This is a genomic window from Salinicoccus cyprini, from assembly GCF_007713705.1.
Classification (GTDB): domain Bacteria; phylum Bacillota; class Bacilli; order Staphylococcales; family Salinicoccaceae; genus Salinicoccus; species Salinicoccus cyprini.
This window is the reverse complement of sequence record NZ_VMSJ01000006.1, coordinates 1-115,343: the sequence shown is the minus strand read 5'-3', so window position 1 is coordinate 115,343 and position 115,343 is coordinate 1. Positions and strand designations below refer to the sequence as shown.

General features: G+C 48.2%; 116 protein-coding genes, 6 tRNA genes, 1 rRNA gene, 2 pseudogenes and 1 riboswitch (1 of these 126 running past the window's edge). Of the genes and pseudogenes, 27 read left to right on the top strand and 98 right to left on the bottom strand.

The window, feature by feature from the left end:
• Positions 1–599, top strand: the 3' portion of a protein-coding gene (murB, locus tag FO441_RS12170; RefSeq protein ID WP_145290660.1) for a UDP-N-acetylmuramate dehydrogenase. 340 nt of this gene lie to the left of the window's left edge; 599 of the gene's 939 nt are visible here — the last part of the coding sequence; the start codon falls outside the window, past its left edge; it ends in the stop codon at positions 597–599.
• Positions 600–648: 49 nt separating this feature from the next.
• Here murB and FO441_RS12165 read toward each other — a convergent pair whose 3' ends face one another.
• From FO441_RS12165 to nrdI, 13 genes are all read right to left on the bottom strand, one after another.
• Entirely contained in the window at positions 649–1,680 is a 1,032-nt protein-coding gene (locus tag FO441_RS12165; RefSeq protein ID WP_145290657.1) for a siderophore ABC transporter substrate-binding protein, read from the bottom strand.
• A gap of 99 nt (positions 1,681–1,779) precedes the next feature.
• Positions 1,780–2,595, bottom strand: a complete 816-nt coding sequence (locus tag FO441_RS12160; protein WP_145290654.1) for an iron ABC transporter ATP-binding protein — start codon at positions 2,593–2,595, stop codon at positions 1,780–1,782.
• Positions 2,592–3,551 carry an iron chelate uptake ABC transporter family permease subunit gene (locus FO441_RS12155; RefSeq protein WP_145290653.1) on the bottom strand — a complete coding sequence of 320 codons (960 nt, stop codon included), beginning with the start codon at positions 3,549–3,551 and terminating at the stop codon, positions 2,592–2,594. Before FO441_RS12155 ends, FO441_RS12160 begins: the two co-directional genes overlap by 4 nt.
• Positions 3,544–4,512, bottom strand: coding sequence for an ABC transporter permease (locus FO441_RS12150; RefSeq protein ID WP_145290649.1), 969 nt, complete (start codon positions 4,510–4,512; stop codon positions 3,544–3,546). Before FO441_RS12150 ends, FO441_RS12155 begins: the two co-directional genes overlap by 8 nt.
• 141 nt (positions 4,513–4,653) lie before the next feature.
• Positions 4,654–5,331 (bottom strand): SDR family NAD(P)-dependent oxidoreductase, encoded by a 678-nt coding sequence (locus FO441_RS12145; protein WP_145290646.1) that lies wholly within the window; start codon positions 5,329–5,331, stop codon positions 4,654–4,656.
• Positions 5,332–5,425: 94 nt separating this feature from the next.
• Positions 5,426–5,833, bottom strand: a complete 408-nt coding sequence (locus FO441_RS12140; RefSeq protein ID WP_237605494.1) for a FixH family protein — start codon at positions 5,831–5,833, stop codon at positions 5,426–5,428.
• Between the two features lie 143 nt (positions 5,834–5,976).
• Positions 5,977–6,441: a 6,7-dimethyl-8-ribityllumazine synthase gene (gene ribH, locus FO441_RS12135; RefSeq protein WP_145290644.1), complete on the bottom strand. Its 465-nt coding sequence runs from the start codon at positions 6,439–6,441 to the stop codon at positions 5,977–5,979.
• Between the two features lie 11 nt (positions 6,442–6,452).
• Positions 6,453–7,625, bottom strand: coding sequence for a GTP cyclohydrolase II (gene ribA, locus FO441_RS12130; protein WP_145290642.1), 1,173 nt, complete (start codon positions 7,623–7,625; stop codon positions 6,453–6,455).
• Entirely contained in the window at positions 7,618–8,259 is a 642-nt protein-coding gene (locus FO441_RS12125) for a riboflavin synthase (protein ID WP_145290639.1), read from the bottom strand. The genes ribA and FO441_RS12125 overlap by 8 nt, the downstream gene beginning before the upstream one ends.
• Before the next feature lie 5 nt (positions 8,260–8,264).
• Positions 8,265–9,299, bottom strand: a complete 1,035-nt coding sequence (ribD, locus tag FO441_RS12120) for a bifunctional diaminohydroxyphosphoribosylaminopyrimidine deaminase/5-amino-6-(5-phosphoribosylamino)uracil reductase RibD (protein WP_237605497.1) — start codon at positions 9,297–9,299, stop codon at positions 8,265–8,267.
• Between the two features lie 149 nt (positions 9,300–9,448).
• Positions 9,449–9,591, bottom strand: a riboswitch (FMN riboswitch).
• A gap of 123 nt (positions 9,592–9,714) precedes the next feature.
• Positions 9,715–10,689, bottom strand: a complete 975-nt coding sequence (gene nrdF, locus FO441_RS12115; protein WP_145290636.1) for a class 1b ribonucleoside-diphosphate reductase subunit beta — start codon at positions 10,687–10,689, stop codon at positions 9,715–9,717.
• A 30-nt stretch (positions 10,690–10,719) separates the two neighbouring features.
• Entirely contained in the window at positions 10,720–12,825 is a 2,106-nt protein-coding gene (gene nrdE, locus FO441_RS12110) for a class 1b ribonucleoside-diphosphate reductase subunit alpha (protein ID WP_145290633.1), read from the bottom strand.
• On the bottom strand, positions 12,788–13,195 hold the full coding sequence (gene nrdI / locus FO441_RS12105; protein ID WP_145290629.1) for a class Ib ribonucleoside-diphosphate reductase assembly flavoprotein NrdI: 408 nt from the start codon (positions 13,193–13,195) through the stop codon (positions 12,788–12,790). The genes nrdE and nrdI overlap by 38 nt, the downstream gene beginning before the upstream one ends.
• Before the next feature lie 373 nt (positions 13,196–13,568).
• Here nrdI and FO441_RS12100 point away from each other — a divergent pair, with 373 nt between their 5' ends.
• On the top strand, positions 13,569–14,435 hold the full coding sequence (locus FO441_RS12100) for a DMT family transporter (RefSeq protein WP_145290626.1): 867 nt from the start codon (positions 13,569–13,571) through the stop codon (positions 14,433–14,435).
• Between the two features lie 34 nt (positions 14,436–14,469).
• Here the strand turns inward: FO441_RS12100 and recQ are convergent, their stop codons facing one another.
• From recQ to FO441_RS12080, 4 genes are all read right to left on the bottom strand, one after another.
• Positions 14,470–16,260, bottom strand: a complete 1,791-nt coding sequence (gene recQ / locus FO441_RS12095; RefSeq protein ID WP_145290623.1) for a DNA helicase RecQ — start codon at positions 16,258–16,260, stop codon at positions 14,470–14,472.
• A gap of 153 nt (positions 16,261–16,413) precedes the next feature.
• Positions 16,414–17,355, bottom strand: coding sequence for a 5-oxoprolinase subunit C family protein (locus FO441_RS12090; protein ID WP_145290620.1), 942 nt, complete (start codon positions 17,353–17,355; stop codon positions 16,414–16,416).
• Positions 17,352–17,609, bottom strand: a complete 258-nt coding sequence (locus FO441_RS12085) for a hypothetical protein (protein WP_145290618.1) — start codon at positions 17,607–17,609, stop codon at positions 17,352–17,354. Before FO441_RS12085 ends, FO441_RS12090 begins: the two co-directional genes overlap by 4 nt.
• Positions 17,610–17,634: 25 nt before the next feature.
• Positions 17,635–17,847: a hypothetical protein gene (locus FO441_RS12080; protein ID WP_145290615.1), complete on the bottom strand. Its 213-nt coding sequence runs from the start codon at positions 17,845–17,847 to the stop codon at positions 17,635–17,637.
• 397 nt (positions 17,848–18,244) lie between these two features.
• Between FO441_RS12080 and FO441_RS12075 the strand changes: the two genes are divergently transcribed.
• Together FO441_RS12075 and FO441_RS12070 are read left to right on the top strand one after the other, a co-directional pair.
• A complete protein-coding gene (locus FO441_RS12075) occupies positions 18,245–19,447 on the top strand; it encodes an MFS transporter (RefSeq protein ID WP_145290612.1) in 1,203 nt (400 codons plus the stop codon).
• A gap of 99 nt (positions 19,448–19,546) precedes the next feature.
• Positions 19,547–19,807 (top strand): GlsB/YeaQ/YmgE family stress response membrane protein, encoded by a 261-nt coding sequence (locus tag FO441_RS12070; protein ID WP_145290609.1) that lies wholly within the window; start codon positions 19,547–19,549, stop codon positions 19,805–19,807.
• A gap of 27 nt (positions 19,808–19,834) precedes the next feature.
• Here FO441_RS12070 and FO441_RS12065 read toward each other — a convergent pair whose 3' ends face one another.
• On the bottom strand, positions 19,835–20,137 hold the full coding sequence (locus tag FO441_RS12065; RefSeq protein ID WP_145290606.1) for a hypothetical protein: 303 nt from the start codon (positions 20,135–20,137) through the stop codon (positions 19,835–19,837).
• A gap of 135 nt (positions 20,138–20,272) precedes the next feature.
• Between FO441_RS12065 and FO441_RS12060 the strand changes: the two genes are divergently transcribed.
• A complete protein-coding gene (locus FO441_RS12060; protein WP_145290604.1) occupies positions 20,273–23,152 on the top strand; it encodes a DEAD/DEAH box helicase in 2,880 nt (959 codons plus the stop codon).
• A gap of 33 nt (positions 23,153–23,185) precedes the next feature.
• Here FO441_RS12060 and FO441_RS12055 read toward each other — a convergent pair whose 3' ends face one another.
• Positions 23,186–24,517, bottom strand: coding sequence for a hemolysin family protein (locus FO441_RS12055; RefSeq protein ID WP_145290601.1), 1,332 nt, complete (start codon positions 24,515–24,517; stop codon positions 23,186–23,188).
• Between the two features lie 357 nt (positions 24,518–24,874).
• On the opposite strand from FO441_RS12055, the gene FO441_RS12050 reads away from it, so the two are divergent.
• Positions 24,875–25,318 (top strand): MarR family winged helix-turn-helix transcriptional regulator, encoded by a 444-nt coding sequence (locus tag FO441_RS12050; RefSeq protein WP_145290598.1) that lies wholly within the window; start codon positions 24,875–24,877, stop codon positions 25,316–25,318.
• Between the two features lie 17 nt (positions 25,319–25,335).
• On the opposite strand, the gene FO441_RS12045 is transcribed toward FO441_RS12050, so the two are convergent.
• From FO441_RS12045 to FO441_RS12005, 9 genes are read right to left on the bottom strand one after another with little or no spacing between them, the layout of a single operon-like run.
• Positions 25,336–26,187: a DegV family protein gene (locus FO441_RS12045; RefSeq protein WP_145290595.1), complete on the bottom strand. Its 852-nt coding sequence runs from the start codon at positions 26,185–26,187 to the stop codon at positions 25,336–25,338.
• A gap of 60 nt (positions 26,188–26,247) precedes the next feature.
• Positions 26,248–27,864: an amino acid ABC transporter ATP-binding/permease protein gene (locus FO441_RS12040; protein ID WP_145290592.1), complete on the bottom strand. Its 1,617-nt coding sequence runs from the start codon at positions 27,862–27,864 to the stop codon at positions 26,248–26,250.
• Positions 27,864–29,432: an ATP-binding cassette domain-containing protein gene (locus FO441_RS12035; RefSeq protein ID WP_145290589.1), complete on the bottom strand. Its 1,569-nt coding sequence runs from the start codon at positions 29,430–29,432 to the stop codon at positions 27,864–27,866. Before FO441_RS12035 ends, FO441_RS12040 begins: the two co-directional genes overlap by 1 nt.
• Before the next feature lie 50 nt (positions 29,433–29,482).
• Positions 29,483–30,508, bottom strand: a complete 1,026-nt coding sequence (gene moaA / locus FO441_RS12030; RefSeq protein WP_145290586.1) for a GTP 3',8-cyclase MoaA — start codon at positions 30,506–30,508, stop codon at positions 29,483–29,485.
• Positions 30,483–31,091: a molybdenum cofactor guanylyltransferase gene (locus FO441_RS12025; protein ID WP_145290582.1), complete on the bottom strand. Its 609-nt coding sequence runs from the start codon at positions 31,089–31,091 to the stop codon at positions 30,483–30,485. The genes moaA and FO441_RS12025 overlap by 26 nt, the downstream gene beginning before the upstream one ends.
• Entirely contained in the window at positions 31,088–31,321 is a 234-nt protein-coding gene (gene moaD, locus FO441_RS12020) for a molybdopterin converting factor subunit 1 (protein WP_145290579.1), read from the bottom strand. The genes FO441_RS12025 and moaD overlap by 4 nt, the downstream gene beginning before the upstream one ends.
• Before the next feature lies 1 nt (position 31,322).
• Positions 31,323–31,766, bottom strand: a complete 444-nt coding sequence (locus FO441_RS12015; RefSeq protein WP_145290576.1) for a molybdenum cofactor biosynthesis protein MoaE — start codon at positions 31,764–31,766, stop codon at positions 31,323–31,325.
• Positions 31,753–32,220 carry a molybdopterin-guanine dinucleotide biosynthesis protein B gene (gene mobB / locus FO441_RS12010; RefSeq protein WP_145290573.1) on the bottom strand — a complete coding sequence of 156 codons (468 nt, stop codon included), beginning with the start codon at positions 32,218–32,220 and terminating at the stop codon, positions 31,753–31,755. Before mobB ends, FO441_RS12015 begins: the two co-directional genes overlap by 14 nt.
• Positions 32,217–33,473, bottom strand: coding sequence for a molybdopterin molybdotransferase MoeA (locus tag FO441_RS12005; RefSeq protein ID WP_145290570.1), 1,257 nt, complete (start codon positions 33,471–33,473; stop codon positions 32,217–32,219). The genes mobB and FO441_RS12005 overlap by 4 nt, the downstream gene beginning before the upstream one ends.
• A gap of 62 nt (positions 33,474–33,535) precedes the next feature.
• Here FO441_RS12005 and moaC point away from each other — a divergent pair, with 62 nt between their 5' ends.
• A complete protein-coding gene (gene moaC, locus FO441_RS12000; RefSeq protein WP_145290567.1) occupies positions 33,536–34,018 on the top strand; it encodes a cyclic pyranopterin monophosphate synthase MoaC in 483 nt (160 codons plus the stop codon).
• A 19-nt stretch (positions 34,019–34,037) separates the two neighbouring features.
• On the opposite strand, the gene FO441_RS11995 is transcribed toward moaC, so the two are convergent.
• From FO441_RS11995 to FO441_RS11945, 12 genes and pseudogenes are all read right to left on the bottom strand, one after another.
• Positions 34,038–34,532, bottom strand: coding sequence for a MogA/MoaB family molybdenum cofactor biosynthesis protein (locus tag FO441_RS11995; RefSeq protein WP_145290564.1), 495 nt, complete (start codon positions 34,530–34,532; stop codon positions 34,038–34,040).
• Positions 34,533–34,541: 9 nt separating this feature from the next.
• On the bottom strand, positions 34,542–35,543 hold the full coding sequence (locus tag FO441_RS11990; protein WP_145290561.1) for a ThiF family adenylyltransferase: 1,002 nt from the start codon (positions 35,541–35,543) through the stop codon (positions 34,542–34,544).
• 4 nt (positions 35,544–35,547) lie between these two features.
• On the bottom strand, positions 35,548–36,732 hold the full coding sequence (locus tag FO441_RS11985) for a nitrate/nitrite transporter (protein WP_145290558.1): 1,185 nt from the start codon (positions 36,730–36,732) through the stop codon (positions 35,548–35,550).
• 96 nt (positions 36,733–36,828) lie between these two features.
• On the bottom strand, positions 36,829–37,362 hold the full coding sequence (locus FO441_RS11980; RefSeq protein ID WP_145290555.1) for a hemerythrin domain-containing protein: 534 nt from the start codon (positions 37,360–37,362) through the stop codon (positions 36,829–36,831).
• A gap of 15 nt (positions 37,363–37,377) precedes the next feature.
• A pseudogene (locus tag FO441_RS12765) lies at positions 37,378–37,581 on the bottom strand (response regulator transcription factor); the annotation flags it as partial.
• A 65-nt stretch (positions 37,582–37,646) separates the two neighbouring features.
• A pseudogene (locus FO441_RS12760) lies at positions 37,647–38,028 on the bottom strand (response regulator); the annotation flags it as partial.
• Positions 38,029–38,039: 11 nt separating this feature from the next.
• The gene (locus FO441_RS11970) at positions 38,040–39,071 is read right to left on the bottom strand and encodes a sensor histidine kinase (protein ID WP_145290549.1); all 1,032 of its coding nucleotides are present in this window, start codon (positions 39,069–39,071) and stop codon (positions 38,040–38,042) included.
• Entirely contained in the window at positions 39,064–39,525 is a 462-nt protein-coding gene (locus FO441_RS11965) for a GAF domain-containing protein (RefSeq protein ID WP_145290546.1), read from the bottom strand. The genes FO441_RS11970 and FO441_RS11965 overlap by 8 nt, the downstream gene beginning before the upstream one ends.
• A gap of 32 nt (positions 39,526–39,557) precedes the next feature.
• A complete protein-coding gene (gene narI, locus FO441_RS11960) occupies positions 39,558–40,232 on the bottom strand; it encodes a respiratory nitrate reductase subunit gamma (protein WP_145290543.1) in 675 nt (224 codons plus the stop codon).
• Positions 40,225–40,803, bottom strand: a complete 579-nt coding sequence (gene narJ, locus FO441_RS11955; RefSeq protein ID WP_145290540.1) for a nitrate reductase molybdenum cofactor assembly chaperone — start codon at positions 40,801–40,803, stop codon at positions 40,225–40,227. The genes narI and narJ overlap by 8 nt, the downstream gene beginning before the upstream one ends.
• Positions 40,796–42,349 carry a nitrate reductase subunit beta gene (gene narH / locus FO441_RS11950; RefSeq protein ID WP_145290538.1) on the bottom strand — a complete coding sequence of 518 codons (1,554 nt, stop codon included), beginning with the start codon at positions 42,347–42,349 and terminating at the stop codon, positions 40,796–40,798. Before narH ends, narJ begins: the two co-directional genes overlap by 8 nt.
• A complete protein-coding gene (locus tag FO441_RS11945) occupies positions 42,339–46,010 on the bottom strand; it encodes a nitrate reductase subunit alpha (protein WP_145290535.1) in 3,672 nt (1,223 codons plus the stop codon). Before FO441_RS11945 ends, narH begins: the two co-directional genes overlap by 11 nt.
• 222 nt (positions 46,011–46,232) lie before the next feature.
• Between FO441_RS11945 and FO441_RS11940 the strand changes: the two genes are divergently transcribed.
• Both FO441_RS11940 and pnpS read left to right on the top strand, forming a co-directional pair.
• Entirely contained in the window at positions 46,233–46,937 is a 705-nt protein-coding gene (locus FO441_RS11940; RefSeq protein WP_255695387.1) for a response regulator transcription factor, read from the top strand.
• Entirely contained in the window at positions 46,934–48,715 is a 1,782-nt protein-coding gene (gene pnpS / locus FO441_RS11935) for a two-component system histidine kinase PnpS (RefSeq protein WP_145290530.1), read from the top strand. Before FO441_RS11940 ends, pnpS begins: the two co-directional genes overlap by 4 nt.
• Before the next feature lie 71 nt (positions 48,716–48,786).
• On the opposite strand, the gene FO441_RS11930 is transcribed toward pnpS, so the two are convergent.
• The gene (locus FO441_RS11930) at positions 48,787–49,473 is read right to left on the bottom strand and encodes a DUF542 domain-containing protein (RefSeq protein ID WP_145290527.1); all 687 of its coding nucleotides are present in this window, start codon (positions 49,471–49,473) and stop codon (positions 48,787–48,789) included.
• A 134-nt stretch (positions 49,474–49,607) separates the two neighbouring features.
• Here FO441_RS11930 and FO441_RS11925 point away from each other — a divergent pair, with 134 nt between their 5' ends.
• Both FO441_RS11925 and FO441_RS11920 read left to right on the top strand, forming a co-directional pair.
• Positions 49,608–50,576 carry a hypothetical protein gene (locus FO441_RS11925; RefSeq protein ID WP_145290524.1) on the top strand — a complete coding sequence of 323 codons (969 nt, stop codon included), beginning with the start codon at positions 49,608–49,610 and terminating at the stop codon, positions 50,574–50,576.
• Between the two features lie 44 nt (positions 50,577–50,620).
• Positions 50,621–51,211 carry an LOG family protein gene (locus FO441_RS11920; protein WP_145290521.1) on the top strand — a complete coding sequence of 197 codons (591 nt, stop codon included), beginning with the start codon at positions 50,621–50,623 and terminating at the stop codon, positions 51,209–51,211.
• On the opposite strand, the gene FO441_RS11915 is transcribed toward FO441_RS11920, so the two are convergent.
• The 5 genes from FO441_RS11915 to FO441_RS11895 all read right to left on the bottom strand — a co-directional run bounded on the left by FO441_RS11915 (position 51,208) and on the right by FO441_RS11895 (position 56,196).
• Positions 51,208–51,768 (bottom strand): GNAT family N-acetyltransferase, encoded by a 561-nt coding sequence (locus FO441_RS11915; protein ID WP_246095145.1) that lies wholly within the window; start codon positions 51,766–51,768, stop codon positions 51,208–51,210. The two genes, FO441_RS11920 and FO441_RS11915, sit on opposite strands and share 4 nt — an antisense overlap.
• A 74-nt stretch (positions 51,769–51,842) precedes the next feature.
• Positions 51,843–52,184: a hypothetical protein gene (locus FO441_RS11910; protein WP_145290515.1), complete on the bottom strand. Its 342-nt coding sequence runs from the start codon at positions 52,182–52,184 to the stop codon at positions 51,843–51,845.
• A gap of 69 nt (positions 52,185–52,253) precedes the next feature.
• Positions 52,254–52,514, bottom strand: a complete 261-nt coding sequence (locus FO441_RS11905) for a hypothetical protein (protein ID WP_145290513.1) — start codon at positions 52,512–52,514, stop codon at positions 52,254–52,256.
• 169 nt (positions 52,515–52,683) lie between these two features.
• Complete coding sequence (locus tag FO441_RS11900) at positions 52,684–54,363, bottom strand: glutathione ABC transporter substrate-binding protein (RefSeq protein ID WP_145290510.1); 1,680 nt, start codon at positions 54,361–54,363, stop codon at positions 52,684–52,686.
• Positions 54,364–54,534: 171 nt separating this feature from the next.
• Positions 54,535–56,196 (bottom strand): glutathione ABC transporter substrate-binding protein, encoded by a 1,662-nt coding sequence (locus FO441_RS11895; RefSeq protein ID WP_145290507.1) that lies wholly within the window; start codon positions 56,194–56,196, stop codon positions 54,535–54,537.
• 301 nt (positions 56,197–56,497) lie between these two features.
• On the opposite strand from FO441_RS11895, the gene FO441_RS11890 reads away from it, so the two are divergent.
• From FO441_RS11890 to FO441_RS11875, 4 genes are read left to right on the top strand one after another with little or no spacing between them, the layout of a single operon-like run.
• Positions 56,498–57,406, top strand: a complete 909-nt coding sequence (locus FO441_RS11890) for an ABC transporter permease (RefSeq protein WP_145290504.1) — start codon at positions 56,498–56,500, stop codon at positions 57,404–57,406.
• A gap of 10 nt (positions 57,407–57,416) precedes the next feature.
• Positions 57,417–58,337: an ABC transporter permease gene (locus FO441_RS11885; protein WP_145290502.1), complete on the top strand. Its 921-nt coding sequence runs from the start codon at positions 57,417–57,419 to the stop codon at positions 58,335–58,337.
• 16 nt (positions 58,338–58,353) lie between these two features.
• Positions 58,354–59,370, top strand: coding sequence for an ABC transporter ATP-binding protein (locus FO441_RS11880; protein WP_145290499.1), 1,017 nt, complete (start codon positions 58,354–58,356; stop codon positions 59,368–59,370).
• Positions 59,348–60,442, top strand: a complete 1,095-nt coding sequence (locus FO441_RS11875) for an ABC transporter ATP-binding protein (protein ID WP_145290497.1) — start codon at positions 59,348–59,350, stop codon at positions 60,440–60,442. The genes FO441_RS11880 and FO441_RS11875 overlap by 23 nt, the downstream gene beginning before the upstream one ends.
• A 38-nt stretch (positions 60,443–60,480) precedes the next feature.
• Here the strand turns inward: FO441_RS11875 and FO441_RS11870 are convergent, their stop codons facing one another.
• From FO441_RS11870 to FO441_RS11860, 3 genes are read right to left on the bottom strand one after another with little or no spacing between them, the layout of a single operon-like run.
• Positions 60,481–60,966: a DUF456 domain-containing protein gene (locus FO441_RS11870; protein WP_145290494.1), complete on the bottom strand. Its 486-nt coding sequence runs from the start codon at positions 60,964–60,966 to the stop codon at positions 60,481–60,483.
• On the bottom strand, positions 60,966–62,171 hold the full coding sequence (locus FO441_RS11865; RefSeq protein ID WP_145290491.1) for an MFS transporter: 1,206 nt from the start codon (positions 62,169–62,171) through the stop codon (positions 60,966–60,968). Before FO441_RS11865 ends, FO441_RS11870 begins: the two co-directional genes overlap by 1 nt.
• Before the next feature lie 35 nt (positions 62,172–62,206).
• A complete protein-coding gene (locus FO441_RS11860) occupies positions 62,207–63,064 on the bottom strand; it encodes a LysR family transcriptional regulator (RefSeq protein WP_145290488.1) in 858 nt (285 codons plus the stop codon).
• Positions 63,065–63,201: 137 nt separating this feature from the next.
• Between FO441_RS11860 and FO441_RS11855 the strand changes: the two genes are divergently transcribed.
• Positions 63,202–64,080 carry an SDR family oxidoreductase gene (locus FO441_RS11855; protein ID WP_145290485.1) on the top strand — a complete coding sequence of 293 codons (879 nt, stop codon included), beginning with the start codon at positions 63,202–63,204 and terminating at the stop codon, positions 64,078–64,080.
• A gap of 77 nt (positions 64,081–64,157) precedes the next feature.
• Here FO441_RS11855 and FO441_RS11850 read toward each other — a convergent pair whose 3' ends face one another.
• The 7 genes from FO441_RS11850 to FO441_RS11820 form a co-directional block, all read right to left on the bottom strand.
• Complete coding sequence (locus tag FO441_RS11850; RefSeq protein WP_145290482.1) at positions 64,158–64,685, bottom strand: ribonuclease FAU-1 family protein; 528 nt, start codon at positions 64,683–64,685, stop codon at positions 64,158–64,160.
• 77 nt (positions 64,686–64,762) lie between these two features.
• A complete protein-coding gene (locus FO441_RS11845; protein WP_186365557.1) occupies positions 64,763–66,781 on the bottom strand; it encodes a hypothetical protein in 2,019 nt (672 codons plus the stop codon).
• Positions 66,753–67,658 (bottom strand): ABC transporter ATP-binding protein, encoded by a 906-nt coding sequence (locus tag FO441_RS11840; protein ID WP_145290476.1) that lies wholly within the window; start codon positions 67,656–67,658, stop codon positions 66,753–66,755. The genes FO441_RS11845 and FO441_RS11840 overlap by 29 nt, the downstream gene beginning before the upstream one ends.
• Positions 67,642–68,034 carry a GntR family transcriptional regulator gene (locus FO441_RS11835; protein ID WP_145290472.1) on the bottom strand — a complete coding sequence of 131 codons (393 nt, stop codon included), beginning with the start codon at positions 68,032–68,034 and terminating at the stop codon, positions 67,642–67,644. The genes FO441_RS11840 and FO441_RS11835 overlap by 17 nt, the downstream gene beginning before the upstream one ends.
• An 88-nt stretch (positions 68,035–68,122) precedes the next feature.
• Positions 68,123–68,896, bottom strand: a complete 774-nt coding sequence (locus FO441_RS11830; RefSeq protein ID WP_145290469.1) for an SDR family NAD(P)-dependent oxidoreductase — start codon at positions 68,894–68,896, stop codon at positions 68,123–68,125.
• Between the two features lie 20 nt (positions 68,897–68,916).
• Positions 68,917–69,636 (bottom strand): YebC/PmpR family DNA-binding transcriptional regulator, encoded by a 720-nt coding sequence (locus FO441_RS11825; RefSeq protein WP_145290466.1) that lies wholly within the window; start codon positions 69,634–69,636, stop codon positions 68,917–68,919.
• Positions 69,637–69,690: 54 nt separating this feature from the next.
• A complete protein-coding gene (locus FO441_RS11820; protein WP_145290464.1) occupies positions 69,691–70,305 on the bottom strand; it encodes a Bax inhibitor-1/YccA family protein in 615 nt (204 codons plus the stop codon).
• Between the two features lie 263 nt (positions 70,306–70,568).
• Here FO441_RS11820 and FO441_RS11815 point away from each other — a divergent pair, with 263 nt between their 5' ends.
• Positions 70,569–71,726, top strand: coding sequence for a LysM peptidoglycan-binding domain-containing protein (locus FO441_RS11815; RefSeq protein ID WP_145290461.1), 1,158 nt, complete (start codon positions 70,569–70,571; stop codon positions 71,724–71,726).
• Positions 71,727–71,782: 56 nt separating this feature from the next.
• Here the strand turns inward: FO441_RS11815 and FO441_RS11810 are convergent, their stop codons facing one another.
• Entirely contained in the window at positions 71,783–72,694 is a 912-nt protein-coding gene (locus tag FO441_RS11810; RefSeq protein WP_145290458.1) for a Rossmann-fold NAD(P)-binding domain-containing protein, read from the bottom strand.
• Positions 72,695–72,723: 29 nt separating this feature from the next.
• Positions 72,724–73,872, bottom strand: coding sequence for an MFS transporter (locus tag FO441_RS11805; protein ID WP_145290455.1), 1,149 nt, complete (start codon positions 73,870–73,872; stop codon positions 72,724–72,726).
• Between the two features lie 73 nt (positions 73,873–73,945).
• Between FO441_RS11805 and FO441_RS11800 the strand changes: the two genes are divergently transcribed.
• The gene (locus FO441_RS11800) at positions 73,946–74,353 is read left to right on the top strand and encodes an ion channel (protein ID WP_145290452.1); all 408 of its coding nucleotides are present in this window, start codon (positions 73,946–73,948) and stop codon (positions 74,351–74,353) included.
• A 13-nt stretch (positions 74,354–74,366) separates the two neighbouring features.
• Here the strand turns inward: FO441_RS11800 and FO441_RS11795 are convergent, their stop codons facing one another.
• Together FO441_RS11795 and FO441_RS11790 are read right to left on the bottom strand one after the other, a co-directional pair.
• Positions 74,367–75,551 (bottom strand): dicarboxylate/amino acid:cation symporter, encoded by a 1,185-nt coding sequence (locus FO441_RS11795; RefSeq protein ID WP_145290449.1) that lies wholly within the window; start codon positions 75,549–75,551, stop codon positions 74,367–74,369.
• 92 nt (positions 75,552–75,643) lie between these two features.
• Entirely contained in the window at positions 75,644–76,150 is a 507-nt protein-coding gene (locus FO441_RS11790; RefSeq protein WP_145290447.1) for a GNAT family N-acetyltransferase, read from the bottom strand.
• Positions 76,151–76,259: 109 nt separating this feature from the next.
• Here FO441_RS11790 and FO441_RS11785 point away from each other — a divergent pair, with 109 nt between their 5' ends.
• Positions 76,260–76,544: a hypothetical protein gene (locus FO441_RS11785; protein WP_145290444.1), complete on the top strand. Its 285-nt coding sequence runs from the start codon at positions 76,260–76,262 to the stop codon at positions 76,542–76,544.
• Between the two features lie 37 nt (positions 76,545–76,581).
• Here the strand turns inward: FO441_RS11785 and queF are convergent, their stop codons facing one another.
• The 5 genes from queF to queC all read right to left on the bottom strand — a co-directional run bounded on the left by queF (position 76,582) and on the right by queC (position 79,743).
• Positions 76,582–77,070: a preQ(1) synthase gene (gene queF, locus FO441_RS11780; RefSeq protein ID WP_145290441.1), complete on the bottom strand. Its 489-nt coding sequence runs from the start codon at positions 77,068–77,070 to the stop codon at positions 76,582–76,584.
• A gap of 114 nt (positions 77,071–77,184) precedes the next feature.
• Entirely contained in the window at positions 77,185–77,880 is a 696-nt protein-coding gene (locus tag FO441_RS11775; RefSeq protein WP_145290439.1) for a DsbA family oxidoreductase, read from the bottom strand.
• A gap of 77 nt (positions 77,881–77,957) precedes the next feature.
• Positions 77,958–78,677, bottom strand: a complete 720-nt coding sequence (queE, locus tag FO441_RS11770) for a 7-carboxy-7-deazaguanine synthase QueE (protein WP_145290436.1) — start codon at positions 78,675–78,677, stop codon at positions 77,958–77,960.
• A complete protein-coding gene (gene queD, locus FO441_RS11765; RefSeq protein ID WP_145290433.1) occupies positions 78,674–79,084 on the bottom strand; it encodes a 6-carboxytetrahydropterin synthase QueD in 411 nt (136 codons plus the stop codon). Before queD ends, queE begins: the two co-directional genes overlap by 4 nt.
• Entirely contained in the window at positions 79,084–79,743 is a 660-nt protein-coding gene (queC, locus tag FO441_RS11760; protein ID WP_145290430.1) for a 7-cyano-7-deazaguanine synthase QueC, read from the bottom strand. The genes queD and queC overlap by 1 nt, the downstream gene beginning before the upstream one ends.
• A gap of 179 nt (positions 79,744–79,922) precedes the next feature.
• Between queC and ggt the strand changes: the two genes are divergently transcribed.
• Positions 79,923–81,635, top strand: coding sequence for a gamma-glutamyltransferase (gene ggt, locus FO441_RS11755; protein ID WP_145290427.1), 1,713 nt, complete (start codon positions 79,923–79,925; stop codon positions 81,633–81,635).
• Positions 81,636–81,787: 152 nt separating this feature from the next.
• Positions 81,788–82,744 carry an oxygen-dependent tRNA uridine(34) hydroxylase TrhO gene (gene trhO / locus FO441_RS11750; RefSeq protein WP_145290424.1) on the top strand — a complete coding sequence of 319 codons (957 nt, stop codon included), beginning with the start codon at positions 81,788–81,790 and terminating at the stop codon, positions 82,742–82,744.
• A gap of 44 nt (positions 82,745–82,788) precedes the next feature.
• Here the strand turns inward: trhO and FO441_RS11745 are convergent, their stop codons facing one another.
• From FO441_RS11745 to FO441_RS11735, 3 genes are all read right to left on the bottom strand, one after another.
• Positions 82,789–83,775: an acrylyl-CoA reductase family protein gene (locus FO441_RS11745; RefSeq protein ID WP_145290421.1), complete on the bottom strand. Its 987-nt coding sequence runs from the start codon at positions 83,773–83,775 to the stop codon at positions 82,789–82,791.
• 77 nt (positions 83,776–83,852) lie between these two features.
• Positions 83,853–84,818, bottom strand: coding sequence for a bile acid:sodium symporter family protein (locus FO441_RS11740; RefSeq protein WP_145290418.1), 966 nt, complete (start codon positions 84,816–84,818; stop codon positions 83,853–83,855).
• A gap of 146 nt (positions 84,819–84,964) precedes the next feature.
• On the bottom strand, positions 84,965–85,603 hold the full coding sequence (locus FO441_RS11735) for an O-methyltransferase (protein ID WP_145290416.1): 639 nt from the start codon (positions 85,601–85,603) through the stop codon (positions 84,965–84,967).
• Between the two features lie 296 nt (positions 85,604–85,899).
• On the opposite strand from FO441_RS11735, the gene FO441_RS11730 reads away from it, so the two are divergent.
• Positions 85,900–87,381, top strand: a complete 1,482-nt coding sequence (locus FO441_RS11730; protein WP_145290413.1) for an MDR family MFS transporter — start codon at positions 85,900–85,902, stop codon at positions 87,379–87,381.
• Between the two features lie 104 nt (positions 87,382–87,485).
• Here FO441_RS11730 and FO441_RS11725 read toward each other — a convergent pair whose 3' ends face one another.
• The 4 genes from FO441_RS11725 to FO441_RS11710 form a co-directional block, all read right to left on the bottom strand.
• Entirely contained in the window at positions 87,486–87,857 is a 372-nt protein-coding gene (locus tag FO441_RS11725) for a potassium channel family protein (RefSeq protein WP_145290410.1), read from the bottom strand.
• 138 nt (positions 87,858–87,995) lie between these two features.
• Positions 87,996–88,535, bottom strand: a complete 540-nt coding sequence (locus FO441_RS11720) for a PadR family transcriptional regulator (RefSeq protein WP_145290408.1) — start codon at positions 88,533–88,535, stop codon at positions 87,996–87,998.
• A 45-nt stretch (positions 88,536–88,580) separates the two neighbouring features.
• Positions 88,581–89,768 carry a YhgE/Pip domain-containing protein gene (locus FO441_RS11715; protein WP_145290405.1) on the bottom strand — a complete coding sequence of 396 codons (1,188 nt, stop codon included), beginning with the start codon at positions 89,766–89,768 and terminating at the stop codon, positions 88,581–88,583.
• 198 nt (positions 89,769–89,966) lie between these two features.
• Entirely contained in the window at positions 89,967–90,161 is a 195-nt protein-coding gene (locus FO441_RS11710) for a YwbE family protein (protein WP_145290402.1), read from the bottom strand.
• 203 nt (positions 90,162–90,364) lie between these two features.
• Between FO441_RS11710 and FO441_RS11705 the strand changes: the two genes are divergently transcribed.
• Complete coding sequence (locus FO441_RS11705) at positions 90,365–90,853, top strand: metal-dependent hydrolase (RefSeq protein ID WP_145290399.1); 489 nt, start codon at positions 90,365–90,367, stop codon at positions 90,851–90,853.
• 12 nt (positions 90,854–90,865) lie between these two features.
• Here FO441_RS11705 and FO441_RS11700 read toward each other — a convergent pair whose 3' ends face one another.
• Positions 90,866–91,267, bottom strand: a complete 402-nt coding sequence (locus FO441_RS11700) for an Lrp/AsnC family transcriptional regulator (RefSeq protein ID WP_145290397.1) — start codon at positions 91,265–91,267, stop codon at positions 90,866–90,868.
• A 127-nt stretch (positions 91,268–91,394) separates the two neighbouring features.
• Here FO441_RS11700 and FO441_RS11695 point away from each other — a divergent pair, with 127 nt between their 5' ends.
• Entirely contained in the window at positions 91,395–92,174 is a 780-nt protein-coding gene (locus tag FO441_RS11695; protein ID WP_145290394.1) for an MBL fold metallo-hydrolase, read from the top strand.
• A 66-nt stretch (positions 92,175–92,240) separates the two neighbouring features.
• Here FO441_RS11695 and FO441_RS11690 read toward each other — a convergent pair whose 3' ends face one another.
• From FO441_RS11690 to desA, 4 genes are all read right to left on the bottom strand, one after another.
• Entirely contained in the window at positions 92,241–93,452 is a 1,212-nt protein-coding gene (locus FO441_RS11690; protein ID WP_145290391.1) for a threonine synthase, read from the bottom strand.
• 123 nt (positions 93,453–93,575) lie between these two features.
• Positions 93,576–94,175 carry a response regulator transcription factor gene (locus tag FO441_RS11685; protein WP_145290389.1) on the bottom strand — a complete coding sequence of 200 codons (600 nt, stop codon included), beginning with the start codon at positions 94,173–94,175 and terminating at the stop codon, positions 93,576–93,578.
• A gap of 2 nt (positions 94,176–94,177) precedes the next feature.
• A complete protein-coding gene (locus FO441_RS11680) occupies positions 94,178–95,302 on the bottom strand; it encodes a sensor histidine kinase (RefSeq protein ID WP_145290386.1) in 1,125 nt (374 codons plus the stop codon).
• 120 nt (positions 95,303–95,422) lie between these two features.
• A complete protein-coding gene (gene desA / locus FO441_RS11675; protein ID WP_145290383.1) occupies positions 95,423–96,445 on the bottom strand; it encodes a Delta(5) desaturase DesA in 1,023 nt (340 codons plus the stop codon).
• A 211-nt stretch (positions 96,446–96,656) separates the two neighbouring features.
• Between desA and FO441_RS11670 the strand changes: the two genes are divergently transcribed.
• Positions 96,657–97,238 (top strand): D-glycero-alpha-D-manno-heptose-1,7-bisphosphate 7-phosphatase, encoded by a 582-nt coding sequence (locus FO441_RS11670; RefSeq protein WP_145290800.1) that lies wholly within the window; start codon positions 96,657–96,659, stop codon positions 97,236–97,238.
• 72 nt (positions 97,239–97,310) lie between these two features.
• Positions 97,311–98,378: an aldo/keto reductase gene (locus FO441_RS11665; protein WP_145290381.1), complete on the top strand. Its 1,068-nt coding sequence runs from the start codon at positions 97,311–97,313 to the stop codon at positions 98,376–98,378.
• A gap of 69 nt (positions 98,379–98,447) precedes the next feature.
• Here FO441_RS11665 and aldA read toward each other — a convergent pair whose 3' ends face one another.
• The 13 genes from aldA to FO441_RS11600 all read right to left on the bottom strand — a co-directional run bounded on the left by aldA (position 98,448) and on the right by FO441_RS11600 (position 112,977).
• Positions 98,448–99,899 carry an aldehyde dehydrogenase gene (gene aldA, locus FO441_RS11660; protein WP_145290378.1) on the bottom strand — a complete coding sequence of 484 codons (1,452 nt, stop codon included), beginning with the start codon at positions 99,897–99,899 and terminating at the stop codon, positions 98,448–98,450.
• Between the two features lie 78 nt (positions 99,900–99,977).
• Positions 99,978–100,124, bottom strand: coding sequence for a hypothetical protein (locus tag FO441_RS11655; RefSeq protein ID WP_186365556.1), 147 nt, complete (start codon positions 100,122–100,124; stop codon positions 99,978–99,980).
• A gap of 82 nt (positions 100,125–100,206) precedes the next feature.
• Positions 100,207–100,806, bottom strand: coding sequence for a class I SAM-dependent methyltransferase (locus FO441_RS11650; protein ID WP_145290371.1), 600 nt, complete (start codon positions 100,804–100,806; stop codon positions 100,207–100,209).
• A 117-nt stretch (positions 100,807–100,923) separates the two neighbouring features.
• Positions 100,924–103,059 (bottom strand): ATP-dependent Clp protease ATP-binding subunit, encoded by a 2,136-nt coding sequence (locus FO441_RS11645; RefSeq protein ID WP_145290368.1) that lies wholly within the window; start codon positions 103,057–103,059, stop codon positions 100,924–100,926.
• Positions 103,060–103,302: 243 nt separating this feature from the next.
• Entirely contained in the window at positions 103,303–103,674 is a 372-nt protein-coding gene (locus tag FO441_RS11640; RefSeq protein ID WP_145290366.1) for an iron chaperone, read from the bottom strand.
• A gap of 132 nt (positions 103,675–103,806) precedes the next feature.
• Complete coding sequence (locus FO441_RS11635; protein WP_145290363.1) at positions 103,807–104,613, bottom strand: SurA N-terminal domain-containing protein; 807 nt, start codon at positions 104,611–104,613, stop codon at positions 103,807–103,809.
• Between the two features lie 172 nt (positions 104,614–104,785).
• Positions 104,786–105,490 (bottom strand): L-2-amino-thiazoline-4-carboxylic acid hydrolase, encoded by a 705-nt coding sequence (locus FO441_RS11630; RefSeq protein WP_145290361.1) that lies wholly within the window; start codon positions 105,488–105,490, stop codon positions 104,786–104,788.
• Between the two features lie 135 nt (positions 105,491–105,625).
• Positions 105,626–106,504 carry an AraC family transcriptional regulator gene (locus FO441_RS11625; RefSeq protein WP_145290358.1) on the bottom strand — a complete coding sequence of 293 codons (879 nt, stop codon included), beginning with the start codon at positions 106,502–106,504 and terminating at the stop codon, positions 105,626–105,628.
• Between the two features lie 243 nt (positions 106,505–106,747).
• Positions 106,748–108,550 (bottom strand): glutamine--fructose-6-phosphate transaminase (isomerizing), encoded by a 1,803-nt coding sequence (glmS, locus tag FO441_RS11620; RefSeq protein ID WP_145290355.1) that lies wholly within the window; start codon positions 108,548–108,550, stop codon positions 106,748–106,750.
• A 329-nt stretch (positions 108,551–108,879) separates the two neighbouring features.
• Positions 108,880–110,229, bottom strand: coding sequence for a phosphoglucosamine mutase (glmM, locus tag FO441_RS11615; RefSeq protein ID WP_145290351.1), 1,350 nt, complete (start codon positions 110,227–110,229; stop codon positions 108,880–108,882).
• 25 nt (positions 110,230–110,254) lie between these two features.
• A complete protein-coding gene (locus FO441_RS11610) occupies positions 110,255–111,196 on the bottom strand; it encodes a CdaR family protein (RefSeq protein WP_145290348.1) in 942 nt (313 codons plus the stop codon).
• Positions 111,183–112,007, bottom strand: a complete 825-nt coding sequence (gene cdaA, locus FO441_RS11605) for a diadenylate cyclase CdaA (RefSeq protein ID WP_145290347.1) — start codon at positions 112,005–112,007, stop codon at positions 111,183–111,185. The genes FO441_RS11610 and cdaA overlap by 14 nt, the downstream gene beginning before the upstream one ends.
• Positions 112,008–112,029: 22 nt before the next feature.
• Positions 112,030–112,977 carry a helix-turn-helix domain-containing protein gene (locus FO441_RS11600; protein WP_145290344.1) on the bottom strand — a complete coding sequence of 316 codons (948 nt, stop codon included), beginning with the start codon at positions 112,975–112,977 and terminating at the stop codon, positions 112,030–112,032.
• Between the two features lie 164 nt (positions 112,978–113,141).
• Between FO441_RS11600 and FO441_RS11595 the strand changes: the two genes are divergently transcribed.
• Positions 113,142–113,597 (top strand): ArsR/SmtB family transcription factor, encoded by a 456-nt coding sequence (locus FO441_RS11595; RefSeq protein ID WP_145290341.1) that lies wholly within the window; start codon positions 113,142–113,144, stop codon positions 113,595–113,597.
• A 44-nt stretch (positions 113,598–113,641) separates the two neighbouring features.
• Here the strand turns inward: FO441_RS11595 and rocF are convergent, their stop codons facing one another.
• The 8 genes from rocF to rrf all read right to left on the bottom strand — a co-directional run bounded on the left by rocF (position 113,642) and on the right by rrf (position 115,336).
• Positions 113,642–114,553, bottom strand: a complete 912-nt coding sequence (gene rocF / locus FO441_RS11590; protein WP_145290338.1) for an arginase — start codon at positions 114,551–114,553, stop codon at positions 113,642–113,644.
• Between the two features lie 135 nt (positions 114,554–114,688).
• Positions 114,689–114,761 (bottom strand) — tRNA-Lys (locus FO441_RS11585).
• A 3-nt stretch (positions 114,762–114,764) separates the two neighbouring features.
• Positions 114,765–114,839 (bottom strand) — tRNA-Gln (locus FO441_RS11580).
• A gap of 15 nt (positions 114,840–114,854) precedes the next feature.
• Positions 114,855–114,935, bottom strand: a tRNA-Tyr gene (locus tag FO441_RS11575).
• A gap of 1 nt (position 114,936) precedes the next feature.
• A tRNA-Val gene (locus tag FO441_RS11570) sits at positions 114,937–115,012 on the bottom strand.
• A 7-nt stretch (positions 115,013–115,019) separates the two neighbouring features.
• Positions 115,020–115,091, bottom strand: a tRNA-Glu gene (locus FO441_RS11565).
• A gap of 29 nt (positions 115,092–115,120) precedes the next feature.
• Positions 115,121–115,195: transfer RNA gene (locus tag FO441_RS11560), tRNA-Asn, on the bottom strand.
• 26 nt (positions 115,196–115,221) lie between these two features.
• Positions 115,222–115,336 (bottom strand): 5S ribosomal RNA (gene rrf / locus FO441_RS11555).
• Between the last annotated feature and the right edge of the window lie 7 nt (positions 115,337–115,343).

The window sequence follows — 115,343 nt, the reverse complement described above, 5'->3', positions numbered from 1 at the left end:
CCCGGGACCTTTCGCTGTCCGGTCTGGAGTTTGCGTGCGGCATACCCGGAAGTGTCGGCGGTGCTGTGTATATGAATGCCGGTGCCTACGGTGGAGAGATCAAGGATTGCCTTCTTGAAGTCACCGTCCTGGATGAAACCGGAAAGAAGATCGTATTGAGCAATGCAGATCTTGGGCTGGACTATCGCAAAAGCATCGTCCAGGAGAATGGCTACGTGGTGGTCGAAGCGAAATTCGAGCTTGAACCGGGCGATATTGCCGATATTGAAAGCAGTATGGCCGACCTCACGGAACGCAGGGAAACAAAACAGCCATTGGAATTCCCTTCGTGCGGCAGTGTCTTCCAGAGACCACCTGGAAACTTCGCCGGCAAGCTCATCCAGGAAGCGGGACTGCAGGGATATCGCATCGGCGGTGTCGAAGTCTCAAGGAAACATGCCGGGTTCATGGTCAATGTCGACCATGGGACTGCAGGCGACTACGAAGCGCTGATTGAACACGTACAGAATACTGTAAATCGTCAGTTTGGTGTAGAGCTCAACCGTGAAGTCAGAATCATCGGCGATCCATTGTACAGGAACTCCGGAAACCATATCTAGACAGCATAGGAAAAAGGCCCATCACTGTGATGGGCCTTTTAATATCCGTCTACTGCTCAAGTGCCTGTTCGATCTCTTCAAGCTGACCGACTGTCGTCACGACGCCACCTGAAGCAAGGTACCAGAGTTTGGCATCCAGATCGACGACTCTGTCGTTCTTGATTGCATCCACATCCTGGAGTACATCGTTGTCGAGCACGCTGCTGGAAGCGGACTGTCCGCCGATTGCGCTGCCTCTGTCCAGAGCGAGGATGATGCCTGGGTTCCTATCATTGATATATTCATAGCTGATGGCCTGTCCGTGTCTTGTCGTTGAAATTTCTTCATCTACCGGTGCGAAGCCAAGCTCATCATAGAGATAACCGTAGCGTCCGCCTGGTCCGTGGGCTGAAAGTTCACCTTCATTTGCCATGACAAATAGCAGTGTTTCGTCAAAATCGGCAGCTTTCTGCTTCACTTCCTCGATTTTACTGTCGAGATCTGCTATCAGTGCTTCGGCTTCATCCGACTTGTTGTAGATCTTGCCGAGCATCTGGGTATAATGTCTGACTTCTTCAAAATAGTTGTCCGTTGAAGGTGCGACATAGAGAACCTGCGCATCCGGGGCTGCTTTTTCAAACTCACTGATGATTGTGGAATTTGCCTGACGTCCTGAAATCATGATGATTTCAGGTTGCAGTTCTGCAATTTTTTCGAAATCCGGATCTTTCAGACTGCCGAGATTTGCATATGCATCACCCTTATACTCCTCAAGCTGTTCAGGCAGTGTGCTGCCCCCGTCTCCTTTAGGAAGACCAACGACACTTTCCGCCTCTCCCAATGCGTGGATCGTAGAAAGCGCACCATAGTCGAATACGGCCACTTTTTCAGGATTTACCGGAACTTCCACAGTTTCTGATACTTCCTCGCTTGTTTCCTCTCCGTCTGCCGATTCGCCTGAGATGGCGAAGTTGTTCTCTACAGCCACTGTCTCTTTTTCTTCAGCGCCTGCTGCGGTGTCTTCGGAAGTTTCTTCCGTGCTGCTGCATGCTGCAAGTATCATAATCATCATTACAGTAATCAATAAGTATAGTTTCTTCATTTTGCATTCCTCTTTCCAAAGTGTGTTTTCAGCCCCCACTAAAAACATTCATATATCCGATAAGTCCCCATCACCTCCTTTAGTGTACACCGGGATGCACTACACCCTGAGATGGACCTGGTCTTCGATGAAGTCGTCCACGGAAGCGTCCTTATGTTCATCAAAATAGACACAGATCTGCTGGCCATAGATGCATTCGATATTGATATCCATCTCGTATATATCTTCAAGGATCTGCTTCTGTATGACATCGTCCTTCTTACCGCTGATGACGACTTCGCCATCCTTCATCGCGACGATATTATCTGAGTAGCAGGATGCAAAGTTGATGTCATGAATGACGATGATGATGGTCTTATTGCGCTCCCTTACAAGCCTTCTCAAAATCTGCATGATCTGGACGGAGTGTTTCATGTCGAGGTTGTTGAGCGGCTCATCCAAAAAGATGTATTCCGTATCCTGGGCGATTGTCATGGCGATGTAGACGCGCTGCCTCTGACCGCCGGACAGCTCATCGATGTAGCGGTCCTCGAAATCTTCAAGCTCCATGTAGCGGATGGCTTCATTGATGATTTCATGGTCCTTGTCATTGAGTCTGCCCTTCGTATATGGAAAGCGGCCGAAGCTGATCAGTTCACGTACTGTTATTTTCAGATCAAGGTTGTTTGACTGCTTCAAAATCGCGATCTTCTTTGCCAGCTTGTCACTCGGCGACTGCAGTATGTTCTCGCCTTCGAGCAGCACATCTCCGCTGTCCTGGTCGAGAAGCCGTGTCACCATGGACAGCAGCGTACTTTTACCGGCACCGTTCGGTCCGATGAAGGAAGTAACTTTACCTTTGGCAATTGAGACGGAAACATCATTGACCACTTTCTTTTGTCCGTAGATTTTTGAAATCCCTTTAAGATCGATCATCTTCGACTCTCCTTAAGCATTAGTATGATGAAGTATATGCCACCTGCGAGATTGATGATGACACTGATTTCAACCGCCTGTTTGAACACGTACTGTGTCAGCATCTGTCCGAGCAGAAGTGTAATGACTGCAATCAGTGTACTGCCGATAAGCAGGTAGCGGTGCTTGAACGTCCTGAACATTTCATGTGCCAGATTGACAACGAGAAGACCAAGAAACATGATTGGACCGACAAGGGCGGTGGCTACCGACACGAGTACTGCAATGATGAGCAGCAGTTGCGAAATCTTCCTGTCGTAGTTCACGCCCAGATTCACTGCGTGATCCCTGCCGAGTGCGATGACATCCAAGGAATGGAAGTCTTTCAGTACAATGACCAGCATGAGCAGTACAACCCCTCCGGTGATCCAGATCAGCGACTCATTGATTGCGTTGAAAGATGCAAACATCGAGCTCTGCAGGATGAGGAAGTCATCCGGATTTATGAGCATCTGCATGAATGATGACAGGCTGCTGAAAAATGTTCCAAGGATGATTCCGATAAGCAGCAGAAGAAATACATGGCTGCCGGTAAACTTGAACAGATACCTGAAGACCAGCACAGTGAACAGGACAAGTATAAGCATGCTTGCAATATAGTTGACGAAATCATTCATCAGCAGTATGGACTGTGCCCCACCGATGAATACGATGACTGTCTGGATGAACAGGTATACCGAATCGAGCCCCATGATGGATGGTGTCAGTATGCGGTTCCTGGTGATTGTCTGGAAGATTACCGTCGAGATGGCAATTGCTGTACCGACGATGATCATCGTTACGACCCGATTCAGACGCGAAGGAAGCTGATAGAACAGTATGTCGAAATTCAACTGGTAGAGGATATAGCATCCACCGATGACGAGCGTAAGTATTGAGAGTACTATCAGCAGACGGTTATTCTTTCTATCAAGCATTTGATTTCACCCTCCTGAATATCATGATCAGGAAGATGAAGCTTCCTATGACGCCGATCATCAGCCCTATGGATATTTCGTAGGGGAATATGATCAGACGGCCAAGAATGTCGCAGATCATGACAAAAACTGCACCCAGTACTGCAGTCAGAAGAATGGTGTTCTTCAGGTGGTCTCCCCGGAATATTGAGATAATATTCGGAATAATAAGTCCGAGGAAAGGCAGCATGCCTACAGTAACAACAACGAGTGCTGTAATTACTGCAGTGATAAGCAGACCAATATTGATTACCCGTCTATAGTTGAGCCCGAGGTTTTTTGAGAAGTCCTCCCCCATGCCGGCAATTGTAAACTGATTGGCATAGATCAGACCGATAATCAGGAATGGAACGCTTATGTATAGTACTTCGTACCGTCCGGATATGATTATCGAGAAGTCTCCCTGCAGCCAGCTGGACAAGGATTGGATCGAGTTTGTCCTCAGGCTGAGAAAGGTGGCAACACTTGAGACGACATTGCCGAGCATGAGTCCGATCAGCGGGACAAAAACAACATCCTTGAACTGGACGCGCTGGATGATCTGCATGAACAAAATCGTACCTGCAAGACTCAATGCAGATGCAAAAAGCAGCTTCACGAGAAGACTTGCTGTCGGGAAGAACATCAGTGCGATCAATATGCCGAGCCGAGCCCAGTCCATTGTCCCGGCCGTTGTAGGCGAAACGAATTTGTTGCGGGTCAGCTGCTGCATGATCAGTCCACATACACTCAAAGAGGCCCCCGCAATGATGATGGCGATGGTTCTTGGGAGCCGGCTATCCAGAATGATGTTCTTCTGATTATCATCCAGGTCGAAAAGATCTCCTGGAGCGAGATCGACAACCCCTACAAACATGGAAATGATGGATAACACAATCAATAATATAATCATGATGTCCAATCTGAAAAGTTTATGTATCATATTAATCCACCTTAATTGATAATGATTATCATCGATAATCATATCCACAATTATACACTTAAAGATGATATTTTCAAGGGAAACAAGGAGAAGAAAGCAAAAAACCACTCAATTTGAATTTGAGTGGCATACCGCTGAATATCAGCTGATGATTATGGTGTTTCCGTTCGGGATATCTTCCGATCCTGTAAGAATCGCCATGACTTTATTGATCGCCTGCAGATTTGTACGTTCCGGAGACTCGTCGTCGCCGAATGGCGGACGATAGCTCAATGCATAGACATCCACATCTTCCTTCCTCAGCTCACCAGCAGTGGAATGTGTCAATGCCTCGATTGCACCTGTGACGGTATAGTACAGGTTTCTTTCAAATACATCCTCGAATGATGGACCGATCACGTTGATGATCTTGGCATTCCCGCCATCCTCAAGCAATGGCCTCAGTGTACGGATTCCGAGGTAGGTTCCCCATACATGCTCATACATCACCGTATTGAATTCATCAAAAGAGACATCATAGACGGAACGGTTCTCTGTAAATATGGTGTGCACGAGAATGATGCCGTTCAATGTACTATAATCCTGCTCGATTTCTTCTACAGTAGCCAGCCAGTCGATTTCCTTCGACTGCTCCAGAAGAACCACCTTATGGTTCCCCTCCGAACTGCCTTGGATAGCCTCCAGGAGGTTGTCCAGTTCCACATGCTCAGTACCTGCCAGAATGACGTTTGCACCCCGCTGTGCCAGATGCATGGAGAGTTCCTTTCCTAGCGCTGTCACAGCATTCGATACAATATAAGTTTTATCCTGCAAATTCATGTTTTCCTCCTGATTTATGCTTCCAGTTTCTATACATATTGTAAACCCTAAAGGGCTTCATTACAATAATCAGCATCCGGAAGGAAAAACACAGCTATTCCACAGTAATCTCCTTCTGTGGCATCGTATGGAGCTGGAATGCGTCTACATGGGAGATGACTGTATACGTGCCTGCTTCATCAAATGTATGCTCGATTGTGTAGTTGCCATTCTCATCATGTTCCGCTTCGATCATTTCAAGGCTCTCCTCACCTTCGAGCACTTCGAACATGACACTGTCTGCGTCCTGTACATCTTCACCGTTCGAGTGGACGTGGGCTGTAAATTCAAGCGTTTCTCCTGTTCCAGCCGTTTCAGGCACTTCAAGATCGACTTCCAGTGACCGCACTTCATCTTCGCTTGCATGGTCATGGTTCATTTCCGCAGGCGCCTCTTCATTACCGCAGCCCGCCATGATGCCCATGGCCAGAATGGCAGCAGGCAGTAGTCGTTTCAACTTCACATAATCCTCTCCCTTTTTCTCTCATACCTAGAATCATAGCATGAATGATCCACTGCTGAATTTTCTTTTATTGAAGGTTGTTTGAAGTAATTATGGCAAATCCATGGCAAAATAAAAAGCCGATTTAGATCGGCTCTTTCATTCTAGCGTATCTTCTTCATGAGATTGGCCATCTCTATGGCGCCAAGTGCTGTTTCCGCACCCTTGTTTCCTGCTTTTGTTCCGGCACGTTCTATCGCCTGTTCGATGTTCTCGGTTGTAATGATGCCGAACATGACCGGCAGGCCTGTCTGGAGTCCAGCCTGGGAAATGCCTTTTGCCGCTTCGTTGCAGACATAATCGTAATGCGTCGTACTGCCGCGGATGACACATCCGAGCGCAACGACCGCGTCGTAGTTGCCGGATTCGGCCAGTGTTTTCGCAGCCAGTGGAATTTCAAAAGCACCTGGGACATAGACGAGGTCGATATCGTCTGTATTCACATCATGGCTGACGAGCGCACCTTCCGCGCCTGAAACAAGCTGGGATGTGATGAAGTCGTTGAACCTGCCTGCAACAATCGCAATTTTAAGATCTGTGCCGATCATTTTCGTATCTATTCTATTCATGTTTTTTCCTCCTAGAGCATATGTCCGAGTTTGTCTTTTTTCGTTTTCAAATAATCCTTGTTGCTGACGTTGGCCTTGATGATATGGCTCTGGCGGTTCACCTTGATGCCTTCCTCTTCCAGACCTTTGATCTTTCTCGGGTTGTTGCTCAGAAGTGTCACTTCACTGAGCCCGAGCTGGTGCAGCATTTCTGCTGCTACATCATATTTTCTGAGGTCGGCATCGAAACCGAGGTGTTCATTCGCGCTCACAGTGTCATATCCCTGCTCGATCAGTTCATACGCCTTGAGCTTGTTCATCAGACCGATGCCCCGGCCCTCCTGCCGCATATATAGGATGACACCACCCTGTTCATTGATGATATGCATCGCCCGATCGAGCTGCTCGCCGCAGTCGCAGCGCTGGCTATGGAATACATCACCGGTCAGGCACTCGGAGTGGATTCTGACTATGGCATTCTGTTTCAGTTCACCATGCACGAGCGCAAGATGCTCCTTGCCGGTATCATTGTCGACAAATCCATACATTTTGAATCTGCCATAGTCCGTCGGAAGCTGGATGGTGCTCTCGAGCGTGACGCCGGAATGCTTTTTCATATGATCCTTGAGGTCTTCTATCGTAATCATCTTAAGACCGTGCACCTGCTTATAATCCACCAGATCATCGAGTCGGGCCATCGTCCCGTCGTCATTCATGATTTCGCATATTACACCGACCGGTGCGGCGCCGGCAAGGCGTGCCAGATCTGTCGCCGCCTCAGTATGGCCCATGCGCTCGATGACGCCGCCCTTTCTGGACAGCAGCGGGAATACATGGCCCGGTGCGTTGAAGTCTTCGGGGCCGATGTCCTTCGCAGTCAGTGCCTGCATTGTCGCATGGCGCTCGTGGGCACTGATTCCGGTTGTGGTCGAGACGTGGTCGATGGACGTCGTAAAGGCGGTACCATGCGGATCACTGTTGTTGTTCACCATCTGGTTGAGTCCAGCCCTTTCCGCGATTTCAGCTGTTACCGGCGTACAGATCAGCCCCCGTCCATGGGTGGCCATGAAATTCACTTCCCTGGCACTGATGTATTCTGCAATACCGACCAGGTCACCTTCATTTTCGCGGTTCTCATCGTCGACTACAATGATCAGTTTGCCCTGCTTCAGATCTTCTACAGCAGATTCGATCGTATCAAACATGCCGCTCACCCATTTCCGCAATTGAATTGCCTTTCATTGAACCGGAGAAGCCGAGCAGGTGATCCACGTGCTTGATCAGCATATCCGCTTCGATATTGACCCGGTCATGAACCGTTTTGCCTGCGAGCGTCGTCCGCTCCTGCGTCTCTGGAATCAGGTTGAGGATGATCTCCGAATTCTCCACACTTATGTCGAACAATGTCAGGCTGATGCCGTCGATCGTCACCGACCCTTTGTGTACCATATACTTCATAAGCGACCGGGAGCACGCAATATGCATGACAACTGCACTGCCGTCGTTATGCACTTCTACAATCTCCCCTGTGCCGTCCACATGGCCTGATACGATATGTCCACCAAGACGCGTATTCAGCGTCAGAGCACGCTCCAGGTTGACGGACATGCCGGTGACGACCTGATCAAGGCTCGTCACCCGCTTCGTCTCGTTGACCATCTCCACTGTAAATGCATCATCCGTGAGTCTGGTCACCGTCAGACACGTACCGTTTACGCTGACCGAGTCTCCGAGTTTCAGGTCATCAAATGCACCTGTAGTGATTTCGAATATCGTATGTTCTCCTGTATCCTGTACTTCCTTCACTTTTCCTATCTGCTCAATAATACCTGTAAACATGGTGCTCAAGCCTTTCCATAAGTTAATTTAAGATCCGACCCGAGCTTTTCAACATCAATCAATTCAAGCTGGACAATTTCCTCCATGGAGGAGATCTGTTCCTTGTATAGTGCATGCCTCGATTCACCGAATATTTTCGGGGCAACGTATAACAATATCCGGTCGTACAACTGCTGCTTTATGAACGATGTCAGCACCGTGGCGCCACCTTCTACAAATAGAGAGGAGATGCCTTCGGCATAGAGGTCGGCGAGTATGGCATCGAGTGTCCATTCCCCGACCCTGACATCGCAGGTTTCATCATATTTCAAATTTGCTTCATTCGCCGTGTAGATGATCGGCCGTTTCGGATGATCGAGAATCTTCTGTCCGTCAGAAAGCTTTTCGCGCCCGAGCAGTATGACGGGCACCGGTGAATCTCCGCCACCTTCAATTCTCGCTGTCAGTTTCGGATCATCATGCATGAGGGTGCCGCCGCCGACCAGAATGGCATCGTGCAGATGCCGCTCATAGTGGACGTCAGTGCGTGCCGCCTCACCGGTGATCCATGTGCTTGTGCCATCATCCAGTGCAAGCTTGCCATCCAGGCTGACGGCGCACTTCAATGTTACATTCGGCCGGCCCGACTCGAGATGTCTGAAGAAAGGTGCGTAGAACCGGTCGATGGCTGTATCCGGTGTGTGCGCAACTTGCACACCTGCATCCAGCAGTACCTTGTGGCCGCTCACTTTCGGATTGAGATCCTTTGACGCATAGAAGACTCTGCTGATTCCTGCTTCGATGATCGCTTCTGTGCATGGCGGTGTCTTGCCATAATGGGAGCATGGCTCCAAAGTGACATAGATATCCGCACCTTGCGGACTTTCGTTGCAGCTTGCGAGTGCCTGCCGCTCTGCATGCGGCTTGCCGTAGCCGAGATGCGCGCCCATTCCGATCACTTTTCCTGCTTTGACTATAACGGCGCCGACTGCAGGATTCTTTCCTGTCTGGCCCACGGTCATGCGGGCCATTTCGAACGCCATATTCATATATCGATTCAAGTTTTTCCCTCCTGAATATAAAAAACGCCGATGAATTGTTATCCATCGGCGCTTAAAAATATATGCAGAAATAAGCATTGTCAGGCAATGCTGAATAAAACCTACTGTTGTGGATAAATCGGACAGACCTATCCATATCGTATGTTCTGCAATTCTTTCTCCCATCCAGACTCTCACTGTCGGCTCCAGAATTTTGACTGGATCAGCCACACCATCAAAGAATGATGCAGGTCGCGGGCTCGCCATAAGGCCTACCGCCGGTTGGGAATTCCACCCTGCCCCGAAAGAATGATTGTATTCAGTTGAAAAACTCTACCTCAATCATATTCCATTCATATGAATTGTCAAGACAATTGCCTGGATCTGCACACCCATAAAAAAACCAGGCCTAAAATGGACCTGGAGAGTAATGCTTCTATTTTACTTCATCAAAGATGAAGTCTTCATCCTGAATCGGCTCGACATTGAGTGCAATGACATAGCCATCACCTTTGACACTGAAGAAGTCGTGGTTCTTCGTTGTCGTATCCAGTGCATTCTCGATGATCGGGTTGAATGACTTTTCTTCGAAGTAGGGATCGAAGCCAAGGTTTGCCAATGCTTTGTTAGCATTGTACTGGACATAGTTGAGTACGTCTTCCGTCAGACCGAGGTTGTCATACAGGGACTTCGTATAGGATTCCTCATTGGCATAGAGCGCCTTCATGAGTTCATACATCTCCATGTCGGCACGTGCCTGCTCTTCAGCAGACAGTTCTGCTCTCAGTGACTGTGCATCGAGACCCGTGAATACACCGTGGATGGATTCATCGAGAAGAATCTTTCTGATGACCTCACCACTTGTCGTCATCCTGCCCTGACCGGCAAGATAAAGCGGATAATAGAATCCGGAATAGAATAGGAAAGACTCGAGAAATACGCTGGCAACACGTGCCATATACTGATCATAGACGGAGGCCTCTCTGCCGAACAGTTTATGATAGTACTGTACAATCTTATCGGATTTATATTTGAGGTGTTCATTTTCAATGACCCATTCATCTAGAAGTTCGTTGGTCTCCCTGGATGACAGGAGTGTCGAGAAGATGTGAGAATAGGATTTCGCATGGATCTGCTCCATCATGCCCATGAAGGAATAGACCGCCTTCTTGCGCAGGTCCTTTGTATGGAGCATGATGAGTGGCATGCCGTCATCCGCCTGATGGGTGTCGAGCCCGGTCAGTCCTGCCAATACTTTCTTGAATGTTTCCTTCTCGTCTTCTGTCAGGCTGGACCATGAACCAAGGTCTTTTGAAACCTTGAATTCTGATTCCACCCACATCTGTGAGATGTTCTGACGCCAAAAGACGTTCGTCATATCGTCCTCTTTATTCCAGTTTACTGCAATCATGTCATGACTCCTTTGTCTTCGCTCGATTGATTATACGGAACAGCTTGTGCATTCTTCGACGCTGAGCAGTTTGTTCCTTGTATAGTAGAGGGATTTCAGCCCTTTGTGGTGAGCGTATATATATAGTTTAGCGAGTTCTCTTGTAGAGATGTCGGAATTCACATAAAGAATGGTGCTGATGCCCTGGTCTATATGCTGCTGTATTGTTGCGATCATGTCGATGATCTTCATCTGATCGGTATTGAATGCACTCTTATAGAACCACATTGTCTCCGGAGACAGGAACGGCATCGGATAGAACGTTTCCGAGTTTCCGTATGTTCTGCGCTCGATGGAGTCCACAATCGGCATGACGGAGCTTGTTGCATTCTGTACGTAGGAGATGCTCTGCGTCGGTGCAATCGCCAGACGATATGCGTGGAACAGCCCATATTCCATGACCTCTTCAGAGAGGGCTTTCCAGTCCTGGCGCGTCGGCACGTGGATGTCGGCAAACAGTGCTGCGACCTTGTCGGATTTCGGTTCCACCGCTTCATTGATGTAGCGTTCGAAATATTTGCCTGTTGCATAGTCGGAGCGATCGAAATCCTGGAACGTTCTGCCACGCTCTTTGGCAATCATCATCGATTTCTCAAGAGAGTAGAAATTGAGCAGCATGAAGAATACGTTGGCAAAGTCTCTCGCCTCTTCGGATTCATAGCTGATCTTGTTCTTGGCAAGGTAGCCGTGGAGGTTCATTGCACCGAGACCGACGGAATGCAGCTCATCGTTCGCCTTTTTGACACCTGGTGCGTTGGCAATCGCTGTGGAGTCACTGACAACAGTCAGGGCCTCGATGCCATCATGTACGGATTCGCGTACTTTTCCGGAGTCCATGACATTGGCGATATTCAGTGAACCAAGATTGCAGGAGATGTCACGACGGATGACATCATCCGTACCATAGTCGTTGATTGTGGATGTTTCCTGAAGTTGGAAAATTTCAGTACACAGGTTGCTGATCTTGATCTGTCCGATATCCTTCAGTGGGTGGACCTTATTGGCATTGTCCTTGAACATGATATATGGATATCCAGATTGCAGCTGTGTCTGGGCAATCGTGTTCAGCATCTCACGCGCATCCATTCTGCGCTTTTTGACTTTATCATTCGCTACCAGTTCATCGTACATCTCATCCAGATTCATATCATCGAGCGGCTGGCCATACTCACGTTCAACCGTATGTGGCGCAAAAAGATAGAAAGGATCATTGTTTTTTGCCAGATCGAAGAATTTGGACGGGACAACAAGTCCGGTCGAAATGGTCGCAAGACGAAGATCCTCATCTGCGTTCACTTTCTTCGTATCCAGGAACTCAGGCAGGTCGTAGTGGAAGATGTTCAGATAGACTGCACCAGCGCCAGGCCTCTGACCCAGCTGATCGGCATAACCGAATCCGCCTTCAAGTGCTTTTGCTACCGGGAGTACACCTTTGGCAACGCCTTCGATGCCTTTGATCGCTTCCCCACGTGCACGGAGTTTGGACAGGTTGATGGCGACGCCACCCCCGATTTTGGAGAGCTGCTTCGCTGTAGAGTCGATGTAGTTGATGGAGTTCAGACTATCATCCACTTCGAGCAGGAAACATGAAACCATCTCCCCGCGTCTTGCGCGTCCTGCATTGAGGAATGTCGGTGTTGCCGGCTGATAACGCTGTTCGATCATGGAGATGACGAAACGCTTCGCCTGCGCCTTGTTCCCTCTCGCAAGATAGAGACTGACAATGACGACATGCTGCTTGTAGTCTTCAAGATACTGTTTCTTGTCATTGGTCTTCAATGTGTAGTCTTTGAAGAACTTGCTCGCAGCCATATAGCTTTTGAACTGGAAAGGGATGCTTTCGGCATAGTCCGAAATTTCCATGACATCCGCTTCGGAATATTCCTCAAACAGATTGTAGTAGAAGTCGTTATCCACCAGGTAATGAAGACGTTCAAGTTCAGTGTCGAAATGGATGGTCTTGTCCCGGACCTCTTCCATGAATACTTCGAGCGCCTCCTGGTCTTTATGCAACTGATAGAAACCCGTATCATCGCGCTTCGTCACTTCGTTGTTCAATTCAATATGATTGTATTTTTTCTCGTCCAATACTTTCATGTACAGCCCCTGCCTTTTCAATGAATTCTTCTCTGTCTTTTTGATTCCCATGGAGCTCAAACTTCATCAGCAATGGTACTCCATAGTCGTTGCTGATATGTTCCCCTGCACGTGCAAAATTCTGTCCCCAGTTCCGGTTGCCGCTTGAGGCGACCGCAAGCATGGATCCGTGATTCACCTCGAGGAATGACTTCACCTCATCCGGTACACCACCAAAACCATAGGTGCCTGTGACAAGTATGAACGGCTCCTCTATGCGCTCCCGGCAGTTCCCGGCCCGGATTTCATAAGTATCATGTTGTTCGGCCACTCCGGAATTCGTGATAAAACGCCTGACATTTCCTGTCATGGAATAGAATGCGATCAGCATGCCATCCCCCCTTTATCCTTACTCTGGCAAAATAAAATAATCGAACCTGCGTCCGACAATCATATAGTCCACCTTATTTTCTTTACACCTTTGCCCAGGGAATTAAACACAATATGTTGTGCCTTATGAAAAATTTACACACAACATATATGATTTACTTGTTCAATGATGCCATAACCATCCATAATTATCAATGGCATAAATAGACATTTCATTGGGAATAATGTCACTTAAATATACCCGAATCCGCACCATATGTATGTTATACTGTATCAAAAATTGTTTTGATTTTTTTCTTTAAAATTATGTCCCGATATAACTCTGAAATAAAATATAAATTGGAAATTAATTATGAATCTGGAGAGTCCTTCACATGAATAATACTTTAAAAGGCATCATCGCGCTTCTCATATCTTCCCTCGGCTTCAGCCTGATGGCACTGCTTGTAAAGTACAGCGGCGATCTGCCGACGGTCCAGAAGGCATTCTTCAGAAACTTTGTCGCAATGCTCGTCTCCCTCTCTTTTGCATTGTACTACAGAGCCAAGCTTTTTGGTCGCAAAGAGAATCAGGGACTTCTGATGCTGCGTTCTGCATTCGGCGTTGCGGGTGTCCTGCTCAATTTCTTCGCCATCGACAGGATGGTGCTGAGTGACGCGGACATCCTCAACAAGCTGAGCCCTTTCTTCACCATCATCCTCTGTGCCATCTTTCTGAAGGAGTACATAAGGAAGTACCAGATGATTGCAATCATCATCGCTTTCATCGGTGCCATATTCATCATCAAGCCATCATTCTCGAGCGACACGCTCTACGCTCTCGTGGGCGTGCTGGGTGCACTGTTTGCTGCAGGGGCCTACACTGTCCTAAGAGTGCTCGGCAGCCGCGAGAAGTTCTATACAGTGGTATTCTATTTCTCCTTCTTCTCATCAGTGGTGCTTCTGCCATTCTTCATCTGGCAGTTCGAGCCGATGACCATGACACAGTTCTGGCTGCTTGTCCTGGCGGGACTGTTTGCGGCATTCGGACAGTTCGGCCTGACCATTGCATACAGCTATGCACCAGCGAAGGAGATCTCCATATTCTTCTATTCCACAATACTGTATTCGGCAATCTTCAGCATCGTCTTCTTCAACGAAATTCCGGATATGCTGTCCATTCTCGGTTATGTCATCATCTTCTCGGCAGGCTTCTACATGTTCATGAGGAACAGGCCCCGAAAGCACGATAGCACCCCATAAGCACCAATATAAGCCGGCCATGGGCCGGCTTATTCTATTCTGTCCCCGCCATCTGCTTCTTGTATTCAGTGATGGTCTCGAGGAAGTATGGGCAGTAGTGCTTGAGCTTATAGTTGCCGACACCTTGTATATGGACCATATCCTGTTTCGTCTCGGGCACTTTCTTGGCGAATTCCCTGAGTATATTATCGGTGAAGATATTCTCTTCCTGGATACCATGCTTCCTGGCCAGCCGGCATCTTGTATCCGCAAGCTTTTCATACAGTATCTCATTCGGCGAACTGGCCGTGCTGATGTCGACCTTCTCGTTGAAGTACTTTCTGAAAGGTACTGTATATAGTGTCGCTTCATCCCCCAGTACTTCCCGACTCCTCTCCACAATATGGAGCTGGTCCGCCTTCAGATGCACATAGCCCCTGTAGATGAGCTCTTCGATGATATGGTTGATTTCGCTCGTCAGATAGTTCTCCATGGTGCCGAACGCACCCAGTGTATCGAGCTGGAAAGCCAGCACATTTTCAGCCGCTTCCCCGCGGAGTATCTGGATCGCCTGCTCCTTGGTCACAGGCATCTCGCTCTGTGCCACCAGATCCAGTACGAGCTTCGCCTCTATCGTCATGTCGTAGGTACGGCTTTCACTCAGGCAGTTCGAACACTCCCGGCATTCGACCACATACTCATCTGCATCAAAATATTTTGTAATGAAACTGCTCAGACATTTGGTTGTACGATTGTACTGGATCATGCGATCGAGCTTGGCACGCATATGATCCTTGTACTGCTCTGTGGAATTTGAACGGTCGATGAAGAACTGGTGCAGATTGACATCCCGCGGACTCGACAGCAGGATGCATTCACTCACTTTCCCATCCCGGCCGGCACGTCCGATCTCCTGGTAGTAGCTCTCCAGGTCACCAGGCAGGTTATGGTGGATGATGAAGCGGATATCCGGCTTGTCTATCCCCATTCCGAAAGCATTGGTCGCAACAGCGATGCCCACTTCCCCTGTAGTGAAGAGCCTCTGATTGAGGTTCCTCTCCTCTTTGCCGAGACCGCCATGGTAGATGACATTCCGGATACCGTGTTCTTCAAGATGAAGCGATATCTTCTCCACCTCGGCACGTGTTGCCGCATAGACGATACCCGGTGATCCAGGGTGGCTTCTGATATACGACTCTATGAACTGTTCACGCTGATAGGTGGGATCGACACTCAGGTGCAGATTCTCCCGTGCCACACTCGTTGTGAATACATGCGGCTGCTCGATCATCAGAAGCTCCTGGATGTTCTTCTGGACCTCTTCAGTCGCTGTTGCCGTCAATCCGACTGTAACAGCATCCGGTACGAGTCTTTTCAGTACGGGAATGATATTCTGATAGCTCGGTCTGAAGTCATGGCCCCATTTTGAAATGCAGTGCGCTTCATCAAATGCAATCAGTGACACATCAAGCCGCTTGATCAGCTCATTGAAATCATCATTGTTGAAGCGCTCCGGTGCCACATACAGGAACTGGTACTGCCCTGCTTCCAGGTTTGCCATGACAGTGTCGATTTCCTTCTTCTTCAATGTCGAATTCAAATAGGCGGCAGGGATATTCTGCGCGTTCAACGTGCCCACCTGATCCCGCATCAGGGAAATCAATGGGGAGATCACCAGCGTCAGACCCTCCAGTTTCAGCCCGGGCACCTGGAAACAGAGCGACTTGCCTGATCCTGTCGGCAGGACACCGAGCGTATTATGGCCTTTTAAAACCGATTCTATAATTTCCTTCTGCTTAGGTCTGAAATTTTCAAATCCGAAATACTGTTTTAGAATTTTTTCCATATCGAAACCAATCCCACCGTTCACTAGTCGTCACTATCATTCCTCTATTTCTGATATATCATTATACCGTATTTTCCTGCAGATTTGTTGCAGACACTAAATTTTTAAGATGAAAAAATAAAAATTCCGGGGCAGGCCCCGGAACAGAAAGTATTACATTTTCTCCTTGATCAGTTCCTTCGACAGTTTATAGTCGATGGCCTTGAACAGACTCTTCTTCCATAGATGATGCGCATACAGATTGGCGTGTGCATCATCCGCCTCGACGCATTTGAAGCGGACCTTCGAACCTGGACGCTTCTGGACAAGCTTATGCATATGATAGGACGGGATAGTGCCGACTTGAGGTGCAGTCGTATACGCATTGAAGTCGTTCAGTGCAAGTATAGGCTGCCCGTCTGCAATGTAGACGCCACCTTTGATCCCGGGATGTTCAATCCCAGTGTCCGATGTTTCGATCTCGTCACCTTCGAGATACAGGGCCACCCGGTATTTTTCATTTCTTACCGTATATTCCTCGGCTTCAATTGCTGCGTAGACGGCATCCGGTATGTCGGGACGTTTGACCAGATGGTACGTATCCGACAGATAGACTTCAACGAGGGCATATGTACCCACGCCCCAGCTCACTTCATGCTGCTGCTTCAGCATGTTGAACAGCTCATCATGCTGTGCAGTATAGTTTCTGCACATGACAACTTCATCACCTGATGCAAGTATGTTCGACCCTTCGACCTTGATGCCGCCTGCAACGGCCAGATAGACTCTGTTCCCTCTCGTGGATTCGCTGAAGACAAGCTCGTCTCCACGGTCGAACAGGTAGATTCTATTCACATAGATGCTGCGGTTTCCGGACTTCGCCTTGAATTCCGCGCCGGAGAATGCCGCGATGGTCGGTTCCGTAAATTTGATGACCCCGGGACGCACTGTCATTTCAATGGTCGGCTGATCAGGATCGTTGCCGACAAGCTGGTTGGCCAGCTGGTGCGCCAGGCGGTCGCATGCACCATTGTATTCATTGCCTTTGGCTGAATCCTCGCGATCGAGCGTCTGCAGAATTGTCAGCAGGCCGCTTTCCTGAATGATTAGACTCATATTGAAAACTCCATTCCTGTGAGAAATTCTCTGACTTCCTCTATGACGACATCACCAGGTTCAATGGTGTTGTGTTCCTCCATCACCCTGATGGGGGAGTAGTAGAAGGTGAGTGTGTTTCCGGTTGCGACCATATCCAGCAGATAGACATGGCTGCTATCTTTAAAAGACTGTTCCAGATCCTCACGCCTTGCAGGACTGAGCGGCTCCTGCTGCTGATACGTGATATGGCAGTCTCCATTGGCAAAAATCATGACTTGTTCCTCCTAAAAATTTCTCCTAATTCTCATTGTAGAAAATGGACAGTTCCTGTGCGGCAAAGTCGGTAATGCCGCTGATGATGAACTGGACGATGACAATGGCGGCGATGACACCGACAAAAGCGAAGAGCACACCGACAATCTTGACATCATTCTCGATGAGATAGCTCACTACAAAGTGCGTGAACATGACAATCGCGACCAGCAGTATTATTAAAAAAAGAGTTAGCATGCATTCACCTCGAAATATTCAGATCTATCCCAGCCTGTTCTTCAGGCTGCTGATCATTTGATCTCATGCATCATTCCCTTGCTGCATAAGGAAAATGATCTCATGGAATGCGTCCGGTATCAGACCCGGCCGCTTGCTGGTATCCATTATAATATAAAATGACCGGGAAATCACCGATGGTACTGCAACTGATGATGCAGGCCGGCTGCCCCATCCCGCCTATATCCACATTCCACCATATTACCACATTGCAATTTATTAAAGAAAATCAGAATATACGCTATATGGCGGATGAAAAAAATATTTCAGTACTGTAGAATGATTATGATCACTTTTTCGGAAATCGAAATAAATTTATCGAGTACAAAAACAAAAATAGTAAGAAGGTTGAAATTACATGTCGGATCAAAATCAGAAAATATGGACCAAGGACTTTATTCTTATCGTCATTGTCAACTTCTTCATATTCACCGCCTTCCAGATGACTCTGCCCACACTGCCGCTCTTTGTACAGGAGATCGGAGCAAGCGACCGCTGGATCGGAATCGTCGTCGGCATCTTCACATTCTCTGCCCTGCTCATCAGACCGAGCGCAGGCAAACTGCTCGACACGAAGGGCCGGGCACCGATATTCCTGACAGGTCTGGTCATCTTCGTCATCTCCATGTTTTCGCTTGCTGCAAGTTTCACCATATTCATGCTGCTGATGGTCAGAGTCATGCAAGGGGTCGGTTGGGGACTTTCCAGCACCTCTTCAGGTACGATTGCAACCGACCTCGTACCGAAGAAACGGCGCGGTGAGGGGCTCGGCTACTACGGCCTGAGCGCCAATATCGCACTCGCTTTCGGACCCGCACTCGGACTGTTTCTCGTGAATCACATTTCATTCACCATGCTTTTCTCACTATGCGGCATACTCGGTGCCGTCGCACTCATACTGGCCGCCAATATCAATTACCAGAAGCCGGATACGGAAGCGCCTGTCAGAAACAAGAGCACCTACGTACCACGGTTCGACATTGTCGAGATGCGCGCATTGCCGGCTGCTTCCCTGCTCTTCTTCATCACTGTCACATTCGGCGGCATTGCGACATTCCTGCCCGTCTACACGTACCAGCAGGGATTCGACTCCACCTATATCCAGTTCTACTTCGTCATTTACGCGGCATTCCTGATGCTGTCACGCCTGCTTGCCGGAAGACTGTATGACAAAAAAGGCATCGCCATCGTATTCGTTCCGGGTTCCCTGTCCATCATCGCCGCCATGCTCATGCTCGGGTTCCTGCCGAGCCCGGCATACCTGTTCATTGCAGCAGCACTCTATGGCTTCGGATTCGGCTGTGTCCAGCCCGCGCTTCAGGCGTGGGCCGTCAACCGTGTTGAAAACAACAGGCGCGGCATGGCCAATGCCACATTCTTTTCCGCTTTCGATCTCGGTGTCGGCCTCGGAGCCATCAGCTATGGTTTCGTTGCCGAAGCATTCGGCTACAGCACCATCTACTTCACCAGCGCAGTCAGTGTGACAATCGCACTCATCCTCTTCCTCTTCATCATGCAGAGATACAAAAAGGAACAATCCCAGATGACAAAAATGCCATAAGTTGTTTAACACTCCAAATCCATGGGTATTCATTCTACTAGAACGACGTTTTATTAACTTACTAAAACAGACAAACGAACACACAAGGAGGAATTATCCATGGGTTGGATTATTACATTAATCGTAGGCGGCATCATTGGTTGGCTCGCCGGACTTATTCTAGGTAAAGACGTACCATTCGGTATTATCGGAAACATTATTGCTGGACTTGTCGGTGCTGCAATTGCAAATGCACTCGGACTGAGCTTCGGTCCTGAAGTCGGCGGCGTAAGCATCATCGGTGGCCTGATCGGCGCAATCATTCTGATACTGATTGTTTCATTCATCATGAAGGCACTCGGTGGCGGCAGAAGAGCATAATTGAACTGAAACCCTCGTAACTTGAAGTTACGAGGGTTTTTTGTCTGCCATCCTGTCTTCAGTATCCTGGATCAGCCAGCGCGAGTCCCTGCCGTCCTCAAGACGCTGTCTTTCCCGTTCCTCCTTCATCCGATCGAGCTCCAGCTGCATCTGCTTATTCTCGATAATGAAGTTTTCCTGTCTGAGCTGCTCCAATTCCTTCTCTTCCTGTATTTTCATTATATCCAGCTTTTGCGACTTCTGCTTATGGCGGAGATTGATGGCATAGAGCGGAACAGAAAAGAAAAGCACTACCGGGACAGTTGCAATCAAAAATTCAAAAACACCCATGTGGACACCACCCTCTTTTATTACATACAGTTTAGCATAATTGGATTCCTTTTTTGAATAATTTAGAAAAATCAAGGCGGGATCTAGGAAAGTGAGGCACACTTCAATATAATGGACCTGAAGAGGTGCAAATATATGGGAATAAATAAAGAGAATCTGCTGAATGCATATGAACATGGTTTTGTAGATCAGAATATAGATAAGGTCGCGCATCATCCTCCGCGCATGATCATCAATTCCAGGGAGGAGAATGTCCTCTCTTCCATGCTCGATGAAATGGAAGTGTGCGATTCATTTTCCATCTCCGTCGCCTTCATAACAGAAGGCGGACTGGCGACTTTGAAGACGACACTGCATGAACTTGCCAAAAGGAAAGTAAAGGGACGCATCATCACTTCCACCTATCTGAACTTCAACAAGCCGAAAGTTTTCAAGGCGCTTCTCGGCATTCCGAACATCGATGTCAGGGTTACCGGCAAGGAAGGTTTCCATGCGAAAGGGTATGTCTTCAGGAACAGGCACTACACTTCCATGTTCATCGGAAGCTCCAACCTCACCGATGCAGCACTGAAGAAGAATTATGAATACAACCTCAAACTGACCAGCCTGGAGAATGGTGCGGTCATCCAGCATTTCAACAACCAGTTCGAAGCATTATGGAACGATTCTGTACCTGTGGATGACGCGTGGGTCGATGCCTATGCGCAGTCATATGTCGAGGAACCGATGCAGAGGACGGTGCTCGAGGTCATCGAGGATCGTTCCAAGTACCGGTATAGAGGCGCAGAAGGTCCTGTCATAAAACCGAATGCAATGCAGTACGAAGCATTGAACGCACTTGACCAGCTGCGACGGACCGGCAAGAACAAAGGGCTCGTAATTTCAGCAACAGGGACCGGCAAGACCTATCTCGCTGCATTCGATGTACAGCAGTTCAGGCCTCGGCGCATGCTTTTCCTGGCCCACCGCGAACAGATACTCGACAAGTCGAGAAATGACTTTTCTAATCTGCTGGAAGGATCACCGTCCGATTTCGGCATCTTCAGCGGCAATCAGAAGGCGGCCGATGCGAAATATCTGTTCGCTACTGTCCAGACCCTCTCACGAGAGGGCAATCTGAGGCGCTTTAACCCCGACGATTTCGATTACATCATCGTCGATGAAGCCCATCGTTCCGGTGCCGATACATATGCGAAGATACTCGATCACTTCAATCCATCATTTCTGCTCGGCATGACTGCCACTCCGGAGCGGACGGACGACGCTGAAATATTCAGCCTGTTCGACTACAACATTGCCTACGAAATCCGCCTGCAGCAGGCACTGGAAGAAGAGATTCTCGCACCTTTCCATTACTTTGGTGTGACCGACTATGAGAAGGACGGCCAAATAATCGATGATACGACAGCACTCGGCCGGCTGACAAGCAGTGAGCGGATCGATCACCTGCTGGAAAAGATCGAATATTACGGCCATTCCGGAGAAGTGCTGCATGGATTGATGTTCGTCTCGAATCGGCAGGAAGCACACGAACTCAGTGAAGCACTGAACGCCCGCGGTTATAGTACAAAGGCACTGACGGGTCTTCACACCCAGGCCGAACGGCAGCAGGCAGTGCGGCAGTTTGAAAACGGCGGACTCGACTATATCATTACAGTGGACATATTCAATGAAGGTGTCGATATACCGGCAATCAATCAGGTGGTCATGCTGCGCCAGACGAAGTCCAGCATCGTCTTTATACAGCAGCTCGGCCGTGGCCTCAGAAAATACGATGACAAAGAATATTTGACGGTCATCGATTTTATTGGAAATTATAAGAACAACTACATGATTCCCATCGCTCTGACAGGAGATAAATCATACAACAAGGATAGGCTCAGAAAATCGCTGATCAACCGCAATACAGTCAGCGGCGTGTCCACAATCAATTTTGAAGCAGTCGCCAAGGAGAAAATATACCAGTCGATCAATACTACACCCGTCAACAGACAGAGTTTCCTCAAGGAAATGCATATATATTTGAAAAATAAACTTGGTCGCATGCCGACACTTCTCGACTATTATAAGGATGTCGATGTCATCGATCCATTTGTCATACTGCATAAGTACAGCTACTACCTCGAGTTTCTCATGAAAATCAAGGAGACGGATCTGAACATTACACACAACAGCCGACAGATTCTCGCTTTTCTCTCTGGAGAAATCGCCGAAGGCAAACGCATCATTGAAACCCATCTGCTGAAGGCAGTCATCAAGGCACCGGTAGGCCTGCAGGACTTCCAGCTCGAGATGCACAGACAGGGCTATCACATGACGGACGACACAATGCGATCGGTACTCAGAATGCTCACTCATCAGTTCCATACACAGCAGGACCTTAAGAAGTACGGGGAACCGCTTGTCGAAATCGTGGAAGATACCATCCATCCGACGCGTGCATTGTCTGATGCACTTGAAGATCCACTCGTATATGACCATATTGTTCAGCTGCTGGAACTTTCCATGGAAAGCAGTGCTCAGTACAATCAGACGACCCCCCTCACAATCAATCAGAAGTATTCGAGAAAAGACGCCTGCCGGCTGCTTGAATGGGACAAGGATGAATCATCCACGATGTATGGATATAAATACAAGCATGGCACCTGTCCGATCTTCATCACCTACCATAAAGATGAAACGATTGAGGAAACCATACAGTATGAGGATCAGTTTCTTGATCAGAGTACACTCAGATGGGCTACAAGGAGCAATCGGACACTGCAGTCCAAAGAGATCAGGACCATCCTCGACGCACACAGTAAAGGGGCACCGATCCATATCTTCGTAAAGAAGAATGATGATGAAGGCACCGACTTCTACTATCTTGGACAGGGCCGGATCGATTATGATTCACTTCACGAAACGAAAATGAATGACGGTTTTGGAAAACCGGTCGTCATGATGAATATGGTCATGGAAAGACCAGTGGATTATGAAATATACAAGTATCTGGAATCCAGCATGCAAAAATAGGAGCGGACCCCTCCCAGGGGGCCGCTCCTATTCTTATTCTTCTTCTTCGTTATTTTTCGAGCGGTTGTATCCTTTGAGCAGGGCGACCTGCTTGACCAGATGGTTGTCCATATCAAGGACGATCCACTTGTCTTCTTCTGTATTGAAATAGTCGTCTTTTCCAATATCGGTATCGTTGCTCTGAAGCCAGCCGCCGATCGTATCGATATCGTCACTATCGCTGAATGTGATACCGAATTTCTCTTCCAGATCATCCAGCAGTACGCGACCGTTTATGTGGTAGATGTCATCCTCCACCTTGACGATATCGGGCTCTTCGTCTTCATCGAACTCATCCCTGATTTCACCGACGATCTCTTCAAGGATATCCTCCATTGTGATCATCCCTGCTGTCCCACCGTACTCGTCGATGATCAGTGCAATATGCACACGTTCCTGCTGCATTTTGATCAGTGCATCACTGATGCGTGAAACTTCTGTGATCATCGGTATTTCGTGGATATGATCCTCCGGCGTGACCTCTTCGTCGGATACGTGGTTGGTCAGAAACTCCCTGACGTTCAGGAATCCGATGATCTGGTCCTTATCTCCACTTTCATCGGTGACAGGATAGCGGGTATAGTTATGTTCTTTGACATTCTCGAGCACATCATCAATATGCACGGGATCCGTAAGTGTAATCATCTGCGTCCTCGGCACCATGATATCTTTCGCCAGTCTTTCATCAAAGGAAAAGATATTCTGCATATAAGCCAGCTCTGTCTGGTTGATTTCTCCACTTTGATAACTTTGTGTCATTATAATCTTAAGTTCATCTTCAGAGTGCCCCTGCTCTACCGGAGCTTCTTTCAGGCCGATGAGCCTGACAAGCATCCTTGCTGATCCATTCATTATCCAGATCAATGGTTTCATGATGACTCCGAAGAAATACAATGGTCCTGAAAGCAGCAGCGCCAGTTTTTCGGAATACTGGATTGCGACTGTCTTTGGTGCCAGCTCGCCAATGACGACGTGGATGAAAGTGACGATGATGAATGCTGCAGCAATCGTCAGTACGGTCGTCATCTGATCAGGTATACCCAGAAAATCAAAGAGAGGGTGCAGCAGGACTTCAAAGGTCGATTCACCGATCCAACCAAGTCCAAGCGCTGTTACGGTGATACCGAGCTGGCACGCAGACAGATAATAGTCGAGCTCATTTGTCATGCTGCGCACCCGGCGCGCTTTCCTGTTTCCTTCTTCAATAAGCTGTTCGATACGGGAATGCCTTGCTTTCACGAGCGCAAATTCCGACCCGACAAAGAGCATTGTCAGTACTATAAGAATTACAAATAAAATCAAGTTCCATATTGTGGTTATGTCCAATTAGTTCCCTTGTCCAGAAGGGATTCACCTCCGGTAATGATTGACTACAATCTTTGCGTCGAATGCTTCCTGAAACAGAGTGTCTTCATTCGTGCTCAACATCTCATGCGGCACGTATATTTTCAAATTCGCCTTCCCAATTGCAGCCACCTCCCGGAAGATAATAGTTATAGCCATTCTATCACAGTATTTTTTACTTATGCCACTTTTATCAGACGAATCATTATAATATGAAGCCTTTTGTCATTTGTCCTTCATATTTCGGACATACATATATTTATATTGAATTTGCATATAATATAGTATTATAATGGTCATATCACTCTGCATGACAATACAGAATGGAGGGCGTTTTTCATGACCAGGTCCACTTTGGACGAGCGCCTCTGCTTCAACCTATATAACCTCCAAAGACAAATCAACCGTTTCTATAACAAATCCATTCTAAACGAGATGAACATCACCTATCCCCAGTTCCTGGTACTTAATATTCTGCAAGATAAGAAACAGGTGAACATCAAGACTTTGGCCGAGATGCTGAGACTGGATACGGGAACAATTTCGCCTTTGATCAGACGGATGGAAAAGCTCGACCTGGTGCGCCGCCAAAGAGATGCGGAGGATCAGCGTCTTGTTTATATAGAGGCAACGGAGAGAGGCAAAGGATTGGAAGAAAAACTTGAGAAGGCTTTCGACTCATTCAGCGAAGCGATCGATATCGATCCTGAAGATGAGAAGGCGCTTCTTGAACATATACAGCACATCGATGCAATGCTTACAAAAAATGCGTTTCGGAACTGAATCCGAAACGCATTTTTCTATTGGTCCTTCGTAAAGCCGAATCCGACTGTTCCATGTCCAGTATGCACGCCGGCCACTGTCACCAGCGGTTCTATCACCAGATTCACCTGAGGCATTCTCTCTTTGATCCTCGCCTTCCATTCTTCCGTAAGGTCTTTATTGCCGGCATGTACGATGGCAAGCGTCTTTACCGCGTCTTCCTTGACGTGCTTCTCGAGCCGGTCAAGTAAAGCGTTGAATATTTTTTTCTTCGTACGCAGCTTTTCTCCGATGACCACCTTACCATCATCGAACTTGAGTTTCAGGTGAATGTTGAGGACAGAGGCCAGCATCGACTGCGATGCTGAAATACGGCCACTCTTCCTCATCTGATTGAAGCTTTGCGGCAGCAGGTACAACTGGGCGCGTTCCCGCATCGCTCTGATATCCTGTACCACTTCTTCCGTGCTCCTGTCGGAATTTCTTGCTTCCACTGCATGCTCCACCATCTGCTTCATCGGATAGCTTCCGATTCTTGAATCGATGACATATACGGGCTTGGTCATGTCTTCAGAAGCACTGAGGGAACTCTGATAGGTTCCTGTCAGTTCGCTCGAGGCATGGATTGCGATGATGGCTTCATAATTGTCATCCGCTTCAAGCGCTTCATATACTTCCATGAATTCTCCGATCGTCGGCTGGGAAGTCTTTGCTCCTTCCCCGCTTTCTTTCAGCATACTGTATATTTCTTCGGTCGTTGCATCAATGCCATCCCTGTAGGCAACGCCATCGATGATGACCGACATCGGAAGCACCCGGACATCATGCGTTTCCATATAGTCTTTATCCACACCGGACGCAGAATCCGTCACTACTGCAATCTTCTTCATATAAATTCCTCTTTCCTGCTGCACAATTTAGACCAGTGTAGCATTTACTCGTTTTCATTACTATAGAAAGTCCCTGAAGCGCTGGACTGCCTGGTAGACGGGGCCGCGCTGCTGCATCAGCTGTTCGTAGGTACCCGACTCGATGATTTCACCCTGCTCCATATAGTGGATATGATCGAATGACCCGAGTCTGCTGAGATCGTGTGTACTCACGATGAGCGTCGGTCTCGCCAGAATATGATCCCATATCTTCTGCTTCAGACGATCATCGAGACGTGCAGTCGGTTCATCCATGATCCACCAGTCCTTATTTTCGGCAAGCATGCGTATGAACTGGAGCCGCTTCTGTTCACCACCGGATAGTCTGCCGGTAAACTCCACCATGGTATCCGGCGTATAATGGGCCATCTCGAATGTTTCGAGATCTTCTTCAATGGCTGTCCGGTCTCTATCCAGATGGCCGAACATGGTGATGTTGTCCATTACTGAAGCATTATAGAAGTCGAGCTGCTGGGGCATGACGGAAACCTGGGAAATGGATGATTGCGGTATTGCCTGTCCGCTGTCATCATATAGCGTAACTGCCGCATCCCCGTCGATGATCCGGTCGATCAGTGTCGTTTTGCCTGACCCGCTGCTGCCGATGACCGCATGCTTCTCCCCTTCTTTTACAGTCAGCGAGATGTCCTTCAGCACATCAAGGGAGGCATTCGGGTATCGGAAGTCCAAGTGATCCACCTCGATGGCAGAGACTTCGGCAGACGCATCCGGGATGGCCGCATCCGCAATATCAAGCTCGAGCTCGGATACTGCCGATTTTACCGTTCTGTACTGGCTTGCTGGATTCATCACCGGCATTGCGAGATCAAAATAGCTGAGGGCAATCAGCATGATCATCGGCACCCATAGCGGCGTCTGTTCATACAGCATGACGATGATCAGAATGATGGCCGCAAGCTGCAGCAGCTGACCCAGGAACTGCATCAGTGATTCGTTCATGGCCATCCTGTTTTCATTTTCCCTTATTTTGCGGACTCCGGGTGCAAGTTTTTCTTTTTCGGACTCTGCCTTCCCTGTCACAAAAAGGTTGGTGTAGTCATGGATATAGTGATAGAACCTGGAATAGAGGGCATCATCGGTCCGGTCGCGGGATTCCAATATTCTGGACATCCGTCCTTCAAACAGCTTGGGGATGACGAACAGCAGGATGAGTGCAATGATTGCGGTCATTGCCGCAAAACCGAGACCTGCATATATGGCAAGCACCATGAGCAATAGGGAGATCAGCACCGCCACAATATACGGATAGATGATGCGTATATAATAGTTCTCCACCTGCTCGAAATACTGGTTCAGCTTCTGGATGAATTTGACGCTGTGTGTATTCTGTCCAGACCCGATTGTACTTCTGAAATAGTTCAGCCGGAGCCGGCCGATCAGCTTGAATGTCGCTTCATGGGAAAGCAGCCTTTCAATATATCTGAAGGCCCCTTTCGTCATGCCGAAAAGCTTGATGACCGCAATGATCAGAATAATGACAAAGAATGGCGGATCGAAGAAGCTGAGGCTGATCATATATCCACTGAGACCAAACAGCGCGATGCCGACAAGACCGCCGACAAGACCGAGCAGGATGCTGTAGAGGATCTGTTTCCTTTCACTTTTCAAGTATTCCATCATGCCCCTCCTTTCTGAAGGACGATCTGTCCATTGCTGAAAGTATAGTGGTGGTCGGCAATCTTCAGCAGCTTGCGCCGGTGGACCACTGCAATGATGGCCGAGTCCTGCTTCAGTTCAGCAAGGTATGCCATGATCATTTCTTCTGTCGTGGCATCGAGGAACTCGGTCGGTTCATCCATCAGAATGATCTTCGGCCGCCGTATGAGCACCCTTGCCATCTTCAGCCGGACGATTTCACCGCCGGACAATGGAATATTATGATTCACAATCGGCGCATGGATGCCCTTGTCAAGATTGCCCAAGCTATCCATGAGACCGAGTTTTTCGAGTATCGCAACGACATCCGCTTCCGCATACTCACCATCTGAAACATATTCGTATATGGTCGTGTCGGAAAAGTAGACTTCATCCGAAATATATCCGATATCCCCATCGGACAGTGCAACTGTACCGTTTTTCGGACGATGCAGACCGAGCAGCATGCGTACGAATGTACTCTTACCGATGCCGGAAGGTCCGGTGATGGCTGTAAACCCTGTATCGGGAAGGGAGAGGTCCACATTTTCAAGCAGCATATCATCATCATAGCCGATGGAGACATTTTCAAGACTGACTGCCTGGGACGCATTGAAATTGCGGTAGTCGGTCCCATTGCTTTCACTCTCGAGCCATTCTTCGATGCGTTCCAGGTTGCCCTGGGACAGTTTGCCGTTGTGGAACTCGATGCCGAGCACTTTCAATGCGTTGTAGAACTCCGGAGCCAGGAGCAGGGTGAAGAACGCGGCATAGAATGTGATATTTTCGAATATGATGATCTGCAGACCCACTTCCAGTGCAATCAGACCAATGCCGAGTATTGTAATGAATTCGAGCATCAGGGTCGACTGGAAGGCATACTTCAGTATATGCATGGTATCTTTGACGTACTGTTCGTTGTAATGCTTCAATCTGGCAATCACGGTACGTTCAGACCCGGTATACTGCACGGTATTCTTGCCCCGGATCAGATTGAGGAATAAAGTTCCCAGTTCATCGAACTGGGTCGCCTGTGCCTCCGACTCGTCCTTCGTCCGTAGACCGACGAGTATATAGTAGAGCGGGACGAAAGGGGCGGTGAAGATCATGATGAAAGCCGCATTCCTATGGATGAAGAACATTGCTGCGATGATGACTGTGATCTTGACTGTCGTCTGTATGACTGTCGGTATGAATACCTTTTCGAACGGGCGGTATTTCTCAAGATGGACGAAGATGGCATTGAGCATGGATTCTGAATGCTTTCTTGTGTGATCATCAATTTTCGCGATCACCCTATGTGTCAGATTCTCGATCCTTTCATTCGCCACTCCTGCACCCACTATCCTGTAGATGAAAGACAATAGCGCATATAGAAAGAAGAACACGGCAACCCACACCAGCCCGCGAGCAGCAGGTGCCTCGCCCTCGATCACGATATCACTCAAAAGCAGTGACAGATAGTGTCCGAACAGTATGAATGCCAGCACGCCGAGTGCAGACATGACACTGTACAGGATGATATATTTTTTTGGCATATTCAGCTTCATATTTTATCCTTCCCAGCAATAAAAAACGTGAAGATGATCTTCACGTTTTCCTAGCCTCCGATATAACTCATGTTGATCTTGTTGCGCCTGCGCCGATTTTCGGATGTGATTTCCGTCCGGAGGTCGGAATAGCGGTCATCCCGCCTGTTCCAGACCCCTGTCAGCACGTCGGTCAGTTCAGCGTCCGAGATGCCTTCCCTGATCAGCTTCCTGACATCAAAACCGTCTACAGCGAACAGGCAGCCGTAGAACTTGCCATCGGAGGATAGCCGTGCACGCGTGCATGTGGAGCAGAAACTCTCAGAAACACTCGTAATGAACCCGAGATGGGAATCTGCATCCTTATGGCGGTACACTTTGGCAACTTCCCCGTAATAGGCGGGATCGAGCGGCTCGATATCGAATTCTTCCTCGAGCATCGATACGATTTCCTTCTTTGTAATGACCTTATCAAAGTTCCAGCCATTATCATTACCCACATCCATGAACTCTATAAACCTCAAAGTCACCGGCAACGTTTTGAAAAAACGCGCCATGGGCAGGATTTCGTGATCATTCAGTCCTTTTTGGACCACCATGTTGATTTTGATATCAAAACCGAGCGACAGGGCATATCTGATCTGCTCGATGATTCTCGAAGTGCCGATGCCCCGGTCGTTGATCTGCCCGAACAGCTCGTCATCCATTGCGTCAAGGCTGATATTAAGCCGTCTCAGCCCTGCATCATACAATTTCCGGCCATGCTTTTTCAGAAGCAGCCCGTTTGTTGTCATGCCGATGTCCTCAATGCCTTCTATATTGTAGAGCTTGCGGATCAATTCATGAAGATCCCGTCTCAATAGCGGTTCTCCGCCTGTTATTCTGAGCTTTTTCACACCGAGCGATGCATAGATCTTTGCAATCCGCTCTATTTCTTCGAAAGAAAGCAGCTGTTCACGCTTCATGAACTCGAAGTCGTCGCCGAAGATCTCCTTCGGCATGCAGTAGGTGCATCTGAAATTGCAGCGGTCCGTCACCGATATTCTCAAGTCCCTGATCGGTCGTCCGAATTTATCTGTTATGCTCTCCACTTTCATACCCCCTCAAGCGGATATCCATCTTCCTATTTATGTTCACGAGTGTTTCATCATCAATGCCGTAGCACTCTGCATCCACTTCAATCGTTGTTCTTTCTTCAAATAGTGCACGCATGCTCAGCCGCCGTGCATCCAGCAGTTGCCTGATGGTCTGTGCCAGATCCGCGCCCTGATATACACCGATGAGCGGATGCAATCGCTCCGCTGCCTTCGTTATGATCAGCGCCTCCGGATTGCCGATTGCCTGACGGCACAGAATACGCAGCCATTCCGATGAGACATGCGGCGTGTCGCACGATACGACAAGCAGCCGGTCTTCTGGAAAAGCGCTCGCCACTTCATAGAGGCCACCGAGCGGCCCATCATCCTGGAATGCTTCGTCAATAATGACGGTTGATCCACCAAAACAGCCTGCAAGGCGCTGATTCGTACTGATGATGATTTCATCAACCATACCGGACGCTTCAAGCACTCCCGCTACATGACTGTACATCGGCCTGCCTTCAAGCTTGAAAAAAGCCTTGTCCTCTCCGAATCGCGTCGAATTGCCACCGGCCAGCACGACCCCGACCGTTTTTGTCATCCGCCGCTCACTGGTGGAATCAGCGCAACCTCATCGTTCTCATCAACAATATGATCGTCCTTCACGAATGACTCGTTGCAGGCGATCTGGAATACATCCCCTTCAAGTGAAGGGTACTGCATGTATATTTCCTGCTTCAGTTCACCGGCAGTCAGTGATGATGGCGTATCCAATTGGATACGACCTTCACCTGTCTTCTCCTTCAGTCCTGCAAAAAGCATCACTTTCATATCATTTCTCCTCCAAGTCCGGATGATACTGGCGCTGGTCGCCCATCCATTCTGCGCCGTCTTCCCAGATTTCCTTCTTCCAGATGGGGACGATCTCCTTGATCCGTTCAATGGCGTACTCGTTCGCACGGTAGCTGTCTTTCCTATGGGGTGCACTTGTCACGATGACAACCGCAATATCGGAGATTTCGAGCTTGCCTATGCGGTGGGCAATGGCTGTTATGACGCCCGGCCAGCGTTCGCTGATCTCTTCACCGATCTGAGCGAGCTTACGCTCCGCCATCGGCCTGTACGCTTCATATTCAAGATGAACCGTACGCGTGCCCTTCGTCCACTCTCTCACATGGCCCGTGAACATGCATACTGCACCCTGCTTCTCGTTTATGGCAAATTCATGATACTGATGGATATCAATCGGATCTTCCACTACTTCAAACTGTTTCATCATCAGAACTCCATTCATCAAACCATTCGATAATCTTACTCTCATCATACCGCATATCGGCATATATTAAAACATTCACAAACTCCATATCACCGACATTTGTGTGTCCATCCGTAAACGAATAGGTTAATACGATTTTAGGATGGGCTGCATGTTTGCACCCTTCTATCAGCAGGACATCGACCGCACCCTCAAGCTGGTCGATCTGGCTCCCGAGATCCGGTGTGCGGTTCTTGATGCACATGCTTCTGCTTGGGGTGTTGAGAATCGTCACATCCGCCCCGCTTCCAGCAAACCGGCTGGTATCATTGCCCTCTGCCACGATGCCATCATCCAGATGATGATGCTTTATGACCGCCACTTTCATGCGCTTTGCCTTGAGCAGTCTGACCATATTTTCAAGCAGCGTTGTCTTGCCTGTATTTTTGAATCCAACGACCTGGAGGATCTTCATATATCGAAGTGGTCGATGCCTGTCGTCATATCCGTCATCATGACCTTGACACCGTCCCCTTTCCCGAAGCCCCTCGTACCGCCGGGCAGCACGATGATGCCGTTGCTTTTCGCGATGGAAGTGACGGCGTTCGATTTATTGAAACCGGCAGGCTTTGCGTGGACGCGGCCTTCAATATAGTCGATTTCCGCGCGGACAAATCGGGTGAACGGATTCGCCTTCTTGAAATCGCCATCGAGTACCGCATCAAGTACAGGCGCAAAGATGCGGTCGTGGCCCATCATTTTCAGGAAAGCCGGTCGTGCAAACAGTTCAAAACCTGTGTAGCAGGCTGATGGGTTGCCGCTCAGACCGAACATCGGAATATCCCCGAGCATACTGACGGTCGTCACACTGCCCGGCCGCATGCCGACTTTATTGAACAGCTCCTTGGCACCAAGCGCCTCGTACAGCTTCGGCAGATGATCGTAGTCACCGACCGATACACCACCAGTCGTGATGATGGCGTCGACTTCATCGAGCATCTCCCGCACTCTTTGCAGCAGCGTTTCGAAATCGTCCGCTTCCAATGCATACCGGCGGGCTTCGATATTCATGCGCTGCAGCTGGCTCTCCACCATCGGACCATTCGAGTTGCGGATCTTTCCAATTTCAAGCGGTGCTTCGATATCCACCAGTTCGCTGCCCGTTGCCAGTATGCCGACGACAGGCTGCCGATGGACTTGAACGTCCTTATAGCCGAATGTGGCAAGTGCCGCCACCGTACCCGGGTTGATGAATGTCCCTGCAGGCACGATGATATCCCCGGACCGGCACTCTTCACCCTGCAAGGCGATATTTTCCCCCGGTTCGAACGGTTTTCTGATTGAAAATGAACCCCCATTCTGCCTTGTCTGCTCGAACATTACAACGGCATCTGCGCTTTTGGGTACAGGTGCGCCAGTCATGATGCGGAACGCTTCATTCTCTTTCAGTTCATAGTCACTTGTGGCACCGGCCGGCACTTCTGCAGCAACTTTGAAGGAGATTCTATTTTCACCCGAAGCTCCTGCACTGTCCTCAGCACGGATGGCAAAGCCGTCCATTGCGGACTTGTCGAACCTCGGGACATCCATCGATGCCTCAAGGTCCTGCGCGAGAATACGTCCATAGCTTTCTGTGTAGGATACTGTTTCCACAGGCAGGGGAGCTATCCCCGAGACCACTCGTTCGACCGCCTCCGTCACGGCAATCGGTGTGCGATTCAAGTTCATATCATCACTACTTTCGGTTTGCAGATTCTGTTATACTCATTGTACTAGAAAGGAAGTTGAAAATGTCCGAATTCACTCATTTCAATCAGGAAGGCAGAGCGCGCATGGTGGACGTTTCCGATAAGGAAGTGACCACCAGAACAGCAGTGGCCAGAAGCATACTCGGTGTCACAGAAGAGATCCATGAGGCTATCACCCGCGGTACGGTTAAGAAGGGGGATGTCCTCTCGGTCGCCCAGGTTGCAGGCATCATGGCTGCCAAGAACACGCATCAGATCGTTCCGATGTGCCATCCCCTGCCACTATCCGGTGTCGACATCTCCTTTAGCTGGGTACGTTCAGATGGATACTTCCTCCATATCGAAGCCACTGTCAGAACGACCGGCCGTACAGGCGTCGAGATGGAAGCACTGACTGCTGCAAGCGCCGCTGCCCTGACCGTCTATGATATGTGCAAAGCAATCGACAAAGGCATGGTCATCCACGAAACTGCGCTTGTATCAAAGACCGGCGGCAAATCCGGAGACTATCATATAGACAAGTAGAGCGTGCCAATGGCACGCTCTACTTGTTCAGTTCATGGACGAAGTGGTTCAATTCGGGCAGGATCAGCCGTTCCATGCCAAGTTTCACTGCACCGGTCGAGCCGGGCAGCGCAAAGATGACTGTACGTCCGACTGTACCTGCCACAGCCCGCGACAGCATGCTGCGCGAGCCGATGTCTTCAGTGAAACTGAGCATTCTGAAGATCTCGCCAAACCCTTCGATCTCCTTATCGAATAGAGGGCGCAGCGCTTCGATTGTCACATCCCGGCGGGCGATGCCGGTCCCGCCTGTAGTGATGATGGCATCCATGCCGAAATCCACCAGATGCTGTACAGCTCCCGAAATTTCCACAGCATCATCCTTCACGATGCGATAGTCATCGATCACCGTGTTGAGCGGTGCCAGCTGGTCGATGACCAGACGCCCCCCTTTATCCGTTTCCTGATTGCGCGTATCACTGACGGTGATGACACCTACCCTTATATCCCGATCGATTGTGCCCACGATGCTCATAGCAGCCTCCTAGCCGAATAGTTGATTGACGAGCGTCTTTGCCTTATTCATATCATCCAGGCCATGGATCAGCATGCGTCCATTATGGAAGCAGACAAAACGGAAGTGCTCGTAATGGAACTCCTGAAAATAGGGTGTCCGGTTGATCTCTGTGCCGAGACGGGCCAGGGCGCTATCGACAGCCGAAGCCGTAATGCGTGCATCCATTACTTGCACCGTGTCCCTGCCGCATAGCCGCATGGCGTGGTCGGCACGGTCATCAAGCGACGGATAGACCGGGTGCTTGCCGCATGTTTCACATTCATCCGACTTCATTCCATCGATGCGATACTTCATGTGCTCCATGTCCCAGACGCTGCCGATATGCATATGGTGCGGAGGGCCGAACTGCCCGGTCAGTATCTTCAGGGCCATCGTCACCTGTTCGGCAACCGCCATATGTACAGCCGGCGCGATGATTCCTGCGGTGTCACATGTCAGTGTCGTCGCCGGAAGCACCGGTACAAGGCACCGGTAGCACGGCGTCTCACCCGGCATGAAGCCGGCACTGCTGTAGGATGCCTCGACGCAGGCGGCGTATACCCACGGTCTGCCGAGCCTGTAGGCAGCGTCATTGATCAGCAGACGGGTGTCGAAGTTATCCGTCCCGTCAAGCAGCAGATCTGCGGATTCCGCAAGACCTTGAAGCAGCGGGGCATCACAATGCGCAATATGCACCTCCACTTCAAGGTCCGGCCGTATTTCCAGAAGCCGTTCCTTTGCTGCTATCACTTTCGGCTGCTTTTCTTCTGCATCCTGGGCTCTATATAATGTCTGGCGCTGAAGGTTGGAATATTCCACATAGTCCCGGTCGATCAGAATCAGCTTCCCGACACCGGCACGGGCCAGCATTTCAGCAGACAGTGAACCGAGCGCACCAATTCCGACGATGAGCACCGTACTTCCTGAAATGAGATGCTGTCCCGCTTCACCTATTCCATTGTAGAGTACCTGCCTTGAATAACGCTCCATTTCATCACTCCGACACCAATTGATTTTTCTTAAGATTACTATTCATATGGAACATTGTAAACAGACTGATGATACAGAAGACGGACAGCAGTACGAATCCAATGGCATAGCTGCCGGTCATGCTATGTGCCTGGTCTATGACGATCGGCGGGAAGAATCCGCCGAGCCCGCCCATCATGGCAACGAAACCATTGCTGATACCTGCCTGTTTCGAGAAGTAGGTCGGCACGAATTTGAATACGAGACCGTTGCCGATACCGGCACAAACCGCCGCCAGCAGTGAGCCTACTGTAAACAGGAAGATGAAGTTGTACGTGAATGCCAGCAGCAGGCCGGATAGCGCCAGACCGATGAACGTGATGATCAGGGCGTGCAGTGCATTGAATTTATCCCCGATCAATCCTCCTATCGGCCTGAGCACCGTCGCTATGATGATGAATACCGCTGTTCTGATGCCGGCATCAAGTGTGCTCAGATTGAACAGTGCTTCGTCTGTCAGAAATGCCGGTAAAAATAGCCCGAACGCAACAAACGCACCGAATGTGATGAAATACCATAGATTGAAAAAGTAGAACTTGTAGTCCCGTGTGACTTCCTTGAACTGCTTTGCCAGCGGCAGATTGACTTTGCGTTCATTGCGGTCTCCCATGATGAACTGCAGTATGGCGAAGAGTGCCAGTACCACAAGATACGTCTGGACCGCCGCCTGCCAGCCGCCGAAGGAGAGTGCCAGTGCCGGCGCACCGAAACTCGTCACCGCAGTACCGATATTCCCCATGCCATACACACCATTGACGAATCCATGCTTCTCCTTCGGGTAGTACTTCGGCAGGCTTGTGACACCGATGCTGAATGTCGCCCCGCCGACGCCGAGGAATACAGCAGAAATCATCAGATCCATCGGTGTCGTGGCGATGCTCAGATAGAATACTGGAATCAGCAGGAAAATGAAACTGAACAGGAAGACCACCCGTCCCCCCATCTTATTGGCGAATATGCCGAAAGGAATACGCAGCACCGAACCGAGTATTACGGGCAGTGCCACAATGAGCGCACGCTGGTCGGCAGCTTCCGGTATGTCCTTGACGATCTCCGGGAACAGGGGTGCAAGCAGGGTCCACACCATGAACCCGGCCAGCAGGCTGAATGTCTGGAGGATAAGCTGTTTCTTGCCCATTTTTTCATTCATACAGATCAACCTCATTTACTTTAGATTGTGATTTATTTTACAAATATATTATATAATCTGCATATCACTCCAAGTAAGGAGGGAAAACCCTATATTTCAAGCGCTTGTAATCAGTGTATTGACCTGCTCGAGCAGTATCTCCTCATCAACTGTCTTCAATACTTTATCCGCCATCGTGAAGAGTACGGATTCTTCCTTGACCATATGTACCATCAGCACTTCATATGCCTCCATCACATCTTTGACCATTTCGTTCATGCGTTCAGTCGACATGTCATTCATGTCGTGCATGGTATGGTGGAAAAAGTGTTCGATATAGGCATCAATTTCCTGGTGCTCCTCTTCTATTGAAAGAATCGGCCCCTGTTCAAGCCCGATATACGCCCCGAGCATCGGGAAGAAATAATTCTCCTCCTTGGCCTGATGACGTTTCAGCGGTGCTTCGAATGCTTTCAGCTTCTCCCTCAGATCCTTGATCACCATCAGGCCTTCGAGACGGCTTCTGACGTCGCCATGCTCAAATTTCAGAACCAGCTGAAACCAGTCGTCCATCAGATATTTGAGGTAGCGGTGCTCGTTTTCCAGTACGCGCAACGCTTTGATTCTGAATTGAAACTTATCCTGATCCATCCTATCCACCTACATTCAGAAATCTATCAGTTTTTTCTTCATCGCATACTCCACAAGCTCCGGACGGTTGGACAGCTCGAGCTTCTCCATGATTCTCGATTTATGGGCCTCCACCGTCTTGACCGAAACAAAAAGCATCTCTGCAATGTCCTTGTTGCCGTATCCTTTGGCGATCAGCGGCAGTATTTCCAGTTCGCGCCGTGTCAGGACGCTGAACGGTTCGCCCAACTGTTCCGGCATCACTTCATTGTTGAGCAGCCGTTCGATATTTTCATCCATCAGTACAGGATCGACATACCGATCGCCGCCATGCACCTTTCTTATTGCCCGGATCAGTTCGTCATCCGGTGAATTTTTCAAAATGTAGCCCTTGGCACCACTCTTGAATGTGTGGACGATGTACTCCTCGTCGTCATACATCGTCAGTATCAGTATCTTCACTTCCGGAAATGCATCGTTGATGCGGCTGGCGGCAAAAAGACCCGATTCACCCGGTGGCATGCTGAGATCCATCAGGAGAACGTCCGGTTCGAGTGCCTTCACCTTATCGAAAGCCTGCCTGCCATCCGCTGCTGTGCCGATCACTTCCATATCCTTCTGGTAGTTGATCAGCATGCTGAATCCTGTCCGCACCACCGCATGGTCATCCGCAATGACAATCTTCATCCAATCTCCTCCTATACTGGAATGGAACCAAATACCTTCGTCCCTCCGCCGGGCACACTGTCCACACTGACAGTGCCACCGACACTGCTGGCCCGTTCAGACATTCCAAAAAGACCGAGACCCGTCCCGATCGGTGTGTCTCCGGTATGGAAACCGAGCCCTGAATCTTCTATTACGAACTTGATATGATGGTTTTCTCCATCCTTTGTTTCTTCGAGTGCGACATCGATGGAATCCACTTCGGCATATTTTGCTGCATTGAATATGGCTTCCTGGATGATTCTATACAGTACCGTCTCCACTTCCGGATTGAAGCGTTTCTGATCGACATCAAAAATGAAGTCCACGCTGATGCCATACTGCCTTTCAATCCACTTGAAGTGGGTTTTGAGTGCCGCTTCTATCCCAAGATCGTCAAGGCTTGCCGGCCTGAGCTCCACCGAAATGTTTCTGACATAGTCCAGGAGCTGACTCAGGGATTCCTCGGATTTGACCATCTTGTCATTGAGCATCTCGCGGTCATCGACATATTTGAGCAGCCTCATCTCAAGCAGCACATTCAGAAGTTCCTGTGTCACACCATCATGCAGATCTCTCGAGATGCGTTTCCGTTCGTCCTCCTGAGCCTGGATGATGCGCTGCGTCAGCCTTTTCTGATGCTCGATCTCCTGTGTCTTCAACTGCTCCGCCAACGAGTTCAGAGTGAATACACTGATTTCATTTTCCGGATCGATGCGCTGGAAATTGGCGATGAAAGGTACCACTTCGCCTTCCCGTGTGCGCATATAAACCTGGAAGGAGACGATCTCCTCCTGATGCAGGTAGCAGTTGGTGCATGCCACGCGCCCACCTTCCATGTACATGCCCTGGCAATGATTGCATATGTGCTGGAACTGACTTCTGTCATAGTCCGTATCATCCAGCGTATTTGCAGCATGTGCATTCATATGGACAATTTCTCCACTTCTATTGACGAAGAGGATCATCTCTTTGGAATGATGAAACATCGCCTCAAGCAGAGAAGTCAGGTTGGATTCATTCATTGACCATCAGCTCTTTCAATATTTGTTGTCTGAGTGTCTTTTCAACATGCTGCTTGACCATTTCATATTCCGCCTCTGTATACATCCGGCTGTCCCTGTTGCCCATCAGCAGAATGCCCATGACTTCTTCATCATCATTCCATAACGGCATGGCGATGAAGCTCTGCAGCTGTTCCGTCTTCAGTATGGGATAGCGGAAAAGGTCGCGTTCCATATCCGTTCCGGTGATGTCGGTGATGATCATCGATTTGCCGGTCTTCATCACCGTTCCCGGCACGCCTTTGCCCCTTTGCAGTGCAATCCGTTTCCACTGGTCACCAAGGCTTCCGATGCTGTACTTCCATCGGATCATGTAGTTGGTCTGTCTTACTCTGATATCAGTCAGCGCCACAAGATCGAAATCAAATGTCTTTTGAATATCCGATAATGTCACTTCAATGCTAATCTCGTTCATAATACGCCTCCATTTCCAGGAGATCCCCTCTGCTACTTATGTTTACGGTAGACGATATAGCTTCTACCTACATAGTTGAACGGCAGGCTCCATGCGTGCACAAGACGTGTTGCAGGCCATAAGGCAAAGATCAGAAATCCGGCTAATACATGTATTTTAAAGCTCAATGGCACATCTGTCATCAGATTTGCGTCCGGCGAGAAGACGAACAGACTTCTCAGCCATACGGAAATGGACGTCCGATAGTCGAAATCCGTCACCACTGCATTCGTGACGAGTGTCGCATAGACACCCATGAACGTAATGAAGAGCAGCAGGAAATTGACAATGATGTCGGAAGCCGAACTCAACCGGCGGACCGCCTGCTTGGTGATGCGCCTGAAAGTCAGCATGATCATGCCGGCGAGCATGACGATACCGAAAAATCCACCGATGTATACCGCTCCGATATGGTAGAGATGTTCCGTTACGCCGATGGCTTCCAGCCAGCGTGCCGGTATGAGCAGGCCGACAATATGACCGAAGAATACAGGAATGACCGAAAAGTGGAAAAGAATGCTGCCGATCATCAGCTGCTTCTTTTCGATGAACTCACTGGACTTGGCTGTCCAGCCGAACTGGTCGATACGGTAGCGCCAAATGTGGCCGACGATAAAAACTGCGACGCATAGATATGGGAAGATGACCCATAGGAACTGATCAATCATTTTCCACGCCTTCTTTCTCAGACACTTCCACACATGCCTTGAATGTCTCCCTGAGCCCCTTGATCAGGTTGAAATACGGACTTTTATTCTTCTCAAGTGCCTGGATGATATGATAGGTGCCATCTTCCAGTACCATGATGAGCAGCGTCATGCTCTCCTTTGCCCGGTCATCCCCACGCCAGTCGGCAGCATAGAGGAATTCGAGCATCAGCGGCAGATAGTCGCTCAGTTCATTGTCAGGCATCTGGAGTCCGAACATTTCATACAGCACCTTGAGCTTGGCAAGCATCTGCCCCCGCTCCTTCTGATCCTCGAACTTGAAGTAGGTCATGTAAAGGTTGGTATGCTTGTCGAAGTCGAATGTCTGCGTATACACCTGCTGGATCTCATCCAGACTGATTTCATGCATGTCCTCCCAGTACTGATTGATGAACGGCTTTGCAGGATGGTCTTCATGGAACACCCCTTCGAACTCCCTCGGGTGGAAATCAAGCTTCTCCGGATAGGTGAGCTGATTGGCAAAAAAGCCGAATGACTGCTTGTAGTCGTATAGTTTATCAAGGTTAATCACGCCAGATTCCTCCATAGAAATTCTCTTCATAGACCGCCTTGCCGGACTTCGCCATTGAAGCCTGTGACAATGACGGCCCACATCCATCGCAGTCGGAACCACCGAAGCCGAAACCGCTGCTGCCCTGCGCACGGTATGGATCCGTATACTGCTCTCTGTGGGACGTCGGAATGACGAAGCGGTCTTCATACTTGGCAATCGCGAGCAGGCGGTACATTCTTTTCGTTTCATTGGCCGACATGCCGACGCGGTCGAGCCTTGTTTCATCGAAATCCTTGCCGCTTGAGATGGCACGCATGTACTGGCGCATCATCGCCATTTTCTGCAGTGCCCCTTTGACAGGTGTGACGTCCCCGGCAGTCAGCATATTCGCAAGGTACTGAAGCGGGATGCGCATTTCCTCTATTGCCGGGAAGATGGCATCCGGATTCTTGATGGAATCACGGCCTTCAAAGTAGTTCATGATCGGACTGAGTGGCGGGCAGTACCATACCATCGGCATCGTACGATATTCCGGGTGCAGCGGGAAGGCAAGCTTGTACTTCACGGCAAGGTCATATACCGGTGAACTTTGTGCCGCTTCGATCCAGTCGGCTGAGATGCCGTCGCGCTCCGCCTGTTCGATTACTTCCGGGTCGCTTGGATCCAGGAACAGATCAAGCTGTGCTTCATACAGATCCTTTTCATTTTCGGTAGAAGCGGCTTCGAGTACGCGGTCTGCGTCATAGAGCAGTACACCGAGGTAGCGCATTCTGCCTGTGCAGGTTTCGGAGCATACTGTCGGCAGACCCGCTTCCACACGCGGGAAGCAGAATGTGCATTTTTCAGCCTTGTTCGTCTTCCAGTTGAAGTACACCTTCTTATAAGGACAGCCGGTCATGCAGTAGCGCCAGCCGCGGCACGCCTCCTGGTCGACCAGCACGATGCCATCCTCGTCGCGCTTGTACATCGCACCTGATGGACAGCTTGCGACACAGCTCGGATTCAGACAGTGTTCACATAGTCTTGGCAGATACATCATGAATGTCTGCTCGAAGTTGAATTTGATCTCTTCCTCGATCTTTTCGATATTCGGATCCTTCGGTCCTGTAATATGGCCGCCTGCAAGATCATCCTCCCAGTTCGGTCCCCATTCAAGGTCCATCTTCTTACCGGAGACGACGGAATGCGCCTTTGCCACAGGACTGTGCTCACTCTCCGGTTTCGTAATCAGATCATGATAGCTGTATGTCCATGGTTCATAGTATTCCTTCATTTCAGGCATATCCGGGTTATAGAAGATCTTGCCGAGCGCAATCTTGGAAAGCTTCGTACCGCTCTTCAATTCCAGACGACCGTTTTTAAGCTTCCAGCCACCCTTGTAGTGCTCCTGGTCTTCCCATCTTTTCGGATACCCGATGCCCGGCTTCGTCTCCACATTGTTGAACCACATATACTCGGCACCCGGTCTGTTCGTCCATGTACTTTTGCATGTCACACTGCATGTATGGCAACCGATGCACTTGTCGAGATTCATTACCATTGCGATCTGTGCTTTAATCTTCAAGCCAATCGACCTCCTTCATTTTTCTTACTGCAACATATACATCCCGCTGGTTGCCGATCGGGCCATAGTAGTTGAAGCCATAGCTCAGCTGTCCATAGCCGCCCACCATCTGTGTCGGTTTAAGATGTATCCTTGTCGGTGCATTGTGGCTGCCGCCGCGCGTATCGGTGATCTCCGACCCCGGCATTTCGATGTGCTTGTCCTGTGCGTGATACATGAACATCGTCCCTTTCGGCATCCTGTGGGATACGACCGCCCGTGCATTGACGACACCGTTGCGGTTATAGACTTCAAGCCAGTCATTATCATTGATATCATGTGCTTCTGCATCAAGTTTCGACAGCCATACCGTCGGTCCGCCCCTGAAGAGCGTCAGCATATGCAGATTATCCTGGTATGTGGAATGGATATTCCATTTGCCATGCGGTGTCAGATATCTCAGCACCAGACTGTCCACGCCACCTTTTATCTGCCTGTCCCGCGAACCGAACACCATCGGCGGCAACGTCGGCTTGTACACCGGCAGTGCCTCGCCATACTGCAGGAACATGTCGTGATCGATATAGAAGGACTGGCGGCCTGTAATGGTCCTGAACGGTACCTGCTTCTCGATGTTTATCGTAAATGGACTATATCTCTTACCCGGCTTGTTGTAGCCCTGGAACACGGCAGTCGGAAGCACTTCCCGAGGCTGTGCCGTAATGTTCTTGAATGTGATCTTCTCGTGCGCCCGATCTGCTGGGATGTCCTGCACCGGCATGCCCGTCTGATTCTCCAGATTCTCGTAGGATTTCCTCGATACTTCACCGTTTGAACATGAGGCGACATGCAGAATGACATCCGCCACATTTCTCGCCGTATCCATGACCGGCAGGCCATCCTTTATCGTGCCGTCGGTATAGACACCGAGCATCGATTTCAGTTCCTCATACTGCTTCGATACATTGAACGCAACCCCGTGGGCGCCGATATTATTTTTGAACAGCGGACCTGCAGTGATGAACTTGTCATAGACTTCCGTATAGTCCCGTTCGACCACTTTCATTCCCGGCATCGTACGTCCCGGAACAGCCTCGACCTCGCCTTTCGACCAGTCCTTCACGTGACCGAGCGGCTGTGAAATCTCCTGCTTTGTATCATGCGCCAGGGGCGACGTCACAAGGTCCTTGTGCTTGCCGGACAGATGCGTCTTCGCCATGTCGCTGAACCGCTTCGCCAGATCCTTGAATATGTTCCAGTCGGATTTCGATTCCCAGAGCGGGTTGACCGCTGGATTGAACGGATGGATGAATGGGTGCATATCGGTACTGGAAATATCATGCTTCTCGTACCATGTCGCTGCCGGCAGGATGATGTCGGCGTAGATCGGCGTTGCCGTCATCCTGAAATCGAGTGCAACCATCAGATCAAGCTTGCCTTCGACATCCTCGCGCCATGTAATCTCCTCGGGCACAAATTCGTCATTCGGCGTTGCCAAAAGACCGTTTTTTGAGCCAAGCAGGTGCTTCATGAAGTACTCCTGCCCTTTGGCGGAAGAGGAGATCAGATTGGAGCGCCAGATAAACAGCGTTTTCGGATGATTCTCCTTGGCACCCGGATCTTCGATTGCAAACTTCGTTTCTTTATTTTTCAACTGATCGACTGCCAGATTGATGATCGCTTCATCGGAGTCATCCCCCTTCTCTGCAGCTTCCCGGGCAAAGTCGAGACTGCTCTTATCGAACTGCGGATAGCTCGGCAGCCATCCGAGGCGGGCGGCAAGCACATTGTAGTCGGCCGGATGCTTATAATTGATTTTTTCAGCTGTCGGCGACTGCAGCGCATCTGCACCCGATTCCTCATATTTCCACTGCTCGGTTGCAAAATAGAACCAGCTCGTTGCGTTCTGCTGGCGTGGGGGCGCCTGCCAGTCCTTGGCAAATGCCACCTGGCCCCAGCCTTCGTATGGACGGACCTTCTCCTGACCGACATAGTGCGCCCAGCCGCCACCGTTCTTGCCCTGGCAGCCGCACAGCATGACGAGGTTGAGGATGGCACGATAGATGGTATCGGAGTTGAACCAGTGGTTGATGCCGGCACCCATGATGATCATGGACCGTCCGTCGGTTTCGACGGCATTCTGTGCAAATTCCCGTGCAATCTGTACGACCAGCGACTGTTTGACGCCTGTAATCGTCTCCTGCCAGGCAGGTGTGTAGATGCACGAAGCATCATCGTAGCCTTTTGCTTCATTTTCAGTACCGAAGCGGTTGACGCCATACTGGCTGAGCATGAGATCATGAATGGTTGCGACATACCTTTCAGTACCGTCAGCCAATGTGACTCTGCGTGCAGCAATCGGACGTCTGAACACGCTGTTGCCGGCATTGTCGAAGTACGGGAAGGCAATCTCTACAACTTCGGATTTTCCGTCCTCGACAGTCAGAGCCGGATCGATCGCGGCACCATCCTCGCGTTCAAGCTTCAAGTTCCACTTCTTGCCTTCTTCCCAGCGCTGACCCATGGTGCCGTTCGGCGCCAGCATCTCATCCGTATTCGCATCCAGGATGACCGGCTTCCATTCGGCATGCTCCGATGCCACCCCAAGGTCGCTTTCCCTCAAGAACCTGCCGGCTTTCAAAGTATCCTCGAATGTATCCAGCATGATGAGGAAAGGCATGTCTGTGAAACGTTTTGCGTAGTCGATGAACATCGGTTCCTGCCTCTGATGATAGAATTCATCCAGGATGACGTGGGTCATGCCCTGTGCCAGTGCGGCATCCGTACCTGGATTCGGTGCCAGCCAGTTGTCCGCAAACTTGACGTTTTCTGCATAGTCCGGTGCGACGGAGACGATCTTCGTCCCCTTGTACCTCACTTCCGTCATGAAGTGGGCATCAGGTGTCCGGGTCAATGGAACATTGGAACCCCACATCATCAGATAGTTCGAGTTGTACCAGTCCGCCGATTCCGGGACATCCGTCTGCTCGCCCCAGATCTGCGGGGAGGCATTCGGCAGATCGGCATACCAGTCGTAGAAGCTGAGCATCTCGCCACCAAGCAGTGAGATGAACCTCGAACCGGCGGCATAGCTGATCATGCTCATCGCCGGAATCGGCGTGAACCCTGCGATGCGGTCAGGACCATATTTTTTAATTGTATAGATGAGCTGGGCTGCAATCAGCTGGGTGGCGTCCTTCCAAGTCACACGGACATGGCCGCCCATGCCACGGGCCTGCTTGTATGTTTTCGCCTTCTCTTCATCCTCAATGATGCTCGCCCATGCCTGGATCGGGTCCCCTGTCTCTTCCAGTGCCTGCCGCCATAGGCGCCATAGTTTTCCTCTCATATATGGAAACTTGATGCGCATCGGACTGTACTCATACCATGAAAATGAAGCCCCGCGCGGACATCCCCTCGGTTCATACTCAGGCATATCAGGACCGCATGACGGATAGTCCGTCTGCTGGTTCTCCCATGTGATGATGCCGTTTTTGACAAATACCTTCCATGAACAGGAGCCGGTGCAGTTTACACCATGGGTGGTTCTGACGACCTTGTCGTGACTCCAGCGCTGACGGTACATCTTCTCCCATTCCCTGCTCTTCTCTTCCATTATTGACCAGTTGCCATTGAACTTTTCCGTCGGTTTGAAAAACTTCAGGCCGAACAATCTCTCCATCTGTGCCACTCCCATCAGAATAACTACTGTATCTTTAAGATATCTTCATTATCTGCCTGGAGGGGATGGAAAGATATTAGGGAAATTCCTACTTTTTTCACATGGCTCGAAAAGAATGTGACAAGTATGTAAAGTTTTTAAATTTTCCATGTGTGTATGGTAAAATGTAACGGCTGACATAAACATAATTGACTGAATGATAAATGAAAGGGAGTTATTATTTTGTATAAAATCCTCGTTGTTGATGATGAACCATCTATTGTTACACTTATGAAATTCAACCTTGAAAGTGCAGGTTATGAAGTGATGACAGCGGAGGATGGACGACAGGGTCTGGATCTTGCCCTGACCGAAAAGCCCGACCTGATTGTCCTGGATCTGATGCTGCCCGGTATGGACGGCATGGATGTGTGCAAAATGCTGAGACAGGAGAAGATGGATACACCCATCCTGATGCTGACGGCCAAAGACGAAGAGTTCGATAAGATTCTCGGCCTGGAACTCGGCGCGGATGATTATATGACAAAACCTTTCAGTCCGCGCGAAGTCGTTGCACGCGTCAAGGCGATACTGAGAAGAACACAGACGGTGAAACCGGATGAGGAGGCGGATGATTCCACCATCCTGCGTCTTGGTGATCTTGAAATACGTACAGACACGTATGATGTCTATGCCCGTGGCAAGCAGCTTGTGCTGACGCCGAAGGAGTATGAACTGCTGCTCTACCTGGCCAATCACAAGAATAAAGTACTCAGCCGCGATCAGCTTCTGAACGGTGTATGGGATTTCCATTACGATGGAGATACACGGATTGTCGATGTACATATCAGCCATCTTCGCGAGAAGATCGAAGCGGATACGAAACGGCCAACCTATATCAGGACCATAAGGGGATTCGGCTACAAGCTCGAGGTGCCTGCTGAATGAAACGCCTATGGGCGAGGATTGCACTCTCCTTCTTCATCCTGATCCTCATACTTGTCGTCATCCTATGGTTTTTCCTGACCGCTATCATGAAAGATGCCTATACAGATATGACACGAGACCATCTGGTGGAAAATGCCCAGATGGTCTCACAGCTGATTGAGACTGCAGACACACATAATGACCCGGAAGCTCTGCAGGGTATGATCCGGCATTTCAACCAGCCGATTGAAATGCGCTTTACCGTCGTAGACGAAGAAGGGGTAGTGCTTGCCGATTCGGAAAATGATCCTGCAACGATGAACAATCACATCAACAGGCCGGAAATCCAGGATGTCATCCGTAACGGTACCGCATTGGGTGAATCCGTACGCTTCAGTACAACACAGCAGTTCAATATGATGTATGTAGCGCTGCCGCTTGTTGAACAGGGAGAAACAGTCGGTGCCATCAGGACATCACTCTCTCTACAGGTCGTGGATGAAGCCCTGTCCAGACTATGGGCCAGCCTATCCATCCTGCTCGGTCTGATGTTCCTCGTGTCCGGCATTGCAAGTGCAATGCTTTCAAGGAGCATCACGCGTCCGATCGACAATATCATGGACACCACATACCGTTTGAGGGAGAAGGACTACAGCAGCCGTGTAAATGTCTCTGCCAAAGGGGAGTTCGGTGATCTTGCCCTGTCCATCAATGCACTGGCTGCAAGTCTGCAGAAGCAGATGAAGGAGATCGAGGAGAATGAGCACCAGCTGACCAGCATCATCTCCAACATGGTCAGTGGTGTCATGCTGGTCAACGAAGAAGGCAGGGTCGTCCTGCTGAATTCGGCGATGGAGCGCTTCCTTTCCCAGCATAAGGATAATATCATCGGACAATCCTATGAAAAGGTGGGAGAACGCTTTGCTCTCACGCCTCATATCCAGGCTGTTCTGGAAAACAGCCAGAAGGTGCACGAGGAAGTTCATTCGTACTTCCCGCAGGAACGCATCATGGACGCCCATCTGGCGCCATACTACGGACAGGGTTGGCAGCAGAAAGGTGCCATTGTCGTGCTGCATGATATTACAAATATCAGAAGGCTTGAAAAGATGCGCAGCGACTTCGTGGCCAATGTATCGCATGAACTGAAGACCCCTGTCACTTCCGTCAGCGGATTCTCCGAAACACTGCTCAGTGGTGAAGTGACGGACGAAGCGACGACAAGGCAATTCCTGCAGATCATATATGATGAAAGCCAAAGACTCGATAGGCTGATCAGTGATCTGCTGCACCTCTCCAAGATCGAAAAGCAGGAGATGCCGCTCGACCTTGAAATCATGGACATGACCGCTCTTGTCCATGAGGTTGCCAAAACACTGCACAACTCCGTCGAAAAGAGGAAGACACGGCTCACCCTGCCTGAAGCGTCAAAGGAGATATATCTTCAAGGGGATCAGGACCGTATCAGGCAGATCATCCTCAACCTGGTCGGCAATGCCATCAACTATACTGCCGAAGGAGGCAGAGTCGATATTTCACTGAAGGAGAATATCAATACCGTCCGTCTCATCGTCAAGGATAACGGCATCGGCATCCCTGAAGAGAGTCTGCCCAGAATTTTTGAACGGTTCTACCGCGTGGACAAGGCACGTGCACGCCATTCCGGTGGTACGGGTCTTGGACTGGCCATAGTGAAGCACCTGATAGAATCCCATCACGGGGAAATAGAAATAGAAAGCCGTGAAGGTGAAGGGACAACAATTACCGTCATCCTTCCGAAAAACCAGGAAGCGGACTAGACTGCACACCAATTTCATAAAGCCGAACAGGCCTGCCTCCATATGGAGGCAGGCCTGTTCGGCTGATCGGATCAATCGTAGTGCTTTTCCCTCATTCTTTTGAACAGTATATTGTTTTCAAGATGGACATGATCCAAAGTATCCTTCTCGAGCTTTTCAAGTCTTCGATAGACGAGACGGATCGTACCGGAATCCTCTTCTGACGGCGTATAGTCATTTGTGAAGTCACGGAGACGCCAGAAAGTCTCTGCTGCATTGCGGTGCTCGTCTTCAAGTTCGGTCACATGCGGTTTGAGCGCCTCTTTTTTATTTTCGGAAGGGTCTTCGAGGAATGAAGACAGCATCGGGAATACATTTTCGTCTTCATCACGGGTATGATCGAGCAACGCAGTCTTCAGGTTGAGGAATACATCCTCAATTACTTCGAGATCTCCGTTCTCTTTGACCATCTTCTCTGCGTAGGACTCCAGAATCGGCAGTTCATCCTTCAGGTCTTCGTGGTATTTTCTCTGGATATAGCTGATTATGCTTTGTTCATCCATATATTTGATATCGATGCCGTCCTGGTTTTCAGTGCCCAGCCTGTTGATTTCATACAGCAGGTTCTCCAGTGGCAGATGATGATTTTCAGCGACTTCATCCAGTGTCCTATTTCCATCGTTGGCAAAATCAACCCTCTGTTTCCTGAAAATATCCCCTGATTTCGGAATTTCTGTTACGATATTACCAAGCGTCATCTGTCCAGTAATTGTTTTCACCCTGCATTCCTCCTCATTATTACTTCAATCATACCTTTATCACCAGGTTTCTAAACGATTTTGTTTACAGTTTAATGAAACAGCGGCGAGGGTATATTATAATCATCCTATACGAACACGCTGGAGGTTAAGTAATGAATGATAAAGTGAAAAAGGCCGTAACGCTGCTGCCTGTAGTACTCGTTCCCCTTTTTAACGAAAGAAACCGCATCAAGAAGCATCCTGACGTACAGAAGGTCAGTGCGACATCGAGCACTATATACCATTCTGCCAAAGACAAGAGCGTGAGCGCCGCCCAGTCGGTCAAAAGTGCAAGTACGACCACATATAGGACAGGAAGGACGGCAATTACGAAAGTCGGTGATGCTGTCGCCGACAGACGTGTCCACCATACTTACAAGAAGGAACAGAAGCAGTACCAGAAAAACCTTCAGCAGGAAGAAGCCCTGCTCAAAAAGTTTGAAAAGGAAAAGGAAAAGCATAGAAAAGAGCGCCTTAAAGAACAATCTTCAATTCCGGTACCTAAAATTCTGCAGGCGGACTCCGATCAGATGGATGATAATGACGACAAGTCGAAAGCCATGACCATCGATGATGCATACAGGGGGCCTGAGAACGAAACACCGGAGGCAAAGGCCGAAATGAAAACCAATCCGGACAACTATGGCGTTGCCGCCGAATACAGTGAGGATCAGGAAAACAACCGTTCAAGCCTGACGGATGACGACGAAAAAAGACTCGATATCGATGCCGGAATGACGGATGGTACCGAAGACAATAACGAACAGGAGAGATTTGACCACATGGATCAGAACATCAACTACTGGATTGACAGGAAAGTAAAAGGTCACGAATCGGACGGATATGAAAATGGAGATCTGTTCACGAAGCATAAGAACAAGCTCGATCCGAAGCACGCAGTATCTGTAAAGAAGGAAACAGCCCAGGACGATTCGCTTTTCAACAGGCATCGTGGCCTACAGGAGACGAGAGTGTCTGCCAGAGGCCGCAAGACAGGAGAACCCGGCGCAGTGACGAAGTCCAGAAGACAGAAGAAGCTGGAGAAGAAAATCGAAAAGCATAAAAAGAAGCAGTATAACTGATAAGTGGATCATACCCATCTTTAACAAAGAGAGGTGTCATGATAATGAAGATCAGAAACATTACCATCTTCTGTGGTGCTCGGACGGGAGATGACCCCATCTATGAAGAACAGGCCTATGCGCTTGGTGCAATGCTGGCAGAAAAGGGCATCGGTGTCGTATTTGGTGGTGGTGCCATCGGACTGATGGGCGCTGTGGCTGATGGTGCACTTTTAAAAGGAGGCACTGTAACCGGCGTCATCCCGAAGTTCCTGGTTGAACGGGAAATGGCACATCCGGATGTTCAGCATATGGAAATCGTCGAAACCATGCACGAAAGAAAAGCGAAGATGGAAGAACTCGGTGATGCCATCCTTACGCTGCCCGGGGGTGCCGGCACCTTGGAGGAATTCTTTGAAATTTTTACTTGGGGACAGATTGGACTGCAGAAGAAACCGATTGGGCTGCTTGACGTCAATCATTTCTTCGATACGCTGACCCACCTTTTCGAGAAGCTGATTGCTGAAGGCTTCCTCGAAGAAAAATATATGGGTCTGCTTTTCATCAGTGACGATGCTACTGAAATCCTTAAAAGTTTCGAGACATTCGAACCTGTCGAAGCAAGGACATATGATACATCAAAGCGGCGTCCCTAGGGACGCCGCTTTGATATTTCAAGCTTATATACGACATGTTTCTTCAGTGAGTGACCATCTATGATGCGGGGATGATCAAATGATTCCACCCGGGACATGCCTATTTTCTCCATCACATGGATGGAGGGAAAGTTCTTTTCGGCCGCGAGGCCATATATTTCTTTAATATCCGTATGGCGTTCTGCGAACTTGAGTACACCTATCGCCGCCTCTGTGGCAAATCCCTGGTTCCAATGCTTCTTCATCAGTCTCCAGCCGATTTCGATGCAGGGCAGGAAGTCCAACCTGAAGGGACCATCCTCCTCCAGTACTTGTATGCCTGTGAAACCGATGAACTCACCTGTATCTCTTCTCTCTACAGCAAACAGCCCAAACCCTCTGTCCTCAATGTCCTTTTGGGCATCGATGACATATTGCCTGGATGCTTCTGCCGGCAGAAGATCCGGGAAGTAGCGTCGTACGTCAGGATCCTGGTTCATTCTGATAAAATGAGTGATGTCGCTCTGCTGCCAATCACGCAAAATTAAACGCTTGGTTTTGATGTATTTCATGCTCATTTCCAACCACTCTTTCAATTATTGATGCTCTCTGCCTAAAAAGAATTGAAAGAGATAGAAGTGCAGACATTCTACTATTCTTCCACTTTATCACTTTCATTATCCATCGGTGCATCCATTCTCTTATAGGTAATGAGCTGCACTTTCACTTCTTTATCATCGAAATCATAGTCTTCGAGATGATCTTTCTTTTCGGTAGTGAACACTACATCCACAAAGTCATGGGATTCCTTGAAATCATATCTCACATTGAACGTTTCAAACTCCTGGTCAAGGTTCGGCTTTTTGGCTACGAAGCGAGAAGTGTCGCCTTCAAAGTCCTGTACTGCCATCCCGGTGATTTCTTCTATTTCATAACCCAGTGATTCAAGTGTCATTTCCCTGCCTTCAATGATGTTGAACTTATCTTCATGCATGAAAATCTCCTCGCTCTCAAAATGTTTACTTCATGTATTCCCTTTTGAAAAGCATTTAATCCTACCAGGCTACTCTTGTTGATTTTCAGCTTCTTTCTCATCGTCCTGCTCCGATGCACCGGACTCTTCTTCTCTCAGCGATTCAAGTTCCGCCTCTTTGGCACCGATATTCTCTTCGAGCTGGCTATTTTCCTCTTTGATATTCTGAATTCTATTCTCCAGAGACTTATTCTCCTGATTGACTGTTTCAAGATCTTTCGCCGCCTGGCTTTCATCCTCTCCGCATCCTGCGAGAAGCACTACTAGTGCGATGGCAGTTAGACGTTTCATTCGATCACCCTTTTTTCATTCTGTTGTCGATTATATCATTTTAAACCGATCATGAGAATTCAAATAGCGGGATAGGAACGTGGATTCAATGCCGTTCCCAGGAAGAATAAAGAACCGGGAAACATTTGAAATGTTTCCCGGTTCATGAATATCATTTTTTCAGAGGTGGCTATTCACTGATTGTCACGTCTCTGAGGTCATAAATATTGTAGCGGTTGATGCCGATGTTTTCCACGTTATTACTGTAGGCATTGAGATTCTCCGAGTGTCTGACGAAGATGGCAGGTGCATCGTCTACAAGAATCTGCTGGGCCTGCTGATAGATTTCCTCTCTTGCTTCAGGATCGGATTCCCGTTTCCCTTCATCCAGCAATGCATCGAGCTCTTCATTCTGATAGAATGAGCGGTTACCCTCTGCACCGACCATGGATGAATGGAACAATGGTGAAATACCATTGTCAGGGTCACCAGTAGAGTTGGACCAGCCGAGAATGAACATATCGTGTTCTCCATTTCCGGTCATTTCGAGGTATGCACCCCACTCCACCTGTTCGATGTTGACGTTGATGTTAAGTTCAGCCAAAGATTCCTGGAGCCATACAGCCATATCCACACGTTCCGGGTTATCGTCATTGACCATCAGGTTGACATCAAATCCATCCTCATATCCTGCTTCGGCAAGCAGTTCACGTGCCCTGTCCATGTTGTACTCGGGACCTTGCAGATCATCACTGTGTCCAAGTATGCCTGGCGCAAGCGGACCGACTGCAGGTGTACCGGAATCATTATACACACCCGCCAGTACAGCATTCTTGTCGAATGCATGAGTGATTGCAAGACGGACCTGCGGGTCGTTCAGCGGCTCTTTTTCCGTATTGAAGCCGATATAGTCGATGGATACGGAATCCGTACGCTCCAGAGTTACATCCTCATTGTTTTCCATACGTTCGATATTGCTGGACTCGACTTGTGCAATGAAGTCGGAAGAGCCCGTTTCAAGCTCTGCAATTCTGGAGCCTGTTTCGGAAACTACTTTGAATGTTGCAGAATCGATTGTCGGTGCACCATCCCAGTAGTCTTCATAAGCGACAAGTTCAGTGCTCTCTCCAGGATTTCTGTTTTCGAACTGCATGTAGTTTGAACCAATCGGGTTCTGCTCTACGACAGTACCGATAAATTCACTGATCGATCCGGACACTTCCTCATATTCTGCGCCACCTTCTGCGCGCAGTTCGTAGTATTCTTCGGCAGTCATATCAAGTCCTGCTTCATCGATCGCATTCTGATAATCTTCATCGATCAGATCGCCACTCATCATCTTGCCAGCACCATGTGTCAGGTGGTTGATGATGGGTGCAAATGGAAACTCGGTGACGATTTCCACCTGATAGTCGTCCACAACATTCACTTCTTCAATCATTTCCAGAACAAATGCACGTTCAGAAGCTGCAGCAGTATCAAGCAGACGATCAAGGTTCTTCTTGACGACATCTGCATTGAACTCACTGCCATCATGGAAAGTGACATCCTCCCTCAGAGTGAACAGCCATGTCGTATCATCAGTCTGTTCCCACTCAGTTGCAAGCAATGGAACGACTTCAAGATTCTCATCCTGGGTTACAAGCCCTTCATACATCGTATCCCTCACCTGTTCGGATGGCACGTCATTACTGCCATGCGGGTCCATGGACACGGCATCACTCGGGAAGGACAGGACCATATCCCCGCCTCCACTGGATGCTTCCTCACCACCAGTGTCTCCACCAGGTTCAACATTGCTATCATCGGTACAGGCCGCAAGCACAAGCACAATAATGCTGAGCAGCAGCAACTTCAAGTAATTCTTCATTCATTATTCCCCCTGTAGTCATCTTCTCCCATCATCCAGTTTATATGTATATTTGGGATAAATATATCTTATAACAGTAAGACTTTTCTTTCAATAAGGAATATTCAGAAATGTTTTGGTAAAAAACATATGGATATGCCGAATCTGCATATCCATATGACTTTGTGCCCATCAATTTTCCAGAGTGACATTCCTGAAGTCCGGCTTGTTATAGCGGTCTATGGAAAGGCCCTCGACTTCATCCCTGTAAGCATTTGTACTTTCCGCCTGCCGCATGAATATCGAAGGTGCTTCTTCTATCAGCAGCTGCTGCACTTCCTGATAGATTCTCCCTCGTTCTTCTGTATCGGTTTCCTGCCTGCCTGCTTCAAGAAGAGTATCCAGTTCATCATTCTCAAAGAAGAAGCGGTTCCCCTGGCTGCCGATCATGGAAGAATGGTACAGCGGCCACAGCCCCTGGTCCGGGTCTCCTGTAGTATTCGGCCAGCCCAGTATGAAAATATCATGCTCGCCTGTACTGGCTCTTTCAAGATACGCGCCCCATTCGATCTGTTCCACCGAGGCTTCAATGTTGAGCTGCTGCAGCGCCTCCTGAAGGTAGACAGCGACATCGACTCTTTCAGGCGTATCATTTGTAATGATGGATATTTCAAATCCATCTTCATACCCTGCCTCCGCCATCAGGGCTTTGGCACGGTCCACATCATATTCCAGCCCTTCAATACTCTCATCATAGCCCAACACTTCAGGCTGCAATGGTCCATCCAGTGCTCTGCCTGTACCATTGTATATTCCTTCAAGCACTTCTTCCTTGTCGAACACATGGGTGATGGCCTGACGGACCCTCCTATCGTCGAGAGGCGCCTTGCTGGTATTGAAGCCCACGTATTCCATCGAGATCGAATGGAACGTATACATATGGGTTTCCGGGTTGTTTTCGATTCTTTCGATATTGCTTGCGTCAAATCCACTGATCATATGCGAGGCACCTGTTTCCAGTTCTGCGACCTGTGAGCTTGTCTCCGTCACAACTTTGAAGGTGACAGTGTCAAGGTTTGCCGGCGTGCCCCAGTAGTCATCAAACCTGGACAGGACTGTCGATTCGCCCGGATTCCGCTCCTCAAGCTGCAGGTAGCCTGTACCGGCAGGATTCTGCTCCACTACCGAATGGAGATATTCGGAAATATCACTGCTGACTTCCTCATATCCTTCTGCATCGGATTGCCTTAGACTGTAGAGTTCCGAAACTGTCATATCCACCCCGGCTTCCTCCAGGGCATTACTGTAGTCCTCATCGATGACTTCCTTGCTTATCATACCGCCTCCATCATGTGTCAAATGATGGAGTAGCGGCGCAAATGGATAGGATGTGACAATTTCAACTTCATATTCATCCACCACTTCGACCGATTCTATCATTTCAAAAAGATTCATTCTGGGTGAAGCGACTCCCGGATCCAGCACCCTATCCAGGTTGGCTTTGACCACTTCCGCGTTGAAAGGGCTGCCGTCATGGAATGTCACGTCTTCACGCAGTGTAAATGTCCATGTCACGTCGTCTTCCTGTTGCCATTCTGTAGCCAGTAGCGGTTCAATCTCCAAGTCTTCATTCTGTGTAACCAGACCTTCATAGATTGTGTTCCGTACTTTATCCGAAGGGAGATCATTGCTGCCATGGGGGTCGAGCGATACAAGATCACTGCTTGTGGAAAGTATGAAGTCCCCTCCACTCTGGCTTTCGTTTCCGGCATCGGGCTCAACATTGCTATCATCGGTACATCCTGCGAGTATCAGAATACAAAGCATCATGATCGTCACTGCTGTTTTCTTCATCCATACACTCCTTCATATCATTTTCCTACCAAATAAGTATGCATTAAGTATATTTTCATGTTATAGTATTATTTCGAATTGTTCAACTCCTTGTGAAATTTATTCTTATACATATATGGATATGAGAAGCACGCCGCAATGCTCTTATTACACTTTTATAAAGGTATTTCTCCAACAAGCGAAAGGAAGGGTCCCGGTTTCTTTTATAAATATTGATATATTGTCGATAGGAATGTATCATAATGATTAGCAATTCATGAATTTTCATAAAATTCAATCATGATTTTTAGGAGGTCAAACCATGGTAGTTGCATCCAAAGAAAGAATTCGTGATACCAGGCCGGTTAATCCGCGGGTAAAAAGTCTTAAAGATACATTCAGGCGTCTCAAAAAGAATAAATCCGCCCTTGTCGGCTTCTATGTCCTCGCATTCTTTTTCGTGGTATCGATATTTGGTGCAATCGATGCCAACTACGGACTGACAGGCATCAGTTCGAATGCCACAAATCTTACTTCCAAGCTGGAAGGCCCATCCGGTGCCCACTGGTTCGGAACAGATCATCTGGGTCGGGATATCTTCATAAGAATACTGCATGGCATGTACATAACATTAGGGGTAGGATTTGCAGCAACATTTCTGGCAGGACTTGTCGGTGTGCCACTCGGTATTCTTGCGGGATACTACGGCGGATGGTTTGATACCGTCGTCATGAGACTCATGGACATCCTGCTGGCGTTCCCTGGCATCCTGCTGGCGCTGGCCATCGTCAGTGTTCTTGGCGGCAGTACGATCAACGTGACGATTGCCATCGCAATCGGAGCCATTCCCCAGTTCGCACGCATCGTCAGGGGATCCACTCTGACGACAAAGAAACTGGAATATGTCGATGCCATCCGGGCACTCGGAGCGCGTGACGGAAAAATCATATTCCAGCATATACTGCCGAACATCATGTCACCGATCATCGTCAATACGACACTTTTCATCGCAACGGCAATTCTGACTGCAGCTGGTCTTTCATTCCTTGGTCTCGGTGTACAGCCGCCGACGCCTGAATGGGGTGCCATGCTCAATGATGGCAGGAACTATATGTACCAGGCAGGACATATTACACTGTTCCCTGGCATGATGATCGTCATCGTCGTGCTTGCATTCAATCTATTCGGAGACGGATTGAGAGATGCACTTGATCCGAAAATGAGAAAATAGGAGGCATCACATGACTACATTTATCATTCGCAGACTACTGCAGCTAATCCCTGTACTGCTTGGGGTGACCATACTCGTATTCAGTCTGATGCATCTGACTCCGGGTAATCCGGCAGTGATCATGGCCGGAGAAAGTGCACCACAGGCCACTGTCGAGGCGATCGAACAGCGTCTTGGGCTCAATGACCCGCTCCATGTCCAGTACTTCAATTTTCTGGGCAACGCGCTGCAGTTGGACTTCGGTACATCCATAAGAGATAATATCCCTGTATTTGAACACATACAGCCAAGGTTTCTGATCACCTTGGAACTGACAATATACTCCATGATCTTCGCCATTGTGCTCGGCCTGCTGGCTGGTATCGTTTCAGCTGTCCGCCAGTATACTTTTTCTGATGTTGCAATCATGGTAGTGGCGCTGTTCGGTCTGTCCATGCCGAACTTCTGGCTCGGACTCATGCTCATCCAGTGGTTTTCAATCAATCTTGGGTGGCTGTCACCGACCGGATGGGGAGACCCTGACCAGCTTGTCCTGCCCGTCATCGCACTTGGAACAGCCGGGGCGGCGATCATCGCACGTATGACGAGAAGCAGCATGCTTGATGTCATATCACAGGACTACATCAGAACGGCCAGGGCAAAAGGGGTAAAAGAACGCGTGGTCATCTTCAGACATGCGCTGAAGAATGCCATGATTCCTGTAGTGACCGTCATCGGATTGCAGTTCGGCTACTTCCTGGCCGGCTCGGTCCTTACCGAAAGTGTTTTCGCAATCAATGGACTCGGACGGCTCATCATCGACGCCATCCTGCAGAGGGATTTCCCTATCGTACAGGGTGCCGTACTTGTCGTCTCGGTATCCTTCGTCATAGTGAATCTCATTGTTGATATATCCTACAGGTTCCTCAACAAACGCGTGGACCTGAACTAAGTTGGGAGTGACACATGTGTCAGAAAATATTCTTGATATAAAAGATTTGAGAACTTCCTTCTTTGTGGAAGGAAGTGAAGTGAGAGCAGTCGATGGCGTAACTTTCCAGGTACCGGAAGGAAAAACTCTCGGCATTGTCGGAGAATCCGGATCCGGCAAGAGTATAACCGCCCTATCCATCCTGCAGCTTATAGAAAGACCTGGTGAAATTGTCGGAGGCAGCATCAATTTCAAAGGGGAAGAACTTACAGAAGCAAAGAATGCCCGTATGCGGGATATTCGGGGAAATGAAATCTCCATGATCTTCCAGGAACCGATGACCTCCCTGAATCCGGTCTACACCATCGGACAGCAGCTGAGGGAGTCGTATAAGATCCACCAGGGGCTCGGTAAAAAGGAAGGGACGAAGCGGGCAATCGAGATGCTTGAGCTTGTCGGCATCCCGTCTCCTGCCAAGCGTGTCGACCAATATCCATACGAGCTCTCGGGCGGCATGCGCCAGCGTGTCATGATTGCCATGGCTCTCGCGTGCAGACCGGAACTTCTGATTGCCGATGAACCGACGACCGCTCTTGATGTCACCATCCAGGCGCAGATTCTGGAACTCATCAAGGAACTTCAGAATGATATCGGCATGAGTGTCATCATGATTACGCATGATCTCGGGGTTGTAGCGGAAACCTGCGACTACGTCGCTGTCATGTACTGCGGAAAAGTGGTCGAGTACGCGGATGTTGAAACTTTATTTGAAAATCCCAGACATCCCTACACGGTCGGTCTGCTGAACTCGCTTCCGCGCCATGATGTCGACCAGGATGAGCTGATACCGATCAAAGGCAGTGTCCCTGCTCCGGATGAAATGCCGACAGGTTGCCGTTTTGCACCAAGATGTCCGCATGCATCGGATATATGCAGCAAGCTTCCTGAACTTGAAACCCAGGAAGACGGAAATGATGTCAGATGCTGGATCTATACCGAAGAATGGGATGGCGAGAAGGGAGTAGCAGTCTATGACAGAGAACACACTACTTAAAATTGAAAACCTGAAGCAGTATTTCCCGATAAAGGGTGGGTTTCTTGGACGTACCGTCAACCACGTCAAAGCCGTTGATGATATCTCTTTCACCATCGGCAAGGGAGAGACTGTATCTGTCGTCGGTGAGTCCGGCTGCGGAAAGTCCACTACCGGACGCGCGATACTGCGCCTTGATGAACCGACAGAAGGTAAAGTCGAATTTGAAGGCAGGGATGTCCTCGGCATGAACGCCAGGGAGATGCGGAAGATGAGAAGCGAGATGCAGATCATATTCCAGGACCCCTACGCCTCTCTCAATCCACGCAAAACCGTACGCCAGACGCTGAACGAAGCAATGGAGATCCAGAATGTCGTCCCTAAAAAGGAACGCAATGCACGCATTATCGAACTGATGGAAACAGTCGGTCTGCAGAAGCACCAGATCGATCGCTTTCCTCATGAGTTCTCTGGTGGCCAGAGACAGCGTGTCGGTATTGCACGTGCCCTCTCGGTCAATCCGAAGCTCATCATCTGTGATGAAGCAGTCAGTGCACTCGACGTCTCCATCCAGGCACAAGTTCTGAACCTGCTGAAACGTCTGCAGCGCGAAATGGGACTTACCTATCTCTTCATCGCGCACGACCTTGGTGTCGTCCGTCACATATCGGACCGGATCATTGTCATGTACCTGGGGAAGATTGTAGAAATGGGAGAAACGAAAAGCATATTCGAAAATCCTCAGCACCCTTATACGAAAGCGCTGCTGTCCGCAATCCCAGTACCCAACCCGAAAAAGAAATCCGAGAGGATCTTCCTGCGTGGAGACGTCCCCTCCCCGATCGATCCACCGACGGGCTGCCGTTTCCATACAAGATGTCCATTTGCGACGGATAAATGCCGGGACGAAGTACCTGTACTGGAAGAAAAGGATGAAATATACAAGGATAAGCATAGTGTCGCCTGCCACTATGCGCTTGATATACAGCAGGGCAAGCACAAGCCGAAGTACAATATGACAGACGTACGTAGGAACCTTGATGACGAGGGTACCGATAATAAAAGCCAGGAAAAACAGCTGGAAAACGCATAGAACGAAAAAATGCCCCTCGATGAGGGGCATTTTTAATGCTAGAAGACAAGTGCATCGAGCAGGAACCATACTACCATTACCGTAAAGACGACTGCGTCGAATACTGCACTCGAAAGGAATGCAAGAAGTGATCCGACAGATGCTCTCAGTGCCTGATTGACGTCCTTTGAATTAAGAAGCTCGACAATCAGAACAAGTACAAAGGGAACAACGATGATTCCTATTGGCGGATAGATGAACATGCCGATGAGCACACCGATGATTGCGGCGTATTCACCCCGCTTCGATCCTCCATACCTTTTGACAAAGTAGCTGTTTGCGATGAAGTCGCTGAAGAGGACCAGCACTGTCAGAACGAATACGATAATCCAGAACATCCAAGACAGGGTTTCGCCATTGATCAAGAACTGATAAACAAGAAAGCCGATCCAGAACATCAGTACCGAAGGCACGACCGGGAAAAACAGACCTGCAAATCCGATGATGAATGAAGCGATGACAATGAGCCACCAGATGATTTCCATTAGACTTCTCCTTTCCTGATTTCACTCTGAGTGAAGAAAAATAAGATGAACGCTGTAAACACGAATGCACCTGCGATGAAGAATGAATACTCCAAGCCTACAACATCACTGGCGATTCCACCAAGCAGGTTGCCCAGCAGCTGCCCGATGATCATGGCATTGGCGAATAGTGTCGAAGCATATCCCGGAAAATCGGGAAGCAGGTCCTGAAAGTAGCTGATGCCAAGACCGAGCAGTACTGCCAGGAAAATGGCCAGAGGCAACTGGCCGATAACCATCGCTGTAAAGTCATTGAATATGCCGATTGAAAGGAAGAACAGGCTGCCAAGAAACGCACCGATGATCAGCAGAGACTTCGAACTGACCTTGCCTGCGATATAGCCCATGAAAATCATGAAAGGGACTTCAAGCCCTGCACAGAGGCTTGATAGTATACCAACACCCCGCTCCTGCTCTCCCAGAAAATTCGTCACATACAGAGGCATATTCAGAAGATACATCCATTGTCCCACATGCAGCATGGTAAATGCCATAAATGGCAACAGCAGTGCCGGTGTCTTAAGAATATTGGGAGCCTTCTTTTCTTCATAGGACCTTATGTTGGCAGCACTCTGTGGAGCAACCCGCCGAGCGGGCTTTATCAGAATCGACAGTCCCAGAACAAGCATGAACATTATGACCGTCCCGGTGAAAAGCCCGTTGAAGCCATAGATCCCAATCAGCACGGAACCGATCAGCGGACCGAAAAGAAAACCGAAAGAGAACATGGATCTGAGCACTGTGTTCGCCATTACTGCCATATTGGACCTATAGGCATTGATCGATTCCCTGGCTGAAGCGTAGAGTTGCGGCATCGCTGGTGCACCGAGTGCTGCAAAGACGATATAGGATAGTGCCAAAAGCCATACATTGCCGATGATAAGATAGCTGCCAAAAGCAATGATCATCATTACCAGCGCACCGATGATCAGGTACTTGCGGTCAAAGGCCAGGCTATCGCTCTTCCTGCCGATCACCGTATTCATCAGGAAGCTGCCCACTGCTGCTGTGGCCATGAATACGCCGTAGGCCGAAGTCGACATGCCGTGCGTCTCCGTCATGAAAATGACCAGAAAAGGGGCCGTCAGGGAGACGGCCATTCCAAGCAGTGCCATATTGATCAGAAATAGCCGGTAGTTCTGTATCTTGAAAAGTTCGCGCATCATGTTAATCATTCTTTCTGTATGTAGTGTTGTTATGTTCAGTTTGCATTGACGAATGTTCTGACAAGAGTCAGGAACGCCTCCACCTGTGGCAGTTCAAGTACACTTCTATCGAATGCGATATACGTATCCCTTGTAATCGGACGCCCAGCCACCATCACTTCGTCAATATTGAACCGGTCCTCGTCAAAGCCTTCCACAACTATTTCAGGCAGCACCGTCATTCCGATGCCCTCGAGCAGCAGTGCCCGGCAGGTGGCGATCTGATCGACTTTTATCTGCGCGTCATACTTGCGGCTGAAGCGGTGTTCGAAGAACTGCTCGATTTCACTGATGTACATGGGATCCGCCTGGAACTCTATGATCGGCAGTCTGGATCTATCATCATTCTCTTTTGGCGCCACGAGGTAGTGCCGGTCTACAAACAAAAGTTCATTCTGCTTGTTCAGCATCTGGTTCCCACGCACAATCGATATATGAAAGTCGTTCTGTTCCCCTATGATCTGCTGGGAAGATCCAACTTTGATCTTGATATTTACATTTGGATAGAGTTTCAGATACTGTGCCAGTATTTCCGGAAGAATCGTATGACCGATCAGAGAAGATACACCGATTGACAGATTTCCCTGTATGGAATTCTGATTGATCCGGATATACTCCTTGACCAGCGTCTCGCGTTCCACCACACTCCTGGCATGCTCGATAATTTTTTCCCCTTCCCCGGTTACATACAGTTCTTTTTTTGTTCGGATGAATATTTTTACCCCCCACTCATCTTCAATGGATTTGAGACGCTGGCTGACAGCAGGCTGCGAGATGAAGAGTTTTTCGGCCGCCCGTCTTAGTGTCCGTGTTTCATCCAGAGTGACAAGAAGTTTATAATCATCGACTTTCATTATGCAACATCCTTTCATCAATAAGAAAATACTATCATAAATAAGAGGCCATACGATGGATGAATACAAATAAGTGTAAATAATTGCAGGGTTGGGTATATGGCTATTACATCTTTCCAATAGGAGGCACGATGATCATGACCGAAAAGAACAAATACGAACGTGTAGATGAAGCAGTTGAAGGATATACACAAGATCGCCAGCCAGGCATAGAAAAAGATATGGACCCAAAACCGGTATTTGAAGATGAAAACTACAAAGGCAGCGAAAAATTAAAAGATAAGGTAGCCATCATTACAGGCGGCGATTCCGGAATCGGGCGTGCCGTTGCGATCGCCTACGCAAAGGAAGGCGCCAATATTGTCATCGGCTATCTCGATGAACACGATGATGCTGAAAAAACGAAAGAGATTGCGGAGTCACACGGTGTGCATTGTGAAACATATGCATTCGATGTGAAGAAGAAGGAAGAATGTGAGAAGCTCGTCAAGTTCACCATCGATAACTTCGGCAAATTGAATGTACTCGTCAATCACGCCGGTGTCCAGTATCCGACGGAGGATTTCCTTGATATTACGGAAGCGCAGATCCGGGAAACATTCGAAACGAACATCTATGGCTTCATCTTCATGGCACAGGCGGCAGTACCGCATCTGAATAAGGGGGATGCCATCATCAATACGACAAGCGTCACTGCATACAGAGGTTCACCGGAACTTATCGAGTATTCAGCGACAAACGGTGCCATCACATCATTCACCCGCTCCCTTTCAGGCAACTTGGCGGAAAAAGGCATCCGGGTCAACGGCGTCGCTCCGGGTCCAATCTACACACCGCTCATTCCGGCAACATTCAGCGCCGAAAAAGTGGAGAAGCACGGTGGAAGTACACCGATGGGACGCCGTGGACAGCCGAGTGAACTCGCACCAAGCTACGTTATGCTGGCAAGCAATGACTCAAGCTATATGACCGGTCAGGTTCTCCATGTAAATGGCGGAGATTTCATTACGACCTGATCCAGACGATTCCAGCCGAATACTTGCAGAAACCAAAAATACGAACGGCCAGAAATGATGGCCGTTCGTATTTTCTATTATGCGAGTGATTTTCTGCAGTAGTGGACAAGCGTTTCAAATCGGCTGAAATCAGTGTCGATCTCCTCGATCACTTCATTCGCCACAGCATAGGCGTAATCGTACTGCTCTTTCGTGATATGCCCTCTCTTGATTGCCCGCTTCAGATCCCTCTCATCCACCAGCTCATACCGTCCATCCGGAAGGACGAGCACATCCAGGTAGATATCCCTGCGGCGGGCATTCCCAAGCTCAAGAGTATGCTCGACATTGATATCGAAGTAGTACTGCAGCACCTCGCCCTTGTCATCATACATTACGGTGATGCTGTAGTTTCTTTCTTCAGGCATCACCTGCAGCCATTTATAGTGGTTGTCGCACACCCGCACCTTCTCACCGAGTATCGGTACTGTCAGCGGGGAGCGCACTTTATGGATATCTATCAGTCCCACCAGTATTCTTTCACCATTGTAATCTATGATTTTCTCTTTGTAGTCCGATCGGAGGAGACGTCTCCACCCTCGTTTATCGAGATACTTGGTTTTCATCACGTTCATCTCCTTCCCCCAATTATACAAAATTCGGAGAAAGAATGTGAAGGAATTGAAACTTTCGTGACATCAGCCTACTCGATACCGAGCATGAAGAACTCATCTGCAGCTATCAACGGAGGAGACATCGCTTCAGTACCCATGCTCATGTCCTGCATAAATTCAGGAACGTATAACAGGATACGATCTCCACTGGCATCCAGATTCCCCTCATTGACTTCCTCAATGATGTCCTCTGTTTCTGAAGCGGTCAGCCCATCCATCGAGTATTTATCATATAGTTCATCAAAAGAAATGGTTTCGTAATCTCTGAAGAATGATGCCTTGTCTTCATCTGCAAGATCAACTGTGTAAAATCTCTCACCGTTATCGAGTCCAAGGAAATCTGAAAGCTGGTAGTTCTCCATGATCTTCTCAATCATAGCCGGGTTATACAGGGATGCATTCCCACTATAGTAGTCTCCATCTGCGGATACAGACGCAGATATCAGCTGCATGTTCGGATTGTTTATGAGTAGTGGCATATTACTGTCAAGCTGATGGAATGCTTTCTGGTACGCATCAACAAATTCATGAATTTCGTTCTCAGTCTGGAGATTGAAATAAGTACCGGGACCATGAATTTCCAAGTTGTCGACAGGGAGTAGATTTTCTATGTTGTAGATTACATCGTACGCTTTTGAAATTTGACTGTTGTTCAATGTTTGCAGCATGGCATCATACTCTTCGCTCTTCATAGGGAAATTATCGTAACTTCTGTTCACATAAGAACCATCCTTCATGCGATAGACAATTTCGAACGATTGGGCGATTTCACTTTCATCGGCTGCATAATCACCATCAGCCGCTTCCTGATGAAGCGAAATACCTTTTTCTATTAATGCAGAATCTTCTATAAACAGGTAATCTTCACTCATAACGTCCTCACTGTTACCGTACACCATAGTGTTGCTGCTCCAGTGACCGTTGATACTGACACTCTCCACATTACTTTCGTCAGGGATATAGGAGGTATACTGCTGCCAGCCGATGGCAAAGACCACCCAAAATAAAACCAACGATATGCCTGTTGTAATCAATGATCTCCTGCTCAACTTTATTCTTGCCGTCCCCTGGAAAAACATTTCCTGGGTGATATAAGAGAAGATGGCCCCGATGCCAAAAGCGAGTGTAAACACAATCGTCAGATCCGGCAGTGCAAATGAGAGCACTATTCCAACAAGTAGCATTCCAGAAATCGTAATGAAGGCAACCAGTATATCTCTTATCCATCTATTATTGAACGTGTAGTGAACACTTTCACTCCTACTTCTGCTGTAATAGATGTACGACAGAATGATCAGCGTAACGGCAACAAAAATCCAGAGAACCATTTTCCATATTGTAAGCCCCTCATATATCTGCTGGATAACGAAAATTGGGAATGTATTATTGACAACTACTCCCATCAGTCCACCTTCACCTGCAGATGGATAGGTAATGATGCCATCATACAGCATTTCCGCAGCTGTCACGGTCAACCCCCAGAATACAAGAGGCAGGAAGAAGACAATGACGACCATCTGCATATGGACAAACATGTTGCTGACGAGGAAACCGACAAATACTGAAATGGCGAAAACGACAAGCAGCACAAACAAAGTATAGAAGAACCATTCAACAATGTTCATTATCGTAACATCAAATATCAGGAAATATCTTTCAAAGAAAAGAATAATCGCTGTAATTACGAGCGGGATGATGATGTTGATCACACCCGCAATCAATGCATGACTCAGTAGTTTCCTTCGTCTCATCGGCATGCTGTGCATGAAGTCAATTGAGGCTTCCTTATTCTTGTAGCTGAACAGGAACACCACCATCAAAACAATGTAGATCATGCTCGCTGCAAGTTGAAATGGAAGGGTTTCATAAAGTGCACTGTCTAAAGCAAAACTCACATTACCAACTGGTTCACTATTAACAGATCGGATCCACAAGTAGAGTGGCTGAATCAGTATGTTGCCGATGAGGAACAAGACTGTCAGCCAGAAAGTACCGCCCAAGAAATGGTTCAGTAGTGTTCTATTCAACAATGATGTTGCTGATTTCATAGCCTTTGTCCCCCATTTCATATGCGAATATTTCTTCCAACGTCAGCGGCAGTATGTCATACATGAGCGGGTCGTACTTCGTCACTTTCTCTTCAATATGGCTGATGTCGCCTTTGATGATGCATGTGATGACCCTGCCCTTCACTTCATGCTGGACGACGCCCATCTCTTTGAAGAACTGGTCCCCTGGCAGATTTTCAAAAGCGATCTGCAGTTTGCAGTGGCTGCCTTTGACTTCGTTGAGATCGCGGTGGAAGAGCTGTCTGCCTTCGTGCATGATGGATACCGAATCACACAGGTCTTCCATCTCGCGCAAGTTATGGCTCGATGCAATGACAGTCATGCCGTGATTGGCGATATCCTGCATCATGATGTTCTTGACCTGGCGCCTGATGATCGGGTCGAGTCCATCGAAAGGTTCGTCGAGCAGCATCACCTGGGGTCGCGCGGAGAAGGCCAGTATGAAGGATGCCTGCCGCTTCATTCCTTTGGAAAGCTGTGAAAGCGGCTGTTTTGCTTCCAGCCCAAAGTGTTCAGACAGCTGCTTGAAACGTTTCGTCGACCATTTGGGATACATCGACTTGTAGAAGGTGGCCATCGAACCGAGAGTTGCTCCGTTGAAAAAGTAGGGAATGTCATTAATGAAAAGGACATCATTTTTGACGGTCGGATTCTCAAATATGGATGCATCATCAAACAATACTGCACCGGCGTCCGGTTTATAGATGCCCCCGAGGGTTTTCATGAATGTCGTCTTTCCTGCGCCGTTTGATCCGAGGAGTCCATGGATTGTTCCTGGGTCGACTGTCAATGTCACTGCATCCACTGCCTTCTTCCTGCCAAAGGATTTATCAAGCTGTCTAGTCTCGAGTTTCATCTTTCTTTCTCCCTTCTTCTACTGTCTTCTGTATCAGCGCGATCAGGCGTTCTTTCGATGTGCCCAGATAAAGCAGCTCGCTGACAATTCTTTTAAAATCCTGCGTCAGCTCCTGGATCTTCAGATCATTTTCCTGCGCTTTCACTTCGCTTACGAAACTGCCTTTGCCCGGCAGGGAATAGATATATCCTTCTCTTTCCAGTTCGCGGTAGGCTTTCTGAATTGTGTTCGGGTTGATCGTCAGTTCCTGTGCAAGATTTCTGACCGAGGGAAGCTTCTCATCCGGCTTTATGACCCCTTGTATAATAAGCTGTTTGATTCTATCTATAAGCTGTTCATAAATCGGTATGCGACTTTTCAGGTCCAAATTGATCATCCGGCCACCTCCTCTGTTCTGTATTAATTACAATAATACAGTTAATACGGCACTATGGCAATAAAAAAACGCCCGAAGGCGTTATATTTTATAATGCATGTCCGGCGCCGCCGTCTATATTGATTGCGTCTCCACTGACATATGAGGCGAGGTCGGAACAGAGGAAAGTGATGACATTGGCAGCTTCCGCCGTGTCGCCGATTCTGCCGAGAGGAATGTTGTGTTTGTCGAGTCTCGCATATTCATCCCAGCCCAACTCAGGTGCTTCCTTCTTCCATTTCTTCTCTATCTGATCACTGCGTATAAGACCGATGCAGACTGTATTCACCCGGATATTGTATTTTCCGAGATCCTTGCTCATCGCCTTTGTCATCGCCATGCCTGCAGCACGTGAAACCGTGGTCGGCAGCGACGAGGCAGGGGGCGTCTTGCCAAGCACCGCTGTCAGATTCACTATGGCGCCCCCCTGCTTTTTCAGGTGCGGCAGGGCCGCATTGGACATTCTGACAGCACCCAGCAGCTTCAGGTCGAGGTCCTGCTCCCAGTCGGAGATGGATATCTCTTCAAATGATTTTGCAAACGAGCCCCCTGCGTTGTTGACCAGGATGTCGAGACGTCCATATCTGTCAATCGTCTGTTCAATGATATGTGCTGCCGATGCATCCTGCTTTACATCTGCCACAACATAATCCACTTCACCGTATTCGGAGAGTGCCTCTTTCGCTTCGATGAGCTTTTCTTCTCCTCTGGCTACAAGCATGACCTTCGCTCCGAGCTTTACCATCTGTTCCGCTGTTTCACGGCCGATGCCTTTGCTGCTGCCTGTAATTACTGCCACTTTCCCCTGATAACCGAAGTCCATATTCCATTCTCCTCCTCTATCTATGCACCGAGATTGACGTTATGGTAGACGTTCGACACGTCTTCGAGATCTTCAAGAGCATCGATCAGTTTCTCGAACTGCTCTTCTGCTTCCGCCTCAAGTGATACTTCGTTCTGTGCCACCATCGTCTGTTCTGCAACTTCATACTCTTCAACACCCATCTCATCGAGTGCCTGTTTGATTTCATGAAATGCCTGCGGTGCACCATAGACGACCGTGTAGCCGTTCTCTTCGGCAACATCTTCGATATCCACGTCTTTTTCCATCAGATCCATCATCGTGTCCTCGGGATCAAAGCCGGTGAATACAAAAACGGATTTCGCATCGAACATGTAGCTCACTGCACCGCTGACACCCATGTTCCCACCATTCTTGCCGAAAGCGGCACGGACATCGGAAGCTGTGCGGTTTACGTTGTTTGTCAGTGCATCCACGATGAGCATCGAACCTTCAGGTCCGAAGCCTTCATAGCGCAGTTCATCAAACGTCTCTTCATCGTTGCCCCGCGCCTTGTCGATGGCCTTGTCGATGATGTGCTTAGGTACAGAGTATGTTTTGGCGCGGTCAAGCACTGCTTTCAGTGCCTGGTTGCTTTCAGGATTCGGTTCGCCCTTTTTGGCGGCTACATATATTTCACGGCCGAACTTTGCATTGACCCGGCTCGTATCCTTATCCTTCTGTGCTTTTTTCTCTTTGATATTGTTCCATTTACGTCCCATTCTTCATCTTCCTTCATTACATTGGTTTATCTATAATATATCATTTTATATCATCTAGCGCCTATTGTTAACATAACGGTACAGCTGCAGCAGCCGCTTGATGATGATCAGCAGGTTGATGAACAGGTTGAATCCCATCTCCCTTGGACCAAACCGCTTGTTCTTCATACGATTGAAGTCATACATCGTGTAAAGAATGTAAAGTACCAGACCGATGATCGTCAGTGCGAGTGTCAGGTAGGGCAGATTGATGAAGAAGTTGAGCAGTGAGGCAAAGATTACGATGAGCAGCGCAATGAAAAGGTACTTGCCCCAATGTGTAATATCCTTGAGCAGGAAATAGCCGATGCACCCGAAAAATATGAACACCAGGATGCCGAGCAGCACGATGCGGTAGAAGGTATCCGAACCGAAATCTGCAATGAACGACTCGAACAGACCAAAAGAAACGAGACCGATCAGTATGGCATACAGATGGCTGATGATCAGACCGGTCCGATTGAACCCCCGGACGAACAGGGAGATCATCATCAGGCCGAATAGTACAGCCGATGCAGTCGGACGCCACGCTTCAGGCAGGTACTGTCCGAAATATGTACCGATGCCGAATATCACCCAATAGTATAGAAAGTAGAGCCAGACTTTTCTGTAGTCATGCCGAGCTGCCATTCAAATGACCTCCTGATTCAAAAATAAGAATACATCTTCTATACCCCTGCTGAAGCCAATCAACCACATGAGCTCTCATATTATTACAAGATTATTCTGAATATGATTGAATTGTTTTATTTCTATTACAGTTATATTACATCGCACTATTCCATTCGATTATTTGCTAAGATATATTCTGTAATCAAATACAACTGTGTAATCAACCAACAATAATATAAAATACATACATCACACCCATAATCCAGGAGGTCACTACATTCATGAAAAAGATTATTACTGCTTTGACGGCGACAGCAGCACTCACTACATACGGTCTTGCGGATCAGGCGGAAGCTTCTTCATACAAAGTCCAGAGTGGAGATACACTTTGGAAGATTGCAAATCAGAACAGCGTATCCGTTTCCCAGCTGAAATCTTGGAACAACCTTTCTTCAGACCTTATCTACATAAACCAGAATCTGAAAACAAGCGGCAGCAGCTCCAGCAGTTCAGATTCAAGCAGTTCAAAATCGTCCAGCTCTTCACAGTCATCCAGCAGTTCAAGCAGTGCTTCAAGCTCTGCAGGTGGAACGTATACTGTTAAATCTGGAGATACACTGAGCAAGATTGCAAGAGCAAACGGAATGAACTACAGAACACTGATGAGCATCAACAACATATCTTCACATATCATACATCCAGGTCAGAAGCTGTCACTCGGCGGAAATGCTTCCAGCAGCTCCAGCAATGCTTCTGAAAAATCCGAATCCAAGAAGGAAACTAGTGAGACTTCAAACGATTCAAGCAGTTCTTCAAACAGCTCATCAAACACTTCAACAGGCACATACAGCGTCAAAGCGGGCGACACATTGAGCAAAATTGCAAGAGCACATGGCACTACATATAGAAATATCATGAACCTGAACAATCTTTCTTCCACAGTCATTCACCCGGGACAAAAGCTGAAGGTTTCCGGTACCGCAAGCACTTCCAGCAGCAGTTCAAATGCTTCAAGCAGTAATTCAAGTGCTTCCGAATCAAAAGAGACAGTGACACAGAATGTATCTGCGCCAGCACCAACAAACGTCTCATACGGTAAGAACTACTATACATGGGGCGAGTGCACATGGTATGTATTCGAACGTCGCCAGCAGCTTGGCAAACCTGTGGGCAATGGCTGGGGCAATGCCTACAGCTGGGATACAGGCGCGAAAAGTGATGGATACAAAGTGAACAACTCTCCATCCGTCGGCGCAATCATGCAGGCAAATGCATGGACAAACTATGCCTGGGGCATGGGTCACGTTGCAGTTGTTGAAAGAATCAATTCAAATGGTTCCATCCTCGTGTCCGAAATGAACTTCGGCAGCGGACAAGGTGTCAAAGCTTTCAGAACCATCAGTGCTTCCCAAGTTTCAAGTCATAACTTCATCCACTAGTCGACACATATGAAAAAGGGAGCGAAATCTTTAAGATTTCGCTCCCTTTTTCATATTCAATCAGTGCTTGATTGGTTATTTGATCTTGGGGCCTGGCTATTTATGATCATTTCCACCTGATAGATGCGGTTGACCAGAGCATACAGTGGTGCCTGTGTAAGCAGATAGGTGCTCCAGGATGACTTCGGCTCGAAATCGTGCAATGCCATGATGAATTCCTTGCAGCCGGGAAGTTCTCTGAATTCAAACCGTGGTGTCTTGTTCATTTCCTTCCTGGACAGACCCCCACCTTTGATTCTGTATATTTCCACACCATCGTAGCTGCTTTCTGCATCATATTCGACAACCAGTGCCGGATGGTTTCTTTTTGCAAAATGAATTTTGATCAACTGCCCTTCATACTCGACATTGACCATATCAGAAAGGATGCTGTTCAGCCATTCAAAGTAGTATCTGCCTACATCCTTGATGTGCCAGCCTTCCGGAAATGGTGCTCTCTGCACACTTCTGACATTATTATAGTCGGATGCTTTATAGGACAGGTTTTTGCCGTACCTCTTGATGGGCGTCTCTGTAACTTTGACCTCTGTGCCATATGCACCAAGCACTTCGGCAGTATAGTCACTGCTGACTTCATCCCCTACAAAAATGATCTGTTCCACTTCATTGGCGTAGGAAGCACGGGCGATGTTGTCAGCCAGAAGTACATAGAGGTCGTCAAACCGTCCCTGGGTCTGCCTGTTGAGCCGCATGATGGGATCTTCGAAAAATATTACGATATCTATGCCATCCAGTGCTTTCTCAACTTCCGGCAGTATGAAAAGATCCTTTTTAAGAAAAGTGATGTCCAGATTGGTATCATCCTGGTTGGAACTTGAGAATGCGAAGAGATTATAAACATCTTTCAGCTCCCTATAGAGGTTCTGGCCGATTCTTCCGTTCACTCCCATTAATAGAACATTTTTCACTGTATCACATCCTTCATTTCATGTTTCCCCTAAAGGGAATGCGTAAATCCACTTTTTTTGTGGGCGATCTGGACAGCAGCGAGCAGAATGATCAGAATCAGTCCGATGAACAGAAATGGTGTCTCGAAGTAGGTGGCAAATATTCCGGAAAGATAGGAGCCTGCCACAGAGCCAAGTGAGAAGAAAGAGTAGAAGACGCCATTGGCCTTTCCTCTTTCGTGCATTTCCGTGTTCTGTCCGATGATCTTATTCATGGATGGAAAGATGAAGCTGAATCCGACGCCATAGATCACCATCACAGTATAGATGAGGCCGACTGTCGGCACCACATGCAGAAGCACCATTGCCAGACCCACTATGAAAATGCCGGACGAGACGAGCGCCACTGGACTGTACTTTGAATATATACGATTGATGGGGGTGGCAAAAATCAGTATGGCAACAATGCCGAAGACACTCAGCATGGCCCCTGTCGACTGCTCGGACAGGCCGATCCCTGAAACTTTCAACGGCAGGCCGAAAGCCAGGGAGCCGTTGGAAACCATAAGAGTGAACGCAGATATATACGCTACAATCAGTGAAGGACGCGTAATGATCTGACCAAAGTTTGTTCTGTAGTGGATTTCCCTGCTATGCTCAGTTGTGCTCTCCTTTACCGCAGCAAGAATCAAAGTGGTGCCAAAGACGAAGATGACCGCCATGATGAAATAGACGGTCTGATAGCTTGCCTGGCTTGAGATGATACCGCCGAGTGCAGGACCGAGGACCGCAGCGACTCCGATTGATACACCCGTCAGCGCCATGGAGCGGCCGATGGCCGACTTTTTCGATATATCGGCAACGAGGCTGAACGCTGCCGGTGTCAGCAGCCCACTTGAGAAGCCATGGACGATGCGGATGAGTATCAGCAGACCGACGGAAGGGACCACAGTATAGGTCAATAGTATGATGATCTGCAGCCCCATTCCAAAAAGCAGCATATTCCTCCTGCCGAACTTGTCCGATAGAAAGCCTCCAAAGACGTTTCCGACCATATTGAACAGGGAATAGATAGCTACGATTATTCCGGCTGTATATTCATCTGCACCTAGGGAAAGTGCAAATGGTGTAATGATCGGCAGCTGGACGAACAGATCCAAAAAGCAGATTACAATAATCAGGTATAGAAATTTGTTCATAATCGATATCCTTTATTTTTCGAATTTGTACTACATACCATTATAAACAAATTTTCAATCATGGAGGAATTTCATGGCTCACGTTTTTCTAGGCATTCTTGTGGTCTTCATCGCATTCCAGCTTGGCGCTTTCGCCAAGAAGAAAGGCGAGCTGGGTGACAGACACAGTCTTTCCCTCAACTGGCCACTCTACTTGTACATCTTCACTGTAATGTTCGCATTGTTCGTCATATTCGCCGTCATCTACTACATTATTTCGTTTCAGACATCCATTTACATAAATGGTAACACTGGAGAATCTGTAACTGACTATACCTTTTGGGAGATACTCTACTATAGCGGTGTCACCCTATTATCCATTGGTTATGGCGATTTTACGCCTGTCGGCGTGGTGCGATTTCTATCCTTGTTTGAAGGATTCCTCGGTATCGTCGTCCCTTCTGTAATATTCATCAAGGAAATGTCCAAGAACAATCCATAGGAGTGTTCAATTCCTAGCTGTTCAGTTTCCGCTCATATGCCTGGATGATGCCACTGACCGCACCATCCCCTGTAACGTTGGCGGCAGTACCAAAGCTGTCCTGTGCCATGTACAATGCAATCATGAATGCCACTGCCGCCTCTGTAAAGCCGAGGTTGCTCATCAGCACACCACTTGCGGCCATGATTGCCCCACCCGGTACACCAGGGGCTGCGATCATGACGATACCAAGCAGCATGATTGTGCCGAGCATCGTAAAGAAGCCGGGCAGTTCATAATCCGGGAGTACTGTCATGACTGCAATGGAGCAGCTGACAATTGTAATTGTACTGCCCGAGAGGTGGATGTTTGCGCATAGTGGGATGACGAAGTCGGCCACCCTGCTGCGGATGCCATTTTCCTTGGTCTGTCTCAGTGTCACCGGTATTGTTGCTGCGCTGCTCATCGTACCCAGTGCTGTAAAGTAGGCCGGCAGCATCGTTCTGACCATTTTGAATGGGTTTCTGCCCAGCAGTGCGCCTGCTATCGTGTACTGGATGGTGATCCATACCCAGTGAAGCAGTATGGCTACGAGCAGGACCACGCCGAATACGGCGAGTGTATCGAATACGGTGCCTTGTGCGGCCATTCCGGCGAACACACCTGCAATATAGAATGGCAGAATCGGGATGACGACCTTTTCTATGATGAATTCCACTATATTCTTGCCTTCCTCGAACCATTTTTCCATAAGCGCCGACTTCGTAAGCGTAATGACGATGCCGAATGCGAATGCCAGAACGAGTGCTGTCAGAATATCCATGAGCGGAGCGATTTCAAACTCGAAGAAGGGCTCAAGTCCAGTCCCCTCCTCCGGTACACTGCCGCCATCAGTAATACGGGGCATGACCATCATTGCCACCAGGTATGCGAGGATACCGGCTCCAAGCGTCGATATGTAGGCTGTACCGAGTGTCATGCCGACCACTTTCCCTGATCCTACTCCGATTTTTGAAATACCATTGGCGATGAAGAAAAGAATGATCAATGGAATCATGAAAAATATGAAACTACCTAGAATCGATTCGAAAGTCAGTAGCAGTCTCACCAGAAATGCGAGGATGGTCGACATTCCCTCTGAAGCATCAAGACCATAGTAGAACCCACCGATGCCGATGCCGACAGCAATTCCTGCAATCAGCCTGAGTATTAATTTCACTTAAAATTCCTCCTTATCTGCAAATCATACTCCTCCATGCTACTATAAGTAGTCAGTAAAAAACTACTCCATATACACAAGTTTTGGAACGTTCAGTCAAAGGTCTTCTCATAGGCGACATACCAGTCGTCCTCATTATCATCCAGGTTCAATTTCCCTTTGAACTGGTAGCCGTTTCTCTCGAACTGCTTCTGCATCTTTTCATTTTCAAGAGAAGTATCCGTGTGTATGCCCCCATAGCCCTCCGACCTGATATGCGCCTCCATCGCCGCCATCATCCTGCGGGCAATGCCATGACCCTGCTTTGATGGATCGACTGCCATCCGGTGCATCGCCTTGCTGTTCTCGCGTGTGAGCGACCATGGTATATCGTCGTAAGGGTAAGGATGGTCGTCATCCACTACTACAAAACCGACTGTTGTGCCCGCTTCTTCGTAGACATACAAGGAGCCGGCCTCAATATCTCTGCTGAATCGCTCACGATTCGGATAATCATCGCTCCATTGGCTGTTGCCTGCAGCAATCATCAGGGGCACAACTTTTTCCTTTATCTGCATAACAGTGTCCAGATCTTCATATACCGCTTTTCTGATACTCATAAGTACCTCCTCAATTTTTACACAATTCATTATTTTCCATTTTTTATATCCATATTATTATAATATAGTGTATAATGGGAGTCGATATTAATATAGAGGGGATTTAAACATGCTGAAATTCGATAAAAACACAATACCATACCACATTACAAATCTGGTATTCTATATTTTTACGCTCGTCGTCATCGGACTGATTTATGTATATGTATTCTATCCACCATTATCCGATATCGCAACGCAGGACTTCTTTGCAAGTTTCGGCCTGCGTGAATCTGGAGGCCTGCTCTTCTTCCTGCTGCTGCTCATCACGCCACTGCTTGTGCTGTATGGCGCAATATACCACCTGTTCAGAATCATCACTTTCAATAAAACGAATCGTACAGTATCACAATAAAAAGGAGCCTTTTCAGGCTCCTTTTACTATTCCCGCTTCAGCGGTTATCCACTTTTTCTGGATACATATCATGATTCATCATGCGGTAGTCCGCCATTTCGGCATATTTAGTATCGGGTCTGCCATAGTTGCAGTATGGGTCGATGGAAATGCCGCCGCGCGGAGTGAACTTGCCCCATACTTCAATATATTTCGGATCCATCAGATTGATCAGATCGTCCATGATCATGTTGACACTGCTCTCATGGAATCCACCATGATTCCTGTAGCTGAAAAGGTAGAGTTTCAGCGCTTTGCTCTCCACCATTTTGACATCCGGAATATAGCTGATATACAGTGTCGCAAAGTCAGGCTGACTTGTAATTGGACAAAGTGTTGTAAATTCCGGACAGTTGAATTTTACAAAATAGTCGCGTCCCGGGTATTTGTTGTCGAACGTCTCCAATACATCGGGGTTATAGTCAAAATCATATTTTACATTCTGGTTGCCGAGCAAGCTCAGATCCTGCGTATTTTCTCCACTCATCATTCTTTCTCCTTTTATGCAGAGGAACCTTGTAGCGAAATGTACATCCGGTTCCAATGCATCCTAGTTTTTTATAGAGGGTATCGCTAAGTACCTCTCCATCAATTCTTCAATCTACTCGCAGTATTCATCCGTGCAAGTGGCACCCTGACCGTCACTCAGATCAACCGATGCCTTTTCTTCCTGCTGGATCCGCTTCAATACTTCGAGAAACTTTTCCGGTGGTTGGGCACCTGAAATGCTATATTTGCGATTGATCACAAAGTACGGCACTCCTTGAGCACCGAGCTGGTTGGCTTCGTTCTGATCAGTTATGACTGCTTCCTTATAATCGTCAGCAGAGAGCATTTTCTCTACATCGGAAATTTCCAGTCCGATGTCTCCTGAGATCTCCAGGAGTGTCTCCCTGTCTGCTACATTTCTATTTTCTGTAAAATAAGCTCTATAGAGGCGTTCCAGAGCCACATCCTCTTTTCCTGCGCTTTCAGAATGCTTTACGAGACGATGGGCGTCCATCGTATTTGAAGGAACCACTGTATTTAAATTAAGTTCCAGACCCGCGGGGCGGGCTGCCTCACTGATCTGCATGTTCATCTGCTCTGCTTCTTCGATACTCTGCCCATATTTCTTAGCCAGCAGCTCTACCATTGTTTCTACAGGCTCTACTGATGCTGTCGGATCCAGACGGAAGCTTCTATGACTTACCTTCACTTGATCCTTCGCATCAAATTGATCTAATGCCACTTCAAAATTATATTTGCCGATATAGCAGAATGGACATCCTATATCGGACCAGATTTCAACTTCCATGATGACGCCTCCTCTTTTCTATGTTCCATGGATAGTATATCAGTTTCTGCATCTCTTCTTTTAAAAAGTACCTGAATTCAGACGCCCTGCTTATTGCTCCACAGCAGCGTATGCAACTGGGGCAATACTTTCGCGTTGTTCATCCGGGCATCTGCCATGGTCATATCCACGAGCTTCTCATAGCGTTCAAGAAGTCTTGTTGTATGGTTATCGACATTATCTCCAAGGTAGGGGTTGCCGACCTGAAGATAGAAGTCGACATCCGGGTACTTCTGATGCACATCTGCTGCATATTCAAAATCCTTCTCATCGAAGACGACCACTTTCAGATTGTAGTGTGCAGGTCCTTGATCAAGCCCGGCCATTACGCGCTCAAGCTTTTCGAAATCCGTGACCATGCCGGAGCTCGGCGGCTTCGGACTGATGGTGACATCGTCGATTTCACTCAGCCACTCCTGGTACACCGTCCCTTGAGTTTCCACAGCGAGCCTGATACCTCTTTCTTTCGCCTTGGTGACGAATTCCTGCATGTTTTTGAGCAGTGCCGGATTCCCTCCGGAAATCGTCACATGGTTATAGTTGCCGGCTGCGAGATGATCTAGCGATGCCAGAATTTCATCGGCGGTCATCATGCGTATATTCTCCTTCTGGCTGCCATCCCAGGTGAATGCGGAATCACACCAGCTGCAGCTGTAGTCGCATCCGGCCGTCCTGACGAACATCGTCTTCTGTCCGATGACGGCACCCTCCCCCTGGAAGGTCGGTCCAAAAATTTCAAGTACGGGTACTTTCATTATTTTCTGCTCTCCTTAGGCCGGTAGATGACATAGCTTGTCGGCGTCTCCTGCAAGTATATCTGCAGACAGACCGGGCGGTTGTCCAATCCGGCAATGAATGTCTCAACCATGTCATATATGGTCTCCGCCAATGTCTCCGATGTCGGCGGACGTTCCTTGAAGCGTTCATGCTCATTGAGGAGCGTATGATCGAATGCATCACTGATCAGCGATTTAAGTGAAGAGAAATTGACGAGGAAACCGAGATCGTCCAGCTCATCACCGGCAATGGTAATGTTTACAAAATACGTATGGCCATGCACTCTGCTGCATTTGCCCGCCCGCTCGTCAGGGACGTAGTGGGCTGCAGAGAAATTCAGATCCTTATTGAGTTCATACTGGTAGTCGTGTGCAGGTGTCTGGTACATCATTGTCCCTCCTTCTCATCCAAGTATGCTTCGAGACCGGCATTTCTGAGCTGGCAGGCCGGGCATTCGCCACAGCCGTCCCCGATGACGCCCTCGTAGCATGTCAGTGTTCTATTTCTTATATAATCGAGCTTGCCATACTTGTCCGCAAGCGCCCAGGTCTCCTTCTTATCGAGCCACATCAGAGGTGTCTCGATGACAAAATTGCGATCCATTGCCAGATTGGCGGTCACATTCATCGATTTGATGAAGATGTCCCGGCAGTCCGGATAACCGCTGAAATCTGTTTCGCATACGCCCGTGATGATCGTCTTCGCTCCAACCTGATAGGCAATTGCAGAGGCAAACGACAAAAAGAGCATATTCCTTGCCGGAACGAAAGTGTTCGGCACACCCGCTTCCTCATCTGCCGCAATATCCATGTCATGATCCGTCAGTGCATTCGGACTCAGCTGTCCGAGCAGTGACATGTCCAGCACACGATGCTTGAGCCCCTGCTCCTTTGCGATGTTCTCGGCCACTTCTATCTCCGTGCTATGACGCTGTCCGTAATTGAACGTGACAAGTTCCACTTCATCGTAGTGTGCCATGGCATGGAACATGCATGTCGTACTGTCCTGTCCACCGGAGAAAACTACAATTGCCTTCTGTCTGTCCATACATCATCCACCTCATATCTTTCAATATCCAATTATATGATTTTACCAATTTTCATGGTGAATTTCCACTCTGTGATTCGTTATTCCCTCATACCTGGGTCTGAACCGGTGTTTACTGGTATGGATTTTCGGCTATACATCTATAACGCTCTACAGAAGCAGAACAGGAGAGATGAATCATGACAAGTATCGAAGACATCTTTGAAGTGCAGAAGAAGCACTATAGTACAGAAAATCAGACCAAGGGAGATACAGGTTCATACGGCATGGTAGCCAGTGCAATTGAAGAAGCGACGCATGCCGGCAACCAGATGCTCGAACAGGGCGGAAATGCATTTGATGCCCTGATCGCCGTCCAGCTCGCCCTCTCTGTCGTCGAAGGCATGAATACAGGCATCGGCGCAGGAGGATTCATTGTATGCCATGACAGGAAAAAGCAGGAGACAAAGGTGATCAATGCACATTCCCGGTCGCCGGCCGAACTCGGACCAGAATGTTTCCTCGATGAAGATGGTAAAGTCATACCGTTCGACAAGCGCTCTACACATGGCAGTTCCGTCGGCGTTCCCGGTATCATGAAGGGGCTCGGCCATCTCCATGAAGAATATGCCACACTGCCTCTTGAGACTTTGATTGAACCTGCCATCAGCCTTGCCGAATCGGAATTTCCTGTAAACTCCCTTTGGGAACGCACACTTGAACTGTTCTCCCATCGTCTTGGCGAGGAGGCGCGGAAGAAGTTCATGCCGGATGGCAAGCCAGTCAAGCAGGGCGATACCATTGTGCAGCCCGAACTCGCCAGAACTTTGAGGATCATCAGGGATGAAGGCTTCGATTCCATCTATGAAGGGGAGATTGCCGATGCCATAGTCGATGCCGTCAAGGAGCAGGGAGGTGTCATGACCCATCAGGACCTCATCAACTACCATGTCAAGATTGAAACGCCGCTCTGGACAAAGTACAGAGGTTTCGATATCGCCATGCCTGCGCCGCCGAGCGGCGGCGGTATTGCAGTGGCGCAGCAGCTGAAGATTCTGGAAGGTCTCGACATTTCACAATATGATCCGCATTCCCCTGAAAAGTACCATCTGCTGGCCCAGACCATGCAGCTGGCACTTGCGGATAAGAATACTCATATTGGTGATTCGGACTTCCACGAACTGCCGATTGACGGCCTGCTGCATCCGGACTATATCGATGAACGCAGATCACTGATTTCCACCGAAGACCGTGCCAGAATATATATGCACGGTGATCCATGGAAGTATCAGGAAGGCAGGGATGGTGTCAGTGCAGTCGATCGCTATGTGGACAACGAAGGATTTGAAACCACCCATTTCACCGCTGTCGACCAGTGGGGCAATGTTGCTGCATGTACTTCTTCCATCGAGCGTATCTACGGTTCCGGCATCATGGTTCCGGGTCACGGATTCATCATGAACAATGACCTGACCGATTTCGAAGCGGAACCTGGCCAGGTCAATGAACCCGATGGACAGAAGTACCCGACAAGCTCCAAATGTCCGACCATCCTATTCCACGAAGGCAGACCCTTCTTCACCCTGGGTTCTCCAGGTGCACAGACCATTGTTGCTTCCGTGGCACAGACCATCATCAATATCATCGACTATAATATGCCACTGGACGAAGCAATCCGCGAGCCGAGAATCTATGTCACACGGGATCTGGAGACACAGTGGCAGGATGGCCTCGATGATGACGTGCTTGAAGCCATGAAAAGGATGGGCTATCATTTTGACCAGTCGTTCAAGGAACAGACTGCCGACACTCGGATCGGTGATATCCAGGCAATCATGATCGACCAGTCGGACGCGCATAAACTGTACGGTGCTGCCGATTCACCCCGTCCTGGAGGCGCTGAAGGCGTGTAGCGTCGTGAAATTGAAGATTTGTTGACAAGTGTAGAAAGTCCTTTCAAATGCAGTGGGGAATTGGTATAATAAACCATTGCATGAAGGGGCTTTTTTTCTTCGTGCAGCTATCAGGTATATCCTGCAAATATAATTTGATAGGTGGAAAAGAAATGGATTATCAAGTTTTACTCTATTACTACTACAATGATATTGAAGACCCGGATGCTTTCGCTGCAGAGCACCTCGAATTATGCAGAAGCATGAATCTCAAAGGCCGTATTCTTGTTGCCGGTGAAGGCATCAATGGTACTGTATCCGGTACTGTGGAAGACACAGAGCAGTATATGGCATACATGAAGCAGCACCCGCTGTTTGAAGGCATCGTATTCAAAATCGATGAGGCCGAAGGCCATGCTTTCAGGAAGATGCATGTCCGTCCACGCCCTGAACTGGTCAATCTCAGTCTGGAAGAGGATGTCAACCCGCATGAAATTACAGGGGAATACGTGGAGCCCGCAGATTTTCTGGAACAGATGCAGGATGATAACACAGTTGTCCTCGATGCAAGGAACACATATGAATATGATGTCGGACATTTCCGTGGCGCCATCCGTCCGGATGTCGAGACGTTCCGCGACCTGCCGGAATGGGTTGAGGAGAATCGTGAAATGCTCGAAGGCAAACGTATTCTGACATACTGCACCGGCGGCATCCGCTGTGAGAAGTTTTCAGGATGGTTGAAGCGTGAAGGTTTCGATGATGTCGGACAGCTTCACGGCGGTATTGCCACATATGGCAAAGATCCGGTCGCCAAAGGGCAGAACTGGGACGGCATGATGTATGTCTTCGACGAAAGGCTGACAGTACCGGTCAACCAGGTGGAGCATAATATTGTCGGCAAAGATCATTTCGACGGTACTCCTTGCGAACGCTACATCAACTGTGCAAATCCGGACTGCAACGACCAGATTCTTGCTTCAGAGGAAAATGAAGCGAAGCACCTTGGCGGATGTTCAATCGAATGCACCAAGCATCCGAGAAACAGGTATATCGCTGAAAACAATCTGTCTGCTGAATATGTGGACGCACAGATCAGAATGCTCGAAGAAGAAGCATTTGCCAAATAGAACGAACACCCTTCATCCATTTCATTGTGGATGAAGGGTGTTTTTTAGAATTTGACGATGACACGGCCTCTGACATGTCCTTTCAGAATATCATTGAGCGTATCCGGCAGTTCCTCAAGTGCTGCTTCATAGGCAATATGCGTCTCAAGTGCAGAAGGTTTCAGGTCATTTGCGAGACGATCCCATACTTTCAGTCTTTGTTCCATCGGATACTTGACAGAGTCGATGCCGAGCCAGTTGATGCCGCGGGAGATGAAAGGCAGTACTGTCGTCTCGACTTCGATCCCCCCGGCAAGCCCGCATGTTGCGACAGATCCACCATAGTCGAGACTGCTCAATATATATTGCAGCGTCTTGCCACCGACAGGATCGACTGCTGCCTTCCACTGCCTCTTCCTCGTGGATTTCCCATCTTCGTCCGTGACTTCGTCACGGTGGATCACCGTGTCGGCACCTAGAGATTTCAAATACTCCGCTTCTTCTGTACGGCCGGTACTGGCAACGACAGTATAGCCCCTATCAGCCAGCATGTTGATCGCAAGACTGCCGACACCACCGCTTGCGCCGTCAACGAGCACCTTGCCGGGACCCGGTTCCAGTCCATTCTCCTCAAGCCGCTGGACGCATAGCGCTGCGGTGAAACCGGCGGTACCAAGTTCCATCGATTCCTTCAGACTCAGCCCTTCAGGCAGTGGCACAACCCATTCCGACGGAATTCTTGCAACTTCACTGAATCCGCCACTGTGGCGCGTACCGATATGGTAGCTTGTCGCGATCACCTCGTCACCCTCTTTGAAGCGCTCATCTTCAGATGATATGACTGTACCGGCAAGATCGATTCCAGGAATGATCGGAAACCTCTCTGCAATGCTGCCTTTCACTGCCACCATGCCATCCTTATAATTTACGCTGGAATAGGCGACCTTGATGGTCACTTCCCCTTCGGAAAGGTCATCCATGCCGATCTCCTTGATCTCCATTGTTGTCTCTGCATCCTTCTTGTCAACAACCAGTGCTCTGAACTTTTCCATATACAGCCTCCTCAATATGAATAATAGAACTTCAATGTTTCCACTATACCCTCGAAACCATCGACATATCCATACGATTACTTCAAAGAGTTATATTTCAATATTTCCATATGATCCTGGTATCTGAGCATCCAGCTGCTCGCAAAAGAGGCGATGACCTGCTGGAACAGCATGCAGAATACAACCGGCATGGCCACTTTCGGCGGAAAGTATGCCGTTGCGATGACGACACCGATGGATATATTCCTCATGCCGACGGTATAGGTCACTGTTGTAGCAATGGATGGGTCTTTGAACAGGAAATGACCGATGACGAGTGCAAAAGCATATGCCGACAAGGTGATGAACAGTACGAGGCACAGTATTGCGACAATGTTCCATGAGAAAGTCTGCAGATAGGGAGCGATGACGCTGCCATTGATCAGGATGATCAGCAGTATGCTGAGCTTTGAAAAGGGGGCGAGCTTTGGCGAGACCGTTTCTTTCACCTTGCCGCGTGTCATCTCATTCAGCAGAATGCCGAGGAGTGTCGGCAGTACGATCATCCAGAAAAGATCTGTAATCAGTTCACCGGAATCGAGGTTGACCGCCGTGCCGCCCACCATGACGAGAATGATCGGAAGTATGACCGGTGCCAGCAGTGTATCCAGCAGAATGATGGAAAGTGCCAGCGGCAGATTGCCTCGGGTGATCGCCACCCAGATGACCGATGTGACTCCTGTCGGTACTGCCACTGCCAGCGTAAAACCGATGATCAGCAGGTGGTCATCAAACAGCAGTGAAGAAAGCATGTATCCCCAGAAAGGCAGCAGGACGTGCAGCATCACAATGCTCATCAGAATCGCTTTCGGGTGTTTTGCCACCATACCGAAATCCTTGAAATCCATCCCCAGCGCGCCGGTGAATGTCATGAAGGCGAAAAGCCAGGGTACAAGAAACAGGAAGGATGCGCCAAAGTCACCAAGCAGCACGCCAATGATGAGACTGAGCGGTGTCAGTAGCGCAAGCCATTTCTGTATGAATCTGTTGAAACGTTTGAGCATGGCATTCCCTTCCTCACTTTTCCATCATCTTATCATGATGGCAGATATTCTGAAACGGGCATTCTTATTCATCCGGAATGATGATAAAAACCCGACTCCAATCTGCTTGCGCGAATTGGCATCGGGTCATGGTTCATATTATATGATTAATCGAGTACGGCGATGATGAATCCATCATGTCCACTGCTGCCGACTGTCTGGACCGCTGTCGCGTCCACACGTGGATGATCTGTAAGTATCTGCAGGAAACGCTGCATTTTAGGGCACGTTGCCTCCTCCGCTTCAAATGTCTCATTTATCTTGCGTTCCGTTACAATGACCGAGCCGCTTTTGGCCATGCCGATCGCCGCTTCCAGATAGTCCGGATAACGTTGCTGGTTGGCATTGATGAATATGAAATCAAAACGCGGGTAGCCTCGCTCCAGCAATTTCGGCAATGTATTCTCTGCAGGTGTATCGATCACTTCGATCTTGTTATCCAGTCCAGCAGCTCTAATGTGCTTGAGCGCTGTTTCTGCATATTCCGGATTGGATTCGATGGTTGCCATTCTGCCTTCCTCCGGCAGCGCCTTACCCAGCCATAGTGTGCTATAGCCACTCAATGTACCTACTTCCAACACCGTTTTTGCACCTTTGATTCTCGCCAACAGCTGAAGAAACTTGCCTTGACCACTTGTTGCTTCAGCTCTTTCTTCATCATTTTCGAGAATCCCTGTAATCACTTCATCTTCAGCATTCAGCTGGGAAGTAAAATACGCGTCCACATCATTCCAAAGTTTGGACATGTTAAATAGTTCGCCTCCGTAGATTATAAACACTTTTTTATAGTACGCTCCAATATTTTCCGAATATTTAATAAACATACTATAGTTCAGCATATTACACTAAAGATGTATGGATTGCAAATGCACCTCCACCGCCTTTTGTATGGCAGCATCTCAAAACCTCTGATATGACTGGTGTGACAGTGGCCTGAGTCAGCAGGCATAATTCTTGTGTTATGAAAGGGTGCATACTAATATAATCAAATGCAGTCATAGTATTATGCCTTCAAATCCAATACATAATAGGAGAACTTTTCATGGAAAAAAATACTGCGACCCAATATGAATACTTGTCGGATAATCCCGATATCAAGACACTGCCCATCATGCTTTCTCTTATTATCGGTGCATTCTTTGCAATTTTGAATGAAACGCTGCTCAATATTGCCCTTACTACGCTGATGGAGCAATTTGATGTCTCCCTGCCGACAGTACAGTGGATGGCCACCGGCTTCATGCTTGTGATGGGGATTGTCATACCCGTATCTGCACTCCTGATACAGTGGTTTACGACTAGACAGCTCTTCCTCGGTACGATGATTGTATTCACCGCAGGAACCATCATTGCCGCCTCGGCCCCGACATTCGGCGTCCTGCTTGCCGGCCGGATGATACAGGCAGTCGGTACCGGCATGCTGATGCCGATCATGTTCAACGTATTCCTGCTGATGTACCCACCCCATAAACGGGGAAAGGTGATGGGCATTGTCGGACTGGTCATCATGTTTGCACCAGCCATCGGCCCTACACTCTCAGGTATCATTGTAGAATATCTTGGATGGAGATTCCTTTTCATCACAGTTATTCCATTCTCGCTATTTTCGATCGTGTTTGCATTCTTCTTCCTGGTCAATGTATCAGAAGTGACACGTCCTAAAATCGATATTCTTTCCGTCATCTTTTCAACCATCGGTTTTGGGGCCACCATCTATGGTTTCAGCTCCGTAGGAGAGAGCGAATCGGGCTTCGCCAGCCCTGAAGTACTGTTATCCATCGCTGTTGGGCTGGTCGGTATTTCCCTATTTGTCTATCGACAGCTGCGTCTCGATGAGCCGATCATAGATCTCAGGGTGTTCAAGTACCCGATGTACCGGCATGCCGTCATCATGTTCCTGATCATCGTCATGACCATGTTCGCATCAGAAATCATTCTGCCGATATACATGCAGGGGCCACTGCAGCTGAGTGCTGCTACCGCCGGTCTGCTTCTGCTGCCGGGCAGCCTGCTGAATGGTGCGCTTTCCCCATTCATGGGCCAGCTGTTCGATAAGGTCGGACCAAGACCGATGATGATTCCTGCGACGCTCATACTGACAGGCACGATGTTCATGATGAGCCGTCTTGATACCAGCACTTCGGTATGGGTCATCGTCGTCAGCTTCATGCTTCTCATGATTTCCGTTTCGGCAATCATGATGCCTGCTCAGACGAATGGCCTCAACCAGCTGCCGAAAAACATGTATCCACATGGTACCGCTGTAGTATCCACATTGCAGCCGCTGGCTGGTGCAATCGGCGTATCCGTGTTCATCAGTGTATTGAATGCAAGACAGGCAAGTTTCCTGTCGAATGCAGATGCGCCGAATGATCCGGCGACAGTCAACGAAGCCATGGTCGCTGGTGTTGAACTTGTCTACTTCATCGGATTCGTCATCTCGATCGCCGCCTTCCTGATGGCACTGCGCGTATACCGTGCACGTCCGGACGATATGGTGGATGCACAGCCTGAAACAAAATAGCAAAAGGGACTCGGCATCCCATAGAGAAAATCCCCGTGTGATTGTACTCAAAGTGCAACCTTACGGGGATTTTTCAGGTACTCCAAAACAAAAAGCACCTTTTACTATTTTTCATTTCTATTATCGACTGATATATGCTGGTCATCTTCTGGTTTTTCAAGTTTTATGATTGCAAACCCCAATCTTATGAGCAGCATGAGCATCACACCAACGCCGACTATGAGATAGATCATGGTAAACCATTTGCTGAGTGAAGCTTCTGGTGCCAAACCAGTGTTAATACCAGTCGGAATAAGACTGACAAAAGCGAAATAGAACGAGTTGAGCAGTGTCCATCCCTCCGTCTGATGATAGAAAAGAGTCCCGGATAACAGGATGATTGCCAATGTCAGCAGCAACGTTCTGAATAAGGGTTCCTTGCCTATTCGGAATATTGCCGAGATCAGCCGTTTTAAAGTCAGAACAAATGAGATCAACGTTTCCCCTCCTCGATTACTTTAATATTCTATAGAATTGGTTTTCACCTGATGATTATAACCTTTCTGAAAAGACTGCACCATCATAAAAAGAGAAAGCCTGTCCATGCAGCAGGGACCGGCTTTCTCAGAACTGATTCATATTTCATTATTCCTGATGCGTTCGATTACTATTTTGAGCCAGTGGAGTGTATGCTCTTTTCTGGCTGTGACATAGCCTTTCATCAGATCAACCATCTTCGCGTTGGTTTCGTTCACCTGAATCCTGTCTTCCATTTCCCTGACGTATGCCCAGCGCTCTTCAATGCTGACCGCCTTGTTCTCCAATATACGAACAACTTCCTCGCGGTCGACATACTTCAGACATGTCAGACCGACTATCATATCCTTAATATCGCCTGCATTTTCAAATAACTTGTATATTAGCTTCGGCAATGCTTCACGGCCTTTATCCGTAATTGCAAAAACCTGCTTGTCCGGACGGTGGTCTTCCTTGATCACTTCTACAATTTCAATCAGACCTTTTTTGGCCAGGGCATCGAAATTGTAGTACAGCTTGCTTTCGGTCAGGTTCGCCAGTTCATCGAGTGGCAGAGGCTCGGACAGCTGTTTTTTCAGCTTGTAGGGATAGCTGTTGTCCTGCATGAGCCGGCTCAGTATGAATATTTGAATGGACATCCGACTACTCCTTTGTAAAGCATATTATCTTCATTGTAACAGACTTCAGGGTGTCACTTCCGCCGGAGTCGGCATTTTGCTGTCATCAGCTACTGGTGTGTCAAGTTCAACCAGCTTATGAACAAATGCAACAATCATGATGTTGATCAGCATTGCTATCCCGCCGATTGCAGCCATCGACCAGAGAAATGGACCTGCACTGATGCTACCGTAAAGATTTGCAGTATAGGCCTGGACGGAATAGTACATTGGGGAAATATGACTCATCCATTCATATGGTGCATACATCAGGTCGCGTGGCATTGTGGATCCATTTGCCAATGTCTGCATCAGGAGAATCGGCAAGTTGAAGATCATGCCGGCTTCACCGACCAGAAATACAAGAATGGCAGTGAAGTTGAAGGCAACGACATAGTTCAATACTTGCTGTCCTGCCAGTTCAAGCAGCAGGTCGGCACTTGGACCGTTGATCAGGTAGACGATGCCCATGGCAATCAATGTTGAGGTGACTGCGACAATCAGGGCTGTCATCTGAACATAGATGAACAGTCTCGTTCTACTCGCCTTAGCACGATTTTCCCGATATGCACTAATCAGCTGCATCGCACCGATCATGGCACCTGTATAACCGGCCATTGTAAGGAACATCGGCAGCATACTGTTGTTCATGCCATCCGGCACCTCGTTGATGCTGACCACATTTCCAACATATGCGGATTCAATCTGTGCAGACAGTTCAGCAGCCTGTGCTTCTGGTACATTGAAATTCATCAGCACACCTTGTGCTGTCTGCTGTGAAAATTGCATGCCCAATTGGTTATTGATTTCTGAAACAATCGAAGTCATGGTAGATGACACTATCTGTGGTGCAGCTTCGTTGGTAGTAAAGTCGATGGCTGCATTTCCCTTTCCGCCTGCGACATCTTCAGAGAATGTTTCGGGAATGTGTACAACCATCGCCAACCCATTATGTTCCAGGTCATTCATTGCCTGTTCATTTGTCAGATCAGTAGCTATCTCCTTGAAAGGCAAATTCTCCTCAAGCTGGTCAGCAATCTCTCCGCCATATTCTCCAGCGTCTTCGTTGACGATGGCAATGTGCAGCTGATCAATATTTCCGGGTATCGCAGAGTAGCCCGGCAGGAATATGCCAAGCATGGCAACCGCATAAAATACACCCATAAAAATTGTGGCTATTGCACCTTTCGTTCCCAGGAACTTTTTAAAACTCACCACTTATTTCCTTCTTTCTTCTTATACTTTGTTCAAAGTACTTTTATTAGAGTCGAGATGTATCATAATCCTTTTTCATTGCTCTGTCAATAGAGAAATCTGTTTGCATCAATAATTTTTCAATGCATACAAAAACCCCGGACAACGATACATTTTAAAGTACCATTTATCCGAGGTTCGATACGGAAGTATTTTTTCCTATTGGATGATTTCCTTCACTCTGCCTACGATGCCGCTCTCGAGTTTCACTTTGATGCCATGCGGATGCGTCGCCGAGTTTGTCAGCAGTTTTGCGACAACACCTTCCGTCAGTTCACCGGAACGCTGATGATGCTTCTGCACCACCTTCACTTTTGTTCCCGGCCTTATATCATTTCTTCTTGTACCATCCATATCATTTTCCTCCTCATTGCGTTTCCATACATCATAACATGACGATTCTTGGGTGAATCGTTCGAATCATATCCGGATTTGTCGCAAACCAAACATTTATTTTCAAATAGTGAACATATTCATCTTTGATGTTATAAAAATACAGATAAAACGCATATAATATATTATAATTGTTATTCAATAAAAAATAAGGAGGTCGCATCATGACTGGAAAGACACATATATTGGGCGGCATCGCAGCCAGTCTTGCTGTTGCCCATACAGCAAATGAAAATCCACTGATCATGGTCGGTGCGGGAATAGCGGGTGCCCTCCTGCCCGACATCTGTCATAGCGGCAGCATGATCGGCAAAAGGTTTCCCATCCTATCCAGAATCATCAATCTGATTTTCGGACACCGGACCTTCACGCATAGCCTGCTGTTTCTGGTACTTGCATCGTTTCTTATCGACCGGTTCTTTCCGAACGATGTCCTGAAGTACGGACTTTTGACGGGCATGATCAGCCACTACATACTGGACATGGGGACAAAGCGCGGCATCAAACTGTTCTTTCCACTGAACCTTACCGTCCGCTTCCCTCTCACCATCCGTACAGGGAGCAAGGTCGAGAATCTGATTTTCAGTATCCTCACCCTCGTTTCCTTCTATTTCGGATATCAGGCACTCTCATGGTACGGAGTTGGACTCTGATTTCGAAACGATTCAGATTACAATCGATACCTTATAGCTTACATGCCTGCTGAGTGCCGTCAGAAATTCATCCAATGCACCGCTTGATGGAAATCTGCACTCCAGCAGGTAGCAGCTCTCTCCGCTCACCTTATAATTATTTGCAACATATTCTTTCTCCTCATCTATGAATGCAAGATATGGCTCATGGTTGGGACTGCCGGTAAAAATATCTATGAAAACATGCATCGGCATGCCCATTTTCTCTTGGTTGACCTTGATGGTATACCCTTCGATGATTCCCTGGTCCTCCATCTTGGCCACTCTTGCCGACGCAGCAGGGCCTGTAAGGTGCACTTTCTCACCCAGTTCTTTCATTGTCATGCGTCCATTATTCTGAAGCACCTCGAGTATTTCCTTATCTGTTTCGTTCAACTGCCCCAACTCCTTTCAGAAATAAAGTGAAATGGGCTAAACACTTTATCGAATCCATGTACATCTGCAACTTGAAAATTATAAAATGGGTATAGGAAATATAGTAAAACAAAAAGGAAGATTTTTAATGAAATTTAATCATTTGCGTAATGCTACCGCACTCATTGAATATGCAGGCAAAACTTTCCTCATCGATCCAATGCTCTCTGAAAAAGGCGCATTGCCACCAATGGGCGAAGGCGGCGTTCCAGCTCCAGCCCCACGTATGGATCAGCGCAACCCGCTTCAGGAATTGCCTGTTTCAGTTGAAGATGTTGTCTCAAAAGCAGATGCAGTCATCGTTACCCACCTGCACCCGGACCACTGGGATGCTGCTGCAGTGGAAGCACTGCCTAAGGACATCGCTGTATTCACACAAAATGATGAAGATAAAAATGTCGTTGCAGAAGCCGGCTTCACGAATGTAACGCCTCTTTCCAATGATACAGCATTTGAAGGCATCAGTCTTATAAAAACACAAGGTGAGCACGGACGTGGGGAAATCCTCCAGGCTGCAGGACTTGTATGCGGCGTTGTCTTCAAACATGAAGACGAGAAGACATTGTATCTTGCTGGTGACACCGTATGGTATGACGGTGTAGAAGAAGAAATAAAATCCCACAATCCTGACGTCATTGTTGTCAATGCTGGGGACAACCAGTTCCTGGTCGGCGGTTCACTTGTCATGAAAGAAGACGACGTGCTTGAAGTATCCAAAGCAGCACCTGAAGCAGACATCGTTGCTGTACACATGGAAGCCGTAAACCACTGGAACCTTTCCAAAGCTGACCTTAAAGCGTATGCAGAAGACAAAGGATTCAGCGACAAGCTGACTGTTCCTGAAAATGGAGATACACTCGAATTCTAGGCACACTAGTACACCCCGATAGCAAATGCTATCGGGGTGTTATTACATAAGAAACCAATCAGCAGGCTACTTTGGCAGAACATCGCCCTTTTCGAGCATAATAGGATCGATGTCCACAGTATCCGGATATTTTATGCCGGCTCCGGTATTCAGTACGACCACTTTTTCATCTTCAGCAATCCACCCGTTTTCCCTCAGTCTGCGTGCCGCTGCAAATGCCGCCGCCCCTTCCGGGCAGACGAAGTTGCCTTCAAGATTTGCTACATGCTTCTGTTCCCGCAGCATCTCCGTGTCATCGATGGCGATTGCACAACCGTCTGTTTCATAGAGGGCATCGAGTACAAGAAAATCTCCGAGCGCCTTTGGTACATTGATGCCGAAGGCTTTTGTTTCTGAGTCATGCCAGAACTCGGATTCCCGTTCTCCTGCTTCCCATGCTTTGACGATGGGTGCGCACCCGCTTGCCTGGACGGCGACCAGTCTCGGCAGATCGCCTTTCACCCATCCGAGCGTCCTAAGCTCCTTCAAGGCTTTATGGATACCGATCAGACCGACACCGCCGCCCGTCGGATACAGAATGACATCCGGCATATTGAAGCCGAATTGCTCTGCAATTTCCAGCCCCATCGTCTTCTTGCCTTCAATCCGGTAAGGCTCCTTGAGTGTAGAAACATCATACAGTTCCTGATCCTTGACGGCACTTCCGACAATTTTACCTGCATCACTGATCAGACCGTTGACAAGATAGAGGTCAGCCCCTGATATGGCGACTTCATTTCTTGTGATCTCCGGTGCATCCTCAGGCATGACAATCGTCGATCTGATGCCTGCTCTCGCCGCATATAGCGCCCATGCTGCTCCAGCATTACCGTTGGTCGGCATGGCAAGCGCCTCTACACCAAGTTCCTTCGCTTTCGACACACCGACTGCTGCACCCCGTGCCTTGAAGCTTCCAGTCGGTACAAGCCCCTCGTCCTTTATGTAGAGATTTTCTAGTGACATGGCATCACCGAGACGTGGCAGGTGGACAAGTGGGGTCATGCCTTCCCCAAGTGAAACGACATTGCTTTCGTCTTCCACAGGAAGCAGTTCGTGATATCTCCATAGATCCGGTTTGCGGTCTTTCAGATGATCTGGTGTCAGGTTTTTCTTTATGCCTTCCATATCATATGCAACAAGCAGTGGAGAACCACATGTACATAGCTGCTGCTGATCTTTTGTGCTGTAGGTACTGCTGCACTTCGGACAGTAGAGATGTGATACGTAGCTATATTTCATTCAATCAGCTCCTGATCCATGATGTAGTGTAAGATACGCCTGGTCTGCTGCAACGTTTCCAGTTCCATTATAACTGGAACAGTGATTGAAGTTAACCGATAACCGATTCAGAAAGTCGGATATCTATTTCAACCAGCCTTTTTCCTCCGCTTTTGAAATTGCCTCGATGCGGTTGTCGACATTGAGCTTATCGAGGATGATCGATACATAATTTCTGACTGTGCCGTTTGAAAGATGCAGATCTTTGGCAATCGCTTTTGTAGTCTTTCCTTCAGCCAGAGACTGGATGATTTCTATTTCACGTGCTGTCAGTGGATTGGCTGCTTCAAACGCAATATCGATCAGCTCAGGGGAATAGATGCGCCTGCCTGTCATGATCTGACGGATCGACTGCGCCAGTGACTCGCTCGAGCTGTCTTTCAGTAGATAGCCGCTCACTTCCGCCTTTTTCGCCCGCTCGAAATAGCCCGGACGGGCGAATGTTGTCAGGATAATGACTTTGCAAGGGGCATCCTTCAGATGCTCCGCTGCCTCAAGACCCGTCATGACGGGCATTTCTATATCCATCAGACAGATATCAGGAGCTTCCTTTGCAACGAGGTCCAGCGCTTCAGCGCCACTGGATACTTGTCCGACAACAGTGATATCCTCTTCAAGATCAAGCAGTGCAGCAAGTGCGCCCCTCAAAAGGTTCTGGTCTTCTGCCAGCACAATGCGGATCATCTTCATTCCTCCTCTATCTGTTTCAATACTTTCGGTACTGTAATGTTGATTTCAAATCCATCTTTGTTATTCGTAATATGAAGTGCGCCATTGACGAAGGATAGACGCTCTTTCATGCCCTGGAGTCCATGACCAGGCTGTATCACAACTTCGTCGCCTTCCCCATTATCCATGATCTTCATCAATATATCCCGATTCGTATCAATCATTTCAATGACACAGAGCTGTGCCTGGCTGTGCTTCACTACATTGGTCACGGCCTCTTTCAAGCACATGCTGAGTACGTTCTCGACCAGCACCGGCAGCTGTTTGAACTCTCCCTCCGTAGTGATATCATAACGGATCTGTGCTGCATCCATCAGCTTTTTCACATGCTCGATCTCATTTTCGAGACTCGCTTCCTTCATATCACTGATCATTTCCCTGACTTCCTTCAGTGCCTGCCTTGAAGTCGACTGGATATCTTCAAGTTCGTGCTTTGCGGCCTCGGCATCCTTGTCTATCAGTTTTCTTGAAAGCTCACTTTTCAGACCGATCATCGACAGCTTCTGACCAAGCGTATCATGCAGGTCACGGGCGATTCTGTGACGTTCCTCCACAATGGCAAGCTCGGCGATTTTCAGATTGGCATCCTCAAGCTTTGATTCCAGTGCCTCCTGCTTGAGACGGTTATACTGGTTGATTGGTACCAGTATCACGCCGAGCACTGTCATGATGAGAAATGGCAGGTGAACGAGCAGCACGGTGTAATTGTAGAAGAAGCCGAAGGTGATGGCAGTGACCGTCGTCACCAGATGAATGACATACATCGAGATGAATCCGGCCTTGCTGCTGATATTACCGATGAAGAATGCAACAAACAGTGCAAAATAAACGTAGCTGTACAGTACAGTCATCACAATATTGATGGCAAATTCTATGCTCAGTCCGATATAGATCAGCGGCCCCCGCCTATTGAATGTCAGCCAGGAGACCGTAAAGAAGAGCATGGTCATGATGATGCCGAAAACAATTTCCCATAACGATGTTGAACGGAAGATGAAATAGAAAGGAAGGACACAGAAAATGATCCATATGTATAGACTCAGGCCCGTATTCTTTGGAAATATATGATACCAGTCCCGCATGTGCATCCGCCTCCTTTCAGTTCATCTCTTATCTTTTCCAGTTTAACAGGTTTGTGTTTTTATAAAAGCGTGTAAATAAAAAATCCCCCTGACGAATCGGGAGGATTTCCATCTGTTCTGCTATTCCACACTTGCGTGCTGTTTAGCATTCATTTTCTCTTTCATTTCACGGAAAGTGACGAAGGTCTTTTCCTTTTCGTCATAGAGCCTGAACTTGATGGATTCGAGACTTGATTTCAAAGTGATGGTCGTTGCCTGGTGGAGCGGCGGCGTACTTTCATGTGCCTTCTCCAATGAGTAGTTCGGTACTCTCGGTGCCAGGTGGTGGACGTGGTGATAGCCGATGCTGCCTGTCATCCACTCGAGCCACTTCGGCAGCTTGTAGTAGGAGCTGCCATCGACAGCGGCCTTTACATAGTCCCACTCCGCTTCATTCTCAAAATAGGAATCTTCAAACTGATGCTGGACGTAGAACAGCCAGATGCCGAGCATGCCTGCAACGTAGATGATCGGCAGTTGGACCATCAGAAGCACATGCCAGCCAAGCGTAAAGCCGATCAGGCAATAGATTGCGACGAGCGATACGTTGATCAGATATGTGTTCATGCTCTCCTTCTTCTTCGCACCTTTGCGGTTGAAGCGGTTGGCATGCAGGAACAGCGATAGCGGTCCAAGACCGAACATGATGAGGGGATTTCTATACAGGCGGTACTGGAGCCTTTCCCATCTGCCGGCCGCTTCATATTCTTCGACAGTCATGACCCAGATGTCACCGATGCCACGTTTGTCGAGGTTACCACTCGTTGCGTGGTGGATGGAGTGCTCACGTTTCCACTTTTCAAAAGCAAAGTGTGTGATGATTCCGGTCAATGTTCCAAAGAAGGTGTTCCACTTCTTACTTTTGAAGAAAGACTGGTGGGCACAATCGTGGAAGATGATGAATGTGCGGATCATGAACCCTGCAGCGCCGATGCTGAATACCAGACTGAGCCAGAATGATATGCTGAGTGACTGGTACGCCAGGAACCATAGTGCAAAGAATGGAAGAATCGTGTTGAACAGCTGGATGATACTTGCCTTCGTCTGTGATTTGGCGAATGGCATGACGTCTTTCCTGAGCTGAGCCTGTTTCTGTTTGGACATTAGGAAGAACCTCTTTTCTGAAAATCTTATTATCTTCATTCTAATTCATGCCGACTGGATGGCGTAGAAGCAAGTGTCAGCAATAAGACATGACATTTGTCATATATACAAACTAAACGTGTACTTCTACATATAAAATACGATTTATGGTTAAATGAAAGCATCACGATGAAAACAGAAAGGAAGTGACACGGTGAACATTGATGAATATATGGCAAGCATCGACGACAGAGGGAGAGGGCACGGAACGACAGGGCAGAAGGCAGTCTTTCTCGACCGGGATGGTGTCATCAATGAAGTCCTCACGAAGCGGGTGAAGTTCGTCAACCACCCAGAAGACCTTTTCCTTCTTCGGGGCGTACCTGAAGCAGTCAGACAGTTCAATGAAGCTGGATGGAAAGTCTTTATCGTCACCAACCAGGGTGGCGTAGGTCTTGGGTTCATGAGTGAGATGGATCTCGAGACCATCCATGAAGCACTGCTCGGAAAACTTGAGAAATATGGTGCCCATGTGGATGACATCGCCTACTGTTCGCACAGGCCGGATGCCGGGTGTCGTTGCAGAAAACCGGAAGCTGGGATGATTATTGATCTCGCCAGACGTCATGATATTTCACTTCAGGACAGCTACATGGTCGGTGACAGGGTGCCTGATATTCTGGCTGGCCAGAAAGCTGGGACACATACGGTTTTTATCAGCAGCAGTGAAAATAAGACACTCGATGCGGATTACCGCTTCGATTCGCTGCTGGCCTTCTCCAGCTGGCTGACCGAAAGGAACTGCCAACAGTAATAGGAAGTACGTCATGTTTATCCTGGCAACGAAAGGGAAAGAGACTCCCAAAAGATTCCTGAGGAGGATATCATGGATTACATCTATCTTGGAAATTCCGGACTTAAAGTACCGAAGTATATTCTAGGTACCATTCCTTTCAGTGGTACAAACGGCTTTGAAGCGACAGGAAATATTGATGCAGAAACGGCGAGAAGACATGTGGACATCAGCCTCGATGCAGGCATCAACATGTTCGATACTGCAAATCTCTATTCAAAAGGTGACGCAGAAAAAGTACTGGGCGCAGCAATCAAAGGAAGACGTGACAAGCTGATGCTGACTTCAAAGACCGGTTTCGACCTCGGTGATGATCCGAATGCTGTAGGTGCTTCACGCATCAACCTTGAAAATTCCATCAATAAGAGTCTGGAACGCCTTGGCACGGACTACCTCGATCTCTATTTCGTCCACCTGTGGGATGGCCACACACCTGTGGAAGAAACAATACAAACGATGAATGATCTCGTCAAATCCGGAAAGATCCGCTACTGGGGCGTATCGAACTACAGTGGCTGGGCACTTGCCAGAACGTATACCATGGCGGAGCAGAATGGTCTCATTCCACCAGTCACGCAGCAGATCTACTACACCCCGGAAGCGCGTGAGGCCGAATATGAACTGCTGCCTGCAGGCAGTGAGCTCGGCGTCGGCAACATGATCTGGAGCCCGCTCGGTGAAGGATTGCTGAACGGCAAGATCGACCGCAATAATAGTGCACCATCCGGTACGCGCCAGGGCGAAGGCTGGCCGGAACCATGGGTCCGTGATGAGGAGCGCCTGTACGATGTAATCGACGCACTGAAGGAAGTGGCTGACAACCGCGGGGCGAGTGTGCCTCAGATTGCCCTGGCCTGGATCAAGGACAGACCGAATGTCGGGCCTGTCGTCATCGCAGCCAGAAATGAAGAGCAGCTTCGTGAGAATATCGCATCATACGATATCACTCTGACACAGGATGAACACGACAGGATTGAATCTGTGGCACGACCTGAACCGTTCTATCCGCTCTGGCATAGAGCCATGAGCAGCCTTGAAAAAGGGTCTCCATCGGAAATCGCCTATCTTGAAGGCTATAAGAAATCGATGGGGATGGAATAGATTTTAGAAACATGAAAAGGTGCGCACCTCCGATATTGGAGGTGCGCACCTTTTCCATTGCCGTTCATTCTATTTCTTATCGTTCTTGTACTGCATATATACGACTTGTGTTACGAGGAAGTCCTCCATGCCATACTTGCCGTCTGCACCACCAAGACCGGACTGGCGCATGCCGGCATGATACCCTTGTACGGCTTCAAAGTTTTCCCTGTTGACGTACGTTTCACCGAATTTCATTTCGTTGACGACACGCATCGCTTCATTCAGGTCATCGGTATAGACGGAAGATGACAGTCCATACACTGTGTCGTTTGCCTTCTCGATGGCTTCATCAAGTGTACTGAAGGTTGTAATCGGGATGACAGGACCGAATATCTCATCTGTCATGATTGTTGATTCGTGAGTGACATTCGTCAGAATCGTCGGTTTGTAGAAGAACCCCTGGTCCATATCTGCCGGTCCGCCGCCCGTTACAACTTCGGCCCCTTCAGAGATGGCAGTCTGAACCATGTCGTCCACTGTGTCGAGACGGTCCTTATTGACGAGTGGCCCCATATCCGCCTGCTTATCCTCACGGGGATCGCCCATGGTTTTGGATTCAAAAATGGCCTTCAGCTTTTCATTCAATGCCTCGGCAACACTTTCATGCACGTAGACCCTCTCTGCGTTTGTGCAGGCCTGTCCATTGTTGGCAAGCCTTGAAGTCGTAATCTGTTCTGCTGCAAGATCGAGGTCTGCATTCTGTGTCACTATGGCAGGCGCCTTGCCGCCAAGCTCCAGGTTCACTTTTGTAATGTTCTGCGCGGCTGCCTCCATCACCTTGGTGCCGGCACCGATGCTGCCTGTCATCGTCACCATATGCACTTTCTTGTGGGATGCCAGTGCATTGCCGATTTCAGATCCTGAACCGGTGACGACATTATAGACACCAGCCGGCATCTCTTCCATTTCATCGACAATTTTTGTGAATGCCATGGCGGTGTTCGGTGTATGCTGGCTTGGCTTGATGACAATGGTACAGCCTGTGACGAGCGCTGTTGCGACTTTTCTTGCCAGTATGAATACCGGGAAGTTCCATGGAATGATGCCGGCGACAACACCAATCGGTTTCTTGTAGACGAAAATATTTTCATTCTCACGGTCACTCGGAACGATGTCCCCTTCCATCCTTCTTGCCCACTCGGACATATATCTGAAGTAGTCGATGGCGAGATCCACTTCACCGCTGGCGAGTTCATAAGCCTTGCCCTGCTCCTCCTGAAGGAGGTCGATGAATTCGTCCCTATGGTTCTCTATTTCATCACCCAGCTTGCGTACGATTCTGCCTCGTTCGATATTTGGTGTCAGTTCCCATTTCTGCTGGGCATCAGTAGCTGCCTGAACTGCCTTATCAACATCATCTTCGGTACCTTTCGGTGTGCGTGAAATCACTGCTTCCGTCGCCGGATTGATGATGTCAATCCAGTCATCTCCTGTAGAGTCGACATACTGACCGTTGATATATAGCTGATGGTTTTGCACAGTAAAGCCTCCTAAATGTATTTGGAAGACTGTTCCCTTTTGCGTCATCTGCCAAACAAAAGAAGGATGATGGCCTCCCTACTGCGAACCATCATCCATGGGCTGTTCCGTTGTGTCATTGATCGTCTGCTGCTGATCGAAATTATTGTCATCATTGTTCATTCCACAGCCTGCGATGACTGTCCCCATCATCGCTGCCAGGACAAGTATTCTGAAGCGTCTCATGTCAAACTCCCTTCCAACCTGCGCCATCTGATGATCCTGCGCTCGATTGTAATGAATCTGGTTCATATTCTAACATAGACGATTACGGCTTTGCCCACAATAGGTACAGGCATCCCATCAGATGCCGTTCTTCCTCTACAAGCTCGAGGTCCGACTGCTGGACGATTTCTGTAATATGCCGATCCTGGTGGCAGCCGACCAGTTTCAATGAAAGCCGGTCTGAAATCTGCTGGATCTTTGCCACCATCCCGTTTGTGCTGAGACCGTGCTCCATCATGAGTATCCGACCCTCCGGCCTGCACCACTTTTGGAACTGCTCCAGTACTTTTTCCGGGTCCTGGTAGGCGCAAAATGACAGGGAGGATACGATGGTATCAAAACTGTTCTCCTCGAAAACGGCACGCTCCACATCGCCCTCGATAAAGGTGGCATCGAATGCATAATCTCTTGCGGCGGTTCTTGCCGCCTTCAGCATTTCCGGACTGAAGTCGATGCCTGTTAGTTCAATATCAGCATCATAGAAGGGGAAGTTGGCCCCTGCCCCTACTGCAACTTCAAGCACCCGGCCTTCTGCTCCTGAAAATATGCGCTGCCGGTACTTGCGTGTGGAATCGCCATCACGTCTTCTGTCATAGCTTCTGGCCTGTCTATCGAACTTCCTGATCAATGGATTCTTTACCACAACAGACCGCCTCCATTCCATATTCTTCTCTACTATACAAATAATCGTGTAATAAGTAAAATAAACAAAAAAGCCGAAGACAGAGTCGATCTGTCTTCGGCTTCCTTTTCATCTATATCAGGCTTTTGCCACTATGATTTCTCCATCTTCCACAATGACTTTCACATTGTCTACAGTTTCTTCTTCGAGAATCAGATCTGTCAGCTGATCTTCAATCTTGTCCTGGATGACTCTGCGGAGGGGTCTTGCACCAAAGCGTTTATCGTAGCCAAGTCTTGCAAGTTCGCTTTTCGCCTCATCAGTGATTGAGATGCTGATTTCATTTTCCTCGACTGTCTCCTCAAGATCGGCAAGCATCAGATCGACGATCTGGATGAGGTTCTCTTCAGACAGCTGGTTGAAGTTGATGATTGAATCGAAACGGTTGAGGAACTCCGGCTTGAAGTAGTCGCTCAAGTTGTCGAGTGTGGACACCGATTCGTGCTTGTCGGGACTGAAACCGACACTCACAGTATTCACCCCTGTACCAGCGTTGCTTGTCATGATGATGACGGTATCCTTGAAGCTTACTGTACGTCCGTGGGAATCCGTCAGATGACCATCTTCCATGATCTGCAGGAACATGTTCTGGACATCCGGATGTGCTTTTTCAATTTCATCAAGCAGAATGATGCTGTAGGGATTGCGGCGCACTTTCTCGGTCAGCTGACCCGCTTCCTCATGTCCAACATATCCTGGTGGGGAACCGATGATCTTGGAGACAGTATGCTTCTCCATGTACTCACTCATATCGAGCCTGATCATGGCGTCGCGGGAACCGAAGAGTTCTTCTGCAAGTGCCCTGGTCAGTTCCGTCTTACCGACACCTGTCGGACCGACGAACAGGAATGAACCGATCGGACGGTATTTGGACTTCAGACCGGCACGGCTACGACGGATGGCCTTTGCCACTTTGCCGACCGCTTCTGCCTGTCCGATGACTTTCTCACCGAGCTGACCTTCAAGGTCACGCATCTTCTTCTGTTCGTCCGACTGCAGCTTCGTTACAGGGATGCCCGTCTTTTCTTCCACAATCAGCTGGATATCGGAAACATCCACATCAAGTATCTGCTGCTTGTCCTTCGCTTTTTCAAGCTGCTTCTCAAGCTGGATTTCCTGATACTTGAGATTAGCTGCCTTTTCATAATCCTCACGCTCGGCTGCTGCATCCTTCTCTTGTGCAATCTCGGTCAGACGCTGCTGGATGGTTGCTGAATCCCCTTCTGCATTGGAGAGATTCAGTCTTGAACCGACTTCGTCCATCAGGTCGATTGCCTTATCCGGCAGGAAACGATCCTGGATATAGCGGTCCGACAGGCTGACGAAAGCATGGATCGCTTCGTCGCTGTAGCGGACTTCATGGAACTTTTCATAACGATCCTTGATGCCCTGCAGAATCAGTTCAGCCTCTTCAAGTGTCGGCTCCTTGACGATGATCGGCTGCAGACGGCGTTCCAGTGCTGCATCCTTCTCAATCTGACGGTATTCCTTCAGTGTCGTCGCACCGATGATCTGCACTTCACCTCTTGCCAGTGCAGGCTTCAGGATGTTGCCGGCATCCATCTGTGAACTTTCAGCACTTCCCGCGCCGACCAGCTGGTGGATTTCATCAATGAAGAGGATGACATCCTCACGTTCCTGGAGTTCCGCAATCAGCTGCTTCATACGCTCTTCGAACTGTCCGCGCATTGTTGTATTGGCTACTAATGAAGCCACGTCCAGCACATAGATTTCCTTATTCGTCAGTTTGGCAGGGACTGCACCTTCGACAATCTTGAGGGCCAAGCCTTCCGCGATTGCCGTTTTACCGACACCCGGCTCACCGATCAGTACCGGATTGTTCTTATTTCTTCTGTTGAGCGTCTCGATGACACGCTTGATTTCCTTATCGCGTCCGATCACCGGATCGATGCCGCCGCCTCTGGCCTGGTCCGAAACATTCTTGCCAAGCTGATCCAGCAGACCATTCTTCCCGCCATTCTGCTTCTGTCTCGTTTTTGTGCCTGTCCGGCTTGCTCCATTTCCCTGGAAATATTTATTATTGGCATTATTATTTTCATAAGGAGATCCGGAGAAGAAATCATTTCCGCCCATCATCTGGCTTCTGATTTCATGGAAACATTCATTACATAGATGCACTTCAGTCTGCTGGTTGTTGATATTCATCGCCAGATTGACATGTGCGTCATTGATACCGCAATTTTGACATTTCATGAATTATTCCTCCTTGTATTGTATAACGTCTATTTAAAAGTTTGACTATATTTGACTATAATAAAATTATATACCCTTTCAATTACTGTTTCAACAAAGATGCTCATAATTCATATATAGTCTTTTAAATAAAAAGCTGTATTTACTGACTAACTTTGACTATTCATAGTATACATTGACCTTATTTGACTTTCAAGTTTTCGGCTTACAAAAAAAGAAGCCTTTCGGCTTCCTTTGCGAGGACTATTTTCTCCAGAATGTTGTACAGTCCGCTTTATCTTCAATATTGAATTCTATCAGTTTTTCGAGCAGTCCATAGTTTACAGGCTTTTCCCAAGGTACACGGATGATGTTCTCCGTATGATCATATCCTGCCGCTTCTATATCCCCTTTGTTATGGTTGATGCCTTCAGTTTCAGGTGCGATGGCAAAATGCTTCTTCGATACACTGAACCCGATGATATACGTCCCATGATCTGTAAACATCGGCTGGTTCCATTTGACTGCTGTGCCAAGCTCAGGATATTTCTGATGCACCCATTCCAGCACTTCCGCGATTTTTCCCCTGTGCTCCCTATCATCGATCTTATCAAGAAATTCCTGAAATACGGTCATATCCATTCCCCCTCTGATTACTCTGATCAACCATATTATAAACCATCCAGAACCTTTTACATATAATATGACAGCCGACTGCAAACAAAAAAATCCTTCCCAGCCAGATTAGGCTGGAAAGAATCATTTGTACTAAAGGTTGATTGTAACGTCGGCATCCTCGCGAAGTTCTGAAGCGTAGTTTTGAGTCGCTTCACTTTGCTTCTGCTGCATCAGGTGTGACTCCAGATCACCTTTCAATTCTTCGAATGGCGGCAGTTCCTGTTCCGAGCCGCTTTCCTCCTGCTGCTGCACAGTTTCATCGTAAAGGGTCTGCATCTCTTTCTCGGTCACTTCGATTTCGCCTATTTCTTCGGAAATCAGCTGATCCTGATCCAATCCTGACTGAAGCTCCGCTCTCGCCTCTTCTTCTGTCAGTCCCTGTTCTTCCAGCGCAGTGAAGAGCGCTTCTCTGGATTCGAGACCATTCCGCTCAACAAGATCGTCGATTGCTGCATCAATCTCTTCATCAGTAGCCTCGATGCCACGGTCCTCGGCTTCCTGTTTAAGCAGTTCCTGGCTGACCATGCCTTCAGCAATCTGCTGTTTCATCTGTGCCTGATCCATTTCCTGTCCTGTCATCTGCGCCTGCATGGCAGCCTGCTGGAACTGTGCTGTATAGACCTGCTCGAACTCATCCTTGGTGATTTCCTCACCATTCACTGTAGCGACAACATCCGGAACATCTTCAAGATCCGGTTCAGGCATCTCCATCTGCTGCCCCGCGCCTTCTTCCGTACTGCCTTCTGTCGTTGCAGCTTCTTCACTGCTGTCTGATGCCACTTCCTCCTGCGTCTGTGCTTCCTCATTCGTATTCTCCGCTGATTCATCCTCGCCGCTACATGCAGTCATAACCACTGCAAATGTACCGAGAGATAGCCCCAATAGCCATTTCTTCATTCGTGCGAATCTCCTTCCAATGCATATTGTCCGTCATTCTATCATATATTGCCCCAATATACATTCATAAAGGGTATGGACCTTAGAAATGATTTCAGACGACGCTCAACATAGTATACCTGAAAATCCATGAAGTTATCATTCAAATAAGAAACCAGCAGATGACTGCTGGTTACTTGTTCTCGTTCATTTTGAAGTGGAAGTGGCACTGGCCTTCACGTAGCACGAATTCATCGTGGACCACTTCGAAGTTCTTGTTGTAGCCTTTGGCGAGTGACGGATCGATCATCTGGCAGTAGAGAATACCATATTCTCCTGTACCATCGTCCGCCCATTGCTGACCGAGTGGGCAATACGTGAACGTCTGTTCAAATTCCCCCTTGCCAGGAACTGTATCCACTTCGAACAGTTCACTTCTTGCCATATCATAGTTGTTCAAGTAGTTTTCTGCGGTGTTTTCGAGGCCATTGGTACGCGCACGCTGTGCGATGCCTTGTCCACGCTTCTTACCGAAACGTTCAACAGCAAGCCTGACAACATCCTCTCCCGCTTCGCCATATTTATCGACAATCTGTTTTGAAATCTGTGCAAACATTTTTGAAAAACGCGCAAATGCCGTCAGTTCCGCATATTTCTCTTCGCCTTGGACGTCCTGTTGTAGATATTCATAGATAAAGTGGTTCTCCCCTTCAGCAGTCGCCTTCTTGGCCAGCGCTTCCGCATCTTTCAGACCAAATGCTTCGAGACCATTTCCGACAAGTCTACGACCTTCTTCGCCACCGTATTCTTCTATAGAAGCAAGATGAAGTTCGTTGAACATTTTAGCTGTGATCATGTCCATCGACAGAGCCTTCATCATCAAATTCTCCTGACTCATTTTGCATATCTCCTTATACACTCTTATTGTTCATATATTATAAGAGAAAATAACATTGTAAGACAATGAACTGTTTGTGAAACCTGGAACAACTTTGTACCATATACGAGTCACTCCTCACTCATCAGACAATCACTATCCAGTGACTTTCTTAACAGGAATCCATATCTCACTTTCTACCGAAGGTGAGGACAAGTCCCTGCTCTTGATAGATAGTATCTCAGGCCCTTCTGCCGCCTCGTAATTTGAAGATGGAAACCATTCTGAGTAGATTTTCCCCCAGGTTTCCTGTAGTGTACCCGGGAACGGCCCCCTTGATTCAAATATCGCCCACGTTGAGCCGCCAGATACTTCAAGCTCAATAAACTCATCAGGACATGCCTGTGTTGTTGCTACGCCTATATACTGATCAAGAGTCCCCTTTCCTTCCATGCGCTCTTCCGAGAAGTTTACAGAAGCTTGGATGATCCCTTCTGGTTCAGTATTGGAGAGCCTCTTCAGTGCTTCTATTTTGTCCATGGTCAAGGACTTCCACATTGCTGTTATCTCTGAATTTTCTCCTTCAAAGACAATTCCAACACGCTTCTTTATTCCGACTATGCTGAATGGTTCCTTTTGTTCGATACGATACTCCATTTCATCTCCTCCTTGAATAGTCAACTGGAAGGTCATGCGTGGAAAGGCTTTTAGAGATTTTCCATCTTTTACTTCCGAAGGATTTATGCCGTGAAGCTGATGGAATGCTTTTGCAAATGAATCAGGTGAGCTATAACCGTATTTCATCGCAACATCGATTACTTTAGAGCGATGATCTACCAGCTCAAGTCCCGCTTTTGTCAAACGTCTCCGTCGAATATATTCCAGTAAAGTCATTCCGGACAAATATGCAAAAGTCTTTTTAAAGTGGTACTCGGAACTACGAGAAATTCTGGCAACTTCCCTCATATCAATTTCGTCTTCAATATTTTTTTCGATATATGTCAATGCTTCATTTAAATCCTTCAGCAGATTCAATCCATTCGCCTCCTTCCTATCTAATATTCTAAACACTGCTGCATGAACATTCCCGACATTATCCACGTCATTTTTATAGGATTGATACAGAAATATCCTAAACCTTTGAGCTGATTCTCTTTCATGTATAGAAAATGCCCTATCGTCTACTGTTTCTAATTCAGCTTTTAAAAAACCGGAATTTCCCTCTTCTTGATGGGAAACTCCGGTTCAGTTCTACAATATATTCATCTTATTTCTATGCTATTCCACAGTAACAGATTTCGCCAGGTTTCTCGGCTTGTCGACATCGTTGCCGCGGTGAAGTGCTGCGTAGTACGCGATGAATTGGTATACCACGACGGATACGAGCGGTGTAAGCATCTCGTGGACGTGCGGAATGACGTATGTGTCGCCTTCCTGGTCGAGTCCTTCCATGGATACCATACACACTTTGGCGCCGCGTGCTGCAACTTCCTGTGCGTTTCCACGGATGTTCAGGTTGATCTTCTCCTGTGTCGCCAGTGCGAAGACTGGTGTGTTCTCTTCAATCAGTGCAATGGTACCGTGTTTAAGTTCCCCGCCGGCGAATCCTTCTGCCTGGATGTAGGAGATTTCTTTAAGCTTCAGTGCACCTTCGAGTCCAACGTAGTAGTCCATCGCCCTGCCGATGAAGAACGCATTCCTTGTTGTTTCAAGGTATTCGTTGACAATCTGCTCGATCACTGGCGCGTCATCGATGATTGCTGTAATTGCTGTCGTCACTTTAGCGAGTTCCTGCATGAGATTGATTTCGATGTCTCTGCCGGATTCTCTTGCTGCAACCTGTGCCAGGATGGAAAGGACTGCGATCTGTGCTGTATATGCTTTTGTGGAAGCAACCGCAATTTCAGGTCCTGCATGCAGAATGAGTGTCTGGTCCGCTTCTCTTGAAAGCGTGGATCCTGGAACGTTTGTCACTGTCAGCGACTTATGACCAAGCTTCTTGATTTCAACGAGTACGGCACGGCTGTCTGCTGTTTCTCCGGACTGTGAAATGAAGATGAACAGCGGCTTTTCAGAAAGCAGCGGTGTGTTGTAGACGAATTCTGAAGCGACATGCACTTCTGTCGGTACGCCTGCCCATTTCTCGAAGAACTCCTTCCCGATCAGTCCTGCATGGTAGCTTGTTCCTGCAGCGATGACGTAGAGTCTGTCTGCATCTTTCAGCTGACCGATGATTTCAGGATCGATCTTCAGTTCTTCATTTTCATCCTGGTACTCCTGGATGATCTTTCTCATTGCTGCTGGCTGATCGTTGATCTCTTTGAGCATATAGTGCTCGTAAGTGCCTTTTTCAGTATCGCTTTCATCGATTTCAGCGATGTAGGATTCCCTTTCAATTTCGCGACCAGTCTTATCTTTGATGATGATTTCATCTGCTTTAAGCAGAACAACTTCGCCGTCCATCAGCTCAACGAATTCATTCGTCTGCTGGAGCATTGCCATGGCATCGGAAGTGATGACATTGAAGCCATTGCCTCTGCCTAGGAGCAGTGGAGATTTATTTTTCGCTGCATAGATGACATCTTTCTCTTCCTCATCCATCAGACCAACGGCATAGGAACCATGCAGTATTTCCAATGTCTTGTTGAAAGCTTCTTCCGTAGACATGCCTTCTCGTGCAAAGCTTGAAATGATTTCTACAATGATTTCTGTGTCCGTACTGGAAACAAGGTCCACATTCGGAATATACTCTCTCTTCAGCTGCTCATAATTCTCGATAACACCATTATGAACAAGTGTAAAGCGGCCATCCGCACTCTGGTGCGGGTGCGCGTTCTTCACATTCGGTACACCGTGTGTCGCCCATCTTGTATGGCCAATGCCCACTGTCGCATCAAAGTCCATATCGACTTTCGCACGGAGATCCTTGATTCTGCCCTTTTCTTTGAATACTTCCACCTCTGCATCGTTTCTGACTGCAATACCTGCAGAGTCATAGCCGCGATACTCCATTTTCTCGAGACCATACAGCAGTATTTCCTTAACATCCTGACTTCCGATATATCCTACGATTCCGCACATTAAAAAAACGTCCTTTCGGCTTTTGAATTTTGTATACGATCAGTGCTCTGTCCCATCAGTCACCCGACAGTTTTAACAGCTGATCTAACGAATACTTCAGTATCCGGGACAGTATCCGCCGATAATCGATGACTGTCCTCCTCGTCAGCAAGCACAGCTTGCCCAGGCGCTATTCCGATTTGATTGAACTGACGTTCCTCCTTTATTTTCCACCATAAACATTGTAATTTAAATACGTATATACTGCAATACATATATGCACTTTACATGCATTTAAAGTCAGAATAAACAAAATAAACCTCCAGATTCAGTATCTGGAGGTTCATATGCTATTCGAGGCCCATTTCCGCCTGTACAACGTCGGCGATGAGGTTGCTGTATCTGACAGCCAGTTCTTCTGTCTCCGCCTCTACCATGACACGCACAAGCGGTTCGGTGCCGGAAGCTCTGACAAGCACACGGCCATTACCATCCATCTCCGCTTCCACTTCTTCTATCTTCTTCGCAACCACGTCGTTATTTACGACGTTGTACTTGTCGGATACACGGATATTGACAAGCTCCTGAGGAAACGTCTCGACCTGTGCTGCGAGCTCGCCAAGTGTCTTGCCGGTGGACTTGATGATGGAAGCGAGGTGAAGACCTGTCAGGAGGCCATCTCCTGTCGTATTGTAGTCCATCATAATGATATGGCCGGACTGCTCGCCACCGAGGCTGTAGCCGCCTGCTCTCATCTCTTCGACCACGTAGCGGTCACCGACTTTCGTCTTATCACTCTTCAGACCGTGCGCTTCAAGCGCCTTGTAGAAGCCGAGGTTGCTCATGATGGTCGAGACGACCATATCGTCCTTCAGGTCTCCTTCAGACTTCATATGCTGTGCCAGAATGAACATGATCTTGTCTCCATCAACAATGTTGCCCTTCTCATCCACAGCTATGATTCTGTCGCCATCACCGTCGAAAGCAAAGCCGAAGTCACACGACTCCTCCTTGACGAGGTCTGCAAGCTTATCAGGGTGCGTAGAACCGACACCGGCATTGATGTTCGTGCCATCCGGACTGCATCCAATGGTTACTGTATCTGCTTCCAGATCCCCGAATAGGTATGGTGCAAGTGAGTAAGTGGAACCATGGGCACCATCAAGTGCAATCTTCATGCCCTCGAAGTCCTCATCCACAGTAGACTTGAGGTAGCTGACATACTTCTGGCCACCTTCGTAGTAGTCCGATTTGTGTCCGAGATCGACTCCCGTCGGTCTTGGCAGTGTATCCTCATCCATATCAAGAAGTTTTTCAATTTCTGCTTCCTGATCGTCCGTCAGCTTGAAGCCGTCGGAACCGAAGAATTTGATGCCGTTGTCTCCGACCGGATTGTGTGAAGCAGAGATCATGACACCTGCATCTGCGTCCATCTCCTTCGTCAGATAGGCCACACCCGGCGTGGAAATGATGCCAAGACGCATTACTTCCGCTCCGATGGAAAGCAGTCCAGCAACGAGTGCAGACTCAAGCATTTCACCTGAAATACGTGTATCCCGTCCTACAAGGACTGTCCTATTCTCACTTTTCTGGCCCGCCAGTACATAACCACCAAATCTGCCCAACTTGAATGCCAATTCCGGAGTCAACTCTGTATTAGCGACCCCTCTTACTCCATCTGTACCAAAATATTTACCCATGACGTTCTCCTTTTTTCTGCAAGTTTTATCCATTATCCTGTTCAATTTCTATATCTGCCTGAAGAACCGCCGGTTCTGTTCTGTCCACACCTTCAGGTACATCTATCGAAACATCCCGTATTGTCGAACTCTCCATGCCGGATACATCCACTGCAACGTTGACTTCATCGATGCCTGACAGTACTTCCTCCGTACCGAAAACTTCAATGGTGTCGTAGTTGAGCGCCACGTCACCCAAGGTATAGCCCTCAGCAACTTCACCGTTCACTTCATAACTGACAGATACTTCCTTGCTACGTTCCTCAACATTAATTTCCACACGTACATTCGTAGGATCGATGCGGACATCAAGCTTATTGAATTGCGTATCGAACACGCTGACTTCCGCTTCATCCACCCTGTCCTGTGTAATTCTCGAATTGTCATCCAGTGTTGCGCGTACGTACTGTATGCGGTTCATTTCACTTTCTCCACCCATTACAGTAACAGTTTCAGGCTCTATCTGTACAGACTCGAGCGTATGATTTGGTCCAACCCGGCTTTCACTGACTTCAGCCTGTACCTCGAACGTGCGAGTTACCAGTTCCTGGATGTTCACATTCGCAGTCTCTGGAACGACCTCGGCTGTTACGTTGTCAGGAAGACCTTCCACTGTGAAATGCTCTTCATACTCACCAAGATTCCGGTTCCGCAGATCCAGTACAACACTCAGATCTCTTGTCGTCTGAAGCCGTTTGACGTTCGAGGTATTGCCGTAGAGCTGTACGTTCACCTGTTCGGGAGCACCGGAAACATACTGGCTTTCCTCATCATAGAGGATTTCCACAGGGATTCCTTCAACCACCTCGGTCTCTGCTACGTTCTCATTGTTATACAGCAGCTCGTCGAATACGTTATTGGCCGATAGGAACATGAACAAGGCGAGAAGCAGCGCAACAAATCTCAATCCCCATTTACTTTCTAGCAAATAGACCGCCTCCTTCCTTCAAAGGTGGGAGTATGTTCCAGTGTGTCTGGAGCAGGTTATCCAGTTCCTCAAGTGTGATTTCCTTTGTCAGCCTACTGTCGTAGGTCACAGATATGTTCCCCGTCTCCTCTGAAACGACTACGGTGAAAGCATCCGTCACTTCTGAAACCCCTACAGCCGCACGATGCCGTGTTCCGAGGTTCTTGGCAATCTTGTTGCTGTCGGATAACGGCAAGTAGCTTGCGGCTGTCGCAATCGTATTGCCCTGGATGATCATCGCGCCATCATGCAGCGGCGTATTGGGTATGAATATATTAATCAGCAGCTCGGAAGTGATATTTCCGTGGATCGGTATGCCTGTTTCTATATAGTCCTTCAACCCTGTCTCCTTTTCAAAGACGATCAGAGCACCGATACGCCGTTTTGCCATATACCGTACAGACTTGATCATGGCTTCCCTGAGTTTATCCTTCTCCGTTGTGGAGCTGCCACTCCCATTCGTACGGAACAGGCTGCCACGTCCCAGCTGCTCGAGTGCACGTCTGACTTCAGGCTGGAAGATGACGATAACCGCCAGGAAACCCCACTCGAGAACGGTATCGAACATCTGAGTTGTTGTTGTCAGATCGAAGAAGTTACTGATTGACCGGCCGATAAGAATCAGGAATATTCCTTTTATCAGCTGAATGGCTTTTGTTCCCTTCATCACTCTGATCAGAAGATATACCACATACCATACAATCAGCAGATCGACAATGCTCGAAATTACGGTTGCCGTATTGACATTTTCTAAAAAATTGTCTGTCTGCATAATGCGTCCCTCACTTAATCATTCATATAAAACCCAGTCTCTCTTCCAACTCCTTATGGATATCGTAAAGTATCCTATCCTGTCTGAGAGCCTCCAGGTCGAAATCAATATCTTTATACTTCTCTTCTGCTGCCTTTATGCTGCCGTTCTTGTACTTCGCGTAGCAGTTCAAAAGCCTGGACATGGTATCCTGCGATTCGGAAGTCCAGATGTCCAGCGCATGGAACTTCTTCAGCATGGCAAGGTTCTTGCCTTCAAGCAGAAGAAGCGCATCGCGACGATAGTCGATATGCAGCATCTTCGATTGCTTTTTTATACGTGCTGCAAATCGGGACGAAGTGAAATACTCACCACACTTCTGGTAGCACTCCGCCACTTCAAACATGATTCTGATGACACCAAGGTCAAGATCGGAAAACCTGAGAATGGTATACAGCGTATCTTCGAGAAGGTCAAGAGATGATTCATATGCGTCTTCGTCAGCCAATAGTCCCACCTTAAGTATAACTGCATCGATATAAGACTGGTTGATCGAAACCGTCGATAGCAGCTCCAGTGCACGATCCACATGGAAATTCAGCTTGCGTCTGTCGCCTGAGTGCTTGAAGTACTTTGCGTACAGCAGATGGATCCTTCCGCTGTCAGGCGCCGGAATCTGTTCCACAGCTTCGTATTCCTTTTCTATGAAATAATGGAGGGAAGTGTAGTCCTCCTGCTCAATCTTCTGTTCATAATAGGCGATTTCCCTCAGAATCTCTACATCATTATAACGGAAATGGGAAACTTCCTGCATGAAGTCATTCACCGAACAGTCGAGTCTTTCACTCAGTTTGATCAGTACATTGGTAGAAGGATGTACACTCCCCTTCTCAATGAGACTGAGATAGGTTCTTGAAATGATGCCGTCTGCCAGTTCTTCTTGGGTTAGATTATTGTTGTTGCGTATTTCTTTAATCCGCTGTCCGATCATAAAGGTGCCCCTTTCACTGTCTTAACAGTTCCATCATACCAAATAGAAAAATATGCAACAAATGTTACAAGTGTTATAGAGTGCACAAAACCAATGTTTATTTAATTGACATCGCATTTACAGTTAATCATACTATAAATATACATTATAAGGGGTGTTTCTCCATGAAAAAATTACTCGTAATTGATAACTTGGCTCAATTGAAAAGTGTGAGTGACCCTTTTAGGATCGAACTGCTTACCATGCTCGCTGAAAAACCCAAAACTGGACAGATGCTTGCTGATGAACTGGATATTCCCCGGGCCAAAATCCACTATCATCTGAATGAACTGCTTAAAAATGAAATTATTCATGTCGTCAAAACCGAAGAGAAAAACAGCATCATCCAGAAGTTCTACGAACCGGTGGCACGGAAGGTCGTTCCGAACATCGATCTTCTGAAATACAGCCAGGATGAAAAGAAAAAAGACAGCATGTCGTATAATCTTCATATGAAAGAAGAAGAGCTTAAGCAGTTCAAAAAAGATTTGCGGAACTTTGTCAAAAACAGTTCCGAAAAGAAGAATGCCAAAAATACCAAGGACTATAAAGTTCAAATTCTGCCTCTAGGGGAAGAATAGGTCATAAAATACAAACAGCATCTCAAAGAGATGCTGTTTGTATTTTATAGCTGTTTTTTGCCGAAAAGGTATGCTGCAATCTCCACTGCCTTCTCTGCTGTCATGTTTTTATCATCAAGCAGCGGGTTCACTTCCACCAGATCCATCGAGGTGATCCTATCCGACTCATTCAGCATCTGCATTGCAAGCTGCGTTTCAGATAGTGACAGACCGCCAACGACAGGCGTCCCTGTTCCTGGTGTTTCTGATGGGTCGAGTCCATCGACATCGAGTGAAAGATGGATGCCATCACATCTATCGGAAAGATACGTCATCGTCTCCTGCATGACCGTCCTGATGCCCTTGACCCTGATATCCATCATCGTAAAAGTCAGTATGCCATTCTCTTTAATATAAGCCTTTTCACCTTCATCAAGGTCACGCATTCCAATCAGTACAACATTCTCAGGCTTGACCTTCTGACCTTCTTCATAAAGATCGATCAGCGCCTGATCTCCAAATCCACAGGATATACCAAGTGGCATACCATGGATGTTGCCTGTCGGTGATGTTCTACTATCGTTAAGATCACCATGCGCATCATACCAGATGACCCCTAGATTATCATAATGGTTTTTCATTCCAGCAAGAGATCCGATCGCCAGAGAATGATCTCCTCCCAGTATCAATGGAAAGGCACCATTCCCAACTGTATCATCCACTAAACCAGCAAGCGCTGTATTAAATCGTTTAACGGCATCATAGTTCAGTAGATTATCATCTCTCACTTCAATTTCCTGTCCTGCTTCAATATCGAAATCCCCTCTGATATTGCCCTTGTCGACAACAGATATGCCCAATTCTTTCAACCTCTGTACGATCCCTGCATACCTGATCGCATCAGGACCGAGGTCGACCCCCAACCGAGGCTGACCGAATGCTGTTGCGGCACCTATTATATGTACATTCTGATTCATAAAAATCCCCCTTTGTTATAACCTCATACTTTCTATAGTATACAACATTGGATTTTTATGCAATTGTGTAATGGGACGTGCATAAAAATATCAGGAATAAAAAAAAGACACCTTCCTGGTGGAAGATGTCATTAGTGAGCCATAGAGGATTCGAACCTCTGACCCTCTGATTAAAAGTCAGATGCTCTACCAACTGAGCTAATGGCTCTAATGGCTGGGCTAGCAGGATTCGAACCTACGAATGACGGTACCAAAAACCGTTGCCTTACCGCTTGGCGATAGCCCAATGCTATTAGAAAAATGGAGGGGGGCAGATTCGAACTGCCGAACCCGAAGGAGCGGATTTACAGTCCGCCGCGTTTAGCCACTTCGCTACCCCTCCGTGGTGGAGAATGACGGGTTCGAACCGCCGACCCTCTGCTTGTAAGGCAGATGCTCTCCCAGCTGAGCTAATTCTCCATTCAAATGACCCGTACGGGACTCGAACCCGTGTTACCGCCGTGAAAGGGCGGTGTCTTAACCGCTTGACCAACGGGCCACAATAGTATATGTATTTAAACAAAAAAATGGCTCCACAGGTAGGATTCGAACCTACGACCGATCGGTTAACAGCCGATAGCTCTACCACTGAGCTACTGTGGAATAAATCTGTAATAAAAAAAGATACTGCCCGGCGGCGTCCTACTCTCACGGGACGTCAGTCCAACTACCATCGGCGCTGGAGAGCTTAACTGCTGTGTTCGGCATGGGAACAGGTGGGGCCTCTCCGCCATCGCCACCGGACAATATG

Excerpts from the sequence above, each read along its gene's own strand:
- FO441_RS12165 (WP_145290657.1), bottom strand. The coding sequence starts at position 1,680 with ATGAAGAAACTATACTTATTGATTACTGTAATGATGATTATGATACTT.
- FO441_RS12160 (WP_145290654.1), bottom strand. The coding sequence starts at position 2,595 with ATGATCGATCTTAAAGGGATTTCAAAAATCTACGGACAAAAGAAAGTG.
- FO441_RS12155 (WP_145290653.1), bottom strand. The coding sequence starts at position 3,551 with ATGCTTGATAGAAAGAATAACCGTCTGCTGATAGTACTCTCAATACTT.
- FO441_RS12150 (WP_145290649.1), bottom strand. The coding sequence starts at position 4,512 with ATGATACATAAACTTTTCAGATTGGACATCATGATTATATTATTGATT.
- FO441_RS12145 (WP_145290646.1), bottom strand. The coding sequence starts at position 5,331 with ATGAATTTGCAGGATAAAACTTATATTGTATCGAATGCTGTGACAGCG.
- ribH (WP_145290644.1), bottom strand. The coding sequence starts at position 6,441 with ATGAATAGAATAGATACGAAAATGATCGGCACAGATCTTAAAATTGCG.
- ribA (WP_145290642.1), bottom strand. The coding sequence starts at position 7,625 with ATGTTTGATACGATCGAATCTGCTGTAGAAGATCTGAAGCAGGGCAAA.
- FO441_RS12125 (WP_145290639.1), bottom strand. The coding sequence starts at position 8,259 with ATGTTTACAGGTATTATTGAGCAGATAGGAAAAGTGAAGGAAGTACAG.
- nrdF (WP_145290636.1), bottom strand. The coding sequence starts at position 10,689 with ATGATTGCAGTAAACTGGAATAAAGAGGACGATATGACGAACGTCTTT.
- nrdE (WP_145290633.1), bottom strand. The coding sequence starts at position 12,825 with ATGAAAGTATTGGACGAGAAAAAATACAATCATATTGAATTGAACAAC.
- nrdI (WP_145290629.1), bottom strand. The coding sequence starts at position 13,195 with ATGCTGATCGCATTCTATTCCATGACAGGAAATGTCAGGCGTTTTATC.
- FO441_RS12100 (WP_145290626.1), top strand. The coding sequence starts at position 13,569 with ATGAATAATACTTTAAAAGGCATCATCGCGCTTCTCATATCTTCCCTC.
- recQ (WP_145290623.1), bottom strand. The coding sequence starts at position 16,260 with ATGGAAAAAATTCTAAAACAGTATTTCGGATTTGAAAATTTCAGACCT.
- FO441_RS12090 (WP_145290620.1), bottom strand. The coding sequence starts at position 17,355 with ATGAGTCTAATCATTCAGGAAAGCGGCCTGCTGACAATTCTGCAGACG.
- FO441_RS12085 (WP_145290618.1), bottom strand. The coding sequence starts at position 17,609 with ATGATTTTTGCCAATGGAGACTGCCATATCACGTATCAGCAGCAGGAG.
- FO441_RS12080 (WP_145290615.1), bottom strand. The coding sequence starts at position 17,847 with ATGCTAACTCTTTTTTTAATAATACTGCTGGTCGCGATTGTCATGTTC.
- FO441_RS12075 (WP_145290612.1), top strand. The coding sequence starts at position 18,245 with ATGTCGGATCAAAATCAGAAAATATGGACCAAGGACTTTATTCTTATC.
- FO441_RS12070 (WP_145290609.1), top strand. The coding sequence starts at position 19,547 with ATGGGTTGGATTATTACATTAATCGTAGGCGGCATCATTGGTTGGCTC.
- FO441_RS12065 (WP_145290606.1), bottom strand. The coding sequence starts at position 20,137 with ATGGGTGTTTTTGAATTTTTGATTGCAACTGTCCCGGTAGTGCTTTTC.
- FO441_RS12060 (WP_145290604.1), top strand. The coding sequence starts at position 20,273 with ATGGGAATAAATAAAGAGAATCTGCTGAATGCATATGAACATGGTTTT.
- FO441_RS12050 (WP_145290598.1), top strand. The coding sequence starts at position 24,875 with ATGACCAGGTCCACTTTGGACGAGCGCCTCTGCTTCAACCTATATAAC.
- FO441_RS12045 (WP_145290595.1), bottom strand. The coding sequence starts at position 26,187 with ATGAAGAAGATTGCAGTAGTGACGGATTCTGCGTCCGGTGTGGATAAA.
- FO441_RS12040 (WP_145290592.1), bottom strand. The coding sequence starts at position 27,864 with ATGGAATACTTGAAAAGTGAAAGGAAACAGATCCTCTACAGCATCCTG.
- FO441_RS12035 (WP_145290589.1), bottom strand. The coding sequence starts at position 29,432 with ATGAAGCTGAATATGCCAAAAAAATATATCATCCTGTACAGTGTCATG.
- moaA (WP_145290586.1), bottom strand. The coding sequence starts at position 30,508 with ATGAAAGTGGAGAGCATAACAGATAAATTCGGACGACCGATCAGGGAC.
- FO441_RS12025 (WP_145290582.1), bottom strand. The coding sequence starts at position 31,091 with ATGACAAAAACGGTCGGGGTCGTGCTGGCCGGTGGCAATTCGACGCGA.
- moaD (WP_145290579.1), bottom strand. The coding sequence starts at position 31,321 with ATGAAAGTGATGCTTTTTGCAGGACTGAAGGAGAAGACAGGTGAAGGT.
- FO441_RS12015 (WP_145290576.1), bottom strand. The coding sequence starts at position 31,766 with ATGAAACAGTTTGAAGTAGTGGAAGATCCGATTGATATCCATCAGTAT.
- mobB (WP_145290573.1), bottom strand. The coding sequence starts at position 32,220 with ATGAAGATCCTCCAGGTCGTTGGATTCAAAAATACAGGCAAGACAACG.
- FO441_RS12005 (WP_145290570.1), bottom strand. The coding sequence starts at position 33,473 with ATGAACTTGAATCGCACACCGATTGCCGTGACGGAGGCGGTCGAACGA.
- moaC (WP_145290567.1), top strand. The coding sequence starts at position 33,536 with ATGTCCGAATTCACTCATTTCAATCAGGAAGGCAGAGCGCGCATGGTG.
- FO441_RS11995 (WP_145290564.1), bottom strand. The coding sequence starts at position 34,532 with ATGAGCATCGTGGGCACAATCGATCGGGATATAAGGGTAGGTGTCATC.
- FO441_RS11990 (WP_145290561.1), bottom strand. The coding sequence starts at position 35,543 with ATGGAGCGTTATTCAAGGCAGGTACTCTACAATGGAATAGGTGAAGCG.
- FO441_RS11985 (WP_145290558.1), bottom strand. The coding sequence starts at position 36,732 with ATGAATGAAAAAATGGGCAAGAAACAGCTTATCCTCCAGACATTCAGC.
- FO441_RS11980 (WP_145290555.1), bottom strand. The coding sequence starts at position 37,362 with ATGGATCAGGATAAGTTTCAATTCAGAATCAAAGCGTTGCGCGTACTG.
- FO441_RS11970 (WP_145290549.1), bottom strand. The coding sequence starts at position 39,071 with ATGAATGAATCCAACCTGACTTCTCTGCTTGAGGCGATGTTTCATCAT.
- FO441_RS11965 (WP_145290546.1), bottom strand. The coding sequence starts at position 39,525 with ATGAACGAGATTAGCATTGAAGTGACATTATCGGATATTCAAAAGACA.
- narI (WP_145290543.1), bottom strand. The coding sequence starts at position 40,232 with ATGATTGATCAGTTCCTATGGGTCATCTTCCCATATCTATGCGTCGCA.
- FO441_RS11945 (WP_145290535.1), bottom strand. The coding sequence starts at position 46,010 with ATGGAGAGATTGTTCGGCCTGAAGTTTTTCAAACCGACGGAAAAGTTC.
- pnpS (WP_145290530.1), top strand. The coding sequence starts at position 46,934 with ATGAAACGCCTATGGGCGAGGATTGCACTCTCCTTCTTCATCCTGATC.
- FO441_RS11925 (WP_145290524.1), top strand. The coding sequence starts at position 49,608 with ATGAATGATAAAGTGAAAAAGGCCGTAACGCTGCTGCCTGTAGTACTC.
- FO441_RS11920 (WP_145290521.1), top strand. The coding sequence starts at position 50,621 with ATGAAGATCAGAAACATTACCATCTTCTGTGGTGCTCGGACGGGAGAT.
- FO441_RS11915 (WP_246095145.1), bottom strand. The coding sequence starts at position 51,768 with ATGAGCATGAAATACATCAAAACCAAGCGTTTAATTTTGCGTGATTGG.
- FO441_RS11910 (WP_145290515.1), bottom strand. The coding sequence starts at position 52,184 with ATGCATGAAGATAAGTTCAACATCATTGAAGGCAGGGAAATGACACTT.
- FO441_RS11905 (WP_145290513.1), bottom strand. The coding sequence starts at position 52,514 with ATGAAACGTCTAACTGCCATCGCACTAGTAGTGCTTCTCGCAGGATGC.
- FO441_RS11900 (WP_145290510.1), bottom strand. The coding sequence starts at position 54,363 with ATGAAGAATTACTTGAAGTTGCTGCTGCTCAGCATTATTGTGCTTGTG.
- FO441_RS11895 (WP_145290507.1), bottom strand. The coding sequence starts at position 56,196 with ATGAAGAAAACAGCAGTGACGATCATGATGCTTTGTATTCTGATACTC.
- FO441_RS11890 (WP_145290504.1), top strand. The coding sequence starts at position 56,498 with ATGGTAGTTGCATCCAAAGAAAGAATTCGTGATACCAGGCCGGTTAAT.
- FO441_RS11885 (WP_145290502.1), top strand. The coding sequence starts at position 57,417 with ATGACTACATTTATCATTCGCAGACTACTGCAGCTAATCCCTGTACTG.
- FO441_RS11875 (WP_145290497.1), top strand. The coding sequence starts at position 59,348 with ATGACAGAGAACACACTACTTAAAATTGAAAACCTGAAGCAGTATTTC.
- FO441_RS11870 (WP_145290494.1), bottom strand. The coding sequence starts at position 60,966 with ATGGAAATCATCTGGTGGCTCATTGTCATCGCTTCATTCATCATCGGA.
- FO441_RS11865 (WP_145290491.1), bottom strand. The coding sequence starts at position 62,171 with ATGATGCGCGAACTTTTCAAGATACAGAACTACCGGCTATTTCTGATC.
- FO441_RS11860 (WP_145290488.1), bottom strand. The coding sequence starts at position 63,064 with ATGAAAGTCGATGATTATAAACTTCTTGTCACTCTGGATGAAACACGG.
- FO441_RS11855 (WP_145290485.1), top strand. The coding sequence starts at position 63,202 with ATGACCGAAAAGAACAAATACGAACGTGTAGATGAAGCAGTTGAAGGA.
- FO441_RS11850 (WP_145290482.1), bottom strand. The coding sequence starts at position 64,685 with ATGAAAACCAAGTATCTCGATAAACGAGGGTGGAGACGTCTCCTCCGA.
- FO441_RS11845 (WP_186365557.1), bottom strand. The coding sequence starts at position 66,781 with ATGAAATCAGCAACATCATTGTTGAATAGAACACTACTGAACCATTTC.
- FO441_RS11840 (WP_145290476.1), bottom strand. The coding sequence starts at position 67,658 with ATGAAACTCGAGACTAGACAGCTTGATAAATCCTTTGGCAGGAAGAAG.
- FO441_RS11835 (WP_145290472.1), bottom strand. The coding sequence starts at position 68,034 with ATGATCAATTTGGACCTGAAAAGTCGCATACCGATTTATGAACAGCTT.
- FO441_RS11830 (WP_145290469.1), bottom strand. The coding sequence starts at position 68,896 with ATGGACTTCGGTTATCAGGGGAAAGTGGCAGTAATTACAGGCAGCAGC.
- FO441_RS11825 (WP_145290466.1), bottom strand. The coding sequence starts at position 69,636 with ATGGGACGTAAATGGAACAATATCAAAGAGAAAAAAGCACAGAAGGAT.
- FO441_RS11820 (WP_145290464.1), bottom strand. The coding sequence starts at position 70,305 with ATGGCAGCTCGGCATGACTACAGAAAAGTCTGGCTCTACTTTCTATAC.
- FO441_RS11815 (WP_145290461.1), top strand. The coding sequence starts at position 70,569 with ATGAAAAAGATTATTACTGCTTTGACGGCGACAGCAGCACTCACTACA.
- FO441_RS11805 (WP_145290455.1), bottom strand. The coding sequence starts at position 73,872 with ATGAACAAATTTCTATACCTGATTATTGTAATCTGCTTTTTGGATCTG.
- FO441_RS11800 (WP_145290452.1), top strand. The coding sequence starts at position 73,946 with ATGGCTCACGTTTTTCTAGGCATTCTTGTGGTCTTCATCGCATTCCAG.
- FO441_RS11790 (WP_145290447.1), bottom strand. The coding sequence starts at position 76,150 with ATGAGTATCAGAAAAGCGGTATATGAAGATCTGGACACTGTTATGCAG.
- FO441_RS11785 (WP_145290444.1), top strand. The coding sequence starts at position 76,260 with ATGCTGAAATTCGATAAAAACACAATACCATACCACATTACAAATCTG.
- queF (WP_145290441.1), bottom strand. The coding sequence starts at position 77,070 with ATGAGTGGAGAAAATACGCAGGATCTGAGCTTGCTCGGCAACCAGAAT.
- FO441_RS11775 (WP_145290439.1), bottom strand. The coding sequence starts at position 77,880 with ATGGAAGTTGAAATCTGGTCCGATATAGGATGTCCATTCTGCTATATC.
- queD (WP_145290433.1), bottom strand. The coding sequence starts at position 79,084 with ATGTACCAGACACCTGCACACGACTACCAGTATGAACTCAATAAGGAT.
- queC (WP_145290430.1), bottom strand. The coding sequence starts at position 79,743 with ATGGACAGACAGAAGGCAATTGTAGTTTTCTCCGGTGGACAGGACAGT.
- ggt (WP_145290427.1), top strand. The coding sequence starts at position 79,923 with ATGACAAGTATCGAAGACATCTTTGAAGTGCAGAAGAAGCACTATAGT.
- trhO (WP_145290424.1), top strand. The coding sequence starts at position 81,788 with ATGGATTATCAAGTTTTACTCTATTACTACTACAATGATATTGAAGAC.
- FO441_RS11745 (WP_145290421.1), bottom strand. The coding sequence starts at position 83,775 with ATGGAAAAGTTCAGAGCACTGGTTGTTGACAAGAAGGATGCAGAGACA.
- FO441_RS11740 (WP_145290418.1), bottom strand. The coding sequence starts at position 84,818 with ATGCTCAAACGTTTCAACAGATTCATACAGAAATGGCTTGCGCTACTG.
- FO441_RS11735 (WP_145290416.1), bottom strand. The coding sequence starts at position 85,603 with ATGTCCAAACTTTGGAATGATGTGGACGCGTATTTTACTTCCCAGCTG.
- FO441_RS11730 (WP_145290413.1), top strand. The coding sequence starts at position 85,900 with ATGGAAAAAAATACTGCGACCCAATATGAATACTTGTCGGATAATCCC.
- FO441_RS11720 (WP_145290408.1), bottom strand. The coding sequence starts at position 88,535 with ATGTCCATTCAAATATTCATACTGAGCCGGCTCATGCAGGACAACAGC.
- FO441_RS11710 (WP_145290402.1), bottom strand. The coding sequence starts at position 90,161 with ATGGATGGTACAAGAAGAAATGATATAAGGCCGGGAACAAAAGTGAAG.
- FO441_RS11705 (WP_145290399.1), top strand. The coding sequence starts at position 90,365 with ATGACTGGAAAGACACATATATTGGGCGGCATCGCAGCCAGTCTTGCT.
- FO441_RS11695 (WP_145290394.1), top strand. The coding sequence starts at position 91,395 with ATGAAATTTAATCATTTGCGTAATGCTACCGCACTCATTGAATATGCA.
- FO441_RS11690 (WP_145290391.1), bottom strand. The coding sequence starts at position 93,452 with ATGAAATATAGCTACGTATCACATCTCTACTGTCCGAAGTGCAGCAGT.
- FO441_RS11685 (WP_145290389.1), bottom strand. The coding sequence starts at position 94,175 with ATGATCCGCATTGTGCTGGCAGAAGACCAGAACCTTTTGAGGGGCGCA.
- FO441_RS11680 (WP_145290386.1), bottom strand. The coding sequence starts at position 95,302 with ATGCGGGACTGGTATCATATATTTCCAAAGAATACGGGCCTGAGTCTA.
- desA (WP_145290383.1), bottom strand. The coding sequence starts at position 96,445 with ATGTCCAAACAGAAACAGGCTCAGCTCAGGAAAGACGTCATGCCATTC.
- FO441_RS11670 (WP_145290800.1), top strand. The coding sequence starts at position 96,657 with ATGGCAAGCATCGACGACAGAGGGAGAGGGCACGGAACGACAGGGCAG.
- FO441_RS11665 (WP_145290381.1), top strand. The coding sequence starts at position 97,311 with ATGGATTACATCTATCTTGGAAATTCCGGACTTAAAGTACCGAAGTAT.
- FO441_RS11655 (WP_186365556.1), bottom strand. The coding sequence starts at position 100,124 with ATGAGACGCTTCAGAATACTTGTCCTGGCAGCGATGATGGGGACAGTC.
- FO441_RS11645 (WP_145290368.1), bottom strand. The coding sequence starts at position 103,059 with ATGAAATGTCAAAATTGCGGTATCAATGACGCACATGTCAATCTGGCG.
- FO441_RS11640 (WP_145290366.1), bottom strand. The coding sequence starts at position 103,674 with ATGACCGTATTTCAGGAATTTCTTGATAAGATCGATGATAGGGAGCAC.
- FO441_RS11635 (WP_145290363.1), bottom strand. The coding sequence starts at position 104,613 with ATGAAGAAATGGCTATTGGGGCTATCTCTCGGTACATTTGCAGTGGTT.
- FO441_RS11630 (WP_145290361.1), bottom strand. The coding sequence starts at position 105,490 with ATGAGTCAGGAGAATTTGATGATGAAGGCTCTGTCGATGGACATGATC.
- glmS (WP_145290355.1), bottom strand. The coding sequence starts at position 108,550 with ATGTGCGGAATCGTAGGATATATCGGAAGTCAGGATGTTAAGGAAATA.
- glmM (WP_145290351.1), bottom strand. The coding sequence starts at position 110,229 with ATGGGTAAATATTTTGGTACAGATGGAGTAAGAGGGGTCGCTAATACA.
- cdaA (WP_145290347.1), bottom strand. The coding sequence starts at position 112,007 with ATGCAGACAGACAATTTTTTAGAAAATGTCAATACGGCAACCGTAATT.
- FO441_RS11600 (WP_145290344.1), bottom strand. The coding sequence starts at position 112,977 with ATGATCGGACAGCGGATTAAAGAAATACGCAACAACAATAATCTAACC.
- FO441_RS11595 (WP_145290341.1), top strand. The coding sequence starts at position 113,142 with ATGAAAAAATTACTCGTAATTGATAACTTGGCTCAATTGAAAAGTGTG.
- rocF (WP_145290338.1), bottom strand. The coding sequence starts at position 114,553 with ATGAATCAGAATGTACATATAATAGGTGCCGCAACAGCATTCGGTCAG.